We start from the raw sequence: 113,573 nt of genomic DNA, 5'->3' as shown, positions 1-113,573 counted from the left end.
GCCGACTACATACCCGCGCTGGGCGCGGCCGACCCAGGCGCCTTCGGGCTGGCGCTGGCCACCGTCGACGGCGAGCTGTACGGCGCCGGCGACTGGCAGACACCGTTCTCCATCCAGTCCATCTCCAAACTGTTCGCCCTCGCCCTGACCCTGGCCAGCGGCGACGCCATCTGGCACCGCGTCGGCCGGGAGCCGTCCGGCACGCCGTTCAACTCGCTGGTGCAGCTGGAGTCCGAGCACGGCATTCCGCGCAACCCGTTCATCAACGCCGGCGCCATCGTGGTGACCGACCGGCTGCTCAGCCTGACCGGCAACGCGGGCGCCGCGATCCGCGAGTTCCTGCGTGCCGAGTCCGGCAACCCGCACCTGGACACCGACCGCCTGGTGGCCGCCTCGGAGGCCGAGCACGGCCACCGCAACGCGGCGCTCACCCACTTCATCGCCAGCTACGGCAACCTGGAGAACCCGGTCGAGGCGGTGCTCCGGCACTACTACGAGCACTGCGCGATCTCCGCGAGCTGCCGCGATCTGGCCCTGGCCGGCCTCTTCCTGGCCCGGCACGGCGTGCGCGCCGACGGCAGCCGGCTGCTCTCCCCCAGCGACGCCAAGCGGGTGAACGCGGTGCTGCTGACCTGCGGCACCTATGACGCCGCCGGGGACTTCGCCTACCGCGTCGGCCTGCCCGGCAAGAGCGGCGTCGGCGGCGGCATCCTCGCCGTCGTCCCGGGCCGCGGCACCCTCTGCGCCTGGGGCCCGGCGCTCGACCGCGCCGGCAACTCGGTCGGCTCCGTCGCCGCGCTGGAAGCCTTCACCACCGCCACCGGCTGGTCGGTCTTCTGACCCGCGGGCGACACATCGGCCGGTCGCACTGACGCACCGCGACCGAATGGCTACCCTGGGTCGGACCGCACCGACCCAGGAGCTCCCGCCGATGATCCAGACGCCCCGCGAGGCCCTGCTGACGATCCGCCAGGACCTGGCCCCCGCCGAATCGGAGAACCGGCTGGTGCCCCGGATCGACCAGGGCCAGGCGCCGGTCTCGCTGATCGCCGAGCTGGCCGCCCAGGAGTACCGGATCGTCCGCAGTGACCGCCGCAGCCTGCTGGTGCTCGCCGCCCGCTGCGCGGACACCCCCGCCGGGGCGTACTTCGCCGCGCTGGCGGCCGGCGAGGCCCGGGCCCTGGCCGAGCTGCCGCCGCTCGCCGCCGCCTGCGGCATGGACGAGCAGCGGCTGGCCGAGCGCGAACCGCTGGCCGGCTGCCAGGCCTACCCGGCGCAGCTGGCCTGGCTGGCGCTGAACGGCGAGCCGGTCGCCACCGTGCTTGCGCTCACCGCCAACTTCGACGCCTGGGGCCGCTACTGCGCGGTCACCGCGGCGGCGCTGCGCCGGCACTACGGCTTCTCCGACCAGGCCTGCGCGTTCTTCGACTTCTTCGCCACCCCGGCCCCGGAGCTGGAGGAGGAGGCGATCGCGGTGCTGGCCGCGGGCGGGCTGGACGCCGCCAAGCTCGCCGAGGGCCGCCGCTACGGCCGCCTGCTCCAGTCCTACGAGCTGCTCTTCTGGAACACCCTGGCCGGCCTCTCCCCGACCGCCGAGCCGACGGTCGACTCCGGGCTCGGCCTGGCCTGACGGGCCGGCCGGGGGCGGGCTCTGGTTGCCCGGGCCGTGTCACCGGGCGCAGGCTGGAGGTGTCGCGGCGGACCGTCCCGGTCGGCCGCCGGAACCTCGGAGGTTCTGATGCCCACCGTCAGCCCGGAGCGGCCCGGAGGGGGCGCCGCGGGGGCGAAAGAGCAGGAGCAGGAGGACACCACTCTGCTGGAGGGTGTCACCTCCGAACAGGTGAAGCACGCGCAGGACGAGTCCCGCGCGGAAGGCGACCCCTTCGAGTACCAGGAGTGATCGATGCACACGCTGGAAGAGCAGATCGACCTGGACGTCCCACTGCAGGTGGCCTGGGAGCAGTTGCACCGAGTGCACCAGTACCCGGAGTTCGTCGAAGGGGTGAAGCACGCCCATGCCCACGGCAACCACCGGGCCCACCTCGAAACCGAGGTGCACGGCCACGAGCGGGTCTTCGAGACCGAGATCACCGACCGCGGCGGCAACCAGGTGATGGCCTGGCGCACCCTGGACGGCGCCCACCTGAACGGCACGGTGGTGCTGCGGCAGTTGGACGCCGGCTCGACCCAGCTGCAGGTGCGGGTCGAGTACGAGCCCGAGGCCGTGCACCAGACCTACGGCGGTCCGCGCGGCTTCGCCCAGTCCGGGGCGATCGAGCGGGCCGTGCACGGTGACCTCGAACACTTCAAGGAGCTGGTCGAGGCCGACCGCCCGCTCCCGGGCGGCGGCCGCTGACCGGCACCGGCCACCGTGCGGAGCGGCCCCGCCGGGGCCGCTCCGCCGTGCTGCCGGGGCTTTCCTGCCAGGGTCAGCGGAGGTGCTCCAGCAGCGCGGCCAGGAACTCCCCGGGCCGCTCCAGCTGCACGCTGTGGCCGGCTCCCGCCACCACCACCTCGCGCACCCGGCCGCCGGCCGCGGCGTAGCGGTCGAGCACGGCCCGGGTCTGGGTGACCATCGGCTGGGCCGGGCACCGCTCGGGGCCGGGCCAGCCGGGGAGCACGCCGAGCGCCCCCAGGTGGGCCGGGTCGAAGAGCGAGGTGTCGGAGACGATCACGTCGTCGGCGCCGCGGATCCACAGCACGGGGGGCTTGGGGTCGATCAGGTGCAGGTCGTCGATCCGGAAGTGGGTCGGGGCCATCGTGTTGAGCACCCCGCGCTCGCCCGGCGCGAAGCCCGGCCAGGCTTCGCTGGGGCGGCTGTCGCCCGGGTAGTGGTCGTCCCCGCAGCGGGTGGTGAGCATGGCGGCGACGTACCGGTCGGGGTCGGGCAGCGGCTGCTTGACGTAGGCCGCGTCCAGCACCGAGCGCGGGGCGAGCGGCGAGTCCGCCCCGGTCTCTCCGGCCGCCAGCAGCCGGACGAACTCGGGGTTGGCGCCACCGCCGCCCGCGCCCGCGCCGTCGGGCGAGTTGAGCTCGCCGTCCGGGCCGTGGGTGCCGCCGAAGCCGTAGGGCGAGACCGGGTTGAGCAGGGTCACTGATCGCACCGAGGCCGCTCGGTCACGCAGTAGTTGGAGCACCACGCCGCCGCCCATGCTCCAGCCGACCAGGTGGACCGGGCCGAGCGCGAGGCTGTCGACCAGGGCGAGCAGGTCGTCGCTGTAGTCGCGCACACCCCGGGTGGCGTCCACCGGCAGCGGTTCGGTGCCGCCGAAGCCGCGCAGGTCGGGCGCCAATGGACGGTAGTGGTCCGGAAGTTCGCACATCGTGGCGTGCCAGAAGGCGGCGGAGGAGACGTTGCCGTGCACGAAGAGCACGGGCTCGCCGGAACGCCCTTCGATTTCCGCGTAGTTGACGGTCGAGCGGGCTGTGGTGACCAGTCGGTCGGCTATCACGTGTGGCCTGTCCTTCAGTTGAGCCAGCCGGCGACCTGCGCGTCGGCCGCGCTGTCCCAGCCCAGTTCCAGGTGGTTGGCGCCGACGATCAGCGCGGTACCGGCGACCTTTCCGATTCCGGCGGTGTCCAGGGCGCTGGCCTCGAAGACCACGCCGTCGCTGGGCCCGCGGTCCTCGTTGAAGATGCCCAGCACATCGGGGGTGCCGCCGGCCAGCAGGTAGGTCTGCACGCCGGCGGGCACACCGGCGGCCTGCAGCGGGGCGATCAGCGAGCCGGCGTTGATCGCGGCCTGGATGCCACCGCCGTCGGTGTAGAAGCCCTGGCCGCCGTAGTAGGTGGTGTACCAGTCCTGCTGTGTCTGGTCGACGCCGAAGGTGCCGTCCCAGCGGGCGAGCATCTGCCGCTGGCCGGGGTAGTCGTCATGGCCGCCGCTCGGGGTGAAGGAGAACTCGGGGTGCGCGGTGTACGTGCCGTAGCAGGTCATGTGCAGGTGCGGGGAGGGCGCGTTGATCTGGCCGCCGCACTCCGGCCAGATCGAGAAGTCGTGGGCCCAGCCGTGCGCGAACGGGTAGTCGTAGCCGCCGTTGGGTCCGCCCAGGGTGATCAGCTTGCGCACGTCGCCGGCGTAGGCGCGGCCCCAGGAGGGCTTGAGTGAGGAGACGTAGGCGCGGGCGGACATCTCGCCCTTGCTCCAGCCGATCAGGTCCACCTGCGGCACCTGGAGCTTGGCCCGGATCAGCGCGACGGCGTCCCCGACCTCCTGGGCCTGCATCAGGTTGTCACCCTGCTTGTGGGCGAAGCCGATGGCGAACACCCGGTAGCCGCGCGCCACCAGGTACTGCATCAGCCCGGTGCTGGGGCAGTCGGCGGCGCCGCAGCCGTAGCCGCCGGACTCGCCCGGGTTGGCCCAGGCGCGGTCCGGGTTGTCGTTGGCGCCGTGCACCAGCAGCACCGGCACCTGGTGGGACCCGGTGTTCCAGCCGGGTGCGGAGTAGAGCAGGAAGCGCCCGGAGTAGGGCTCCTTGACGCCGCCGAAGAAGGTGAGGCGCTGGCCGTCCTGGTCGCCGCGGCCGTCCGGTGGGTACTGCTCCTGGTGGAAGCCGGTCGTGGTGTCGAGGTAGCGCTCGACGTGGTCCCAGCCGTTGGCGACCGTGCTGTAACCGGCTTCCATGGTCAGGTAGGAGGGCGTGGCGGCCGCCGCCGGGCGGGCCAGTCCGACCGCGCCGAGCAGCACCGCCACCACCACCGTGAGCAATCGCCGTCTTCCTCGCACGCCGTGTCAACTCCTCTCGCCCCGGGGCCGGTCGGCCCGCGCCCCGACACGTTAGGCGCCGGCCGCTCCCGCCTCCATGTGCGGCGGCCACACCGGGTGGGCGTCCGGCGGTGTGCGAAGTCGCCACCTACCTCTCGGCGGTGACGAAGCTGCGCTGGGAGGTGACGTAGTCGGCGCCGCGGCCGACGGCGATGGCGACGTCGGCGCGGTCGTTCCGCTCGGCCCGCCAGCCGTGCCGGTCCAGCCAGGCGACCGGGTCCTCGTCCAGCCCGCCGCGCCACAGGCCCATCACATCGGTGAGTTCGGCGGCCGAGTGCTCGGGGGCCGGCGGTTCGGGGGACTGCCGCCGGCCCCGGTTGCCGAGGCCGTGGGTGAGGGCCAATCGGCTGCCCGGGGCGCTGAGTTCGGTGATGGTGGTGAGGATCGCGGCGACGTCGTCGGATTCGAGGTAGACCAGCAGGCCTTCGAGCAGCCAGACGGTCGGCGCGGTCGGGTCGAAGCCGGCCCGGATCAGCGCGGTGGCCCAGTCCTCGCGCAGGTCGGCGGCGATGACGGTGCGCGGACCGGCCGGCTGGGCGCCCTGTTCGGCCAGCACCCGTTCCTTGAAGGCCAGCACGGCGGGCATGTCGAGCTCGTAGAACCGGGTGCCGGCCGGCCAGTCGAGCCGGAAGGCCCGGGTGTCCAGGCCGGCCGCAGGCGTCACCACCTGGCGGCAGCCGCTCTCGGCCGCGGCCACCAGGTAGTCGTCGAAGAAGCGGGTGCGCAGCACCAGGTGGCGGACCATCGCGACCAGGCCCGGCGACGGCTCTGCGGTGACGGCCAGGTCGCGCCGGCCGTCGGCGACGACGAAGGCGGCCGCGTAGGGGTCGTTGAAGAGGCGGTCGCGCCGGGTGCTCTCATGGGCCCGCACCCGGGCCACCCCGATCGCGGTACGGCCGACACCGTCGGGGATCTGTTCCTTGATCATGCGGCGGATGGTACGCCGCCGGCGCCGAACTCGGGCGTGAGTTCGGCGCCGGCGACGCTCAGCTGGGCGGACGGTGTGTCAGTGGCCGCCCTCGTCGACGACCTCGACGTCGGCGATGTTGCGGTCGATCTCCTCGGCGGGCAGCGCCACGGCGCGGGCCCAGTAGTAGATCGCGAGGGAGAAGACCGTGACGATCGCGATGTCGACCCAGAGCGGGATGATCTTCTGGGCGCTGTCGCCGAAGCCGCCCAGGTAGGAGATGACACCCAGGCCGATCAGGTAGGCCGGCAGCCACTGCGCTGCCTTGAAGGCCAGGCGCGGCGCGGTCGGCAGCTGCTTGGCGGTCGCGTACCAGGCGTAGCCGCCGAGCAGCAGGTAGCCGAAGACGATCGCCAGGCCCAGGCGCCACAGGGTGTCCCAGCCGGACCAGTAGATGACCAGGCTGGCGACCACGAAGGAGAGCGGGGCGATGACCTCACCGGCCGGCAGGCGGTACGGGCGGTGCATGTCCGGCTTGCGGACGCGCAGGGCGCCGAAGGCCAGCGGAGCACCGGCGTACATCAGCACGCTGGCCGAGGTGATGAAGCTGACCAGCTGCTGCCAGCTCGGGAAGGGCAGGAAGCAGATGACGCCGGTGACGAAGGAGATCAGCAGGCCGAACCACGGCACACCGCGGTCGTCGGTGCGCTGGAAGAGCTCCGGGGCGTAGCCGTTCTTGCTGAGGCCGTAGGAGATCCGGGAGGTGGAGGTGGTGTAGATCAGGCCGGTTCCACCGGGCGAGATCACCGCGTCGGCGTACAGCACCCAGGCCAGCCAGCCGAGACCGATCACGGTGGCCAGACCGGCGAACGGACCGCTGATGCCCGCGTAGTCGAGGTTGGCCCAGCCCTTGACGATGCTGGCGCCCGGGATGGCGCCGATGTAGACGACCTGCAGCAGGGTGTAGATGACCGCGCCGATGGCGACCGAGCCGAGCACCGCGCGGGGGATGTCGCGCTTGGGGTTCTTGCTCTCACCGGAGAGCTGGATCGCCTGCTCGAAGCCGAGCAGCGCGAAGATGATGCCGCTGGTGCTGATCGCGCCGAGCACGCCCTTGGCGCCGAACGGCATGAAGCCGTGCGAGGTGAAGTTGGACGCGTGGAAGTGGGTGAACGCCAGCACGAAGATGGCCAGCAGCGGGATGAAGATTTTCCACCAGGTGGCGGCGCTGTTGGTGTGGGCGAGCACCCGCACGCCGAGGAAGTTGACGGCGACGAAGACCGCCATCAGCAGGGCGGCGACGACGAAGCCGGTGGCCGTCAGCGTGCCGTTGGTGTTCTGGAGGTCCTGGAAGAACTTCCCGAAGTGGCTGGAGTAGCCGATCATGGCCTCGACCTCGATCGGCGCCACGGTGGCCGCCTGCAGCCAGGAGAACCAGCCGAAGCTCATGCCGGCCAGGCCACCGAAGGTGTAGTGCGGGTAGCGCGCGGTGCCACCGGCGACCGGGAACATCCCGCCCAGCTCGGCGTGGACCAGCGCGAGCAGCACGATGGCGACCGCCCCGATCCCCCACGAGATGACGGCCGCGGGACCGGCGACCACCACTGCGTTCTTCGCGCCGTACAGCCAGCCGGAGCCGATGATCGAGCCGACCGATGCCCAGAGCAGGCCGATCAGGCCGATGTCCCGGCGGAGCTTGTTACCGGAGCCCGTACCGGACGACGCTTTTGTGTCAACAACTGCCATGTGTGGGGACCCTCTTCAATGATGGCGGGTGAGAGTGCGGTGAACGCTAGCGGTCGATTAGGGATCTGCAAAGACCCGTGTTCCGAATAGTTATGTTCCGACGTCCGCTAGCACGGGAATTGGGGAATCGCACCCGCTGTCCAGCTGCTGAGATCACCGCAGGTCAGCGCCACCAGGGCGGTTGACCACTTACACACCTGCGGAATCCGCAGGAATATCCGAGGATGCCTTGAGGGTCCGCCCGGCATTCGCTTGAGCTTCTTTTGAGCTTTCCACCCCGCTCATGATTCGTTGCCTGGAGGCCCTTACTCCTTCATATCTTCTGCTTACTGGAGCGTAGGCCTTCGAATATCGGACACCGGCGTCCGGTGACGTCAGTCGGAGCGTCACCCGTTCGGAGGCGGGTGCAGCCCCGCACCAGTGCTCCTCTTGCCCCGGCCCGCCGCACTGCGGCAGGCTCTGGCCGAGGGGGCACACCGGCGTGCCCCCGCGAGCGGAGAAGGACGAGCCCCGATGACGACCCCTCAGGCCTCCCCGAGCGTGATCCCGCCGCTCTTCGCGGGGCTCTGCGACGACGCGGCGATCTTCCCGCCCGGCGACCTACCGCTCTCCGAGGCCGTGCCCGCCCACCGGGCCCACCGCACCGCGTGGTACGCCGACCTGGTGGGCCCGTTCCTGTGCGGCGCGGGGCGGATCGAGGCGCTCGGCGCCGAGCTGGGCGAGGGCGAGCTGGCCGTCGGGCTGATCGTGCCCGAGGGCAGCGCGGGCCTGGAGCCGGCGCTGCGGACCGTGGCGAACGACCCGCGGCTGCGGATCGCCGGCATCGAGATCACGGCCGACCGGGACGTGCCCGCCCCCGAGGGGGTCCGCCGGGTGCGCGCCGCCCTCGAGCGGCACCTGCCCGAGTACGCGCCCGCCGCGCCGACCGCGATCGAGCTCCCCCGGGGCGACGAACTGCTGCTGGCACTGGACGAGTTGGAAGGCGGCCCGTACCGGGCCAAGTTCCGCACCGGGGGCACGGCGACGGCCGCCTTCCCCGGCGAGCTGGAGCTGGCCTCCTTCCTGTACGGAGCGGTCTACCGCAAGGTGGCCGTCAAGTTCACCGCCGGCCTGCACCACGCGCTGCGGCACGACGACCCGGCCACCGGCTTCGCCCACCACGGGTTCCTCAACCTGCTGCTGGCCACCCACGCGGCACTCGGCGGCGCCGAGCACCCGGAGCTGTCCGCGCTGCTGGCCCGGCGGGACGGGGACGGCATCGCGGCCGAGCTGACCGAGCTGAGCGGCGACCAAGTGGCCGCGGTCCGCGCCGTGTTCACCTCCTTCGGCACGTGCAGCATCGCCGAGCCGCTGGCCGACCTGGCGGCGCACGGTCTGGTGGCCATCCCGCAGAGCTGACCGCCGCGGTCACTGGTCCCGCCCCGGCTGTTCACGCGGCCGCTACCAGCTAGTAACCTCACCGGGTCCACTCGCGCGCGACCATCCGGGTCACCCGCGAGTGCCCTGGGAGGGTCCATGCGCATATCCGCAATCCGCCGCCGCCTGCGCGCGGCGACCGGCGCCGCCGTGCTCGGCGCCGCCCTGATCGGCCTCGCGGCCGGACCGGCCTCGGCCGCCGAGGCCGACCACGCCCACCACACCTACTACCTGGCCCTGGGCGACTCGCTCGCCGCCGGCTACCAGACGCTGCCCGGCGGCGGCCACGAGGTCGGCCACGGCTACGCCCAGGACATCGCCCGCACTCTGGAGCAGCGGGCCACCGCCGCGGGCCGCGCGTTCTCGTTCACCGACCTGGGCTGCCCTGGTGAGACCACCGGCTCGATGCTGAACGGCGGCTGCCCCTACCCGCACAGCTTCCAGGGCGCCCAGATCGACGCCGCCGTCAGCTACCTGAAGGCCCACCACGGCGACGACCTGGTGGTCACGCTGGACATCGGCGCCAACAACGTGGACGGCTGCGCGGAGGGCGGCTCGCTGAACGCCGGCTGCGCCGCCACCGGCATCGCCACCGCCGGTCGCGACCTCGGCACCATCCTGGACCGCCTCAAGGCCGCCTCCGGACCGCACACCCGGATCGTCGGGATGAACCTCTACGACCCCTTCCTGGCCGCCTGGATGACCGGCGACCAGGGCAAGGTGCTGGCCACCGCGTCGGTGCCGCTGGCCGACGCCCTCAACGCCGCCCTGGAGTTCCAGGACTGGGCGCACGGGGTGCCGACGGCCGACGTGGCGGGGGCGTTCAGCACCAACTCCTTCCTCCCGCTGGTCGGCCTGGGCGGCGGGCAGGTGCCGTTGAACGTCGCCCGGATCATGGAGTGGACCAACATGTCGCGCGGCGACATCCACGCCGACGACACCGGCTACCAGGTGATGGCGAACGCCTTCCTGGCGAAGCTCTGACCCGCCGGCCCCGCCCCCGCGCGGGGCCGGTGCTCAGAAGAAGGTCCGCACCAGGTCCACCACGCGGGGGTCGGGCGCGTCGGAGTCGTCGACCACCGGGATCATGCTCCACCGGTCGAAGGCGGTGCACGGGTGCGAGAGGCCCAGCCGCACCACCTCGCCGATCCCGGCGGCGCTGCCGCGCAGATAGGCGTGCTGGTCGTTGAGCCCGGTCACGGTGCCGGCCAACGGCCGCCCGGCGCGGGTGCGTTGCACCGTCGGCAGGCCCTCGTCGAACGGGAAGTCCCGCTTGCCGCCGTCCAGCAGGACCAGGTCGGGCTCGGGGTGCGAGAGCACCCTCGCCCAGCCGTGCATCGCGGCCCGGAACGGCGCGCCGCCGGCGCCCCGGGCCAGTGGTGACAGCCCGTGGTAGAGCCCGTCGTCGTGGATCAGGTAGGCACCGGAGCGCAGCACCAGCCGGGTCTCGGGGACGCCGCCGAGCAGTTCGACCACCTGGTCGAAGTAGCTGCTGCCGCCGGCACTGAGCAGCACCTGCTCGGCCTGGTCGAGGAGTTGCTCGTCGCGGATCCGGGCGTGCAGCTGCCGCACCGCCAGCAGGTAGCGCTCCACCGCTGCCAGGGCGGCCGGTTCGGCGTCATGGGCCAGCACCCCCTCGTAGCCGCCCAGGCCGGTCAGTCGCAGCGTCGGGGCCGCGGCCGCGGCGCGGGCGACGGCGAGTCCGGTGTCCAGGTCGCGGACACCGGTGCGCCCGCCTGGTGCGCCGACCTCGACCAGGACGTCCACCGGCCGCCCCGCGCCGGCGGCCCGCAGTGCGCGGTCCATCTGCTCCACGGCAGCCACGGAGTCCACCCAGCAGACGAACCAGAACTCCGGATCCGCGTCCAACTCCTTTGCCAGCCAGGCGAGTCCGTGCGGGTCCAGCAGGGTGTTGGCGAGCACCAGCCGACGCACGCCGAAGGCGCGGGCGACGTGCAGCTGGGAGAGGTTGGCCAGGGTGATGGCCCAGGCACCCGCGTCCAGCTGGGCCTGCCAGAGGGCCGGGGCCATGGTGGTCTTGCCGTGCGGGGCCAGCCAGGCGCCGGCCCGGGCGCACCAGTCGGCCATGGTCCGCAGGTTGTGGTCGAGCGCACCGCGGTCGAGGGTCAGCAGCGGGGTGCCGAAGTCGTCCAGGGTCGGCCCGCCGGCCAGGTACTCGGCGACCGTGCACCCCCAGGCGGCGGACGGCAGCGCCTTGAACCGCCAGTCGATCCGTTCCGCGGCCAGCTGAGCCACCTTCGCCCGGTCCACCCGCACCTCCCAACGCCGTCCGTTCCATTGCCGCCACCGTTTTAGCACGTGGCGAAGGGTGGCGGCGGAGGTGCCCGGGGTCGGCACCCCCGCCGGGCGCGGGTCAGATCCGGCAGAGTCCGCGGCTACCCGACCGCGGGGCGGGCACCTTGCGCGACTGGCCGCGCGACTGGCCGCCGGTCTGATGTGCCGTCACTTGACGCGGGATCAGCTGATCCGGCTGGCGCTGCGGCATCGCCTTGGGGGTGATCCTGGGCGGCGCGGTCCGCTCGGCCGCGACCAGGTGAGCGCCCGTCATGTACTGCGCCAGGAAGAGGCGTTCTGCCGTGGTGAGCCGCCGCGACCGCCCGGATTCGCAGTCCCGGGCCACCACGACGGTTCGGGCCGTCATGTAGGTGAACGGGTCCCGGCAGACGTCCACCCGGACGTGCGCGGAGCTGCGGCCGAGCCGCTCCACCGTGAGGCGCACCAGCAGCGGTTCGGGCCCGTGGTGCAGCTGCTCAAGGTAGTCGATCTCGTGCCGGGCGATCAGGAAGCCGGCCGGGAAGAGCGACTCGCGCACGGCCTGGGCGTGGTGGTGGAAGAGGTCGTAGATGCCCTCCTGGATGTAGCCGACCAGCCGGGCGTTGTTGATGTGCCCGTTCTCGTCGACGTCGCTCCACCGGGTCGGGCAGCACAGCACGTGGGCGTTGCCGTGGGAGGTCCCGGCGGACCGCGGCTCCGCGGTCATCGTGGTCATCGTCGTCATCACGGTCACCACTGGACCGGGGCGAGGGCACGCTGCAACCGGGCGTGGTACGCGGGGGCGGCGTCGCGCATGTGGCCGCTGGTCCAACCCTCCTCGGCCGCCTCGGCCGCCATCCGGACCACCAGCGAGTCCATCGCCCGGTCCACCGCCTCGCACAGCTCGACGAGCACACTGAGCCGACCGGCCACGTTCGCCGCGCCGGCGCGGACGGAGAAAGCGTCGAGCGCGCCGACCGCGGTCCGCAGACTGTCTGCGGCCACCACGCTGCGATCCGGCGGGCAATTGTCGTGCACGGGGTTCTCCTGGGGGAAAGAGCGTCAACAGGGAAGGGCGGCACCCGGATGCCCGGGTGCCGCCAGCGGGCACGACGCTAACCCAGCCCGGGTGTCCGGTTCGCCGTTCATCCACCCAGGGGTGACATGACCCCACGTCCGGAGTACGGATAATTCACCGTTGCCAGTCAAGTGACCAGCCGATCGGCGGACTTTCGGTATTTCGGTGTTGACTCAGGCCCCGAGTTCCTTGCCGAGGCAGATGCACTCGGGTGCCTCCCGGTAGACGCCGAACTTGGTGATCGGCAGATAACCCTCGGACTGGTAGAGGGCCACCGCCTCGGGCTGCTCGGTGCCGGTCTCCAGCACCAGCCGGCGCCGGCCGGCCGCGGCCGCGCTCCCCTCCAGGTGCCGCAGCAGCACTCGGGCCAGGCCCCGGCCGCGCACCTGGGGGACCACGAACATCCGCTTGAGCTCGGCGTCGCCGTCCCGCAGGAAGGGATGGTCGCCGTCCTTCGCCCGCCAGCCGCCGCAGGCCACCGCCGCACCGTCCAGGTAACCCACCACGAAGACCCCGTGCGGCGCCGCGAAGTGCTCGGCCTCCATCTCGGTGATGTCGATGTCGCCGTAACGGGCGATGTACTCCTGCTGGACCGCCGCCGTCAGGGTGACGGCGTCGGGGTGGTCGTAGCCGGTGATCCGAAGCTCCATGGCCGCCAAGCATACGGCGCCCCGATCATCCGATGATCCACTTGCCGGAGCCATGGAGTGCTCCGGGCGGCGCCAAGCAGAATCACCCGTTTGCCCCGTTCCGTCATCTATTACTTTTTGTCACGATATGAGGACAGTACGTCACATCATCGCCATAGTGACGCCCGGCCCGCCGCCACGAGGAGCAGCCCCGTGATCCTGAACATCTCCAGCATCGTCCTGTTCGGCACCATCGCCGTCATCTTCTTCAGACGGGGTGGGCTCAAGGTCTCGCACGCCTTGGTCTGCTCACTCTTCGGCTTCTACCTGGCCGGTACCGCGATCGCGCCGAGCATCCAAGCCGGCGGCGCCAGCCTGGCGGGCCTGCTCGGCGGCATCAAGTTCTGAGGCCGCGCGCTCCATGTCCGTCACCCGCCACCTGACCCGGAGCCGGGACTTCGCCCGCACAGCCGGGGACCACGCCGCAGACATGTTCACCCCGCTCACCCTGATCGGGCGGGGTTTGCGGCGGCACGCCGGCTGGGCCTCCACCCGCTGGCAGGCCACCCCCCGGGACAAGCGCGGACCCGCCGCGCTGCTCGCCGCCGCCGCGCTGGTCGGCGTCGTGCTGCTGCCGCACGGGCCGGTCCTGGCCGTGGCCGCGCTGCTCGGCAGCGCGGCCTGGAGCGGTCGGCAGTCCAGAGCGGTGGCGGCACCGGAGCCCGACCCTGCCGAGGTCAAGCTGCCCGCGCTCTACGCCGCACTCACCCCCTACCTGGCCGCCCCCGACGACCTGTCCCCGCTCTACCGCCCCGACGGCGGCTACCAGGAGGCCTTCGACGGGTGGTCCTTCGACGCCGACGGCCGGCTCAGCACCCTGGCGATCGGCTACCCCGCCTACTTCACCGACACCGAGCCCGCCGCCCGGACCCGGATCGAACAGGTGGTGCGGGGCAAGGCCGGGCGGGCCCGCGAGTACCGGTTCGACTGGGACCTGGAGTGCAACACCCTGCGGGTCACCGCGCTGGCCCCGCTGCCGGTGGAGGTGCCGGCCCAGTCCTGGGTGACCGCACCCGGCGAGATCGTGCTGGGCTTCACCGACCCGGAGGCCACCCAGCGCCGGATCCCGGTGCGCCACGGCGACCAGCCCGGCCACCGGCCGCCGGTGGTCTGGCGCACCGGCCCGCGCTCCGCCGAGCCGCACCTGCTCGCGCTCGGCACCGCCCGCTCCGGCACCTCCACGCTGCTGCGCACCATCGCCCTGCAGGCCCTGGCCCACGGCGACCTGCTGGTGATCGACGGCGCCGGTACCGGCGAGCACGCCTGCCTGGTCAACCGGCCCGGCGTGCGCAGCGTGGAGACCAGCCTGCACGGCGCGGTGGCCGCGCTGGAGTGGGCGGCCGGGGAGACCGAGCGGCGATTGGCCGCGTTGAACGCCGCCCGCCACCGCGGCGAGCCGGCGCCCGACGACGCGCTGCGCCCGCTCTGGCTCCTGCTGGACCACCCCACCGAGCTGTCCGAGCTGGCCCGGGCCGGGGGCCGGCCGGATCCGCAGGAGCTGCTCGAGGTGCCACTGCGGCACGGGCGGGCCGCCCGGATCACCGTGGTGACCGCCGAGGCCGCCGAGGCCGCCGGCCGGCTGTCGCCCACGCTGCGGGCCGCCACCCGGGCCCGGGTGGCGCTCGGCGACCTCCCGGCTTCCGAGCTGACGGCGGCACTCGGCGTGCCGCTGGACATCACGCCCGCCGCGCAGACGCCGCGCGGGCGCGGGTACGCCCGGCTCGGGAACCAGGCCCCGGTCCGGCTGCAGGTGCCGGCGACCGTGGACCCGCTCGACGAGGAGGCGCCGGCCCGACTGCGGAACGCGGTGATCGCCCTGCTGCCGTACCACGGCAGCCGGACCGGGGCGGCCGCTGCGCCGTTGCCGGTCTCGCCGGTCGATCTGCGGAAGGCGGTCCGTCCGGCTCGGCTGCCGTGAACGCACGCGCTGCACTCGGACACCTGGTCAGCACGGAAAGCGGATTCCGTCACACAGTGCGAATTTCACAACACTGAGGGTGATATCCCCCTCTAGATGTGACAAATCGGACGGAGATGGGTACAAACATGGGCGGCACGACAGACGAGCACGTCCCGGACGGGAATCTTCGTCGACGGCCGAGCGTTGACCGAACGACGAAGACAGCGACCCCAACTAGTCCTGTGGGCCATAAGCCCTGGAGGCACGATTCATGAGCGAGCGAGCTCTCCGAGGCACGCGACTCGGCGCCACTAGCTACGAGACCGACCGTGGCATTGACCTGGCCCCGCGCCAGACCGTCGAGTACGCATGTCAGAACGGACACCGGTTCGAGGTGCCCTTCTCCGTCGAGGCGGAGATCCCCTCGGTGTGGGAGTGCCGATTCTGCGGCACCGAGGCCGTCCTGCTCGACGGCGACGAGCCGGAAGAGAAGAAGATCAAGCCGACCCGGACCCATTGGGACATGCTGATGGAGCGCCGGACGCGGGAGGAGCTGGAGGAGGTGCTGGCCGAGCGGCTGGCCGTGCTCCGCTCCGGCGGCATGAACCTCGCGGTGCACCCGCGGGACACGCGCAAGAGCGCCTGATCCGGAAGAAGCACAAGCCCTGGGGCCCGATCATCGGATCGGGCCCCAGGGCTTGGTGCGTTTCCAGCGTCCTCAGAGCGCGCCGCACGGGGCTTGGCGCGGTGCAGCTGCGGAGCGCTCGGCGCGACCGCTCCGACGGGCGACCGCTCTGGTCATGACCTCAGCGGGACAGCGGCGGGCGCGGGCCCTGGTCATCGGCGCGGCGGCCTCCGGCCGGCTCGGCCGGGTCGACCACCTCGCCCTGCACCACCTTGCCGTCCGGGCGGTGGATCCGGAACTGCTGCTGCATCCGCAGCGCGTCGGCGAGCGGATCGCCGGCCGGGCCGGTACGGACCAGGGTGCGGGCGGCCCGGCGGCCGACCAGCCGCCAGAGCGCCCGGGTCGGCGGGAAGAGCAGGGTGAGAGCCAGCACGTCGGACAGGAAGCCGGGCAGGATCAGCAGCAGGCCGGCCAGCACGGTCAGGCTGGTGCCGGTCTCGGCGGACCCGGACTCCGGCAGCCGCCCCTGCTCGAAGGCGGTGGAGGCGTTGCGCAGCGCGCGCAGCCCGGCGCGCTTGATCAGCCTGGAGCCCACCACCGCGCCCGCGATGAGCAGCAGCACCACCACCAGCCCGCCGATGACCGAGGCCACCTGGATCATCAGCCAGATCTCCAGCACCAGCCAGGCGGCCACCAGCAGCGGGAGCATCCGCCGCAGCCGGCTGCGGCGGCCGGCCGGGCGGCCGGGGGCACGGGTCGGGTCAACGTGCTGAGTCACGGTACTGATCCACTCCATGGCGGGCGCCGATCGGCGCCGTCCGGGCCTGTCCCGCACGGTCGCGGGCGCCACCGTGGACAACGGTTCGGCCCGGCCCGGTGTTCCGGCCCCGGCCGAACAGATGGCTGGTCACAGGGGTGCGGGGGTCAGGCAGGGGTGCGATCGCGGCGGCCGATCAGCACCGCGCCCCCGCAGGCCAGCAGCCCCAGCCCGGCCAACGCCCACTCCGGGGCGGCGCCGACCCGGTCGGCCAGGGTGCGCCCGTCGCGCAGCGGCACGTTCGCGCTCAGCTCGGCGGGGACGAGCTCCCGGGTGCGGCTCTCGATGGTGCCGTCGGGGCGGACCACGGCGCTGATCCCGCTGGTGGCGGCGATCAGCACGGCCCGGCCGTGCTCGACGGCCCGCAGCCTGGACATCGCCAGTTGCTGCTCGGGCTGGCCGCTCTTGGCGTAGGTGGCGTTGTTGGTCTGGACCACGAGTACCCGGCCGCCGGCGTTGACCGTGTCGCGCGGAATCTCGTCATAGGCGACCTCGAAGCAGATCACGTCACCGATCCGGGCCGGGCCGAGCTGCATCACGCCGTTGCCCTTGCCCGGGTAGAAGTCGTGGGCGACCCGCTGCAGCCGGGTGATCACCTTCATGAGCACCGAGCGGAACGGCACGTACTCGCCGAACGGCACGGGGTGCTGCTTGGTGTAGTGGGCGCCCGGGCCGCTGATCGGATCCCAGACGATGCCTTCGTTCTGCACGTGCTGTGCGTCCGGGCCGTTGACCAGCGCGCCGACCAGGGTCGGCACGCCGATCGTGCGGACCGCCTCGGTGATCTTGGCATAGGCGGCCGGGTCGCTGTACGGGTCCAGGTCGGAGGAGTTCTCCGGCCAGATCACCACATCGGGCCGCTGCTCCTGCCCGGCCTCGATCCGCTGGGCCAGCGCCTCCGTCTCGTTGGCGTGGTTGTCCAGCACCTGCATCGGCCGGCCCAGGAAATCGATGCCGGGCTGCTGCACATTGCCCTGGACCAGCGCGACCCGCACGGTGTCGTCGCCCTTGGTGGGGGTCGGGACCAGGAGTCCGCCGCCGGTGGCCACCGCCGCGCAGAGCACCGCGGCGGTCGGCTTCAGCCAGCGCGTCGCCCCGGCCGGCGCCTCCTCCCGGCGGACGCGGCGCAGCACCAGGTAGCCGAGCAGCGAACCGGTGAGCGCCACGGCGAAGGTGACCAGCGGGGCGCCGCCGAGCGCGGCCAGCGGAGTGAAGGGGCTCGCGGTGTTGGCGAACGCCAGCCGTCCCCACGGGAAACCGCCCAGCGGCTGCCGGTCGCGGACCAGCTCCTCGGCCACCCAGAGGCAGGCCGCCCAGAGCGGCCAGCCGCGCAGCCGGGAGGTCAGCGCCAGCGTGCCGCCGAGCGCCCAGAGGAAGAGCGCCTCGGCCAGCGAGAGGCCGACCCAGGCGTCCCAGCCGATCACCCGGATCCAGTCCAGCAGCCAGAGGAAGAACGGCAGGCCGAAGGCGAAGCCGGTCCAGGCGCCCTGCCGCAGCGTGCGGCCGTGGGTGAGCAGTGCCAGCGCCGCCACCGCGACGATGGACAGCGGCCACAGGTCGTAGGGCGGGAACGCGGCGGCCAGCGCCAGGCCGGCGCCGGCGGCCAGGGCGGTGCGCTTCCACCCGGCCCCGGCCTTGGCGCGCAACCGGGCCAACCGGCCGGTGCGGCCCCCGTTCGACGGGCCCCCGGGGGTCGGGTCGACGGCTCGGGGGGCCGCGTCGACGGGCACTGCCACCTGGCCACCATCTCTCTAGGCATAGCTCACCTGCCCATCGGCAGGTTCCGCACGACGGTACCTCTGCCGGGCGGCCCGTTGAAAGCGGTTCCCGAACAGCGGCCCCGCAGGTCAGCCAGTGGTCGTAGCCTGGAAGATCGTCCGGCCCCGGACCACGGTGCGCAGGCAGCTCGGCAGCTCGCCACCGGGGGTGAGGTCGGGCAGGCCGGGGGTGCCGGAACGGGGGTCGGTGGACCAGCCGGCCACCCGGGAGTCGGGGGCCTGGACGACCAGCTCGCCGGTCCGCCAGACGGCGTAGGTGGCGGTGGCGCCCGGGATCAGCACGCCCTCCTGGTCACGGCCGAGGGCCCGCCAGCCGCCGCGGGTGTGCGCGGCGAACGCGGCGCGCACCGAGATCCGGTGCTCGGCCGTCCGGTGGAAGGCGGCGGCACGCACCGTGCCCCACGGGTCGAGCGCGGTGACCGGAGCGTCCGAGCCAAACGCCAGCGGGACGCCGGCGCGCAGCAGGGCGGCGAACGGGTTGAGCGCGCCGGCCCGCTCGGCGCCCAGCCGGGCCGCGTACATGCCGTCCGGGCCGCCCCAGGCGGCGTCGAAGGCGGGCTGCACGGAGGCCACCAGACCGAGTTCGGCGAATCCGGCGATCGCCTCGTCGTTCAGGGCCTCGGCGTGCTCGACGCGGTGGCGCAGCGCCTTGACGGCAGCCAGGCCGACCCGGTCGGCGGCCGCGCGGACGCCGGCGAGCACGGCGTCGACGGCGGCGTCGCCGATCGCGTGGAAGCCCGCCTGCAGCCCGGCCTCGGTGCAGGCCGCGACGTGGTCGGCGATCTGATCGGCCGTCAGGTAGGCGGCTCCGGTGGCCCCTTCGCTTCCTTCCGGGGCGTCCTGGTAGGCGCGGTGCAGGCAGGCGGTGCGCGAGCCGAGCGCACCGTCCACGAAGAGGTCGCCGCCGACGCCGACGGCGCCGAGCTCGCGGGCGGTGGCCGTGCCGCCGAGCTCGCCCCAGTAGCCGTAGACCTCGGGGCCGTCCTCGGTGGCGGCCAGTTCCAGGAGCTGGGCCAGGTCGTGGGCGGAGGAGATCTCCGGGCCGGCGCACTCGTGCAGCGCGCCGATGCCGAGCGCGGCGGCCCGCTGCCGGGTGGCGCGCTGGGCGACCCGGCGCTGCTCGTCGGTGAGGTGGGCCAGGGCGGCCTGGCGGACGGCGTGGTGGGCGTCGCGGGTGAGCGGCGCGGTGGGGTGGTGGCCGGGCAGCTCGGCGAGGTGCGGGGTGAGGTCGCGCAGGGCGGTGGTGGCCAACGCGGAGTGCACGTCGGTGCGGGAGAGGTAGAGCGGGGCGCCGCCGGCGGCCCGGTCGAGCTCGGCGAGGGTGGGCGGGCGGCCCTCGGGCCAGCCGGTCTCGTCCCAGCCGTGGCCGATCAGCACACCGGAGCGGCCGGCCGTGTGGTCGCTGATCCGGGTGAGCGCCTCGGCCAGCGAGCCGCAGCCGGTCAGGTCGAGGCCGGTGAGGGCAAGGCCGGCGGCGGTGGCGTGCACATGGGCGTCCACGAAGGCGGGAGTGACCAGCGCACCGTCCAGCTGGACCACCTCGTCGGCGATGCCGGCGTAGGCGTCGGCGGCGCCTTCGCTGCCGACCCAGGCGATCTGCTCGCCCTCGATCAGCATCGCGGTGGCGAAGGGGTCGGCCGGGCTGTAGACGTTGCCGCCGCGCAGCAGCACGGTGCGGGGGGTGCGTTCGGTCATGAGGGACAGTCTGCACCCGGGTTGTCCCGGTATGTACGGGCACCCCCGCACTCGGGCAGCCGGGATGGCGGCTCGGGGCGGCCCTGCCCCGGGCGGGCCAGAAGCGCTCGGCCGGGCCTACAGCTTGGGCGGGCGGGCCTCGTAGGGCGTGGAGAGGACGACCGTGGTGCGGGTGGAGACGCCGGCCGCGCTGCGGATCCGGGCGAGCAGGTCCTCCAGGTCGCCGGGGGCGCCGACCCGGACCTTGAGGATGTAGTTCTCGTCGCCGGCGACGCTGTGGCAGGCCTCGATCTCCGGCAGCGGGGCCAGCCGCTCGGGCACGTCGTCGGGCGCGCTGGGATCGAACGGCTTGACCGAGATGAACGCCGTCAGCGCCAGGTCGACGGCGTCCGGGTTGATGATCGCCGAGTAGCCGCGGATCACCCCGCGCTGCTCCAGCCGACGAACCCGCTGGTGGACGGCCGAGGTGGACAGGCCGGTGGCCTTGCCCAGGTCGGTGTAGCTCATCCGGCCGTCCTGGACGAGCAGCTGGACGATGTGCTGGTCGAGATCCTCCACAGCAGAAACCTACCCGACCGCCGGAGCGGCGGATGCCGCACGGTCGGCGGAGCCCGCCATCGGCATATGCCTTGGGGATGTGGCGAAGGACACACTCGGGCGCATCACCCTGCCGCGACCTGCAGGGTTATGAGGCCGTGTCAGCGGGAAGTGCTGGTGGTGGCCCCGGCCGAGTTGGCCCGGCCCGATCCATAGGGGGATCACATGCCTTCAGCTGAGGAGCGCGCCGTGCGCGCCGATGCCGCCCCGCCCGCCCCGGAGGACCTCGACGGCGGCTCGCCGGACTTCGGCCCCGCGCCCGGCGCCGACCCGGGTGAGCCCGATGGCTGGGAGATCGTCCGGGTGCTCTGCCCGGAGTGCCACCGCGCCATCGCACTGATCGGCGACGAGGAACAGCTGCCGCAGCACGCGGTGGTGCGGCAGCCCTGGCACCCGTTCGAGCCGGCGCTCTGCGCCGGCTCGGGCCTGCTCACCGAGCAACTGCCGGTGATGGCACCGGATCCCGGCGAGGGGCGCACCGACACCTTGGCCGCCCTGCTCACACTGCCGGCCGAACTGGACTGGCGCACCCAGCCGTTCTCGCACGCGCACGGTGTCCGGGCGGCCGCAGCGGGCGGTGCGGCCGCCGCCCACCGGGTGCCGTCGATGCGGCCGGCGCCGCGCGGGCGGCTGGTCCACCAGTAGCCGGGGTCAGTTGACGGTGGGTCAGTAGCGCGTCGCTCGAAGACGGGCGGCGCGCTGCTCGTCGTCGGGCGGCGCGCCGCTCGTTGCCGGGGTCGCGCCGCTGGTCAGGCCGCGTAGAGTTACCGCCCGTGCCCCGCCCCGACGATCCCAGCCAGTGCGACGAGCTCGACCGACTGGCCGCGCGACTGCGCGCACTGCCGCCGTCCCTCGGCCCGGTGCGACTGGTGGCGGTGGATGGACACGCCGGCTCGGGCAAGACCACCTTCGCGGGCCGGCTGGCCGCCGCACTGGGCGGCGCGCCGGTGGTGCACCTGGACGACCTGGCGACCCATCAGGAGTTCTTCGGGTGGGTCGACCGGCTGCGCAGCTGGGTGCTGGAGCCGCTGGGGCGGGGCGAGGCGGCGGAGTTCCGCGGGTACGACTGGGTCGCCCGGGACTTCCGGGGGGCGCGCAAGATCACGCCCGCGCCGGTAGTTCTCCTGGAAGGGGTCGGCGCCGGCCGCCGGGCCTTGCGACCGGTGCTGGCCGCCCTGATCTGGATGGAACTGCCCGCAGCCGAGGCCCGGGCCCGCGGCCTGCGCCGGGACGGTCCGGAGCTGGCCGCCTTCTGGGAGCGCTGGTCCGCGGCCGAGGCCGCGCACTTCGCCGCCGACCCCAGTCGCCCGTTCGCGCAGGTCAGAGTGGACGGCCGGACCGGTCGCCGACTTGCGGACCGAGGCAACTAAGCGGTCGCTTGACCGGGAGGCGGACAGGAACTAGGTTTACCTCTCAGCGGGAGTAGTTGACTTTCGCAACTAGACGCGGCACCTCCGGCTCGTTCCCCCGTGAGCCGGAGGTGCCGTTTTTCCCAGCAGCTCGCCGAACGGGCCGTCAGCATGCCAACCGTCTTGAGGCGATGGCGATTTGGCACCGCCCGGTACGCTTCCGGATCAGCTGGACCCGGGTACGATTCCGAGCAGGCGCGAAGGGCGTCCCGGGTGCACGGCGCTGTCCCTCCCCCAGCCTTCGGCTGGGTGGTACCCCCATAAGCGACCGGCCTCGGTGCAGATCACGGGGGGCGTGAGTGATCATCGGTGACAACATGGGAACGGGTCCGCAGGGACCGGCCGACCGCGCCTGGCTGCGCGCCATGGACGCCTACACGGCCGGCGCCTACGCCCGGGCCGAGGAGGAGTTCCGCACCGCGGTGCGCCTGGACCCCGGCATGGCCGACGCCTGGCTGGGTCTGCACGCCCTGCGCTGCGACACCTCCGGGGCGCTGCTGGCGATGCACCGCAGCAAGAAACGTTTCGGCGAGCAGCGTCGCCGGCACAACCGCCCGCTCAGCTCCTGGTACTGGCTGGGCTGGTGGGTCCAGCCGGTACTGGAGGACGAGCGCGACCTGGCGCTGGCGCACGCCTCGCACTGGCTCGACGGCCGCCATCTCACCGAGCTGGACCGGGCGATGGCCCAGTGCCCGCCACCCGGTCAGGACCCGTCGGTGCGCTTCCTGCACGCCTGCCGCTCCTACCTGCTGAAGGACTGGGAGCAGCTGATCCGGGACACCGACTCGCTGCTGGACGACGCACTGCTCGGCATCGAGGCGGGGCTGTTCGGGGGCATGGCGCGGGTCCGGCTGGACATGTGCGCCCAGGCCCAGGCTCCGCTGGCCGCCTCGCTGGCCCGCTGCCGCTCCGAGCAGCCGCAGCGCAAGGAGTTGCGCTACTGGCTGGCCCGCGCCTACGAGGGGGCCGGCCGCAGCGCCGCCGCCCTGCCGCTGTACCGCTCGGTTCACCGCGCCGACCCGGCGTTCATGGACACCGCCGCCCGGCTGGCCGCGATCGCCGCCGAGGACGGCCTGGGCCTGCTGGAGGAGTTGCCGCCGTACACGGAGACCACCACCGGCCCGCCGGAGTCGGCCGACGCCCTCGCCCTCGACCTGATCAGCGGCCTGGGCCCGGTGCTCGCCGGGGACGCCGGCCCGCCGGGTGCCGACGCGCCGCCGGTCGGCGGGTCCGGCCCGCTGCCGCAGGCCGAGCGCTCCACCGGCGGGCCCCGGGACGCCGACCCGGGCGACGCCGGTGGCCCCCGCGACGGCGACGCCGCCCGGGGCTCCCTCGGCGAGCCGACCGGCGCCACTCCCCCTCCCTCGGCCGCCGGCCGCCAGTGCGACCCGCCGCCGAGCGCCGCCGAGCCGCCCGCCGCCCAGCAGCGGTTGGACGCCGCCCTCGAGGCGCTGGAGCAGATGGTCGGCCTGGATCCGGTCAAGCGCCAAGTCCGGGCCCTCTCCGCACAGTTGCGGATGGCCGGACTGCGAGCCGAGCAGGGTCTGCCGGTGCAGCCGCCCAAGCGGCACTTCGTCTTCTCCGGGCCGTCCGGAACCGGCAAGACCACCGTCGCGCGGATCCTCGGCCAGGTGTTCCACGCCTTGGGCCTGCTCTCCGGCGACCATCTGGTGGAGGCCCAAAGAGCCGACCTGGTCGGCGAGTTCCTGGGCCAGACCGCGGTCAAGGCCAATGAGTTGATCGACTCGGCGCTGGACGGCGTGCTCTTCATCGACGAGGCCTACAGCCTGGCCAACTCCGGCTACAGCAAGGGCGACGCGTACGGTGACGAGGCGCTGCAGGTGCTGCTGAAGCGGGCCGAGGACAACCGGGACCGGCTGGTGGTGATCCTGGCCGGCTACCCCGAGGGGATGAACCGGCTGCTGGCCGCCAACCCGGGGCTCAACTCCCGATTCACCACCCGGGTCGACTTCCCCAGCTACCGCCCCGCCGAGCTGACCGCGATCGGCAGCGCGCTGGCCGCCCGGGACGGCGACGCCTGGGACGAGGACGCCGCCGACGAGCTGGCCAGCATCTGCGCGCACGTGGTCGCCGAGGGTTGGATCGACGAGCTGGGCAACGGGCGCTTCATCCGAACCCTCTACGAGAAGTCCTGCGCCTACCGCGACCTGCGCCTCAGCCAGTCCCGCGAACGGCCGAGCCGGGAGGACCTGGCCACGCTGAGACTGCCCGACCTGGTCCAGGCCTACGGCGAGCTGATCGACGGCCGGGGCTGACCCCCGGCCCCGGACAGCGTGTCCCGGGGCCCCTGGAAACCGTCCCGGGTCACGAGGGCCCGGAGGGCAGCGGGCGGGCGACGTGGTCCGGATCGTGCATCTCGCCGACCAGCTCCTCCAGGACGTCCTCCAGGGTGACCACGCCCAGCGGCCGGCCGTCGGCGTCGGTGACCGCCGCCAGGTGGGCGGTGGCCCGGCGCATCGCGGTGAGCGCGTCGTCCATCGGCAGCGACTCGGCGACCGCGATGACCGGGCGCCACAGCCGCATCGGCAGCTGGGCGTCCGGATCCTCGACCTCCAGCACGTCCTTGAGGTGCAGGTAGCCGACGATCGCACCGGTGGCGTCGAGCACCGGGAAGCGGGAGTAGCCGGTGGCCGCCGCCCGCTCCTCCACCTCGCGGGCCGTCACCCCGGCGTCCACCGTCACCAGGCCCGCCATCGGCAGCAGCACCTCGCGGACCGGTCGGCGGCCCAGTTCGAGGGCGTCCTCCAGCCGCTCCTGCTCAGCCTCCGCCAGCAATCCGGCGGCCCTGGACTCGGCCAGGATCCACACGAGTTGCTCGGCGTCGAAGACCGACTCCACCTCGTCCTTGGGTGCCACCTTGAACAGCCGCAGCACCAGGTTGGCGAAGGCGTTCAGGAACCGGATCACCGGGCGCAGCCAGCGGGCCAGCCGGTCCAGCGGCGGGCCGAGCCAGAGCGCGGCCCGCAGCGGCGAGACCAGTGCCATGTTCTTGGGCACCATCTCGCCGATCACCATGTGCAGCACGACCACCAGGGCGAGCGCCAGCACGTAGGAGGTCAGGTGACTGGCCGCGCCGGACAGCCCGATCGCATGGAACGGGCCGGAGAGCAGGTCGGCCACGGTCGGCTCCGCCAGCGCGCCGAGCAGCAATGAGCAGACCGTGACGCCCAGTTGGGCGGCGGCCAGCAGCGCCGAGACCTCGCCCATGGCGCGCAGCAGGGTGCGGGCCCGGCGGTCGCCAGCCTCGGCCGGCGGCTCGACCTGACTGCGGCGCACCGAGATCACCGCGAACTCGGCGGCGACGAAGAAGGCGTTCCCGAGCAGCAGCAGGAGCGCGGCGAAGAGCTGGGCGGCGGCGATCATGCCGACGCCCCCAGGTGCAGCAGCCGGACCCGGGTGGTGCGGTGCCGGTCGACGCCCTGCACGGTCAGCTCCCAGCCGGGCAGTTCCGCGGTGTCACCGCGCACCGGGATCCGGCCGAGCAGGTCGGCGAGCAGGCCGGCCAGCGTCTCGTACGGCCCGTGCGGGGCGTGCAGGCCGATCTGCTCCAACTGGTCGAGCCGGGCCCGGCCGTCGGCCAGCCAGGCCGGGTGGCCGGCCACCGGCGGGACGGCGAGCAGCTCCGGGGTCTCGCCGGGGTCGTGCTCGTCGCGCACCTCGCCCACGATCTCCTCGACGATGTCCTCCAGGGTGGCCACGCCGGCGGTGCCACCGTACTCGTCGATCACGATGGCCATCGGCTGCCGCCGGCGCAGCTGCTCCAGCAGCCGCTCGGCGGGCAGCGTCTCGGGGACCAGCAGTGGCACGCTCGCCAGTTGGCCCACCGTCACCTTGCCGCGCCGCTCGGGGCGGACCGCTATGGCGTCCTTGAGGGTGACGGTGCCGATGATGTCGTCCAGGCTGTCCCGGTAGACCGGGAAGCGGGAGAAGCCGGTGGCCCTGGTGAGGTTGACCACGTCTGCGGCGGTGGCGTCGTGCTGCAGCGCGGCGACGTCGACCCGGGGGGTCATCACGCTCTCGGCGGTCAGCTCGCCCAGGCCCAGGGTGCGCACGAACAGCTGTGCGGCGTCCTCCTCCAGGGCGCCGGCCCGGGCCGAGTGCTGGGCCAGCACGGCGAGTTCGCCGGGGGTGCGGGCCTGGGCGAGCTCCTCGGCCGGTTCCATCCCGAGGGCCCGCACCAGGCGGTTGGCGCCGCCGTTGAGGGCGCCGATCAGCGGGCGACAGGCGGCGCTGAACATTCGCTGGGGCGCGGCGACCGCGAGGGCCACCTGGAGCGGGCGCGAGATCGCCCAGTTCTTCGGCACCAGCTCGCCGATCACCATCTGCAGCACGGTGGCCAGCGCCATGCCGATCGCCGTGGCCGCGCCGCGGGCGAGGCCGGCGGGCAGGCCGAGGCCGGTGAGCGGGGGGCTGAGCAGGGTGGAGAGCGCCGGCTCGGCGAGCATGCCGACCACCAGTGAGGTGACGGTGATGCCGAGCTGGGCGCCGGAGAGTTCGAAGGAGAGCGTGTGCAGGGCCTTGCGCAGGCCCGCCGCCCGCCGGTCGCCGGCCCGCGCGGCCCGGTCCACGGCACCGCGGTCCACGGTGACGAAGGAGAACTCGGCGGCGACGAAGAGGCCGTTGGCGATGATGAGCAGGAGAGCGGCCGCCAGCAGCAGCCAGGCGGTGATCACAGCGCCGCCCGCCCGGCGGTCGGAACGGGCTGGGCGGCGTCGGTACTACCGGACGGATCGTCCATCGCGGGGAGGGGTCACTCCTCTGGTCACGGGTCGGATGGCCCGGGAGCTTTGCCCGAGCTTTACCAGCCTAGCCGATCCGCTGTGGAGGTCGGGTGCCGGCGGGTTCACGCGTTGGCGGGTTCGGAAGCCGCGCCACGGGCCTCGACCAGGTCACGCAGCTGGAGCGCGGCCCGCACCGCCTGGTCGCGGCCACCGCTGGGCTGGATGCCCATGGCGGCCAGCGAGGTGCCGTCCGACAGGTCCAGGGTGACCCAGGGGTCGCCCTCCTTGAGGTTGACCCGGACGACCTCGGCCCAGTGCAGCCGGCGCGAGCGGACCAGGTTGACCACCAGCACGCCGTCGGCGTCGGCGGCCACCCGGGGGCGGGCCAGCATCAGGCCGACCCCGGAGAAGACCAGGCCCAGGAGGACCAGCATGACCCGGTCGTTCAACTGCCAGCTGGCCGGGAGCACCAGCGCCATGACGACGAACACCGTCGCGAGCAGCCCACTGGCCGTCAGCAGCACCGCGCGGGTGCGGCGGGGCAGCCAGGTGACGGGCAGGGTGGGCAGCGGGTCGGTGCCGGGCATGGCGCTGGGTACTCCTTGCGGAACGGGTCAGGGGGTCCGCCGGCAGGTGGACCCCTGCCGGCGGGTCCGCTACAGGCGGCAGGCGTGGATGTTGGTCACCAGGACACCGCGGGCGCCGATGGCCCACAGGTCGTCCATGATCCGCTGGGCCTCCTTGCGCAGCACCATGGCCCGGACCGCGACCCAGCCCTCGGTGTGCAGCGGGGAGACGGTGGGCGACTCCAGGCCGGGGGTCAGCGCGACCGCGTCGGCGACCTGCTCGGCCTTGATGTCGTAGTCCATCAGGACGTAGCGGCGGGCCACCAGGACGCCCTGGAGACGGCGCAGGAACTGCTCGACCCCCGCGTCCACGCCGGCGCCCTTGGGCCGGATCACCACGGCGTCGGAGATCAGGATCGGCTCGCCGAAGACCTCCAGGCCGGCGTTGCGCAGGCTGGTGCCGGTCTCCACCACGTCGGCGATCACGTCGGCGACGCCCAGCTGGACCGCGGTCTCGACCGCGCCGTCCAGCTTGGTGACGGTGGCCTGCACGCCGTGCTCGGCCAGGTGCTGCTCGACCAGACCGGTGTAGGAGGTGGCGATCCGCAGGCCCTGGAGGCCCTGCACGTCCTTGGGCGAGCCGGTCGGGCCGGCGAACCGGAAGGTCGAGCCGGCGAAGCCGAGCGCGAGCACCTCCTCGGCGTCGGCGCCGGAGTCCAGCAGCAGGTCACGACCGGTGATGCCGATGTCGAGCCGGCCAGAGCCTACGTAGACCGCGATGTCGCGCGGGCGCAGGAAGAAGAACTCCACCTGGTTCTCGGGGTCGACCAGCACCAGTTCCTTGGGGTCCTTGCGCTGGCGGTAGCCGGCCTCATGGAGCATCTCCGCCGCGGGACCCGAGAGCGAACCCTTGTTGGGGAGGGCGATGCGCAGCATGAACGGATGATCCTTCGTTATGAGCCGTTACGGGGGCGTGGAGCTGGGGGCCGGGGGTCAGAGGTGGGCGTAGACGTCGTCGAGGGTGAGGCCGCGGGCGACCATCATCACCTGGAGGTGGTAGAGCAGCTGGGAGATCTCCTCGGCCGTCTGCTCCTCGGTCTGGAACTCGGCGGCCATCCAGACCTCGGCCGCCTCCTCGACCACCTTCTTGCCGATGGCATGGACGCCCTGCTGGACGAGCTGCGCGGTACGGGAGGTCGCGGGGTCGCCGGTGGCGGCCTTCTGCTGGAGCTCGGTGAAGAGCTCCTCGAATGTCTTGGAAGCCATGATGGCAACCACCTTACGGTGTTCGGCCCGGGGCTTGGTCAACGGCTCGACCAGTGGACACCGCCTTGGACGCCGGGGGCCGGCGGCAGCAGTCGGACCCTGCCCGCCGCCGGCCCCCGTCCGGCCGTTCCCGACCCGGTGTCAGGCCAGTGCCCGCAGCGTCACGGCGGTGGCGACGGCGGCGCTGACCGCCTCGTGGCCCTTGTCCTCGGCGGAGCCGGGCAGGCCCGCCCGGTCGATCGCCTGCTCCTCGTTGTCGCAGGTGAGCACGCCGAAGCCGACCGGCACGCCGGTGCGCACGCTGACCTCGGTGAGGCCGGCGGTGGCCGCCTGGCAGACGTAGTCGAAGTGCGGGGTGCCGCCGCGGATGACGACCCCGAGGGCCACCACCGCGTCGTAGCCGCGCTCGGCCAACCGCTGCGCGGCGACCGGCAGTTCGAAGGTACCGGGGACGCGCACCACGGTCGCCCCGGTGATCCCGAGCTCCTTGAGGGCGCGCTCGGCACCGTTCAGCAGGCCGTCCATCACCTGGGTGTGCCACTGGGCCGCGACCACCGCGACCCGCAGGTCCTCGGCGTTCTCGACGCTCAGTACGGGGGCTCCGTGACCAGCCACGATCGTTCTCCTAGGGTTTCGTACGGGATTCGGTCGGCGATGGACGGCTTCAGCCGACCAGCCACGGCAGGTCGTGGCCCATCCGGTCGCGCTTGGTGAGCAGGTAGGCGAGGTTGTGCCGGCTCGCCTGCACCGGTATCGGTGCCCGGTCCTTGACCTTGAGGCCGTGGTCCAGCAGCGCGGTCTGCTTGTCCGGGTTGTTGGTGAGCAGGGTGAGCGAGCGCACCCCGAGGTCGATGAGCATCTGGGCGCCGATGCTGTAGTCGCGGGCGTCGGCGGGCAGGCCGAGCTCCAGGTTGGCGTCCACGGTGTCCCGGCCCTGTTCCTGCAGCTGGTAGGCGCGCAGCTTGTGGCCGAGGCCGATCCCGCGGCCCTCGTGGCCGCGCAGGTAGAGCACCACCCCCCGGCCGGCCTCGGCGACCCTGGCCAGCGAGGCCTCCAGCTGCGGGCCGCAGTCGCAGCGCAGCGAGCCGAAGACGTCGCCGGTCAGGCACTCGGAGTGCACCCGGACCAGCACGTCCTCGCCGTCCGGCAGCCGCCCGACACCGTCCTCGCCGACGGCCAAGCCGCCGGCGACCAGGGCGATGTGCTCGGTGCCGTCCAGCGTGCCGCGGAAGCCGACCGCGGTGAAGTCGCCGTGCACGGTGGGCAGGGCGGTCACGGCCACCCGCTCGACCTGGGACTCGGTGCGGCGGCGGTAGGCGATCAGGTCCTCGATGGAGATGATCGACAGGCCGTGTTCGCGGGCGAAAGGCACCAGGTCGGGCAGCCTGGCCATGGTGCCGTCGTCGTTGACCACCTCGCAGATGGCCGCCGCCGGGGGCAGGCCGGCCAGCCGGGCCAGGTCGACGCCGGCCTCGGTGTGGCCAGGCCGGGACAGCACGCCGCCGTCCGCCGCGCGCAGCGGGAAGACGTGGCCGGGCCGGGTGAAGTCGCGGGCGGTGGAGGCCGGCTCGCCGAGCAGGCGGATGGTCAGCGCCCGGTCCACCGCGGAGATCCCGGTGGCCTCCACGTCGCGGGCGTCCACCGAGACGGTGTAGGCGGTGCCCTTGCGGTCCTCGTTGACCCGGGTCATCGGGGGCAGGCCGAGCCGGTCGGCGTCCGCGTGGGTGACCGGGACGCAGATCACCCCGGAGGTGTGGCGGATGGTGAAGGCGAGCAGCTCCGGGGTGGCCGCGGTGGCAGCGAAGATCAGGTCGCCCTCGTTCTCCCGGTCCTCGTCGTCCACCACGACCACGGCGCGGCCGGCCGCGATGTCGGCGATGGCCTGCTCGACCGGGTCGAGAGTCAGGTCGAGGTCGTGCGTGCGGGTGTTCATGCCGTGACTCCCTGCAGGGTGGGGGCGGGCTTCGCCAGCCGGCTGCGCAGCCACCAGGAGCGCAGGCCCAGCATCACCAGGACGAAGTAGACGAGGTAGACCAGACCGGAGAAGGGCAGACCGCTGGAGAAGGCGAGCGGGACGCCGACCACGTCGACCGCGATCCAGGCGAACCAGAACTCGACCCAGCCGCGGGCCTGGGCGATCATCGCGGCCAGCGTGCCGGTGAAGATGTAGGCGTCCGCCCACGGGGACCAGGAGAGGTTCCAGTGCTGGAAGACCAGCGCCACCGCGACGGTGGCCACGGCGGTGCCGGCCACCAGCACGGCGCGCTCGGCCCAGGTGGCGAACCGGATCCGGATGTCGCCGTCCTGGCTCCGGCCGCGCTGCCACTGGACCCAGCCCCAGATCGAGGTGGCGATCACCACCAGCTGCTTGCCCACCCCACCGGACAGGTGGGCGGAGAGGTTGGCGCTGATCAGCACGAGGCCGGAGAGCAGTTGCACCGGCCAGCTCAGCACCGAGCGGCGCCAGCCGTAGGCCAGGCCGATCAGTCCGAGGGTGTTGCCGATGACGTCGTTCCACTTGAAGTGCTCGCCGAGCAGGGTGAAGGCGACGGTGTTGAGCCAGTTCACTTGGCGTCCCCCAGGGCACCGGTGTTGCCGCCGGCCGGGACGGTGCCGGCGGCGAGCAGCCGCTCGACGTACTTGGCGAGCACGTCGACCTCGAGGTTGACCGGCTCGCCGACCGCCTTGGCGCCCAGGGTGGTCAGTGCCAGGGTGGCGGGGATCAGGCTCACGGTGAACCAGTCGTCGCCCGCCTCGACCACGGTCAGGCTGACGCCGTCCACCGTGATCGAGCCCTTGTCGACCAGGTAGCGGGCGATGGTCCGCGGGAGCGAGAAGCGCAGCACCTCCCAGCGCGGCCTGCCGTTGGCGTCCGGCTCGCCCGGGGAGCGGTCCAGCAGGGTGCCGGTGGCGTCCACGTGCCCCTGGACGAGGTGGCCGCCGAGCCGGGCGCCGAGCGCCATGGCGCGCTCCAGGTTGACCCGGGAGCCGGGCACCAGCGTGCCCAGGCTGGTCCGGCGCAGCGTCTCGGCCATCACGTCGGCGCTGAACTCGCCGCTGTCCTGTGCCAGTTGTTCGGGGGTGTCGACCACGGTGAGGCAGACGCCGCTGACCGCGATGGAGTCGCCGTGCCGGGCCCCCTCGATCACCTGGGGACCGCGCAGGCGGATGCGCGAGGAATCTCCGTACTCCTCGATGGAGACGACCTCGCCGAGCTCTTCGATGATGCCGGTGAACACCCGGATTCTCCTCGCGCTTTGAGCGCGGACTCCGGGGCGGCAGACATGGGAAGCCGACCACGGGCCTGACGGCCGGCGATGCCTCGAAGGACGACGGATGGGCAGAGCCCGACCGCCGAACCACGCACGGCTCCCCGGGAGGAGACCGCGGTACCGCCGTGACAAACCCGTCGCGCACGCCTCCCATCCGGACTTTAACCGTCGGTCCAGGAGTTTCACCTGGTCAACCGGCCGCTGGCTGCGGACGGGTCGCGGACTGTAACCGCCGGTTCGGAGTTTCACCGACCCCGGAGTGCGCTGAACGTCACTGCTTACTGCAATGCGCTCATTCTGCCATGATCCGCAACCGGCCGGGGAGGGGGCACCGCTGTGGTCTGTTTCACGCCGGGGGCGGGAATGAGCGGCCGCGTGCCGGGGCGCGGACCGACGCGTCGTCAGGCGCTGGTGAACCAGCGGCCGAGGTAGGCGGCGACCTCCTCCGGGCGGCGGGCGGTCAGCGCGGTGTGGCCGTCGGGGCGGACCAGTACCAGCGCGCCCGGCGGCAGCAGGCGCTCCTCCCCCGGGGCGGGCTCGACGGTGTGCACCTCGATGGGCACGGGGTGGCGGGCCGGCAGGACGGCCGGGGACGGATCGCCGAGCGCCGAGTCGGGCACCCGCAGCAGGGTCCAGCGCCGGTAGTCGAGCAGTTCGTGCAGCGGCCGCCAGTGGCCCTCGGTCCGGACCGGCAGGTCCGGCATCCGGTCCCCGGCCCGCCTCCCCACTGACAGGGCGCTCTCCCGGTGGTGCATGTCGAGGTCGCTGAGCCGGCTGCGGATCCGGTCGGTGGCCCGCCGGCTGCGCATCAGGCGCGGGCCGAGCAGCCGCATGGCGAGCAGGGTGGGCGCGGTGCCGGGCAGCTCCATCCGGTCACGGGCGGTCTTCCGCATCACCCGCAGCGCGGTCAGCCGCTGCTCGCTGGCATAGGTGTCCAGCAACTCCGGTCGAGCCCAGCCGAGTTGCACGCTGGCCAGCTTCCAGGCCAGGTTGTGCGCGCCGCGCAGCGCGGTGTTGAGGCCGTGCGCGGCCACCGGCGCCCAGACGTGGGCGCTGTCCCCGGCGAGCAGCCCCCGCCCCCCGCGCAGGGTGCGGGCGAACCGGTCCTGGAACCTGGCGCGGTTGGTCCAGAGCGGGTCGGTGGCGGACAGCCGCACGCTGGGATCGTGCGCCGCCCTGGCGACGAAGGCACTCATCTCCTCCAGGCTGGGCGGGGTGAGTTCACGGCGGTCCGGGTCGCCGGTGAAGCCGTAGAAGCGGTAGCCGCCGCCGGGTCGGGGCGCGGCGCCGGCCGAGATGCCGCGCGACAGGAACATGTAGGTGTGCCCGGGGCGGGCCGGGTACGACCAGTCGGCGATCGCGTTGAACTGCACCACCTGCAGGTTCTCCCGCGGCCCGCCCTCGAACGGCAGCCCGAGCGCCCGGCGCACCAGGCTGTGCGCACCCTCGCAGCCGACCACCCAGGCACAGCGCAGGGTGCGCCGGTGGCCGTCCGGTCCGCGGACGTCGACTTCGGCGGCGTCGTCGCCGAGCCGGACCGCCACCGCCTCGGTGGACCACTCGACCTGACCGCCGACCTCCAACAGCCGCTCACCCAGCAGGCGTTCGATGGCGTCCTGCTCGATGCAGAGCGGATAGGGGAACCGGGTGCCGGGGGCCGCCATGGCGACCTCGCCGAGCGAGCGCCCGGAGACCACGATCTCGGAGGTGCGCAACTGAACGCCGTCGGCCAGGAACCGCTCCGCGCAGCCGAGATCGTCGAGCACCTCCAGCGCGCGCTGCCAGACCACCCCGGCCCGGGCCTGCCGCTTGCCACTGCCCTCCTTCTCCAGCACCGCGACCTGCAGGCCGTACTGCCGCAAGCCGATCGCCAGGGCCAGACCGGTGGGCCCGGCGCCGACCACGACCACGTCGACCGTCCGCGACGGACGCGTTCCTGACCGCATGTCAACCCCCTTGGACCAGCAGCTGGGACGGACCGTGGAAGACCAAGTCCTGGGTGTACCGCACCGGTTCAGCCGCCTGTTCGGCAACTGCCAGGTGCGGGAACCTGGCGAGCAGCATGGTGAGTCCGATCTCGGCCTCGGCACGGGCCAGCGGGGCGCCGACGCAGTAGTGGCTGCCGATCCCGAATCCGCAGTGCCGGCGGGTGTCGCGACTCAGGTCGAGCCGGTCCGGCTGCTCGAACCGGGCCGGGTCGCGGTTGGCGGCGCCGAGCACCAGCACCACCTTGCTGCCGGCCGGCACGGTGCGGTCGCCGAACCGGTCGTCCTGCCGGGCCAGCCGGGTGATCATCTGCACCGGCGCGTCGTAGCGGATCAGTTCGTCGACGGCGGCCGCGGCGAGCAGCGGGCCGCGTCGGAGGGCGAGCAGTTGCCCGGGGTGGGCGAGCAGCGCGAGCAGGCCCTTGGCCAGCAGGTTGGTGGTGGTCTCATGGCCGGCCGTCAGCAGGTGGACACAGGTGCCGACCAGGGTGTCCTCGGACAGCGCGGAGCCGTGCCGGAGCATCAGGCCGATCAGGTCGTCGCGCTCCCGGCGGCCGGCGCGGCGCAGTTCGGCCCGGAAGTAGGCGTCCAGTTCGCCGGCGGCCGTCTCAACCAGCCGGAAGGCGTCGGCCCGGCGGCCGGTGCGCGTGCTGGTGGCCAGTTCCAGGTCCAGGGCCTGGGCGCGGAACCAGGCCCGGTCGTGTTCCGGCACCCCGAGCAGCTCGCTGATCACCAGCACCGGCAGCGGCGCGGCGAAGCGCTCGACCAGGTCGGCCACGCCGTGCGCGGCCAGCTCGTCGGCCAAGCGCTCGACCAGCCGGGCGGCGATCCGGCGGATCCGCGGTCGCAGTGCCTGGACCACTCGCGGGGTGAAGCTGCGGGCCACCAGCGCCCGTACCCGGGTGTGTTCGGGCGGGTCCATGAAGACCATCCAGTTGGCCACGGTCCGTTGCAGGTGCGGGCAGTCCGACGGGATCCGGGCCGGCGCGGGGCCGCGGCAGTAGTCCCGCCGGCCGGAGAGCACCTGGGCGACGGCCGCGTGGCCGAACAGGTACCAACTGCCGTCGTCGGCCAGGTGGACCGGCTCGCTCTCGCGGTAGTGGCGGTAGAGCGGATAGGGGTCGGGGAGGTGGACTTCGGCGGGACGGAAGGCCGTTGGCAGATCGGTCACCGGCCACCACCGGTCGTGGCACGGACCACGGCGTCTTGCGGACTCATCGGCCACCGCCGCGCACCGCGTCGGCCAGCGCACCGGGATCGGCGGGCAACTCGTCGGCGTGCCAGGCGACATGGCCGTCCGGGCGGACCAGCACGAAGCGGCTGCGGTAGACGTCCGCCGCGACCACCCCGAACGGGACCTTCCGGTCGCTGAACGCACGTTCCACGCCGTCGAGTTCGGTGGAAGCCGTGACCAGCCGGAAGCCGGGCCCGTAGCGGTCGAGCACGCTGGCGCCACCGGGCAGCCAAGCGTGCGGGGCGCGGTGGCCGGCCGCCGGCTCGGTGCGCCAGTCGGGCTGGGTCAAGCCGTCCGGGACGACCAGCGGCGACTGGTAGCGGTAGCCGAAGTGCACGTCGGGGGCCTCGAATTCGCGGCGCACCTCGCCCTTCTCCAGGCCGCGGGCCAGCTCCTGGCGGGCCCGCTCACCGGCCGGCGAGTCGAGCACCAGCTCCATCGGCAACGGCCGGTCCAGCGTGCGCCGGAGGTTGCGGTTGGCCTCGGCGAGGCTCTGCTCGGCGACCGGGCGCCGCTCGGTGTCATAGCCGTCCAGCAGACCGGGACCGGCCCAACCGGCGAGTTCGCCGGCGAGCTTCCAGCCGAGGTCGGCGGCGTCGGCCAGCCCGGTGTTCATCCCGAAGCCGCCGGAGGGCGAGAGGGTGTGCGCCGCGTCGCCCAGCAGCAGCACCCGGCCTTGCCGGTACTGCTCGGCGACCCGGTGGGTGAGGTGCCAGACGTTCTCGGAGAGCAGTTCCAGCGGGGTGTCCAGCGAGATCGCGGATCGGACCAGGCCGAGCGCGTCCTGGTCGCCGTCCTGGGCCACCGTCAGCCGGTAGAGCTCGCGGCCGTCCATCGAGCGCAGCGGGTAGCGCAGGCCCGGCGGCTGGGTGAGGAAGTACACCAGGGCGTTGCGGGAGCCGAGTTGCTGTCGCAGCCGGGGCGCCCGGAACAGGATGTTGCGGAACACCCTGGTCTCGAAGTACTGGGGGGCGTCGACGCCGAGGAGTTTGCGCACGGTGGATGAGGCGCCGTCGCTGCCGACCAGATAGCGGGCGGTGAACTCCAGCATGCTGCCGTCGCGCAGGTCGGTGGCGGTGGCGCGGACCTGGTCGCCGTCCTGGGTGAAGGACTCCAGCCGGGTCTGCCGGCGCAGCGGACCGTCCGGGTGGACGCCGACGGCCTCGCCGAGCAGCGGCATCAACCAGTGCTGCGGGCAGACCTGCTCCGGTTCGGGCGTGTAGGCGAGTGGCGGCCTGGTGTCGGCGGTGCCGAAGTGCAGCCGGTGGATCTCATGGCCGCCGAGCGCGGTGACCCAGGCGATGTCCAGTGGGTGGTCGCCCGGCCAGCCGGCCCCGCGGACCCGGTCGGCCAGGCCCCAGCGGCGCATCAGTTCCATGGAACGCGGCCCGACGGTGCCCACCTTGGGATGCTCGACCGCACCGTCGGAGGCGTCCAGGACGACGCAGCGGACGCCGCGGTAGTCGAGGTCCAGCGCCAGCGCCAGCCCGACCGGGCCGCCGCCGACGATCAGCACGTCCGTCTCGTGAGTCTGGGCCCTGCTCGTCTGTCTGGTCATCACACCACCCGGCTTCGACGGAAGGAGTCTGAGCGAAATCGAATCCGCGGCCACGACAACCATTCATCACGCGGCCGTGAAATACGATGATCTGTTCCAGTGCTGTCCACCTGAAATCCGAGACACTCCAGCTCCGCGGCCCCAGCGGACCCCGGAGTTCGGACACGGTGGAATTGCTGACAGTATTTCAGCGGCCGGGTCTGATAAAACCTGATGGCCCACGAACACCGGTTCACGGGGTGCCGGCGTCCGCCCCCGAGGGCTCGGGGGCGCCGGGGGCGGACGCCGGGGGCGGCGACGGTGCGGTCGCCCGGTCGTCGGATCCGGTGGTACCCACCGGACGGGTGAACAGCCGGCCACTGGCCGGGTCCAGCAGCACCAGTGCGGCGACCGCGGTCGGCGCCGGGCTCACCCGCACCACCCGGTCCGCGCGGAACCCCGGCCAGGAGTCGCCGTCGAACAGCGGCGCGCCGGTGCCCGCCTCGGGCGGGGTCAGCGGATTGCCGCAGGCGCACCGGACCCGGGGCACCCCGTGGGCATCGACCAGCACGGCGCTGCCCGCCTGCAGGACGGACCGGAACGTCGTCGGCAGCCCGTCCGCGAAGCCGTGGTTGGTCACGCTGGTGTCCGCCCGCAGCAGCACGCCCGTGAGCGAGCGCAGGTAGTCCGGGAGCGCGCTCTGCTCGACCCCCACCGTGTCGGCCCACGCCTTGCCCCGGTCGGCGTGCGTGGCGAGGAAGCCGGCCAGCTGCCCGGTGTCGCAGTCGGCGACGTGCTCGGTGCCGCCGTAGAGGCCGGCGGTGTCGCCGTTCACCGTTCCGACGGGCACGGTGGCCGCACCGCCGGGGGAACCGGGCGGTGGGGCGAGGGCCACCGAACGGGTGTAGGGGTCCCGGCCGGGCGAGGTCGCCGCCTGCAGGGTGGTGGGGATGGCTCCGGTGCCGGCGGTCGCGCTGCCTTGGTTCGGCTGGCGCTCGATCAGGAGTGCGGCCAGGCCCGCGACCACCACCGCCCCGATGCCTGCCGCCACCAGGGCACGCGAGCGGCGCCACCAGGGCCGGCGCGGGCTGCGGCCACCGGGGCCGACCATGGTGCTCGGGGGTGCCGGCGAGGTGGGCCCTTCGCCGGCGGGTGGGGGCCCTTCCTCGGCAGGCGGGGGCTCCTCGGCAGGCGGGGGCTCCTCGGCGGGTGGAGGCTCCTCGGCGGGTGGAGGCTCCTCGGCGGGTGGGGGCTCCTCGGCGGGTGGAGGCTCCTCGGCGGGTGGGGGCGCTTCTCCCTCGGATGCGGACTCGGCCGCAGCCTGCCGACCAGGCGCCGGCCCGGCGCCCGCCGACTCAGCGGACTCCCGGTCGCCCGTGCCCCCTCCGCCCCCGGAATCCGCTCCCGTCGGCCTACCAGCCGGCCTGGCGCCCCCGCCCGAGTCGTCCTCCGACGGCCCACTCGACGACTCGGCCCCGCGGCCGTCGAGGGTGGGCGGCTCGGGACCTGACGGCTCTTCGGCACTCACGCCCCATTCTCCCCGTGCGTCCCAGCACCCTCGCAACCGCTGCTGCGTTGAACGGGCCACCGGGCACGCTCCCGCCGCGAGCGCACCCAGCTGAAGCGGCGCACTGCCCGACCATGCGCCGCTCGGCGGCGCCGGGCTCCGTGGTGATCGCCCATCCCGGCAGCCGCGTCGATCAAGGTCGTCACCTGTCGTGATAGTGTCGTCACACAGAGCGCAGGGATCACTTCCACCCCGCGCACCCCAGGGCTCTCTGCCACCAGGACAACCTTCAGTCGCCAGGACGAGAATTCGATGCGCGAGGACACGCTGCTCCGCCCCGCCGCGACCGGCACCACCGCACCACTGACCGGAGTCACCCTGACGGCCACGGGTCGCGGCCTCCCCCTCCGACTGGCGATCCACCTGCTCCAGTTGCTCGGCGCGAGACTGATCGAGCATCACCGGTCCTCCGCACCGGCACGGTTGACGTTGGGCAGCGGCTCAGACGCCGTGACCTGTGCGCTCGACTGGGCCGGCCCGGTGGCGATGCCGCTGGCGAGCGAGGCTGACGTGCAGGCGGCCTGCGGGTTGGCCGCCGTGCACGGGCGGCGGTACGGCGCAGCACGGCCCCTGGGCATCGAGTACGCGAGTGCGGCGGCCGGAGTGCTGGCCGTGCAGGGTCTGTTGGCCGCTCGCCTCGCCGTTCTGCGTGGCGGCCAGGCGCGCCGGGTCCGCACCTCGGTGGCGGGTGCCGCGCTGCTCGCGGTCGGCCAGTACCTGGCGGCGGCGACGGCGGACGATCCGCCCGAGCCCACTCGGGCGGACGACGGACCTCCACCGTTCACCAGCGCCGACGGGGTGCGGTTCGAAATCGAGGCACTGGACCCCGGGCAGTGGCTGGCGTTCTGGAGCGGCCTCGGGGTGGCCCGGCCGGTGGTCGGGCAGGGCTGGCCGCCGTTCCAACTCCGCTTCGCCACCGGGAGCTGCTCACTGCCAGCCGAACTCGACATGGCAACGCGGCAGTTGAGCTACTGCCAACTGAGCCGGGCAGCCACGGCGGTCGGGGTGTCGATCGTTCCGGTGCGCGCGCACGGTCCCAGCGGCTACCGGCCGCCGCCGTGGCGGATCGAGGGCGTTCCCGGGCCCGGTTCACCGCTGCCGGCGGCATCGGCCGATGGCGCCCCGCTGGCCGGCCTGGTGGTGGTCGAGATGACCCGCCGGTTGCAAGGCCCCCTGGTCGGGCACCTCCTGGCGCGGCTCGGCGCCGAGGTGATCCGCGTCGAGCCGCTGGGCGGGGACCCGTCGCGCGGAGTGCCGCCGATGGTGGGAGAGGTGTCGGCCAGGTTCCACGCGCTCAACCGGACCAAGCGGGTGGTCGAGGCCGACCCGCGCTCGTCGGCGGGACGCCGGGCGATCCGTGAACTGATCGCCGGTGCCGAGGTGTTCCTGCACAACCTGGCCCCTGGCAAGGCGGAGGCCTTCGGGCTCGACCCCGCGCAGCTGTCGGCCGAGCACCCGGGCCTGGTGCACGCCTGCGCGTCCGGCTGGGGCGGACTCGTCGACACCGAGGGCGGCACCTCGAGCGGTGCTCTCCTGCCCGTCGGCACCGACTACCTGGTGCAGGCGTACAGCGGCCTGGCCGCGCTGGTGACGCCGCCCGGACGGCCGGTCGCCCCCGCGCTACTGACCATCACCGACGTCTTCGGCGGCCTGATCAGCGCCACCGGGGTGCTGGCCGCCCTGGTGGCTCGGGCCGGCAGCGGGCTCGGGCAACGCGTGGACTCCTCGCTCTTCTCCGCCGCCATCGCCCTGCTGGACACGGCGACCCCGGCCGACGCACCTGCGGCCCGCTTCGCAGCCGTCGCTCCCGAGGAGTTGGCCGCCGACCCCCGGTTCGCCGCCGCGCTCCATCACGACCGCTGCGTACTGCCCCGGGCGCCCTGGGAGTTCCACACCTGACGGCCGCCCCGCCGGTTCGTGCCCGACCTCGCAGTCCGACAGTCGACGGGTCCACCCCCGGCGGTTCGACAACCGGCGGGCCGTCCCCCGCAGTTCGCCACCTGGCCGGGTCCGGCAGTGCGATGACCGGCCGGGCCCGCACCCCTGATCCATGGAGCCCCCCATGAGCTGGACCTCCCGCCAAGGCCTCGCCCTCCCGGACCTCGTTCCGACCGCCCTGCGCCGCGCCTGGTCGGCCGACGGCCACTACCTGGACACCGACATCTACCGGCTGTTCCGCCGGCGCGTCCTGGCCCACCCCGACCGGGATGCGGTGATCCAGCCCGACAGCACCCTCAGCTACGTCCAACTCGACCACTGGGTCGGCCGGTTCGCCGGTGCACTGGCGGCAGCCGGGGTGCGTGACCGGGAGATCGTCGCCATTCGGCTGCCGAACGGATGGCCGGCGCTGGCCGCCGAACTGGCCGCCGCCCGCCTCGGATCGGTGGCGCTGACCTTCCCGGCCGGTCCCGGCAGCAGCGAGGCCCGCTCGCTGCTGGCCCGCTCCCGAGCCACCGCCCTGATCACCACCGGGCCGCTCGACACCGCCGGCCTGCCCCACCTGAGGGCGGTCCTGACCCCTGGCCGACTCCTCGACCAGCAAGAGAGCGCCGCCGCCGCGCCGGCCGCCGATCCCGACGCACCGGCCCGGATCCTGGTCTCCTCCGGCTCCGAGGCCGAGCCCAAGATGGTCGCCTACTCGCACAACGCCATGGGCGGCGGCCGCGGCAACTACCTCCAGGCGGTCTACGACGGCGAACCGGCACCCCGCTGCCTCGTCCTGGTCCCGCTGTCGGCGTCCTACGGCTCGCTCGGCGCCGTGTCGCTGTACCGCCACGGCGCCACCCTCGTCCTGCTCGACCGCTTCGACCCGGTCACCGCGCTGCGGGCGATCACCGAGCACCGGGTGACCCACCTCTTCGGGGTGGCCACCACCCTACGCCGCATGACCGCGCAACCACCCTGCGCCGATGAGGACTTGAGCAGCCTGCGGGCAGTGATCGCCAGCGCCGACGAGCTGCCGGCCGGAGCCCTCGCCGCCGCCCTGGAACGGTTCGGCCGCCCGGTGAGCAACGTCTACGGCTCCTCCGACGGTGTCAACTGCCGTGGCGAGTACCGCACCGCACGTGCCGAGACCACCGTGCTGGACCACCCGGACCCGGCCGTCTGCGACTTCGAGGTCCGCGACGAACAGGGTGGCCCGCTTCCGGCCGGCGCCGCCGGGGAGCTGTGGGCACGCGGGCCGATGACCCCGCTCTGCTATGTCGGCGCGCCGGAGTTGGATGCCCGCAACCGGGACGCGGACGGCTGGGTGCGGACCGGCGACCACGGGCTGATCGGCCACGACGGTCGGCTGCGACTACTGCGACGCAACAGCCAGTTGATCAAACGCGGCGGCTACTCGATCAGCCTGGCCGAGGTGGAGCGGCACGCCGCCGCGCACCCCGCGCTGGCCGAGGCGGTCTGCGTGCCGGTGCCGGACGAGGACCTGGGCGAGCGGCTCTGCGTCTGCGTGGTGCCGCAGCAGGACCACCCGGCCCCGACCCTCACCGAGCTCAACCACTTCCTGGAGGAGCAGTGCGGGTTGGAACGCCGCAAGCTGCCCGAGCAGTTGGTAGCCCTGCCCACCCTGCCCCTGAGCAGCACCGGAAAGCTCTCGCGCCGCGAGCTCTCCCGGATCGCGCGGGAGAACCCCGCCCAGCCGGAGCCGTCGCAGGCACAGCCGGCGCCGTCAGAGCCGGCTCTCGGTCATCTGCTGCGAGCCGAGCACGCGTAGCAACTCCAACCGGCCGGCCGACTCGCTGCCAGGTCGGGCCGTGTAGACCAGCAGCAGTTGGCCGTCCCGCGCACCGCAGAGCACCTCGCAGTCGACTTCGATCGGGCCCACCACCGGATGCAGCACGGTCTTGCGACCGTCGCGCCGGCGGGCCACCTCGTGCCGAGCCCACATCCGGGCGAACTCCTCGCTGACCGCAAGCAGTTCGTCGACGAGCTCGGCCGCCTCGGGGTCGTCCGGCTGGGCCGCGCGGATCGCCCGCAGGTTGGCCACATGGCTGCGGGCCAGTTCGTCGTGCTCTGCTCCCGCGAACCGCTCGCGGCTGGTCGGGTCGGTGAACCACTGCCAGATCACGTTGCGTTCGCGGGGTGGCAGTTGGCTGCGGTCGCCGAACAGCGCGACGGCCATCCGGTTCTGCGCCAGCACGTCGCCCAGCCGGGAGACCACCTGCGCCGGGGTGTCGTGCAGGCGGTCCAGGATGAGCAGCAGGGCCGGCTGGAGGTGGGTGAGCGTGCGCCGGGTGCGCGGCGGTTCGTGGCCGGCCAGGTGGAACAGGTGGTTGCGCTCGTCCTCGGTCAGTCGCAGGGCGCGGGCCAGGGCGACGAGCAGCTGCGGGGAGGGCTGCGGCCCGCGGGCCTGCTCCAGGCGGGCGTAGTAGTCCACCGAGAGTCCGGCCAGTTGGGCCACCTCCTCGCGGCGCAGCCCCGGGGTGCGGCGCCGGGTCCCGGGCGCCAGCCCCACGTCGGTGGGAGCCAGCCGGGCGCGGCAGCGGCTGAGGAAGTCGGCGAGTTCCGTGCGGTCCGTCATGGTCCCAGGATGCCGGTGGGCCGTCCCGGCGATCCAGGGTGGGTTCATCCGGGGATTGCCAGTCCCAGGTTCGCCGAGCCGCTGCTCAGCAGGTCTCTGCCGCCCTCCGGGCCGCGTCGGCACTGTGGTTGCCGTGTCCGGCGGACGGTGCCGGGCAGCGGTCCGGGGCTTGTGGAGGGCTCATGGCGAGGATTCTGGTGACCGGCGCGACGGGTCAGGTCGGTCGGCGGTTCGTGCCGCGGCTGGCCCGGTGGGCCGGCGCCGACGCGGTGCGGGTGCTGGTGCGGGATGCCGCGCGGGCCGAGGCGCTGGCCCGGCTGGGCGTCGAGCTGGTGGAGGGTGATCTGCGGGACGCGGACGTCCGGGCGAGGGCGCTGGTCGGGGCCGACTCGGTGGTGAACGTGGCCGCCGCCTTCCGGGGTGTGCCGGATGCCGAAGCCTTCCAGGTGAACCGCGACGCGGCGGTGGAGCTGGCGCGGCAGGCGCTGACGGCGGGGGTGACCAGGTTCGTGCAGACCAGCACCAACCTGGTGTACGCCGGCGGCCTGGGCCGACCGGCGCAGGAGGATGACGAGCTGGCGCCCGGTCCACAGCTCGGCGCCTACGCCGCTTCCAAGGCGCAGGCCGAGCTGGCGATGCGGGAGTTGGACCCGGCACTGGGCCTGACCGTGGTGCGTCCGGCCTTCGTCTACGGCGAGGGCGACAGCCACCTGCGGGACGCGGTGCAGCGGGCGGCGACCTGGCCGGCTCACAAGCGGCTGCCGGTGGTGCACCACGCGGACGTGAGCCTGGCGCTCTGGCGGGCGCTGAGCACGCCGCACGCGGCCGGCCGGGCCTACAACGTGATGGGCGACGCGCCGATCTCGGCCTTCGAGCTGCACCAGCGGCACGGCGTGCCGCAACCGGCGGACGCGGTGGGCCGGGTGGACGGGGACCCCTGGCAGGGCGTGGTCTCCACCGCCCGGATCCGGGCGGAGCTGGGCTGGCGGCCGCTCTTCCCCTCGGTCTGGACCGCACGGGACGCCGGAGCGCTCTGAACGATCCGTGGGCTTCGGCGCGGTGACGGGATATCAGGCCGGCCTGGGCGCCGCCGCCGTATTGACGCACCACATTGGTCTCGACCAATGTGGTGCTGTCGCCGGCACGCTCCTTCACCGTCCCTGGCAGGGCGCCCCCGTGCCCTGCCCCACCCCGAGGAGGACCCGCCCATGAGGCGCGTCACCCTGCCCGCCTTCGTGACCACCACCCTGCTGGCCGGAGCCGTGCTGCCGCTCTCCCTCCCGGCCACCGCCCAGGCCGACGGCGGAGTCTCCCCGGCCCGGGCCGGTGCCGGACTCTCCGCACCCCGGGCCGGTGTCGGACTCTCCGCACCCCGGACCGACGGCCGAGTCCCCGCTGCCGGGGCCGGTGGTGGCGTCTCCGGGCTGGTCGCCATCGCCTCGTCGCCACAAAGCTGGTCGAGCGGCTTCGAGTTGGACTTCACCGTGACCAACCACACCAACGCGACGGTGAGTTCCTGGGCGATCACCTTCGATCTGCCGGCCGGCGAGACCATCGGCGGCAGCGCCTGGAACGGCACGCTGACCGGCAACAACGGTCACTACACCATCACCTCGCCGAGTTGGGCCACGCCGCTCGCCCCAGGCGCCTCGGCCCCGGTGGTCGGGATGGACGCGAGCAGCAGTGGTACCCCGGCGCTGCCGGTCGACTGCCTGATCAACGACCAGCCCTGTGCCGGCGGTCCGATGGACACCACCCCGCCCAGCGTGCCCAGCGGTGTCACGGTCTCGGGTGCCGGCCCGGGCGCCGTCACCCTCAGCTGGCAGCCGTCGACGGACAACGTCGGGGTGGCCGGCTACCGGGTCCACGAGGGCGGCACGGTGGTCGCGTCAACCACCGGGGGAACCAGCGCCACGGTGTCCGGGCTGCTGGCGGGCAGCACCCACAGCTTCACCGTCACCGCCTATGACGCGGCCGGCAACGAGTCCGCGCAGTCCGCCTCCGTCACCGGTGTGGCGGGCGGCGGCAGCACGGCCGGCGTGGCCGCGCCCTTCGTCGACCTGGGCGCCTACCCGACGCCCGACCTCACCCGGATCGCGGCCACCACCGGCCTCAAGCAGTTCTCGCTGGGCTTCATCGTCAACGGAACCACCGCCTGCACGGCCAGCTGGTTCAACGCCTACGATCCGGGAACGGCCTGGGACAAGGCCGACTTCGATGCCTTGCGCGCCACCGGCGGCGACATCCGCCCGTCCTTCGGCGGGGCCAACGGCACCGAACTCGCCCAGTCCTGCGCCGATGTGCCGAGCCTGACCGCCCAGTACCAGAAGGTCGTCGACGCCTACGGATTGGACCGGATCGACTTCGACATCGAGGGCGCGGCGGTCTCGGACCACGCCTCGATCGACCGCCGGTCGGCCGCGATCGCCGCCGTGCAGGCCACCCAGCGGGCCAAGGGCCGGGACCTCAAGGTCTCACTGACCCTGCCGGTGCTGCCCAGCGGCCTGACCGGCGACGGCGTCTACGTGCTGCAGTCCGCCAAGGCCGCCGGTGCGGCGGTGGACGCGGTCAATGTGATGGCGATGGACTTCGGCGACACCGAAGCCCCCGACCCGGCCGGCCGGATGGGTGGTTACGCGATCCAGTCGGCCCAGTCGACCCGGGCCCAGATCGCCGGGGTCTGGCCGAACCTGTCCACCGCGCAGACCTGGGCGATGGTCGGCGTCACCCCGATGCTGGGACAGAACGACAACGCGGACGAAGTGTTCGGCGCCGCCGACGCGCAGCAGTTGCTGACCTTCGCCCAGCAGAACCACCTCGGCGAGCTCTCCTTCTGGGAGGTCACCCGGGACGGCAACGCCTGCACCGGTGCGCTGTTCAAGTGCACCAATATCCCGCAGACGCCGTACCAGTTCTCCAAGCTGTGGGCGACGTACGCCGGTTGAGGTTGCCGCCAAGCGGTCGGCCCCGGTGCGCGGTTGCGCACCGGGGCCGACTCGCCGCCCGTTACGCCCAGCTGGAGTGCAGCGGCTTGCCCTCGGCGTAGCCGGCCGCGCTCTGCACGCCGATGATCGCCTTCTCGTGGAACTCCTTCAGGGAGGCGGCGCCCGCGTAGGTGCAGGAGCTTCGCACACCGGCCACGATCGAGTCGATCAGGTCCTCGACGCCCGGGCGAGCCGGGTCGAGGAACATCCGCGAGGTGGAGATGCCCTCCTCGAAGAGCGCCTTGCGGGCCCGGTCGTAGGCGGACTCGTCGGCCGTCCGGTTGCGCACCGCGCGAGCCGAGGCCATGCCGAAGCTCTCCTTGTACTGCCGGCCGTCGGGTGCGGTCTGCAGGTCGCCCGGCGACTCGTAGGTCCCGGCGAACCAGGAGCCGATCATCACGTTGGAGGCACCGGCGGCCAGCGCCATCGCCACGTCGCGCGGGTGCCGCACGCCGCCGTCCGCCCAGACGTGCTTGCCGAGCCGGCGCGCCTCGGCGGCGCACTCCAGCACCGCGGAGAACTGCGGGCGGCCGACTCCGGTCATCATCCGGGTGGTGCACATCGCGCCCGGGCCGACGCCCACCTTGAGGATGTCCGCGCCCGCCTCGACCAGGTCGCGCACGCCCGCCGCCGACACCACGTTGCCGGCCACGATCGGCACCTGCGGGTCCAGCGCGCGCACCGAGCGCAGTGCGGTGAGCATGCTCTCCTGGTGCCCGTGCGCGGTGTCCACCACCAGCACGTCCGCACCCGCGTCGATCAGCGCCTTGGCCTTGCCGGCCACGTCGCCGTTGATCCCGACGGTGGCGGCGATCCGCAGCTTGCCCGCCGCGTCCACGGCCGGGGTGTAGAGGGTGGCCCGCAGCGCGCCCTTGCGGGTCAGGATCCCGACCAGCTGCCCCTCGGCGTCCACCACCGGGGCCAGCTTGCGGTGGCCCTCGCCGAGCGCCTCGAAGGCGGCGCGCGGGTCCACGCTCTCCTCGAGCACCGTCAGGTCGCGCGACATCACCTCGGACAGGCTGGTGAACCGGTCCACGCCCTGGCAGTCACCCTCGGTAACCACGCCGACCGGCTTGCCGTCCTCGACCACCACCAGCGCGCCGTGCGCCCGCTTGGGCAGCAGCGCCAGCGCATCCGCCACGGTGGCCCCCGGGGTCAGCGTGACCGGCGTGTCGAACACCAGGTGCCGCTGCTTCACCCACCCGATGACGTCGGCGATCACCTCGGTCGGCAGGTCCTGCGGAATGGCCACCAGTCCGCCGCGCCGGGCCACCGTCTCCGCCATCCGCCGCCCCGCGATGGCGGTCATGTTGGCCACCACCAGCGGAATCGTGGTCCCGGTCCCGTCGTGCGAGGCCAGGTCCACCCCCTGCCGGGAACCCACCGCAGAGCGGCTGGGGACCATGAAGACGTCGTCGTACGTCAGGTCGTAAGGCCCCGAATAACGGTCGTCGATCGTGCCGGTCTGGGAGTTCAAAAAACGCATGGGAGCGGGCTCTCTGCCTTCGGGAGGGTAGACCTCGGGTGCGGGAGGGGGCCGGTCGGCCGAGCGCACTCGGGCGCCCTGCACCCAACCGTCGAGTCTCATCGATACCCGGCTCGAAAGCCAGTTCACCCGCCAACCTTGAAGATCCACACAGCGCTCGGCGAAGGCGTGCCGACACACCTTGTAGGAAGACACAAACCCGCTGAGGCGGTCGATCACCGGCGGCGGTCTCCGACGCGCCCGATCGGAGCCGGGACCGGGACTTCACCCGCCTGGAGGTCCACCCGCCTGGAGGTCCACCCACCTGGAGGTCCACCAGCCTGGACATCCGGTCGTCGAACCGGCGCCGCGGCTCGTCCGCCCTCTCCGCCTGCCGGAGCGCGGCGACGGCGACGGCCGCCCGCCCGACGAGGAGTGCGCGCTGCTCGTCAGCGTGCCGCAGGGTCCGAACCGACCGGAACGCACTCCGTTCGGTTCCACCGGCCCGTCGGGTGTCCTGATCCCCGCGAGCTAAGATCCACCACGTGTGAGGCACACGAACGAGCATGCGGCGGTCAAGGGGAGCGGGGAAGCATGGAGATCCGGTTCGGCACCGATGAGCCCTTGACGGGCCATCAGCACCTGGATCCACGGGCGACCGTGCAGCACGCGCGCTCCGGGCGGGGATGACACTGAAGAACGACTACGCCCGGCCCGGCCGCGCCACTGACAAGACCCCCGACGGGGAGGCCTCACCGTTACCCGCGCTGCTCCCGGAGGACGCGCGGCGGCGGTGGTGGCGCCGCGGACGGTGGGAACTGCTGCTGCTGGTGTACGCGGCCTACGACGGGAGCCGGCTGCTGGCCGGCGACAACCGCTCGCAGGCACAGCAGCACGGACGGCGTCTGCTCGCCATCGAGCGGGCGCTGGATCTGAGTCCGGAACACTGGCTCAACCGCGCCTTCGCGGAGCACTCCTGGCTGGGCGCACCAGCCGACTACGTTTACTCCCTGCTGCACTACGCGATCACGGCGGTGGTACTGATCTGGCTGTGGCGCTACCGCCGCGCGCACTACACCCACGCCCGCACCTGGCTGCTGCTGACGACGGCTCTGGGGCTGGTCGGGTTCGTGGCGTTCCCGACCGCGCCTCCACGACTGCTCGACAGCTCGTCGGGGTTCGTGGACGTGCTGGCCCAGCACGCCTCGATCGGCTGGTGGAGCGGCGGCGGGGTGCCGAAGGGGCTCGCCGACATGACCAACGACTACGCGGCGATGCCGAGCCTCCACGTGGGCTGGGCCCTGTGGTGCGGACTGCTGATCTTCCGCCACGGCCGCAACCGCGTGATACGACTCTTCGGTCTGATCTACCCGCCGACCATCGCCGTCGTGGTGATGGGTACGGCTAACCACTATCTGCTGGACTGCGTGGCCGGCGCCGCGGTGACCACACTCGGCCTCCAGGGCACCGGGCCGGCGATGCGGCTGGGCGCGTGGATCGGTGCGAAGCGAGCGGCCGGCTGATCGTGACCGAAGGCGACGCCCTCGCACGGCGTGGGCGGCACGGTCGGCCAGGGAGCGGTCTGCGGGTCGAATGCCCCAGCATGACAGCAGGACAACCGAGCACGCCACACCAAGGAAAGCCATCATGCGCACTCTGATCAGCACCGCGTTCATCTCCCTCGACGGCGTCGTGGAGGGTCCCGGCGGCGAACCCGGCTACCGCAACTCCGGGTGGACCTTCAAGGACATCGCGTTCGTCCCCGAGGCGTACGAGATCAAGGAGCGGGAGCAGCAGGAGTCCACCGCGGTCCTCATGGGCCGGACCAGCTACGAGGCGTTCAGCCCGGTGTGGCCGGCCATGGCGGAGTTCGCGCGCTACAACACCATGCCGAAGTACGTCGTCTCCACCACGCTCACCGACGACCGGCTCGTCTCCGACTGGGGCGAGACGACCATCCTCCGCTCTCTGGACGAGGTCGCCGCGCTCAAGGAGACGGACGGCGGCCCGATCATCGTCCACGGCAGCGCCCGGCTGAACCACGGCCTGTCGGACGCGGGTCTCATCGACCGCTACCACCTGCTCGTCTTCCCGCTGCTGCTCGGCGCCGGCAAGCGACTGTTCAGCACCACCGACAAGGACGCCCAGAAGCTGGAGCTCGTGGAGCACGACGTCTACCGGAACGGCCTGCAGAAGCAGGTCTTCGACGTCGTCCGCTAGAGCCGGCTCCGGTCAGCCCGGGCGCCGCCGCCCAGGTCCTCCTCAACGGCGGCGCCCGGGTGCTGAAGGGCTGCAGGCCCCGGCCCGGCTGCAGGCCCCCGGCCCGAGGGACGGTTGGGGGCCGGGCAGAGGGGGCCTGACGCCCCGGGGGCCGCAACCGTGGCAGAAGTGGGCGTGGCAGAAGTGGCAGCCGTGATCAGGTGTGGGAGGCCAGCTCCACCTCCGGGAGTTCGGCCAGCTCCGCCTTGGTCAGGCGCACGTTGACCAAGCCGCCGCGCCAGTAGGTCTCCCGGATCGGTATGGCAACGGTCTTCTTGCCCCACAGGTGGCCTTCCTGGAGGAGCACGTGCGTCACGCCGTGGTCGCGGGGGTCGACCACCAGGCCCTGCACCCGACCGATGGGACCGTCGGCGGCCTCGACCCGGTCGCCGCGCCGGACCTGCACCTCACCGGCGGGAATCCGGTCGTGCGCCACTACCGTCGGCTCGGCCTGAGGCGTCAGGAGGGCGGGGGTCAACCCGACGGTCCCGGCCCCGAGACCGTAGTACGGCAGCAGCAGCGCCTCCTCCTGACGGTAGCCGGACGGGGTGGGGCCGCCGGCGGTGCCACCGGGGAGGTAGTCGGTCTCCTCGACGGGTTGGAGCCGGTCCAGGCGATCGAGGGTGCAGCGCAGCCGGATGCCTCCCTCGGTGTCCGCGGGCGCCCCGTTCGCCGGCTCCTCGACCAGGTCGACCGGCACCAGGCGGTTGTCCACCACCAGATGGGTGACCTGACTCGCCAACGGATCGATCACCACGCGGTCCAGTCGGCCGCAGTCACCATCGGCACAGCTGACGTCGACTCCGATCCTGTACGGCACGGGCGTGTTCATCGCAACCTCCAGACGTCGGGTTCCCTCGCTCTCTTCGCCCCCGTCTGCCCCGGAGTTCGTGTCGCACACCAGCCCGCCGCCGGGGCCGCCGCGGACGCGATCGGCCCGCTACTGCTTCGGACTTCGGGCTTCGGGCTTCGGGCTTCGGAAGGGCATGGCTCGGCGCGGTGTTGAACGGATCAGCCGCCAAGCCGCCTGACGGTGCCTCAGTGGTGGACAACCGTGCGTGCCCGTCGTCGATGGCATTGCCCCTGCGGCGCCCCCGCTGCCGCCGTTTGTTAGGAATCCGGTCGCCGGGGCAGGCGAGCTCCGCGCCACGAAGCGACAAGTGGGGAGGGAGACGATCCACGATGTTGTGGCTGATGTTGGGCGTCCTCGGCGGTTACGGTCTCGGTGCGGCTCTCACCGCCCGGGTGGTGTTCGAGCGCAGCAGAGCCGGTTTCCTCGACGGCGCGGCCACCAGCCGCTTCCGACGTGCGCGGGCACTGGCCGATTTCGAGCGGCACGAGCGCCATCAGGTCGAAGTGATCGCGCTGCTGTCCGGAGTGTGCTGGGTCGTGGCGGTGCCAGTGCTGGTGCTCAAGCACGCCGTGACGGACCTGCTGTTCGCCCGCCCCGTCGGCGTTCCGGCCGAGCGGCGGTGCGACCAGGACGTGGCCGAACGGATCGACGAGCTGGAACGGTCCCTCGGCATCGGTGCCTACGCCGGCGAAGGGTCGCTGCCCCGGCCGGAAGGACCGCCTCAGCGGTTGCAGGGCCGCCGCCCGCCCCGGCCCTGACCCGGTGGCCTCATGGCGACCACGGCGACCAAGCCGCCCAGCTACCAAGCGACCAAGCACACGGTCCTGGGTGGGCTGGCCGCCTCCGCAGGCTCCGCGGGATCGCCGGCCGGTAGCGGGCTACCCATCGAACGTCGCCCAACCCCGCGCACGGTCCCACCCGGCGAGCGACCGACGGTCCGGGCCCCCGGGCACCGGCGGCGGACTCACGGGCCAGGCACGTACCGGCAAGAGGCTCACTGGGAGGTGCCGGAGCCCGGGAAGCCCGCCGGGGGAGGCTGGTGCCGTTCTCCGGCCGGCGCAGCGAAGCCACGGGCGACCATCGGGCAGGCGTGGGAGTTGACGCGCCGACGGGCCGGCGGGCCGGCATGCGGAAACGCAAAGGCGCCGCTCGTTCTCCCGGCGCGGGGGACGCGGCAGGTGCGGCGGTGGCAGTCGGCCAACGCCGGTACCGAAGACCGGCGTTGGCCCCTGGGATGGCAGTGCTGCTTCGTGACCGCCCGCGCACCGGCGGGCGCTGCCCCTCGACCCTCGACCCTCGACCCATTCGCGCCGAACCTGACAATACGTCAGCTCGTGACAGCTTGGACCAACTGGATTCCAGCGGAGGCTACTTGTGGGAAGGCCTAACGCCACCCGCTAGGCGGACAGGGCCTCGCGCAACATGGTCAGGGTGCGGGTGAGGAGCCGCGAGACGTGCATCTGGGAGATTCCCAGCTCGCGCCCTATCTCGGCCTGGGTGAGGTCTGCGGAGAAGCGCAGGGAGAGGATCCGCCGCTCGCGCTCTGGCAATTCGGCGATCAGCGGCTTGAGGCTCTCCAGCGCGAGCATCTTCTCGTACTCCGGCTCCTCGACGGCGAGCCTGGCCGCCAGGGCGGAGTCCTGGCCGCCGTCGTCGTCCGCAGCCGGGGCGTCCAGCGAGTGGGCGGTCTGCGCCCGGGCGGCGACGAGTCCTTCCACGACCTCGGCTTCCGGCAGCTCCAGGCGCTCGGCCAGTTCGGCGGCAGTGGGCGCCCGGTCGAGGACTTGCTCCATCTCGCCCGAGACCTTGGCGATGCTGATATGCAGCTCCTGGAGCCGACGCGGCACATGGACCATCCAGCTGGTGTCGCGGAAGAAGCGCTTGATCTCGCCGGTGATCGTCGGGATCGCGAAGGTGGAGAACTCCACGTCGTAGGACGGGTCGAAGCGGTCGATCGCCTTGATCAGCCCGACGGTTCCGACCTGCACGATGTCCTCGACCGACTCACTGCGGTGCCCGAAACGGCCGGCGCAGAACCGCACCAGGGCCATGTTCAGCTCGATCAGGGTTCCGCGGACGTAGGAGTACTCGTCGCTCTCCTCGTCCACAGCGCGCAGCCGGGCGAAGAGCACCTTCGAGAGTTCGCGCGCATCGGCCGGGCAGACCTTCGTCAGGTCCCCCACGTCAATGCCCAACTGCGTCGCGAGCGATCGGAGCTCGGGCGCACTGGCGACGCGGGGAGCGGTGGTGGGCGGATCCATGGTCACGGTCACCGGCATTTTCCGCTCCTTCGGTTTCGATGGGTGGCTACTCGTCGGTCCACGGTCCTACGGACGGTGATGGGCGAACGGTTGCCCCCCACCCTCGGAAGCAATCCCGCCTTCACGGAATCTTCTCCCGCATCACGCACTCCCCGCGCGCCGGCAGCCAGTGGGGCCGCCTGGTGCACGGATCCAGGCCTCGACCAGACGCGCCACCGGCGGGTCGTGGCAAACTGGCGGTCGCGCCGCATTCGAGTGCAGAGGAGTGCCATGCCCAGCAATCCCGCCGAAGGAACCGGAGCCGCCACCAACCGCCTGACGGTGGACATCCGCGTCCAGGACCGAAGCGTCGTCGTCTCGCCCGCCGGCGAACTGGATCACGACAGCGTCGCCCTGTTGCACGAACGCCTCACCGATGCCCTGGCCCGTCCCGGCACCGATCGTCTCGTGGTGGACTGCCACGGCCTCCTCTTCTGCGACTCCACCGGCCTCAACACCCTCCTCGCTGCCCGGCGCGAGGCCCATGACGCCGGCGATGCCCTGATCCTGGCCGACCTGCAACCCCCGGTCGCCCGGATCTTCCAAATCACCGGGGCCGACACCGTGTTCGACATCCGCCCGGATCTTGACGCGGCCATCACCCGGTGACGCACCCCGTCCGGGTGTCCAGTCCTCCCTCAGTGGGCAGACGACCCCCGGCGACCGATTTCGCCGCCGCCGCACAGCCGTCGAAGCGAGGACAGATGAGAGCGAGCGATCCGCGGACCAGCGACCAGCCGGTGCTGCCCTCGCTTGCCGCGCACGGGCAGACCCGCCGACTCACCCTGACCGGCGCCGCCGGCACCGTCGGCTGGTGCCGCGACCACACCCGCCGAGCGCTGCACGACTGGGGCTGGCTCCCCACCGACGACCCCGATCAGCAGGCCCGCGCCGATGACGTACTGATCGTCGTGTCCGAACTGGTCACCAATGCCTCCCGGCACGCCGGCGGACCCGAACAACTCGTGCTGCACGCCACCCCCCGTCTGCTGCGCATCGAAGTCATCGACCGACTCGTCACACCGCCGCAACCCCGTCAGCCGCATTCACCGGGCCGAGTCGGCGGTCACGGTCTGTACACCGTCGCCCTCCTGGCCAGCCGCTGGGGCACCACCCCCCACGACGACCTGCCGGGCAAAGCCGTCTGGGCCGAATTCGACATCCCCGACAGCCGCACCCCCGCCTGACTCTGCCGGCCTGGCCAGGCTCCTGGCCTGGCCAGGCCGGCAGGCGGGCGGGCCCCGGCTGATGCGCGCGGGCCGGTGGGCACGCCCCCTGCCGCAGGCACCGCACCGGAGCCCTCACGCTGGAAGTGCCACGCCGCAGACGCCGTGGGAGGGCCCGGGCGACTGCTGCCCCGTCGCTGCCCCGTCTCTCAGTCGGGCCATTCGCCAGTCAGTCGGCGCACTCCGCTCGCACCCAAGCGGTCCACGATCGCCTTCATCAGGGCGAAGACGGCGCCTTGGAGGGCAGCGGCCAGCAGCACCTCCCGCCAGCCCCGATGCTGGTCCGTCGCCGCTGGGGTCTTCTCCTCGCCGGCCACGGCCTTCCAGACCTGCTTGACGACCGCACCGGCCACCACCCCGCCGAGCCCGCCGGCCATCAGGGCGACCGGCTTGTAGACGACTTTGGCGACGCTCATGACTCTCACCTCACCTTGCGAACCGGAACCCGGACATCGCGGGCTCCGGACGCGGCTACCCGTTCACGAGCCGATGAAGCAGTGCCGGCTGCAACCGAGACCAGCCGCAGCCGAGGCGACTGGGCGCGGAGGCCCGGCTCTGGCAGCACCCTGTGGTGGTGCCCCGAACGTCCGGGCGGCGGCTGCCGCCACGGCGGATCCGCCGACGGGCCCGGGACCGCGGCGGGTGTGGTGGCGCAGTGGACGGGTAGCCGGGAGTCATGGGACACGAATCGGCGCACCCATGCGGCCGGGCGGTCCGGACACTGGCGACCGTCGCGCTTTCGACACCTGACGGCGGATGCGAGCGCAGCGTCTTGACGCCGGTCGGCGGCGGCCCCTGCGGGTGGCCCGCGCCGCCCGCGCCGCCGCTGCGGTGTGGAGCGGAGCCCAGGTCCGCCGGCCGGAGTGCGCCGGTTCCAACCGGCCGCGTGTCTGACCGGATATCCGCCCGAACGGACGAGAGGATGCCGTCATGAGCACCCCTGACGAGAACGACACCCAGGAAGTCGGCGAGGAGACGCGCGAGCGATCCGCGGAGCAACGGGACATTTCAACGCCCACTCCGAAGGACGTGCGGGCCAAGGCCGAGGACGACGACGAGCCGGAGCCACCGGCGGCCGACGTTCAGGCGCCGTGACGGGCAGCCGGCATTCGGCCCACACGAGGCCGTTTCCTGCGCTCGGCGCGTGGGCATGCGCCGAGCGCAGGAGAGCCAGGACAGGAGGTGGCAGGTCATGCCGGGCCGCGAGGAACTCCCCTCGACGCTGGAGCGCTCGTCCGAGGACGCCCAGCGCACGTGGATCAAGGCTCATGACTCGGCCGTCAAGCAGTACGGCGAGGGTGAGCGGTCGCACCGAGTCGCGTACGGGGCGCTCAAGCACTCCTTCGAGAAGGTGGGCGACCACTGGGAGCGAAAGGAGCACGGGCACAGGGGGCCGTCCGATCCCCAGTCCGCCCGGCCGCGGCAGCTCGGCGGTCGCAGCGGAGAGGGCGTCGACGAGCGGGCCAGCAAGGCCCACGTGTACCAGCTCGCCCAGCGGTTGGGGATCGAAGGGCGATCCACGATGAGCAAGCGGCAACTACTGGAGGCCGTTCGCAAGGCCAACAGGCAGACCACCCGCAAGGCGAGATAGCACGAACGGGTGACCTGGAGCGGATCCGCGGCGGATCTGCGGACCTGCTCAGGAAGCCCCCACCCGGGACCTGCTCAGGATGCCCCCACCCGCTGCCGCCAGGCCGCCGCCGGTTCGTTGTTCCGGCGCCCGGCCCGTTCGCCCAGCAGGGTCAGTCGGGCCAGCACGCCGCCGTCATGCCGCTGCGAGGCCCGGGAGCCGGGCACACCACGCTCGGGGGCGGACCCCGGCGGCGGCAGCAGGCGCGCGGTCACCGACAGGAGCCGGGTCATCGTGGCCGGAGCGAGACCGAAGGCACGGACCGCGACCTTGGCGGCCGGAGTGAGCACCAGCTCCGGGCGGCCGCGCTCCGCCGCCTGGACGATCGCGCGGGCGGCCCGTCGGGCGTCCATCGAGAGCAGCGGCAGCGAGCTCGCGACGGCGAACCAGGCGTACTCCCGGGCGGCCTGGCCCGCGAACTCCGCCGCGTTGTACGACCCGGTGCGCATCAGCCCCGGCACTACCGTGGTCACGCTGACGCCCTCGCGGGCCAGTTCCGCGCGCAGCCCGCTGGACAGGCCGGTGAACGCGAACTTCGCACCCACGTAGGGCAGGAGGTGCGGAGCCGGGATGCGGCCGCCGAGCGAGGTGACGTTGACGATGACGCCCCGGCGGCGTTCGCGCATCTGCGGCAACGCGGCCAGGATCAGGCGCAGGGGCACGGAGTACATCAACTCCCAAGCGGTGCGGTAGTCCTCCTCGTGCAACGCCGCGACCGGGCCGACCTGGATGATCCCGGCATTGTTGACCAGCACGTCGAGCTCGCCGTACCGCTCACGCACCGCATCGAGCAGGCGCTCGGGCGCGCCGGGTTCGGTCAGGTCGCAGACCACGGCGGTGACCTCACCGCCTTGCTCTCGCAACCGCCATTCCGCTTCGGCGAGTTCGAGGGGGTCGCGAGCGCAGAGCACGACCCGGCAGCCGCGGGCCACCAGTTCCTCGGCGATCAGCAGTCCCAGCCCGCGGGATCCTCCGGTCACCAGCGCGTTCCGTCCGGTCAGGCGCATCGGCCACATCAGCGGGCCTCCCTTCCCATCGTGATCGTACGGGGCGGCTGCCCGGGGCCCCCGAGCCCAAACGGGTCGGTTCGCGCCGCCGAAGGGTGCTCGGGCCGCCGGGCAACGGTGCCCAGCCGAAAGGGTTTTGGATCCGGCCGGACCGGACAGCCGCCGTCAGGAAGGACCCGGGTGTGCGGCCGGCACCGTGCGTCCGGGACAGGACAGCCGACCCATGGGGGTGAACACCGTGGACTATCCCGCCTTCCTGGCATCCGTGCGCACGGCCGGAGGCTACGAGGACAACCAGGGAGCCGACCAGGCCGTGCGGACCGTCCTGGGGGTGCTCGGCGAGCGGCTCGGCGCCGGCTCCGCGGAGAACCTCGCCGCGCAACTGCCCGAGCCGGCAGCCGAGTACGCGGTTCCCGAAGACGATCAGCAGGCGGCCGGCTGGGGGATCGAGGAGTTCCTCACCCGTCTCGCCGACCTCGGCGACACGACCGTCGACGAGGCTGCCATCGACGCCTCAGCCGTTCTGGGGACGGTCGCCGAGAGCATCGACGGCGGTGAGCTCAACGCCGTCCTCAGCCGGCTCCCCACCGGCTACGCCGACTACTTCGGCCACCCCGAACTCGCTTGACCTCGGCCCGGGCGCAGGCGCAGGCCGGGACGGGCGCAGGTTCGGGCCCGGTGCGGGCCCCCGGTGCGGGCCCGGTGCGGGCCGGGTGCGGGCCCGGTGCGGGCCGGGTGCGGGCCCGGTGCGGGCCGCGGCAGGCGCCGGGCCCCGACGGCTGGGCACCGCTGCCCCGGGCGGCCCGAGCGCCTCTGCAGCAGTGCGAACGACGCCGACGACCGAACGGCCCTGCCCCGGTGCCTGGCGCCGGGTGGCCACCCGCCCGGCATCATCGGCCGGGTGGCCACCCGGCGTCATTCGACCCTTCGGCCGCCTGCGCAGGGCCCGGCCGCGCGACTCGGGCGATGATGGGGCGATCACCCCGACAAGCGCCTCGGAGGATGACATGTCGGAAAAGGCTTCGTTGGCTGGTCGGAGTGCGTCGTCCCCGATACGGCACCCAGCCGGCGGTACGGCTGCCGCCTCGGCGGACGTCGCCCCGGCGGCTGTCGCCCCGAGCGTCGGACAGTGGCTCCGGTGCTGCCCGCAGCCGTCCGTTTCGTGCCGGTCCGGCGGGCACGCGGACGACCGGGCCCGCCTCGGCGACGAGCGCCTCGCCCAGCACCACCTGGCCTTCGGCGACTACTGGGTCGGTCATGAGCCCGTCCGAGCCTGAGCGAGCGGAGCCTGACGGCGGCGAGTCCCCCGGTGGCGACCCCGCCGGGGGACTCGGCGGGCACCCCGGGTGGGGGTCCCGCCGGGCACCCCTGCCGGGGGTCTGGGCGGGCGCTCCGGCCGTCGGGGCGGTGCGGTGGTCCGCGAGTGACCAGCCGGCCCGGTCCGCCGCCGGCCGTCACGCGGCGTGGCTGCCCGTTCGCCGGGGCGGTGGTCTGGAAACCGTGGGCCGGGAGCGACGTCCGCGGCCGGCCCCTCGCCCGGAAGGTGCACCATGAAGCTGACGGTGATCGGCTGCGGGTATCTGGGCGCGACCCATGCCGTCGCGATGGCGGAGCTGGGTCACGAGGTCATGGGCGTGGACGTCGATCGGGCCAGGGTCCACGCCCTGCGCGCGGCCCGGGCGCCGTTCCACGAACACGGCTTCCAGGACCTGCTGAGTCGCCATGTCGCCACCGGCCGACTGCGTTTCACCACCTCCTTCGCCAAGGCGGCGGCCCATGCCGACATGCACTTCATCACCGTCGGAACGCCGCAGTTGGACGGCAGCGACGCCTACGACCTGTCTCACCTGCGTGCGGCCGTCGGGCAGTTGGCCTCGCAGCTGGATGGCCCGGCCCTTCTGGTGGGCAAGTCAACGGTGCCGGTCGGCACCAGTGAGGAGCTACTGGCGCTGGTGCGCCGACGCGTCCGGCCCGGCGTGCGGGTGAGCCTCGCCTGGAGCCCGGAATTCCTGCGCGAGTCCCATGCGCTGCAGGACGCACTGCGCCCCGACCGGATGGTGCTCGGGGTGGCTCCCGGCGACCGGGCCAGCGCGGACCGCTTCCGCGAGGTCTACGCCACGGTCCTGGCCGCCGGGGTACCGCTGCTGGTGATGGATCTCGCGACCGCCGAGCTGACCAAGTGCGCGGCCAACGCGTTCCTCGCCACCAAGATCTCGTTCGTCAACGCGATGGCCGAGCTCTGCGAGGCCACCGGAGCCGACGTGCGGCAGTTGGCGCGGGCGCTGGCAGCGGACCCGCGGATCGCCCCGGGTGCCCTGGCGGCCGGCCTGGGGTTCGGCGGCGGCTGCCTGCCTAAGGACCTGCGCGGCCTGGCCGACCGCGCCCGCACGCTGGGGGCCGGGGCCATCGCGGACTTCCTGACCGGAGTGGACCGCATCAACCTGGGCCGTCGGCAGCGGACCGTGGACCTGGCGGCGGAACGATGCGGCGGCTCGGTGGCCGGCCGGCGGATCGGTGTCTGGGGCGCGGCGTTCAAACCCGGGACGGACGACATCCGCGACTCGCCGGCGCTCCACGTCGCCGAGGCCCTCCACCGGCTGGGCGCCCAGGTGACGGTCCATGACCCGGAGGCGCTGGACAACGCCCGCAAGGCCTGCCCGCAGTTGGAGTACGTCGAGGACCCGGGCGCGGTCGCCGTCGACGCCGACCTGCTGCTGCTGCTGACCGAGTGGCCGCTCTACCGCCTCCAGGACCCAGTCGCACTCCGCGAGCGGATGCACACCCCCGCCGTGATCGACGCCCGCGGCTCACTGGACGGCACCCGCTGGCGCGCCGCGGGCTGGAGCTACCTGCGTCTCGGGGCCCCGCAGGCCTGACGGCGCCGGGGGCACGGCGAACCGCGACCGGCGAGCCGATCGCACGCCCTGAAACGCCGCGAGCCCCGTGCGGATGCGGAGAAGCAGCGAACCGCGCGGACCGCGCCACCGGCGGCGGACGACGCCGCGCGCCGGGGAGACCCGCTGCCGCGTAGCGCTGCGGCCCCGCAGGCCCCAGCCCACGCCGGCGGGGCACCCGCCGCCGTTCAACCGATGTAGCGCCGCGCCCGGGAGGCCCGCTGGGGCCGCTCCAGCAATCGCAGGCCGCGCTCCACCCGGGCGGGCACCTGCCGGCGTTCCCGCAGCACCCAGGGCAGTCCGGCAAGCGCATCGGCGAAGGCGCGCGCCGAGACCGCGTCCCGGGGCACGGTGCACGCCAGCCAGGCGGTGCGCAGCAGTGCCCGGCCGACCGGACGCCGCAGCCAGCTGAACCACAGGGTGTTGCGGATGCCGTGGCGGCGGCGCAGGGTCGGATCCCGGAGCGCCGAGGGCCGGTGGTGGACCGCCAGTTCGTCCGCGTACACCAGCCACCAGCCGGTGGCGGCGAGGTCGGCCGCCAGCAGTTCCTCCTCGCCGCCGAGCCACAGCCGCGGTGAGAAGCCGCCCGCCGTCCGGAAGGCCGAGGAGCGGATCACCGTGGCGCCGGCCAGGAACGATCCCAGCACCGGCCAGGGCAGGCCCGGGGGCCCGGGTACGGGTGAGTCGCGCAGCTCGGCCACGATCGGGTCCTCGACCGGGCGTCGGCCGGGGAGGTCCAGCAGGATCCGTGCGGTCACCGTGGCGACCGACGGGTGGGTGTCGAGCAGGTCGGCGGCCCGGGCCAGTGCTCCCGGCGTCCACCAGGTGTCGTCGTCGCAGAACGCGAGGTACGTCCAGTCGACGGTGCGGGCCGCGAGGTTGCGGGCGCAGGCGCCGAGGTTGCGGCCCGGCCGGAGCAGCCGCACCGCGGGGAAGTGCCGGCCCACGGCTTCGGCAGTGCCGTCCGTCGAACCGTTGTCGACCACCACCACCGGTGGCCGCTCCGGCAGTTCGCGGAGCTTGGCGAGCGAGTGCAGCAGTTCCTCGCGGCGATTGTGGGTGATCACCACGACGCCGATCCTGCTGGACGCCATCGCGGTCCTCCTACTCCGTCGTGCTGCGGTCCTCGGACAACTCGCGACGGTTACCGGGGAGTTCGCCATTATCGCCGTGCAATTCGCGGCTATTCCCGGGGAGTTCGCCATCATCGCCGAGCAACTCGCTGCGGTTTCCTGGCACCTCGTCACACTCCCCGAGTAACTCGCTCCGCTCCCTGAGCAACTCGCTCCGCTCCCCCGGAGGTTCGCTGCCGTCTCCGTGCAGTTCGCCCCCGCCGCCGAGCAGCGCCAGTGCCCTCTCCACCTCGGCCGGCAGCCGACGGCGTCCGAGCACGGCGGCGGGCAACCGGGGTGCGGCCGACAACAGCGCCCTGGCGGCCTGGCGGTCGCCGCCGGCCGCCCTGACCAGCTCGCGGCTCTCCCGGAGCACGTGCGGCCAGGGCCGCCGCAGCCAGCAGGTCAGCAACTCGTTGCGCCGCAGCCGTGCGACCCGTCCCGGGCGCGGCTCGGCCGCCGGCTCGTGGTGCGACACCACCTCCGGGCAGTGGGCCACCCCCCAGCCGGCCGCCGCCAGGTCCAGCGCCAACAGGGTCTCCTCCCCACCGAAGTGCAGCAGCCGGTGGAAGCCGCCCACGCCCAGGAACGCGCTGCGGCGCACCACGCTGGCGCAGGCGAGGAACCCGAGCACGGACGGGCCGGGCAGGTCGGGATCGGTGCCGAGCGGCGAAGCGGCCAACAGCCGGTCGAGCGGGTCGGATTCGGCGTGCCGGCCGACCTCGGTGGCCGCCGCGAGCAGTCCGAGCCGCGGGTGGCCGTCGAAGATCGACTCGGCGGCCGCCAGCGCCCCGGGGTGCCACCAGGAGTCGTCGTCGCTGAACGCCACGTAGGGAGTGCCGAGCCGGGCCGCACCGAGGTTGCGCGCCACCGCGCCGAGGTTGCGGCGCAGCCGGCCGAGGAGTACCTCGGGGTGGCGTCGGCGGACGGCCGCGGCCGTGCCGTCCCGCGAGGCGTTGTCCACCACCACGATCGTGGGCCGCTCGGGCAGGGCGGTCAGCCGGTCGAGGGTGTGCAGCAGGCGTTCGCGGCGGTTGCGGGTGATGACGACCACTCCGATCCGCGTCGTCGGGGCGCTCATCGGCCGACCGTCCCGCGAGCGGCCGGCGCCACCGGTTCGGGCAGCCGCCGCACCGCCGCCAGCACCTGCTCGGCCGTGATCCGCAGCAACCTGGGGTCGGGCGCGGCACCGTGGGCGTCCCCCGGGCGCAGCACGCCGTCCGGGGCACCGGGCCAGAGCACGGCGTGCCGGGGGTCGTCCGGCGGGCCCCACAGCTGCGGGGAGACCGGGCCGAACAGGGTGACCGACGGCGTGCCGAGCGCGACGGCCAGGTGCGACAGGCCGGTGTCGCCGCACACCACCGCCGCGGCCTGGGAGACCAGCGCGGTCAGCTCCGCGAACGGCACGTCGGTCGGGCCGCCGATCACGGATCCGGGCGGCAGACCGGCTTCGGCGGCCACCTGCTCGGCCAGGGCCCGCTCTCCGGCACCGGCGCTCACCACGACGTGCCGGCCCTCCCGCCGCAGGGCTCGGGCCACCGCCGCGAACCGTGCGGGCGGCCAGCGACGGGCCCCGGCGTCCGCGCCGGGATGCAGCACGACCGCATCCGGGGCCGGTGAGGCGATGCCGGCCGGCGACAGCCGCAGGTCGGTCGGGTCGGCCTCGACGCCGTGCCACCGCAGCAGCCGGCACCAGCGGTCGCGTTCGTGCTCGTCCGCCCGCCAGGTCGGTCCGGCCAGCGGCGGGCGGCCCGCGCGGGCGAAGCCGATCAGGTGGGCGGGCGTCACGGTGCGCAGCAGCCGGTGACTCGGTGCCCCGTTGCCGTGCAGGTCGATCGCGACGTCCGGCGGCGGGCCGGTCCAGGGCAGCGCCACCGGCACCGCACGGGCGGGTGCGGTGGTCGGCAGCAGCCGGTCGACGCAGCCGGTCGCCGCCGCGGCGGCGGCCAGGCGGGCGGGCGCGGCCAGCACGATCCGGTGTCCGGGCCAGTGGCGCCGCACGGCCCGCAGCGCCGGCACGCCGGTGAGCAGGTCGCCCAGCCCGAGGGCGCGCAGCACCAGCACGGCGGGCACCGTGCCGTCAGTGCTCATGGCCGGAGCCCCCGCGCCGACCTCCCGGGCCGCTCACGGCCGGGTTCCCGGGGCGACCGTGGCCGCCGCACGGCGGGCGAGCGTGCTGGTCGACCTGCCGTCCAGGTACGGCAGCACCATGGCGTGGCCGCCCCAGTCGTCGAGCACGGCGGCCTCCGGCAGGGTCTCCGCGGTGTAGTCGCCACCCTTGATCCACAGGTGCGGCCGCAGCCGCCGGAGCACTTCGTGCGGCGTGTCCTCGTCGAAGACCACGACCCCGTCGACGCAGCCCAGGCCGGCGAGCACCCTCGCACGGTCCTCGGCCGGGTTGAACGGTCGGCCGGGCCCCTTCAAACGGCGCACCGACCGGTCGGAGTTGAGGCAGATGATCAGGCAGTCCCCCAGCCCCCGGGCGGACTCCAGCAGGCTGACGTGGCCGGCGTGCAGCAGGTCGAAGCAGCCGCCCGCGGCGACCACCGTGCCGCCGCCGGCCCGGACCGCCTCGGCCAGCGCGATCGGGTCGGTGGAGCGCCGGACCGGCGCGGTGGCCGGGTTCCACAGCCGGGCCGAGCTCGCGCCGCCCGCCGCCACGAAGGCCGTCGCCGCCGCCACGCCTTGCTGCACCGCCTCCTCCGCGATCGCGCCGTCGGCCAGCGCGGCGACGACCGTGGCGGCGAAGCAGTCGCCGGCCCCGCACGGGTCAGCGCTGGTCCGGTAGGGCGCGGGCAGCAGGATCGGGCTGTCCGCGCCCCGGCTGAGCAGCGCCCCGCCGGCACCGAGGGTGACGGCCACCGCGGTGGCCTGCCAGCGGCTGGTGAGCAGGGCGGCCCGCCGGCTGTGGTCGGCCAGGCCGTCGCCCTGCTCGGCGCCCGGGGCCAGCACCGCCGCCATCGTGCGGGCCTCCGCCGCGTTGGGTGTGGCGAGCCGGACTCCGGGGACGGGGGCTCCGCCACGGGGATGCGGGTCCCACACCAGCGGGGTGGTCCGGGCGACGGCCGACAGCAGGGGGCGGACGGCGTCCGCCACGCCTCGCCCGTAGTCGGCGACCAGGATCGCCGCCGCGCCGCCGAGGGCGAGCCGAACGGCTTCACCGGGCCGACCGGGCCGACCGCCTTCGTGGTCGACCCGGACCAGCGGGCGGCCGGCCACCCGGATCCTGGTCTTCACCGGCACCGGGCCGTCGAGGGGGAACTCGGCGAGGCGGACCCGGTCGGCCAGTCGGCGGCGCACCTCCGCCGCCGTCTCCTGATGGCCGAGCGCGGTCACCAGGACCACCTCCCGGCCGGTCCGCGCCGCCAGGCAGGCGGCCAGCGCGGCGCCGCCGGGTCGGCTGTGCTCGGCCGTCACGTCCACCACCGGCACCGGCGCGTCCGGCGCGAGCCTGGTGGCGTCGCCGTCCACGTCCCGGTCCAGCAGGGCGTCGCCGACCACGACCAGTGGCCCGGTCATGACCGGCGCACCGCTTCGCGTCGCTGCAGGGCCGCGTCGAAGGCCTCGCAGAGCACGTGCACCGCGACCAGGTGGACTTCCTGCACGGTGGCGGCCTGCGCTGCCGGGACGGCGAGTGCCTCGTCGACCCGCTGGGCCAGCGGATTCGGCGGCGGACCGGTCATCGCCCAGACGCCCAGCCCGGTGGCCCGGCCGAGGTCGGCGGCCGCCAGCAGGTTGCGGCTGTGGCCCGAGGTGGACAGCAGCAGCAGGACGTCGCCGGGACGGCCGTGCGCCTCCACCTGCCGGGCGAACACCTGGTCGAAGCCGTAGTCGTTGCCGATGGCAGTGAGGCTGGAGGTCTCGGCGTGCAGTGAGATCGCGGAGAACGCCGGACGGTCACCGGCGTACCGGCCGACCAGCTCGGCGGTCAGGTGCTGCGCCTGGGCGGCGCTGCCGCCGTTGCCTGCGGCGAGCAGCCGGCCGCCGGCCGGCAGCAGGCCGGCCAGGGCCTCGCCCCAGCGGGTGAGCAGTGGGAGCTGGTCACTGCGCAGCCGGTCGACGGCGTTCTCCACCGCTCGGCAGTGCGCGCTGGCCCGTGCCCGGTCGTACGCCGACTCGTCGAACTCGGTGGCCATCAGGGAGCTCCTGTTCTGGTGCGCGTGGCGGGTCGGGCGGCGGAGCCGCGGCGGCCCCGCGGCGCGGCCGGTGCCGGCCGGGCCAGCACCTCCCGGTAGATCTGCTCGGTGCCGGCGGCGACCCGCTCCCAGGTGAAGCGGTCCAGGATCCGGCGGCGGCCCGCCGCGCCGTAGGCGGCCCGGGTGGCGGGCTCGCGCAGCAGGGCGGCGATCGCCGCGGTGAGGGCGTCGGCCGAGTCGGGGGCGACCAGCAGCCCGGTGCCCCGGTCGACCACGGTGTCCAGGTGGCCGCCGACCGCGGTGGCCACCACGGGCACTCCGCATGCCATGGCCTCCAGCGGCACGATGCCGAAGGGCTCGTACCGCGCGGGGCACACGACGACGTCCGCGCTGCGGATCAGGGCGGGCATCCGGTCGGCGGGCATGCCGCCGAGCAGAGTCAGCCGTCCGGCCACCCCTCGGGACCGCGCACGGGCGAGGAGCCTGCGGGCCTCCGGGTCCTCGTCCAGCCGCTCGACCGGGGGGCCGCCGGCCACGAGCAGCTCGACGCCGGGCAGCTCCACGAGGCTGTCCACCACGAGGTCGACCTGCTTGCGCGGGATCAGCCGGCCGACCACCAGGAGCCGGGGCCGCTCGGTCCGGGCGGCGACCGGACCGAGCGGCTCGAAGGTGAACGGGTCCACCCCGCACGGCACCACCGAGATCCGCTCGGCCGGCACGCCCATGGCGACCAGTTCGGCGACCTCGTCGCGGCAGGTGGCGATGACCGCGGCGACGGACCGGCCGACCGCGGTCTCGATCGCGATCCGGGTCGGCGGGCTGGTGTCCGCCTCGGCCTGGTGGCGGCGCTTCACCGCGCCCAGCGCGTGGTAGGTCTGCAGGACGGGGAGCCGGTGGCGGCGCGCACCCCGCACCGCGCCCAGCCCGGACATCCAGAAGTGCGCGTGCGCCAGGTCGGGTCGCCGGACCGCCCAGTACCGGGCGAGCTGGTCCCCGAACGCCGGCATGTGGGGCAGCAGTTCGTCCTTCAGCAGCGGCTGCGGCGGCCCGGCCGCCACGTGGTGGACGGTGACCCCGGAGGCGAACCGGACGTGCTCGGGGCTGCTGGGGTCGGTGCGCCTGGTGTGCACCGTCACCCGGTGGCCTCGGTCGGCCAACGCCCTTGCCAGCGCCGCGACATGGACGTTCTGGCCGCCGGCGTCGACACCGCCGAGGGTGGCCAGCGGGCTGGCGTGTTCCGAGACGAGCGCGATCGTGAGGGCGGACGTCACCGGGTCACCTCCTCGATCAGGCGCTCCCAGTCGGTCAGGAAGCGCTTGAGGCCGTACCGCTCCAGGGCGGCCCGGCGGGCCCGGGCGCCGTCCTCGGCGGCCGCCTGCGGCTCCGCGAGGTAGTGGCGGACGGCGGCGGCGAGGACCTCCGGGCTGGTGGACACCACGCCGGCTCCCGGCGGCACGGCTCGGGTGGTCTCGGTGGTCGCGAGCGCGGCGACCGGCATGCCGAGGTGCATCGCCTCCAGGAGCGACAGGCCGAGTGACGTCCAGCGGACGGGGTGCAGGTAGAGCCGCCGACGCGCCAACTCCCGGTGCATGTCGGCCTGCGGCAGTTCGGCCGTGCGGCACCGGTCGGCGGGCAGCGCGAGGTGGCGGGCGAGGTCGGCGGTGCCCATGCCGAAGACGTGCAGCGGTGCCTGCTCGGCGAAGTACGGCAGCAGGTCGGTGCCGGTGGTGCGGCCCCGGCGCAGCGGCTCGTTGACCACGACCGCGGCGGCGGTCAGTTCACCGGTGTAGCCGTGGCCCGGGTCGACGATGCCGTGCTCGATCACCGTGGTCCTGGTCCGACCGCAGTCCCAGAAGAGCCGGTTGAACTCGGTCACGTGGACGACCGTCAGGTCGTCCCGGTCGGCCACCGGGTGCCGGGTGTCGGGAACGTCACCGTGCGGGCAGTTGTGCTCCAGGTACACCGCGGGCACGTCGCGGCCGGGGCGCCGCCCCGACCAGCGCGCCACCAGCTGCTCCTCGTGCGGGCGTTGCAGCAGCACCAGGTCGACGGGGGTCTCCCGGAGCCGCTCCGGGGGCAGCTCCACGACGGACGCCGGCCAGTCGAAGGTCCGGGCGCGGCCGAGGCCGTCCGGCCCGCGGCCGGCGAGCACGGGCACCAGGTAGGTGTGCGGTCCCTGCACGAACGCGGTGGTCCACGAGCCGTGGACGTGCCAGAGCAGGATGTTCACGGTGTCACCTTCCGCTGTTTCCCGGCGCGCGTCCGGGGCTTTCCGGTACGGCGGCGTCGGCCGGCTCCGGCGCAGCGGACGGCGCGGCCGGTGGCAGGGGGTAGGCCGCGGGCCAGGCGGTGGGGGCGGCGACTCCGGTCCAGGCGGGGGCGTTCCGGTGGCGCAGCCGGCCGCGGGCCCAGTGCCAGGCGGCGGCGGGCGGGATGAGCACGCTGGTGGCGAGCATCGCGCGGATCTCGGCCGCTGTGCGCGGTCCGGGTGCGATCCGGGCGACGGCGAACTCGGCCGTCCCCAGGAGCCAGGCGGCGGCCAGCGCGGCGGCGGCACCTGGGCGTCGGACCAGGCCCGCGGTGAGTGCGGCGGCGGCCGCGCCGGTGACCGCCAGGTGCCGTGGCAGCCGGCCGCGCGGCGCCCCGGCCCGCTGCCACCAGTCGCGGCCGTGCAGTCGGGTCATCAGGACGTCATCGGCGTTGCCGACCTGGAGCCGCAGCGAGATCCACGGGTCGGCGGGACGGACCGGATGGGCGGTGGTCCGCCGTCCGGTGGTCAACTCCCAGCCCTGGTCGATGAGTCGGAGCGCGATGTCGGCGTCCTCCCGGAACGCCCGGCGGAACCGCTCGTCGAAGCCGCCGACCTCGGCCAGCGCCACCCGGCGGTAGGCCAGGTCGGCGGTGATCCAGCGCGCGGTGGCCAGGGCGGCGGTGGTCCGTTCCCAGTCGGTCGGCGGCCGGTCGTCCGGCGTCGGGACGACGATCCGCCCCTGCACGCCGGCCGTCCGCGGGCCCGCCGCGGTGAGGTCGGCGACCAGGTCCGCGGCCCAGGTGGGGCCGGGCACGGTGTCGTCGTCCAGGAAAGCGATCCACGGTTCGGGAGCGTTGCGCCAGCCCGCGTTGCGCGCGGCGGCCGGTCCGTTGCCGGCGCCCGGTACCACGCTGATCCGGTCGGCCAGGGCGGCGGGCACCACGACCGGCAGCGGTTCGCAGTCGTCCAGCGGGCGGTCGTCGACCAGCACGACGCGGGCCGGGCGCGGGCCGGCGCTGCCGGCCAGCGCGGCCAGGCAGGTGCTCAGTGACGGCCGCCCCAGCGTCGGGACGACCACGGCGTAGTTGATCGCGGTCATCGCCGGGCCCCTTCACCGCCGGCGGCGAAGAGCGCGCCGCGCCGGACGGCGAACGGCCCCAGCGCGAGCAGGTCGACGGGCGACGAGCCGAAGCACTCCAGCGCGTCGCGCACGTCGTCGACCATCGGGCGGCCCGCCGTGTTGAGGCTGGTGTTGACCACCACCGGCAGACCGGTCAGCAGTTCGAACTCCTCCAGCATCCGGGCGGTCAACGGGTCGTCCGCCGGGTCGACGGTCTGGATCCGGGCCGTTCCGTCCACGTGCACCACCGCGGGGATGCGCTCGCGCCACTCGGTGGCGACCTGGTGGACGAAGAGCATGTACGGGCTGGGCAGCGGACCGTCGAAGATCTTGTCGGCGCGGTCGGCCAGCACCATGGGCGCGACCGGGCGGAACTGCTCGCGCCCCTTGACGTCGTTGAGGCGCTCCAGGTTCGCGGCCCTACCCGGATGGGCCAGCAGGGACCGGTGGCCCAGCGCCCGCGGGCCGAACTCGGAACGCCCCTGGAACCAGGCGACGATGCCGTCGTCGGCCAGCACCCGGGCCACTTCGGCGGCGATGTCCGTGGGTCGCGCGTGCGGCACCTTGGCCCGCACCAGCCACTCCTCCAGCTCGGCGTCGGACCAGGCCCGCCCGAGGTCGGCGCCGGGCATCGGAGCGAGCGGCTCCCCCGCGCCGGCCGCGAGGAACAGCGCGGCACCGAGGGCGGTGCCCGCGTCACCGGCGGCCGGCTGCACCCACACGCGGTCGAAGGGGCCTTCGCGGGCGATGCGGGAGTTGGCCACGCAGTTCAGTGCGACCCCGCCGGCCATGGTCAGCAGCGGGTCGTGGGTCCGGCCGTGCAGCCAGCGCACCAGGTCGAGCAGCACCTCTTCGAGGACCAGCTGCGCCGAGCAGGCCAGGTCCGCGTGCCGGCCGCTCCACTCCTGGCCCGGCCGCAGCGCGGGCGCCAGCTGCGGCCACGGCACCCCGGTGGCGTGGAAGCCGCCGTCCCCGGTCGGGTAGACGTAACGGCGGATCTCGGCGGCCATGCTCGGTGAGCCGTAGGAGGCCATCGCCATGACCTTGTACTCGTCCGACGAGCGCAGGAAGCCCAGGTGCTGGGTCAGTTCCTCGTAGACCAGGCCGAGCGAGTGCGGCAGCCGCTGGGCGGCCAGCGGTTCCAGGTGGCCGCCCATGCGGCGGGCGGCCAGGTGGGAGGCGGCCTCGCCGCGGCCGTCCAGCACCAGGACCGAGGACGGGTCGGCGGTGCCGTCGACGGCGAAGGCCGCCGAGGCGGCGTGGGCCACGTGGTGCGGGACGAACCGGACCTTCGCCGGGTCGAGGCCCGGCAGGGCGTGGGCCAGGAACGACGGCGCGTCCTGCGCGTACCGCTGCCGGAGCCAGTCCCACGGGTCGTCGAGTCCCAGCTGGTCGGCGGGCTCGGCGAGCGCCGGATCGAAGGAGTAGCCGACCAGGTCGAGGTCCTCCGGCCGCAGGCCGGCCCGGCGCAGGCACCAGCGCGCCGCCTGTTCGGGCAGCTCCCAGGCCGAGAAGGGCAGGGGCCGCTTCCCGTGTTTGCGGCGGCTGAACCGCTCCTCCTCGGCCGCCGCGACGACGGCACCGTCGACGACCAGGGCGGCGGCGGGGTCGTGGAACAGGGCATTGATGCCGAGGACGCGCATGGGCTCTGCCTTCGCTCGGGAGACCTGGATCTCTCCGCCCCGCCGGCCGGAGGAACCGGCGGGCACCTTCCGTCACAGCTTCGGCCGACCCGACGGCGGGCGCGACCCGAGGCGGACCGGACGTCACCCACCGTGCCGACCACCGGGCCCACCGCTCGGCGCGGCGCCCCCACCGCTGGTGCGACCCGTGCTCCGATGGCTCACGCTGGCGGTGTCACCGCCGCCGCGGCGACGGCCCAGCCGGCACACCGCCGGCCGGCTTCCGCGCCGCCGCGGTGCCCGTTGTCCGGTCGAGACGGAGGGAGTACGGAGGGTGTGGGGATGAGCGAGAGCCTTCCGAGCCGCCCCCGCGGCCGATCGGATCCCCCTGCCGTTCGGCGGCTGCCGGCCGATGCCGGTCAGCCCCTGGGTCCGATCCGCAGCGCCGTGATCGTGTCCGCTCACCCGTTCGAGTTACTGGCGGGCTTCGGTGGCAGCATCGCGATGCTGACGGCCGACGGCGCACGCGTCTCCATCGTGTCCGTGGGCGGGCCCGATGCGGCCCTACGGGCGACCGGCGGCAGTGAGACGCCCCTGCTCAAGGCGTTCGCAGAGCTGGGCGTGGCGGAGCAGCAGGTGGTCAGGCTGGGCATCCCGGCCGCCGCGATCACCTCCCGGGTCGGGGAGATCACCCGCCGCCTGGGGTTCCTCGTCCAGGGCTTCGAGCTGTGCGCGGCGCCGTGGTGCGACGACCGGGCGGCCGCGAGCGGGGCGGTGCGCTGGGCGTCGCTGCTGGCCTGCTCGCTGCGGCAGCGGCCACCGCTGGTGGAGTACCTCGCCGGGGCCGCCGACGGCACCCGGAAGGGCAAGCCCTGGCACCGGGCCGCCTGGATCCCGCTGCCGGCCGAGGCCGCTCGCGCCAAGGAGCGAGCGGTGGGCGTCTGGCTGGCCTCCGTTTCGAAGACCCACCGGCCGGCCGTCACGGCGGCGAACGGGACGACCGGCCATGAGCTGATCTTCCGGTGACCGTCGGGGAGGCCGGCCGGCACGCGGGTCGACGGTCGGTGGGTCGATCGGATGGTCAGAGCGATGGTGATCAGATGGTCAGGGCGATGATGCTGCCGATCAGGATCAGCGCGAACACCACCGCGATCACCACGATCAGCACGGCGGGCCAGGGCCCCCAGGCGCGCCGCAGCTCCGGCGGCTCCGGGTGGGAGATCCCCGAGATGCCGCCCTCCGCCGGCGGCGTGTCGCCCTGAGGCGGAGTGGTGCCATGCTCCAGCCCGGGTGTGGTCGTGGGGTCGGGATCTGGTGTGGTCATGGCGCACTCCTCGCTGGCGTGCCCGGCCCGCCGGGCGCTGCACTGTGGTGCACCGTCGCGGCTACCCGGCACGGGCCGCTTCACGCGTCACGCGGACGGCCGTCCCCGGCGCCGGCCGGCTGCCCGGCTGCGGCTGCCGCCGGGGACGGCTCCCTCCCCCATCGGCAGTCGTGCTGTCGCCAACTCGGTCCGGGTCACTGATCCTGTTCTTGCGCCAGGAAGACCGGCGGGCGCCTGAACCACTCCCTCCCGAGGAGGACACGCCTGATGAGCACCTTGGCAACGGGCCGCGGGCACGCGGTGGTCACCGGAGGCGCCGGCTTCGTCGGGTCGCACCTGTGCCAGGCCCTGCTGGCGCACGGGTACGACGTCACCTGCGTCGACGACTACTGCACCGGTTCGCCGCACAACGTCGCCCAGCTGGCCGACCACCCCGGCTTCACCTTCGTCGCCGGGGACGTCGCCCAGGGGCTCGACGTCGACCGGCACACCGACCTGGTCTGCCACCTCGCCTCGCCGGCCTCCCCCGCCGACTACCTCCGCCTGCCGCTGCACACCCTGGACACGGGCAGCGCGGGCACCCGGAACGCCCTGGAGCTGGCCCGGCGTCACGGCGCCCGGTTCCTGCTGACCTCGACGTCGGAGGTGTACGGCGACCCGCTGGAGCACCCGCAGAGCGAGAGCTACTGGGGCAACGTCAACCCGGTCGGCCCGCGCAGCGTCTACGACGAGGCCAAGCGCTTCGCCGAGGCGCTGACCACGGCGGAGGCGGAGGCGGCCGACGTGGACACCGCGATCGTCCGGTTGTTCAACACCTACGGCCCCCGGATGAGGCCCTTCGACGGCCGCGCGGTGCCGACCTTCATCCGGCAGGCGCTGGCAGGCCGGCCCCTGACCGTCACCGGGGACGGCACCCAGACCCGCTCCCTCACCTATGTGGACGACACCGTCGAGGGCATCCTCGCCATGGCCTGGTCAGACCTGAGCGGACCGGTCAACATCGGCAACGACACCGAGCTGACGATGCTCGAACTCGCCCGGATGATCATTGAGCTGACGGGCTCCTCGTCGGTGATCGAGTTCATCGAGCGCCCGACGGACGACCCGATGGTCCGCCGCCCCGACCTCACGCTCGCCCGCGGCAAGCTCCGGTGGGAACCGCGCACCGCCCCCCGGGACGGCCTGGAGCGGACCATCGCCTGGTTCCGCGAACACCCCGAGGGGTGACGGTCCTCCCCTGCGGATCCGTCGGCTCGTCCGGAAGGCCCTTGATGCACACTCCCCGACCTCGTCCCGCGGCGCACTCCGGCCCGCCGGCAGCCGTCCTCTTCGATCGCGACGGCACCCTGATCGAGGACGTCCCCTACAACGGCGATCCCGACCTGGTCCGCCCGATGCCGACCGCGCTCACCGCGCTCACCGCCCTGCGGAAGCGAGGCGTGGCGGTCGGCGTGGTCAGCAACCAGTCCGGCATCGCCCGCGGGCTGCTCAGCCACGCGGACGTCGAGGCCGTCCGGCAGCGGGTCGAGGACCTCCTCGGTCCCTTCGCGGTCTGGGTGATCTGCCCGCACGGCGCCGAGGACGGCTGTCAGTGCCGCAAGCCGGCCCCCGGGCTGGTGCTGACCGCGTGCCGGTCCCTGGGAGTGGCACCGCACCGGGCCGCCGTCATCGGCGACATCGGGTCCGACCTCGCCGCCGCGCGCGCCGCCGGTGCCCGCGGTGTCCTGGTGCCCACCGCCGTGACCCGCCCGGAGGAGGTCGCCGGTGCGGCCGAGTGCGCACCGGACCTGGCCTCGGCCGTCGACCTGCTGCTCGGCCGCGGGGCCGCCGGTGCCGGGGGCGGGGACCGGTGAGCCGGACCCTGGTGGTGCGCCTCGACAGCGCGGGTGACGTCCTGCTCGCCGGCCCTGCCGTCCGGGCGGTGGCGGACGGCTCCGACGAGGTCGTGGTGCTGTGCGGCCCGCAGGGCGCCCGGGCCGCCGAACTGCTGCCCGGCGTCGACCGGATCATCGTGTGGGAGGCGCCGTGGGTCGGCTTCCAGCCCCCGCAGGTGCGGGCCGACGGCATCACCCGGTTGGTGGCACAGCTCGCCGAGGGCGGGTTCGACCGCGCGCTGGTCCTCACCTCCGCGCACCAGAGCCCGCTGCCCACCGCCTTGCTGCTCCGGATGGCGGGCATCCGCGACATCGCCGCCGACAGCCGCGACTACCCCGGCTCCCTGCTCGACCTGCGGCACCGGCGCGCGCCTGGACGGCACGAGGCGGAAGCGGCGCTCGACCTGGCACGGGCGGCCGGCTTCACCCTCCCGGAGGGGGACGACGGCGCCCTGCGCGTGCGCCCCGCTCCCGAGATGCACGAGCTCACCGGGCCCGATCCGTACGTGGTCGTCCATCCCGGTGCCGCCGTCCCCTCCCGGGCTCCCGGGGCCGCCACCGCCGCCGAGGCCGTCCGGGCGCTGTCCGAGGCCGGCTACCGGGTGGTGGTCACCGGCGGGCCCGCTGAGAAGGAGCTCACCGCGGAGGTCGCCCGCCACCACGCGCTCGATCTCGGTGGCCGAACCGATTTCGCCGGACTGGCCGGCGTCCTGTCGGCCGCCTCCGCACTCGTGGTCGGCAACACCGGACCGGCGCACCTGGCGGCGGCGGTCGCGACTCCGGTCGTCTGCCTGTTCGCGCCGGTCGTGCCGGCCGAGCGGTGGCGGCCCTACCGGGTGCCGCACGTGGTGCTCGGCGACCAGGAGGCGGCCTGCGCGGGCACCCGGGCGAGGACCTGTCCGGTGCCGGGCCACCCCTGCCTGAACTCGGTCACCGGGGCGCAGGTCGCCGAGGCCGTCGCGGCGCTGGCCGGTCGGCCGATGGCTCCGGCCGAGCCCGGCGGCAGGCCGGAACAGCGCGCTGTGAACAACGACACGCCCAGGTGAAATCCGTGTGCCACAAGGGAGTTGACGTCGCTCCCGGCGCCACGTGAGATCGGACACTTCGGGTTGCCGGTCCGGGCTGTGAGCATGGGCCACTGGCCCGTCCCCGTTTCGCCAGCAGGTCTTTGTGTCCCTGACGATCACGTCCGCGCCCGCCTCCTCCGCCGAGCACCAGGGTGCCGCCCCCGTCCCTCCCACGCCCGCCCCCGAGCCCGCTCCCGCCGCGGCCCGCGCCCCCTGGCGCAGCCTGCGGCACCGCGGCATGCGCTGGTGGTCGGCGGCCAACCTGGTGTCCAACGCGGGCACCTGGATGCAGCTCACCGTCCAGAACCTGCTGGTCCTGCAGCTGACCCACTCGGCGGCGATGACCGGTCTCTCGCTGGCCATCCAGGTGGCGCCCGGCCTGCTGCTGGGGCTCGCCGGCGGCGCCGCCGTCGACCGCTGGCCGCGGAAGCTGACGGCCGGGGTCGGCCAGGCGCTGCTGGGCGTCGTGGCCTTCACCACCGCCGTCCTGGTGGCCTGCGGCCTGCTCACCATCCCGGTGCTGCTCGCTCTCGCCCTGGTGAGCGGTCTGATCGCCACCGTCGACGGCCCGGCCTGCGCGCTGCTGGGCAATGACCTGGTGCCCCGCGAGGACGTGCCGTCGGCGATCGCGGTCGGCTCCGTGGTGAGCAGCGTCGGACGACTGGCCGGCACCGCGCTGGCCGGCCTGCTGATGAGCCTGCTCGGTCCGGCCAGCGCCTACGCCGCCAACGGCCTGTCGTTCCTCTGCGTCGCCGCGGTCATCCCGTTCCTACGGCTGAACCCGGCCGAGCCGCCACCGCCCGCGGCCGTGACCGAGCCGGCCCGCGGGGGCCGGGCACTGTACGAGGGGCTCGCCTTCTTCTGCCGGCGCCGCCGCCTGCTCGCCCTGGCCGCGCTGACCGCCCTCGGCTCGGTCCTCGGCCGCAACTACGGCCTGACCCTGGCGGCGCTGGTCACCGGACCGCTGCACGCCGGTCCCGGCGGCTACGGCCTGGTGTCCAGCGTGCTCGCGATCGGCGGTACGGCGGGGGCCGTACTGGCGGGCCGGCTGCGGCGGCCGTCGGTCCGGCTGGTGGCGGTGGTGACCGCCGCGGGCGGACTGCTCCAGGCCGTCGCCGCGCTGTCACCCACGATGCTGCCGCTGGTGCTGGCCGTGGTGCCGATGGCGGTGCTCGAATCCGCGGGTGACACGGCGGTGACCACCCTGTTGCAGACCGACCCGCCCGCGCACCTGCGGGGCCGGGTGCTGGGCACCTGGCGCAGCCTGAGCACGGCGTGGGGGCTGGCCGGCCCGCCCCTGCTCGGCCTGCTGATCCAGACCCTGGGGGCCCGCGGCGCGCTGGTCGGTGGCGGACTGGTCACGGCCGGCGCGGTCGCCGCCGGGGCGCTGGTACCGGCGCTGCGCCGGTCGGCCCCGATTCCTCAGCTGGCCTGCGCCTCGGCGTAGTGCATGAAGCGCCGCATTCCGGGCACACGGATGACTCATAGCGCAGAACGTTCGAAACGCACGACTGCTCGAAGCAACCGTTGGGAGGATTCGATGGCTGACGTCAGTCCTATCGAGCTGCAGATGGCGCTCAAGGGTGCCAACTACCCGTCGAGCCGGGACGATTTGATGCGCTGCGCCGAGAACAACGGCGCGGATCAGACGATCATGGATGAACTCTCGCACCTGCCGTCCCAGGACTTCGAGAACCCCAGTGAAGTGCAGAAGGCCGTGTTCCACTGATCGGGCGACCTCGCTGACCGGAGGAGACCGGCGCCCCACCCCTCGGGCGGCGGCGCCGGTCTCCTCGCGAGCGGGGGATGAGCCCACCGGGCGGGTGAGCGCACCCGGCGGGTGAGCCCGCGCGGCAGGTGAGCCCGCGCGGCGGGTGAGCCCGCGCGGCGACGGGAGCAGCAGGGGTGGCGGACCGAAGGCTCCCCCGAGGATTGAGACCGGCCCGACTGGGCAGTCGCGGGTTGGAGTTCCGAGGGGATCGGCCGCCTTGGTGAGTTCCGCCCTTCGCGGGTGGTGCCCTGCCGGGCGGTGCGTCAGGGCGAGCGCGGGGGTGCGAGCGCGGGGGTGCCGACGCGGCGAGCGGTGACCACCCGGAGCCTGGCGGGGCGCGTCCCGGGCCGGATCCTGGCGGAACCGGTGGGCCGTCCGGCGGACGATCCGCAACGACACCCCCCGGTGGCACGACCGTGGCACCCGGGAGCAGGAAGGGAGACCGCCATGGGACACAAGGGAAACGTGATCGCGGAACTGACCAGCGACCACCGCGAGGTCGAGGGCATGTTCGAGCGGATCCAGGCGCTGGAGCCCGGTGACAGACAGCGGCGCGAGCTCGCCGATGAGTTCACCATCGAGTTGGTGCGCCACGCGGTGGCCGAGGAGCAGTACCTCTACCCGGCGGTGCGCAAGTACGTGGCCAACGGTGACAGGCTGGCCGACAAGGAGATCCAGGACCACGCGACCGTGGAGAAGCTGCTCAAGAAGTTGGAGGGCAGCAAGGTCGAGGACCCGGCCTTCGACGCGCTGGTGACGCAGGTGATCCACGAGGTGACCGGCCATGTCGCCGACGAGGAGCAGAACCTGTTCCCCGCACTGGCGGCGGGCTGTTCGGCGACCGAGCTGAACGAGCTCGGCGACAAGGTGCGCACCGCCAAGAAGCTGGCGCCCACCCGTCCGCATCCCTCCGCCCCGGACCGTCCGCCGGCCAACAAGCTGCTGGCGCCCGGCGCGGGCCTGGTCGACCGGGCCCGCGACATGGTGACCGGACGCGGCCGCTCCTGAGCCGATCGGCGGCCGGGGCCCCTTCGGGGGCGTTCCCGGCCGCCGCCGTCACGGCCGCCGCGCGGAACCGTCGGTGCCCTGTCCCTCGACGACCGGGCCAACCGGGGTCGGCTGGGCTCGACCGAACGGTTTCGACTGGCAGGGCCGACCAGGTTCCCGACCGCCGGCGAGCGGCGTTTCAGCCGCGTGACCCCGGGCATGCGGTCGGAGGAACCCCCGGCGATCAGGAAACGGCAATGGCAACACCCCACACCCAGCTCACTGCCCTGCACCGACTGCTGCTGCGCGGGCGCCGCGGGATCTGGCGCCTCATCCGCGGCCACCGACCGAATCAGGGCCAGGTTGCCGGCGCGCCATGACGCGCGCGCCATGCCGGATCCTGTCCACGACGCCCCGCTCGCGGCTCCGTCCGGGCGGATGACGGTCGTGGTGAGCGACGCGCCGTCCGGCGGACGACAGTCGCGGTGAGCGACGAGCCGCCCGGCGGACGACAGTCGCGGTGAGCGACGAGCCGCCCGGCGGACGACAGTCGCGGTGAGCGACGAGCCGCCCGGCGGACGACAGTCGCGGTGAGCGACGAGCCGCCCGGTGGACGACGGTCGTGGTGGGGGACGAGCCGCGGCCGAGGGGCGCGCGGCGTCAGACCAGTCCGGCCTCTTCGACCCGCAGCCGCGCCAGGAGCGCGGACCGGTGCAGACCGGCGATGCCTTCGAGCAGGTCCGGGTGGCGCAGCAGGGCGGCCGCGTCGCGGTCCTGGTCACCGGGGTCGGTGAGGCGTCCCAGGCCGCCGGCCTCGGTGTGGTGCTCGGTCGCCGTGAGGGCCTGGCGGGCCCGGGCGGCCAGCGCGGGGTCGGCCAGCAGGCAGGCGGCCCAGCTGACCACCGTCTCGTCGACCCAGGTGCGCCAGGCGGTGTCGTCGGGCGCCGGGTCGCTTCCGGTGAGCCAGTCCAGCCGGTGGGCGCCGCTGGGGGCGAGCAGCTGGAGCAGCTGCACGTCCAGCTCGGTGGGGTAGCACAGGGCGGCGGCGACCGTGGCGGCCTGCCGCGCCTGGGCCTCGGCCAGCGCGTGGCTGAGCGCGCCGGCGGGCGGCGGATAGGCGGCCAGGAGCCAGCGGGTGGAGGCGGCTATGACCGCGGTCAGGTCGGAGGGCACGGCGATCGGTCCTTCGGAGGTGCTCGCCGGTGTCCGCAGTGGTCGGCCTTCGCGAGCTACGTGCGCGGAGCGACGGTGCCCCGCTTGTGCCAGACCAGTGTAAGTGGCCGCCGCGAGCCGTGACGTGACCACGCTCACACCTCCCCCGGGCCGGCCCGGGCGGGCCCGCGAGTCGCCGGCCCGGTCACAGGTAGCAGCGCCGGCACCTGGCACTGCCGACGACGCGGCCGACGCGCATGGCGAGTTGGGCCAGCAGTGCGACACGGCGGTCGGCGGGGCCGACCAGGTCGGCCAGGCGGTTCAGCAGCCGCCACCAGGCGCGGGCGACGTCGGTCGGCCGGGAGCGGGGCATGCCGCGGCCGGCGAAGTCCCGGTAGAGCTGCGGGTGGGAGCGGCCGTAGCGGTAGAACTGGCGGATGATGGCCCGGGGTTCGGCGCGCAGGCGGTAGTGCACGACGGCGTCGGGAGCGAACGCCAGCCGGTAGCCGGCCAGTTGGGCACGCCAGAAGAACTCGACGTCGTCGCCGCCATAGCGGTAGCTCTCGTCGAACCCGCCCAGGCGGTGCCACAGCTCCTTGCGGAAGCCGCAGTTGGCGCCGGCCGGGTAGGGCAGGAAGGCGAAGGTGTCGAGCAGTGCGTCTGATTCCTTCGGCGGGCGCGCGGCCAGCGCCAACCAGGAGTTGAGCTTGCGGCGTTCCAGGGCGCCGCCGGCAGCCGGGCTGGTGCGCAGGGCGTCGACCAGCCCGGCCATCCAGCCGGGAGCCGCCACGTCGTCCGCGTCGCAGCAGAGCACGAGTTCGCCGCGCGCTTGGTGGCAGCCGATGTTGCGTGCGCGGTTCACGCCGCACCCGGCGGTGGCGTGAACCACCCTCAGCCGAGACGTCCGCTGCTGCCAGGACCGCAGCAGCGCGCGGGTGCCGTCCTTCGATCCGTTCTCGACGACGATGACCTCCCACTCCCCCGGGTAGGTCTGGCAGTTCAGGGCGGCCAGCTGGGTGGCGATCGTCGCCTCGGCGTCGTGCGCGGGCATCACGACCGAGACCAGGCGCACCGGGGGGAGCTGCTCGCTCATCCGGCGCTCCGCGCGGCCGGCCGCAGCGCCTGGACGGCGTGGAGCAGCGCGGTGGTGTCGCGCAGATCCGCCAGTACGGCATCGGCTCCCGCCTCCCGCAGCACGGCGGTGCTGCTCGCGCCCGAGGCGACGGCGATCACCCGTGCCCCGCCGACGCGCGCCGCCCACACGTCCCGCGGGGTGTCGCCGATCAGCACGGTGCCGTCGGCGTCGAACTCGTGCCCGTGCGCGGCGGCGGCGCGGCGGCGGGCCACCGGAACGAGGGCGGCCCGCTCGCGGGCGTCGTCGCCGTACGCGCCGATGCCCGGATCCAGGTACCCGGCCAGCCCGAACAGCCGCAGCTTCAGGGCGGCGTTGGCCCTCAGGTTCCCGGTGAGCACGGACTGGGCCGCCGCAGGCTGGCGCCCCAGCGCCCGCAGTGCCTCGACGGCACCGGGCAAAACCCTTCCGGCGGCCCGGAGTTCGGGGGCCAGTCGGCGCAGTTGGGTGACCAGTTCGGCGGTGACCCGGCCCGGCTCGACCGGTTCGGCGCCGTGCCGTGCGAACAGCTCGGCCATGATGTCGGGTTCGGTCCGGCCTGCGGTGGCGACCCGGTGGCGGGCGGGGGTGCCGGTGAGGCGCTCGAAGGCTCGCGGGTAGATCGCCTGGCAGCGGCCGCCGTCGTCGATCAGTGTGCCGTCGATGTCCCACAGCACCAGGAGGCGCTTCACACCGGGGCCACCCGTCGGTGGGGAGCGGGCTCGGCCGCGAACGGGCCCCGCCGCGCGGTGCAGGCCGCGCCGTGGCGGGCCGCGAGGGCCAGCGCGTCGGCCGCGGTCGCCCCGGTGGCGAGCGCGTAGGTGAGGACGGCCGCGAAGTTGTCCCCGACCCCGTAGGTGTCGACCAGCGGACCGGGTGCGCGGGCGGCCCGGTATCGCTGGGGAGGCCGGCCGCAGCGGCTGAACACGCCACCGCGCCCGCCTTCGGTGCTGACCACCAGGTCGGGCGGCGTGCGCAACAGGGCCGGATCGCACCTCTCGGCCGGGTCGCAGCCGCTGCCCACCAGCGCGTCGACCCGGACGCCGGACTCCAGCACGGTGCCGAACTCGCGCGCCGTCACCACCAGCACCCCGGCCCGCCGGGCCCGGCGCAGCAGGGCCGCGTCGCCCGCGGTGAAGAACACCGCGTCGAAGGCCGCCAGTTCGCCCCAGTCGAGGGGATCGGCCACGACCGGTTGCAGCCGCGCCCCCAAGGTGATGGTGGTGCGCTCGCCGGAGCGGTCGACCAGGCTCACCGCCTCGCGGGTCGGCTCGGTACGGACGGCGGCCAGCACCCGGACGCCCCGGTGCTCGAGCTCGGCGCGTGACCGCCGCCCGGCCCGGTCGTCGCCGAGGGCGGTGAAGAAGGCGCAGCGACCGGCCAGTTCGGCCAGTCGGACGGCCGCGACCGCGCCTGCGCCCGCCGGGCCCTGCCAGAGCGGCTCGGCGTGGATCACGTCACCGGCGGTGGGCAGCTGGTCGAGGCCGGCGATCGTCGTCCACTCGACGTGCCCGACCACGGCCACCCGTGGGCGCCCCGGAGGAGCCGCCGTGCCGGCGCGGCGGATGTCGTCGTCCATCGCTCCTCGACTCTCGCGGACTCTCGCACCGGTCCGTCGCCGGCACCGCTCCCAGCGGATCACCACTGAGCCGTATACGCACTGCCTCCTACGCCGATCGAGGGTACGTTGACGAACTGTGAATGGCGGGCCGGGAAAAGCTCCGTGATGATGGGCCCCTGGGCATGTCAGCTCCGTGCACCACCCGTGGCCGCGCGGTCATCTGCCGCTCCTGCCGCTCGACGGAGGTGTGTGTGAAGGACGTAGACGCGGTGCTCTTCGATTTCGACGGAACCCTGTGGGATCCGGAGTCCGAGATATTCCGCGCCCATGCGGAGGTCTTCCAGGAGTTCGGCCACCCACTTCCGCCGGACGTCTGGTCGTCCGTCGTCGGCACCATCGGGTTCGACCTGTGGACGCACCTCGAACGGCTCACCGGGCACCCGGTGGACCGCCGGGCGGCGCAGCAGCGGGTCGGCCGGCGGCAGCGGGAACTGCTCGGCGGGCTGTCCAGCCGGCCCGGGGTGCACCGCATCCTGCGGGCGGTGGACGCGCTGGGGATCTCCCGTGGCATCGTCAGCAACTCGACCAGGGAGTGGATCTCCCGCTACGCGCGGCAGTGCGGCCTCGCCGAGGGCTGGAGCACGGTGCAGTGTGCCGACGGGGACCGCAGCGGCGCGAAACCCGCACCCAACCTGTACGTCGCGGCGCTCGCCTCCCTGGGCGTCCCCGCCGAGCGGGCGGTGGCGTTCGAGGACTCCCCCAGCGGCGTCCGCGCGGCGAAGGGGGCCGGGATCCGATGCGTCGTCGTTCCGAACGCGATGACCGCCGCACTCGATCTCCAGGAGGCGGATCTGCGGTTCGACTCATTCGAGCAGATCGATCTGTCCGGAATTCTCAGCAGGAAGACTCTCAGAGGAAAGCCGATGACTCAGGCCGTCAGCGCGAAAACGGAGCCGGTGTCCGAGCAGGACGTCGCGGGCGCACTCCAGCACTACTACTACCTCCCGGACAAGCTGCGCGTGGTCAAGGGCGAGGGTGTCCACCTCTATGCCGAGGACGGCCGGCGCTATTTCGACTGCTCCTCGGGGACGTTCAACCTGAGTCTGGGCTACGCCCATCCGGAGATCGTGGAGGTGGTCCGCGAACAGGCCGGCCGGCTGATCCACGTCACCTCCAAGTTCCAGACCGAGCCGCTGAACGCGCTGGTCTCGAAGCTGGCCGAGGTCTCCCCGCCGAACCTCACCCGGGTGCACCTGAAGTCGGCCAGCGGCTCCGACGCCAATGAGAGCGCCATCAAGATCGCCCAGGTGCACACCGGGATGTCCGACGTGATCACCCTCTTCCGCGGCCACCTGGGCCAGACGCTCGGCATGATCGGCGCCTCGGGCGCGGCGTTCCGGCGCACCCCCTTCCCCTCGCACCTGCCCGGCGTGGTGCACGTGCCCGACCCGCACTGCCTGCGCTGCTTCTACCGGCAGGAGCGGGCCAGTTGCGGCCTGCTGTGCGTCGAGCGGATCAACGACTTCATCGACTACGCGAGCACCGGCCGGGTGGCCTGCGTGGTGCTGGAGCCGATCAGCGGCAACGGCGGCAACGTGGTCCCGCCCGACGGCTACCTGCAGGCGCTCAAGAAGCTCTGCGACGAGCGCGGGATCGTGCTGGTCTTCGACGAGATCCAGACCGGGTTCGGGCGCACCGGCCGGATGTTCGCCGCCGACCACTTCGGTGTCGCCCCGCACATGCTGACCTTCGGCAAGGGCCTCGGCGGCGCGGGTATGCCCATCGCCGGCATCCTGACCGAGGAGCGGCTGGCCGGTGTGGAGGGGCACCACATCAACTCGACGTTCGGCGGCAACGTGCTGGCCGCCGCAGCCGCCCTGAAGACCCTGGAGGTCATCGGCCGTCCGGGCTTCCTGGAGAACGTGCGGGCCGTCGGCGGGTACGTGCTCGACCGGCTGCGCGACTTGGCCTCGAGGGTGTCGTTCGTCCGGGAGGTGCGCGGCGTCGGACTGATGATCGGCATCGACATCGTGGACAACGCGGGTCGTCCCGATCCCCGGCTCACCAACCACCTGGCCGAACTCGGCCTGGAGCACGGACTGCTGCTGCGCACCTCGCTCTACGGGCACGGCAACGTGCTGAAGGTGCGACCGGCACTGGTCATGACCCGTCAGGAGGCGGACGAGATGTGCGACCTGCTGGAACGACTCTTCCTCTCGGTCTCATGAGGGGCCTGGTCCAGGAGCTGTCCCGGCAGATCCGGGCAGCCGTCCGCACCGGTCTCCACGAGGTCGGCAGCCGCTACCTGCAGGGCACGGCGAAGGGCGGGGACGCCGAGTTCCCGGTCGACGTGCTGGCCGAACGGGCCGCCTGGGACTTCCTGACCGGGCGGGGTGAGCCCGTCGCCGTCTACACCGAGAGCGAGGGGCTGCGCACCATCGGCCGGAACCCCGAGCACCTGCTGGTCATCGATCCGATCGACGGCACCCGCGGGGCTGCCGCCGATCTGGAGATGGCCTGCGTCTCCATCGCCGCGGCGCCGTTCGGCGAGGCGCCCGTCATCGGGGACATCCGGTACGCGATGCTCCAGGAGATCAAGTCCGGCAACTGGCTCTACGCGGACGCGGACGGCACCGGGATCGAGTCGGTCGGCTTCCCCGCACCGGTGCCCCGGCTGTCCACCACCGTCGACCTCGACCGGATGTTCTGGTCGCTCGAATTCAACGGCCATCCTGCGGAGTTGATGATCGGAGCCTACGGCCACCTGATCGACGCCTCGGCCAACACCGGTGGCGTGTACGTCTTCAACAGCGCCTCCTTCTCCATCTCGCGGATCATCACCGGACAGATGGACGCCTACGTCGACATCGGCAACCGGCTGCTGCGCGACCGCCCTGACACCGAGCCGGAGTTCCGCCGGGTCGGGCACGGGAGCATCCTCCACCTGTTCCCGTACGACATCGCGGCCTCGGTGTACCTGGCGGAACGGGCCGGGGTCACCATCACCGACGCCTACGGCAAGTCGTTGCACGACACCCTGCTGCTGGACATCGGCCCGCTGAACCAGCGGTCCTGCGTCGCCGCCTGCACACCGCAGTTGCACGCGGCGCTGATCGACTCGATCCGCTGGTAGGAGGCGGTTCTGGTGACCGATCGCCGGCACCTCGCGGTCACGGCCGCCCGCCCGCCCGGCGGGTGGACCGACGACGCGGCCCTGTCGGCCGTCGTCGACGCCCTCGGCCTCACCATCGAGTACGAGATCCTGGAGGGCGGCTCCCCCGCCCGGGTGTACCGGGCCGGCACCTCGGCCGGGGCGGACCTCGCGGTCAAGGTCCTGGTGCCCGCGGCCGGCGCCGTGGACGGCCACGACCTGGCGTCGTTCCGCCGCAAGCTCCGCCAGATCGACCGACTGCAGGCGCTGGCACCGGACTTGGCGGCACACTACCTGCCGGTCAGGCACGTCCTCGACGGGGACGGGTGGTCGGCAGCCACCACGCCGTTCTACGACTCGGCGGATCTGGCGGCTCCGCTGCGCCGGTCCCCGCATGGCACACGGGAGTTCTTCCGGCAGTATGCGGCGGTCATCCGGACCCTGGTGCTGCACGGGTACGCCGCGCAGTCCCACCCCACCCCGGCCGGCCACGTCGCGCAGGTCGTGGTGGGCCGGTTCCTGCGGCGCCTGCCCGTGCTGCACCGGGCGCTGCCCGCCGAGTTGATGACCGCCGAGCGCCTCACCGTCAACGGCGTGCGGTGCCAGGCCCCGCACCTGGTCCTGGAGCGGCTGGCCGGCCGGCTCGCCCCGCTGGCGCCCGCACGGCTGATGGCCCCGGCCCACGGGGACTTCAACACGCGCAACGTGCTGGTGTCCGCTCGCCCCGGTGCGGCCGTCGATGACTTCCGGTTCATCGATCCGCGCGGCTCGACCGAGCCGTGGGACCCGGTCTACGACCTGGCCAAGACGCTCTTCAGCCTCAGTGTGTGGGATCCCGCACTGCGCACGGGCTTCTCGGTGCGCAGCTCCCGGCGGCACGGCTACCAGGTGGGGTTCCGGCAGCCGGTGTTCCCGGGCTACCGCGCGGCGATCCACCGGTTCCTGCCCCGACTGGCGGCGTGCCAAGGGCTTTCGGAGGTGTTCCGCGACGATCCCGGCTGGCTGGAGCGGCTGCTGCTCACGCATGACCTGCACGTCCTGGCGGAGGCGCCGTGCCGGCTCTCGGACCGCAAGCCCAAGCCCGACCTGCGGGGAGGGTTCTCCACGCCCGCGGAACTCGCGCTCGGCCACTACCTGCTGGGCACGCTGCTGATCAACGATCTCGCCGCACAGCTCGGCAGCACCGGGCGGGTGGACGCCGAGCGCCACCTTGCGCTGGTGGCCGACCACCTCCCCCATGGCTGACCGGTCAGGCGGGCGAGCGGCCCGCCAGATGGGCGAGCGCCGCGTCCAGACCGGGGCCCAGCAGGCGGTGCCGGGTGCTGCGGAGCACCAGCCGCGGCGGGCGGCGGCAGCGGGAGGCGGCCTCCTCGCCGCGGGCGGCCACCACCCGGGTGGGCAGGTCGAGGGCCTGCTGCACCTTGGACATCAGCTCGAACCTGGTCACCACGTCGCGTCCGCCGAAGTGCACGACACCCGTCCGCGCCCAGAGTTCGGCCAGGGCCGGCCCCAGGCTGGGGAGGTAGACGGGGGCGCACACCAGGTCGGTGCGGGCCGGCGTCGTCGGCCCGGCCAGCCGTGCCAGGAAGCTGTTCGCCCAGGGACCGCGGCCGAAGACGAGCGGGATCCGCACCACCAGGTGCCCGCCGTCGGCGAGCAGCAGGTCCTCGGCGGCCGTCTTGGTCCGGCCGTAGACGTTGACCGGGGACCGGAGGTCGTCCTCGGTGTACTGGTGGCGGGAGCCGTCGAAGACGTTGTCGCTGGAGAAGAAGACCAGCTTGGCCGCCGAGTCGCGCACCGCCGCCAGCAGGACCTCCACGGGACGGACGTTGAGGCGGTGGGCCAGCTCCGGATCGGCTTCGGCCGCCTCCAGCGGCACCAGGCCGGCCGCGTGGATGACGAGGTCGAAGCCGTCGGCCGCGAGCGCCCGCAGTCGGCGCTCGTCGCGCAGGTCCAGCTGGACCAGCCCCGGGATCGCCCGGTTGGCGAAGGTGCCGACGACCTCGTGGCGGGCCGCCAGATGGCGCCACAGGCCGCCGCCCACGAACCCCGAGGCACCGAGCAGCAGGATCCGCAGGCGCGGATCCGACGGCGAGTCACCTGGGCCCGACTGCCAATAGCGGCTCATGTCGGGCATTTTATGCACTGTCGGCGAGAGATCCGGTGGGAGGCAGCGATGAGGGCCGTCGTGTTCGAGGAGGTGGGTCGGGTGGGAGTCCACGAGCGTGCGGTTCCTGCGTTCGACGGCGGCGACGTCCTGGTCAGGGTGGCGGCCACCGGGATCTGCGGCACGGACCGGGCGATCCTGCTGGGCGAGTTCCCCGCGCGCCGGGGTGTGGTGCTGGGGCACGAGGCGGTCGGCGCGGTGGCCGCCGTCGGGGCCGGGGTGGGCTCGGTGGCGCCCGGTGACCGGGTGGTGATCAACCCGACGTACCACTGCGACCGGTGCCGTCCCTGCCGCCGGGGAATGCAGGCCCACTGCGGCGCGAAGGCGGGCCGGGAGGTCGGCGTCGACCGCGACGGCACGATGGCCGACTACGCCGTGGTGCCCGAGCGCTTCGTCCATCGGCTGCCCGCCGAAGTGCCGTACCGGCGCGGCGCCCTGGTGGAGCCGCTCGCCTGCGTGCTGAACAACCTGGCGGCGGCTCGACCGCGGTGGGACGACCGGGTGCTCGTGGTCGGCGCCGGTCCCATCGGTGCGCTGTGCGCACTGGTGCTGGCCCGGCGCGGCGCCCGGGTGACACTGGCCGAGCGCGATCCGGGGCGGTCGGCCGTCGCCCGCCAGGTACTGCCCGAGGGCGTTCGGGTGCTGGAGGCCGGGGAGGCGGTCGCGGCGGACTCACCCGATGTGGTCATCGACACCACGGGGACGCTGCCGGGCGACCTCCTGGGCGCGGTGGCGGCCGGGGGAACCGTGGTGGTGATGGGCGAGCGGGAGGCCGCCGTCGCCGCCGTTCCGCTGCGGGCCCTGGTGACCAGGGGGATCCGCCTGGTGGGTGCGGGGCCGTACCGGCCGGCGGATTTCGAGCTGGCGGTGGACCTCGCGCGCGACCTGCCGCTCGAACGGCTGGTGACCCATGTGCTGCCGCTCGAACGGTACGCCGAGGCACTGACCATGCTGGCCGCCACGGCGGGCGCCGCGCCCGGCGGGTACAGCGCGATGAAGGTGCTGCTCACCCCGGACGAAGGCGTCGCGCCGTGAGCGCCGGGCAGCGGCCGCGCTTCGTGGACGGAGCCCTCTGGCTGGACGGGCGCCCCCGGTTCCTCATCGCGGGCGAGTACCCCTACTACCGGGACCACCCCGAACGGTGGGCGGCCAAGTTGGGTGCCATGCGCGAGGCGGGCATCGAGGTGGTGACCTGCTACGTGCCCTGGCGGCACCACGAGGTCGCCCGGGACGGTGGGCGGCGCCTGTGCTTCGCCGGGCAGGGCAACCGCGATCTGGCCGGCTTCCTGGAGCGGGTCGCGGCGACCGGGCTGCTCGCGGTGCTGAAGCCGGGCCCGTTCGTCCATGCCGAACTGCCCTTCGGCGGGCTGCCCGACCGGGTCAGCCCCACGCTCGATCGGGAGCGGCACCCCGCCCGGTCGGCCGACGGCCGGCCGCTGTCCTACCAGCAGTTCGTGCTGCCCTCTGCTCATGACCCGAAGTACCGTGCGGACGCCATGGGTTGGCTTCGCGCCGTCGGCCTGTTCCTGCGTGCGTTCCGCTATCCGCCAGGGCCGGTCGTCGCCGTTCAGATCGGCAACGAGGGGCACTGCGGGGAGACCGCCCTTCCGCTCGACGCGCTCGACCACTCCTCCCCGGGCGTGGCGGCCTTCGCCCGCTTCGCAGCCGGCACGGCCGCCCCCACCACGGCCGAGCCATCCGCCGGCGGGCTCGGCGCCCTGGTCAGTTGGGCACAGTGGTCGGCCGAGGAGCTCGCCGGCGGGATGGCGGCGCTGGCCGGTGCGCTCGGGTGCGACGTCCCCGTCTTCACCACGTACTCGCCGCCGGCCAGGGCCGACCGCGATCCCGGCCGGGCGGCCGGGCGGTACGACGCCTGGCTGGCCAGGAACAGGGTCGGCGCGGCCGCCGAAATGCCCCGGGCGTACACCAGTTGGACGGGCAACGTGGTCCGGGACGACGAGGCGCTGGTCAACTACGTCCTGGCGGCCAAGGGCGGCCGGGGTCCCAACATCGAGGAGAACTGGGGGCTTCGCTGGGCGGATCCGAGCTGCGCCTTCCCGGTGGCGCCGGTTCACCACAGCCTGCTCGGCGTGGCGTGCGGGGCGACCGGCGTCAGTGTCTACCCGGCCTGCGCAACGGCGGATTGGGGGGAGCACCTCGCGGTCTCCCGCTCCTGGCCCAGGGATGCGGCCGGCGATCCGGCGCGGTTCGACCCACCGTACGGGGACGCCGCTCCGATCACACTGGAGGCGGGCCCCGGCCCGGCGTTCGCCGCGCTGCGGGTGCTGACCCACTTCCTGGCCGGGCGACGGGAGGCGCTGGCCGCCTGGCGACCGGAGCCCGGCGTTCGCTGGGGTGTCCATCCGCCGTACCAGGCGGTCGGCGCGTGGGAGTGGGCGACGAACGGCCGGTCTGCGTACCGGGATTGGTGGGTGCCTTCGGCCGAGCAGTCGCTGGTCCCGTTCGTCGCCCACTGCCTGCGACGCAACCTTCCCTTCGAGTTGGCGGAGTTGACCGGTCGCACCACGCTCGACCCCGCTGCCGGGCCACTGGTCGCGGTGTCGGGCCGGTTCATGGAGCGGGCCCTGCAACGGCGGCTCGCGCGGTTCGCCGAGGACGGCGGTTCGCTGCTCCTGGTGGGGGAACCACCCACACTGGACGGTGACTTGAACCACTGCGCCGAGCTCGCCGAGGCGGTGGCGGGCAAGGTGCGCACGGTGCCGCTGAACGGCCGGCCGATCGGCGAGGCGGTCGAGGAGTGGCTGGCCGAGTGCTTCGGCGCGCCCGGTGCGAGACCGGGGGCGTGGCTCGAACTGCGCAGGCTCAGCCCTGACCCGCAGGATGCGCTGGTCTTCCTGCTCAACCGGTCGGACGAAGCGGTGCGGGCCCGAACCGCGTACCGGGAGCACGTCATCACCGCGGACCTGGTCGGGGGCGGGTGCGCCGTGGTCCAGGTGGCGCACGGACGGCTCGGAGCGTGCTACGTGAAGGGGCTGAACGAGCAGACCGGCCAAGGGGTGCCGGTCCGGGTGCGGGTGGGCGGCGACCTGCTGAGCGCCGACCGGCCGTGCGACCTGTCCGCCGTGCGCGGGCCGGGCGGCTACGAGGTGCGGACCGCCGCACTGCGGGGCGAGGCCCGGGTGCTCCTGCCGGAACTGCCATGACCTCGCCCTTCCCCACCCCCGGCGAGGCGGTCGGCGTCGATGTCGGCGCCACCAAGATCGCGGCAGTGCGGGTGACGGCCGAGGGCACGGTGTCCGCGCGGGCCCGCCGTGCCACCCCGGGCCGCACGGCGCACGAGCTGGTCGGTGCCATCGGCGAACTGGTGGCGCAACTGGGCGGCGACCGGGTGGCCGCGGTCGGCGTCGGGCTGCCCGGCATGGTCGACGCCCGCACCGGGGCGCTGGCCTTCGCGCCCGGCCTGGGGTTCGCGCGGGCTCCACTGCGGGCCATGATCGCGGACGCCGTGGGGCTCCCCGTGGTGACGGACAACGACGCCAATGTGGCCGCCTGGGCCGAGTACCGGCTCGGCGCGGGGCGGGGGCACGACCACCAGGCACTGGTGACCCTGGGCACCGGTCTGGGCTGCGGGGTGGTGGTCGCCGGGCGGCTGCTGCGGGGCTCGCACGGCTTCGCGGCCGAGGCCAGCCATCTGACGGTCGACCCCCTGGGTCCGCTGTGCGAATGCGGCAAGCGCGGCTGCTGGGGCGTGTCGGCGTCCGGCGCCACGATCGCCGCCCTGGGCCGGCGGGCCGCCGCGGCCCGCCCGGCGTCGCTGCTGGCCGGCCTGATCGGCGAGGGCTCGCGGGATGCGGGCGAGGCGGTCACCGAGGCGGCGCGCGGCGGCGACGCCGAGGCGCTGGAGATCCTGGAGCGGGTGGGGACACTCACCGGAACCGGGCTGGCCGCCCTGGCCAATGTCTTCGATCCCGCCGTACTGATCGTGGGAGGTGGTCCGGTCGCCGCCGGGGAACTCCTGCTCGCGCCCGCACGCGTCTCGTTCGCCCAGCAGCTGTACTCCCCCGGCGACCGTCCGCCCGTGCCCGTGGTGGCGGCCCGCTTCGGGGCCGACGCGGGTGCGATCGGCGCGGCACTGCTGGCCGTCGATACGGCCGCCGGAGGGCCCGCTGCGGTGCCTTGAGCAGCGGCAGGACCGCTTCGCCGAGGATCCCGGCGATCGCTGCGCCGTCCGGTGCCGCGCCGCCCACCGGGCCCGGGCCGGTCGGTCCGGCCGCCGGTGGCGAGCGCCTCGGCGCCTGCTCGGCGGTCACCGCCCGGTGCGCTGGTCGACCACGCCGGTGAAACCACGTGGCCCGGGGTGTCGATCAGGTTGATCCGGTGACCGTCCCAGTGGCAACCGACCACCGCCGCGAAGATGGTGATGCCGCAGTCGCGCTCCCGCGGGTCGAAGTCGGTGACGGTGGTGCCGTCGTGCGCCGCACCGCGCTTGTGGGTGGCGCCGGTGGCGAAGAGGATCCGTTCGGTTCGTTCGCTATCGTTGACGACGTGTCAGAGTCCGTCGCCCAGCTCGTGGTCACCGTGCGCCCCTCGATACCCGCGGCCTGGTTCCACCACGTGCTCACCCGCCCGGTCATCGAGCTGGACGGCACCGAGCACCCGGCCCGCTGGGGCGCCAACGCCCTGCCCATCGAGGCTGACCACCCGCACCTGCTGAAGGTGTTCTTCCGCTACCGGGGCCAGCGGTCCGCCCGCCTCGGTGAGGGCCGCTCCGAGCTCACCGCCACCGTGCCGGGCAGCGCCACGGCAGTCCGGGCCCAGCTGGGCGTGCGCAATTCCAGCACCTTCCGCATCACGGGGCCGACCGTCCAGCCGTGATCGGTCCGCGACGAACGACCGGGCCCCGGGGAACGACCTCCCTCGGGGCCCGGCGCCGGCTCGAAGTCGACCGAGCGGAAAGCCGGTCCAGGCGAACCGGTCAGAACCAGTCGCGGCGCTCGATGATCTCCTCGCGCTCGACGACCTCCTCGCCACCGAAGAGCCCGCCGAAGAAGCCGTTGTCGCGCTCCACGACGGTCTCTCGCTCGATGATCTCCTCCCGGCCCCACCGGTCGCGGCGCACGATCTCCTCACGCTCGATGACCTCGTCACCGAAGAAGCCGTCGCGCTCGATGATCTCCTCGCGCTCGTAGTACTCGCGCATGGTCACTCCCCTGCCCTGGTCACTGCTGCTGACGTGCTGACAAGCGAGACCCTAACGCAGTCCCTCGAACGTGATCGAAACAGGTGTGCAACAGCTTTGCCACCGGTCTGACCTCCCCTCATGTCGCCTCGGGCGGCCACGGAACCGGTTCACCGGCCCCCGCGTCCCATCGCCGAACCGCACCCCCGACCACGGGGTGCGACGAGGGAAGGGGGACGAGCATGCGGAGCAAGCGGACCAGCTGGGCGGCGGGGATCGCGACGCTGGCGGCACTGCTGGCGGGTTGCGGCAGCAGCGGCACACCGGGAGCGGGCGAGCTGCGCGCCGCGCCGGCGGCCGAGGTGGTGCCGACCGACGCTGAGGTGCAGGGCACCGCGGCCGGCACCGAGGCGTTCGGCCTGGACCTCTACCGAGCCATCGGCGGGCAGCGGAACACGGTCCTCTCCCCCGCCGGACTGGCCGCGGCGCTGGGGATGGCGCTGCCGGGCGCGCGTGGCACCACCGCGCGGGAGATGAGCACCGTGCTGCACACCGACCTGCCGGCCGACCGCTACGCGATGGCGCTCGGCGCGCTGGCCGATGGCCGGCGGTCGGGCGGCGACGGCCTGATGCTGAAGCAGTCGGACACCGCATGGGTCCAGCGCGGCTACCCCGTTCGCCAGGACTACTTGGCGCTGCTGGCCGCGGCCTTCCACGCGGGCCTGTACACGGCGGACTTCGCCAAGGACCCGCAGGGCGCGACCAAGGCCGTCAACGCCCTGGTCGAGCAGCAGACCGGGGGCCGGATCAAGGACCTGTTCGCTCCGGGCTCGCTGGGCCCCAACACCCTGCTGACGCTCACCGACGCGCTCTACTTCACGGCGAAGTGGAAGTCGCCGTTCAAGCCGGAGTACTCCGCCGACCAGCCGTTCCACCGGCTTGACGGCAGCACGGACACCGTCCGCATGATGAACCAGACCAGTCGGCTGCGCTACGCCCACGGCGGTGGCGGGAGCGCCGGTCCGTCCTGGCAGGCGGTGGAACTGCCCTATCAGGGCGGCGACCTGGCGATGGACCTGGTGCTGCCCGACTCCGGCGGCTTGGAGGCCTTCCGCCAGGGCCTGAGCAGCGCCGCCTTGGACGGCGCGCTCGGTGCGCTGAAGGACACCGAGGTGGAGCTGACCATGCCGAAGTTCAGCTTCACCAGTGGCGGGTCGCTGAACGGACCGCTGGCCGCCCTCGGCATGCGCTCGGCCTTCAGCCCGTCGGCCGACTTCTCCGCGCTGGCCGCCCCCGGGGCGGAGGCGCCGAAGATCGACCAGGTGGTCCAGAAGGCCATGGTGCTGGTGGACGAGAAGGGCACCACGGCGGCGGCCGGCAGCGGGGTCGGCATGGGCGCGACCGCGGTCGCGCCGCCGCAGGTCGCGGCGCAGCTGGTCCTCGATCGCCCGTTCTTCTTCCTGGTCCGCAATGTGCGGACCGGGCAGCCGCTCTTTCTCGGCCAGGTGACCGATCCGGCGGCGAACTGAGTATTTTCGCTTTATCCAGGCACACCTTGACGGCTTTTCGGTTAGCACACTACCTTGCCGGTGGATCGACTGATCAGAAGCGGATCGGCCAAAAGAGAAGCCGACCGACTTTCTGATTTGTCAGATTAGTCAGGGGGTGCCTCGATGAATACCGCAGAGCCGAATGGGACGGAAGCGAACTCCGCGAAGGCGTCGGAGTCCTGGCCCGAGCGGGAGTCCTGGCCCGAGCCGGAGTCCTGGCCCGAGCGGGAGCCGGAGCCATACTCGGGCCCGGTCGCGCTGGTCGGTGTCCGTTTCATCGACGGCACGGGAGCGGCGGCGCGTCCCGCCACCGACCTGCTGATCGATGGTGGACGGATCGTCCGGGTGGGGCCGACCGGCTCGATCGGAATTCCAGCGCAGGCCCGGATCGTGCCCTGCGACGGGCTGTCGGCACTACCGGGGCTGATTGATTCGCACACGCATGTGGAACGCGACATTCCCACCGTCCTGCACGGATTTCTACAGGACGGCGTGACCAGCATCGGCAACACCGGCTGTGGCCCCCAGCTGATCGAGGAGCTGCACGACGCCGGGCGCCGGCCCACCGCGGCCAACGTCTTCGTCGCCGGTCCGGCGATCACCGCGCCCGGCGGCTACCCGGTGATCCGCGGCGACGGCTCGGCGGCCCGGCCCGTCGACAGCGCCGACGAGGCCAAGGCCGCCGTCGACGAACTGGCCGCCCGAGGCGTGGACTTCATCAAGGTCACCCAGGAGTCCTTCGACTTCGACTACCGCTCACCGGGCCGACTGCCGGTGCTGGCCCCCGACCTGATCCAGGCGGTGGCCCGCCGGGCGCACGAGCACGGGCTGCCGGTCCGTTCCCACGTCCACCATGCCGACCAGCTCGAGGCCGCCCTGGCCGCCGGCGTGGACAGCATCGAGCACCTGCTCTTCCCACTGCCCCCGGAGACCGGCTACGTCGAGCTGCAGCGTGCCGGCCGGCTGCGCTTGGAGGCCCTGCCCGACTTCGCCCGGTGGATCGATCGCATGGTCGCGGCCGACGTGCGCCTGGTGCCGACCCTCGGCAGCGAGCTGATCAGCATCCGCATCGGCCTGCCCGACCTGCCGGAGGCGGCGCTGGCCGAGATCGAGGAGCTGCTGGTCGAGGTGGTCCGGCGGTTCGCGGCGGCCGGCGGGCGGGTGGCGCTGGGCAGTGACTGGGTCGGGCTACCCGGAGTCCCCGCCGGACAACCGCGCCAGGAGCTGTACCGGTTGCTGGCTGCCGGGCTGACCCCGCTGCAGGTGATCGAGGCCGCCACCCGGGGTGCCGCGGCGGTCTGCGGTCGGGCCGGCCGGCTCGGCACGCTGGCCCCCGGCCTGCCGGCCGACCTGCTCCTGGTCGACGGGGATCCCAGCACCGACCTCGCGGCGCTGGACGCCCTCCGTGTGGTCCTCAAGAACGGCCGGGTGGTGGCCGGCCGACTACCCGCCGCACCGGCGACGGCCCTGCCGAGCCGACGGCTGCCATGACCTCCCACTCCGCCTCCACCACCCGGGCCGGCGCACCGCCCCGGCCCGGCGGCCGATCGCCCTGGCAGACGCTGCTGGCGGTCTCGGTCGGCTCGTTCATGACCATCCTGGACACCACGGTGGTCAACGTCGCGGTGCACGCGCTGCAGCTGCGCTACGCGGCGCCCACCTCCGAAGTCCAGTGGGTGGTCAGCGGCTACGCCCTGGCGCTCGGCATTGCCACCCCGCTGGCCGGCGAGCTGGGCGACCGGTTCGGCACCAAGCGGGTCTTCCTCGCCTCACTCCTCGGCTTCTCCGGCGCCTCCCTGCTCTGCGGGCTGGCGCCGACCCTCGGCCTGCTGATCGCCGCCCGGGTGCTGCAGGGCCTGGCCGGAGGCTTCGCCCTGCCACTGGGCTCCGCACGGCTGTTCACCGCCTTCCCGCCCGAGCGGCGGGGCATCGCCTTCGGCGTCTTCGGCCTGGTGCTGGTCTTCGCCCCGATGATCGGCCCCCTGGTCGGCGGCGCCTTCATCGACGCCCATCTGACCAGCTGGATCTTCTTCGTCAACGTCCCGATCGGGGTGGTCGGGGTCCTGTTGGGCCACCGCGTGCTGGCTCCCGACGAGCCCCGCGACCCCTCGCGCCGGCCACCGGACTGGCTGAGCCTGGCCGCCGTCTGTCCGGCCTTCGGTGGGCTGCTGCTGGGTGCCACGCAGCTCGGTTCCGGGCGGCGGGCCACGGCGCTGCTCGCCTTCGGGGTGGGCGCGGCGGGGTTCGTCCTCCTGCTCGTCAGGCAGTTCTCGGGTCACGCCGGCCCCTTCGACTTCCGGCTCTACCGCCTGCGCAGTTACGGGATCGGCAGCGCGATCAACGTCCTCGGCCAAGTGCCCTTCTTCGGCACCCAGTTCCTGCTTCCGCTCTCCATCCAGGTGGTCCATCGCTCCAGTGCCCTCGACGCCGGGCTGGCCGTGCTGCCGATGGCGGTGGCGGGCGGTGCCACCGGACTGCTCGGCGGCCGGATCCGGGACCGCTGGGGGCCGCGACTACCGCTCACCGCCGGGTTCCTGTTGCTCGCCGTCGGCGTCGCGCTGCTGCGGGCCAGGGCCGGCGACCCCGACCCGGCCCGGCTGGCCCTGCCGCTGGTGATCGCCGGGGCCGGCGCCGGGGTGATCCCGCCCCTCACCCAGGTCACCGCGCTCAGCGATGTCCCGCGTTCGGCCGTCACCCGCGGCACCGCGCTCTTCCAGGCCACCCAACGCGTCTGCCAGGCCCTGGGCGTCGCCGTGCTCAGTGCGCTCGCCATACGCTTCGTCACCGCCGGAACCGGCAGCGCCCAGTACGCGGCGCAGTTCGCCTCCGGCCTGGCCGACGCGTACGGGCTGGCGGTGCTGCTGGCGCTCTGCTGCGCTGCCCTCGCGCTGCTGCTGCCCGGCGGGAAACTGGCACGGGGTGACGACCAACCGCAGCCGGTCGACGCCTGAGCGGAGCCCGACGCACCGCACCCGCCAACCGTGCCGTCCGCCGCCTGACCACTGGCCGTGACCTGTTCCCCCCGACACTGCCGTGACCCGCTCCCCCTGACACTGCCCGTGACCCGCTCCCCCTGACCACTGCCGGGCCCCGCTCCCCCTGACCACTGCCCGTGCCCCTGACCCGTGAGGGCGGCCCGCGACCCACTGCCCGCGGCCTGTTGCCCATGACCCGCGCCGCCCAGGCCACCCTGTCGACCGAAGCCACCCACCCGCTGACCTCCGAACTCCGCGAGCCGCCCTGCGCCACCGAACCACCCGAGCTACCCGACCCCCACCCGGCCCACCCAGGCACCAGCCGGCCGCGCCCACCGCCCCGGAGCTGCACGCAGCCACCCACCTGCCGGCCGCACCCATCGCCCCGGGGCAGCCGCCTCGGCCCACCCGCAAGCGCCGCCCACCACCACACCCGGCGAGGACCCCATTGTTGACCGGCCCCCGCGTACCAGCTCAGGCTCATGCCCCGTCAGAGCAACCGCCCACCGACACCGGAGTGACACCGCTGCGCGGACGAGACGCCGAACTCGACCAGCTCACCCTCTGGATGGACCGGGTCCTGGGGAGCCGACAAGCCCTGCTGGCCGCGGTCACCGGGCCGGCGGGCTACGGCCGGACGCGGCTGTTCCGGGAGGGCGAACGCCTGGCCGACACACGCGGCTTCCACGTGGTCCGCGTGCTGCGCGGCGCCGCCGAGCCGCTGGCCGCCAGCCTGCTCACCGCGCTCGGCACGGCGTCCTCACCGGCTGCCGCGGCGGCAGCGACCGCAACTGCGACAGCCGCGGCAGCCGGCCCGGCCATCCCCGGGCAGGGCGGCCCGACTGCCCCGCCCCCCCCGGCCGGCCCAGCCACCAGCTTCGCCCCCGGTGATGCGGCGTCCGGCGGCGCCCCCGTCCACCCGGCGTTGCGCCGAGCCCACACCCTGCTGGCCGAGCAGCTGCGCACCGCGCCCGTGCTCATCACCTGCGACCAGCCGGTCGTGCCGTTGCCGAGGCTCCGTCAGCTGGTCGCCGTCCACCGCGAGAAGGCCTTGCTGGTGCTCGCCGGTGAGGCCTGGAGCGGCGAGCCGCCGGCCACCGCCGACCGCGTCCCCCGGCTGGTGCTCCGGCCACTCGCCCCCGACTCCCTACTGCAGGTCGGCGCCGACCTGCTCGGCGCGCCGCCGGATCCGGAGCTGGCCGAGCTGCTGGGCATGGCCCAGGGCAGTCCTCAGCTGCTGATCGAACTGCTCAACGCCCTTGACGCAGACACCACCCTGCGACTCGATGGCGGCCACGCCCGCCTGACCGAGGTGACCGAGCCGACCACCGCACTGCACGACCTGACCGGTCGCCGGCTCCAAGCGGCACCCCCGCCCGTCCGTGAACTGCTGGAAGCCGCGGCCGTGCTGGGGCGCTCCAGCCTCCCCGAGGACGTGGCCCAGCTGCTGCGACGGCCAGTGGGCGCGCTCGCCCCCGCGGTTCGCGCAGCGGCCCGCACCGGCCTACTGGACAGCACGTCAGACGAGCTGACGTTCCGTCACGAACTGCTGCGCCAGGTGGTCCTGTCCGACCTCCCACGGGCGATCCGGGCCGCACTGCACCGGCAGGCGCTGACCATCCAGCTGGCGCGCGGCCACTCCATCACCGAGGCCGCCCCGCACCTGCTGCACGGCGCCCACCCGGACGACCCGGCCACCGGCACTCTGCTGCGCGTCGCGGCCAGCGAGTCCTTGGCCGACGATCCGGGCACGGCGGCGGCGTTGGCGCTGCGCGGCGTCGACGTGCTCACGGACGCCCGCGCCGCCACCCCCATGGTCGCCCTCGCCGCCGAGGCCTGCCTGCGCTCGGGTGCCGTGGCGAAGGCGCTGAGCCTGGCCCGCAACGCCCTGGGTGCGGAGCTCCATCCGCCAAGCCCACCGCCGGCCATCAGCCAAGCGAGCGCTCAGTCACCCCCTTCCCTCTCACCTGCTTCACGACCACCAACCCCCGCGCCCGCGCCCGCCCCCGCCCTGACACCCGCACCCGCACTCGCACCCGCACCCGCACGTGCGCCCGGGCCCACACCCACAGTCGCACCCGCACCCGCCTCCGCACCCGCACCCGCACCCGATCCCGTCATCACCGCTCGGCTGCGCACCTCGCTGGCCACCGCACTGCTCCTGCGCGGCAAGTACCGTGAGTGCCTCGCCACCGTGACCGAGCCGGCAACCCTCCCCGCCCTGCCGGCTCCGGTCCGACAGGACGCACTGCTCACCAAGACCGCGGCCCTGGCGGCGCAAGCGGCCCCCGACGCCGGCGTCCGGCTGGCCGAGGTCCACCGGCTCGCCCTCGCGCACGGGCTTGACCTCGGTGCGGCCGTCCGGCTGGGTGAAGCCACGATCGCCTGGCGGAACGGACGTGCCACCGAGGCGCTCTCCCTCGTGGCAGAGGCAGCCGCCCTGCGCGCCGGCGGCTCGACGGCCGGCTGGCACAGCCCGATCGAACTGCTGCACGCCCTCTTGCTGGTGCAGCTCGGCCACACCGGCCGGGCCAGGGCTGCCCTGGCGTCGGCCCCGGCCGGCGCCGAGTTCACCGTCCCGTTGCTGCGCCACTTGGTGACCGCCCAACTCGCCATGGCCGAGGGCCGCCCGCTGGATGCCCTCGCCGAGGCGACCGCGGCGCTCGACCAGGCCCGGACGGCGGGCTTCAGCTGGGCGGAGCGCCAGGCACGCACCATCCTGGCCGCCCTCGCGGTGCAGCGCGGCGAGTTCCCGTCAGCCGCCGACCACGCACGCGCCCTGACCAAGCCGACGACGCCCGCGCCACCCCCGACCGCCCCGACTCCGGGCGCCGCATCCCACCCGGCATCACCCCCGTCCCCTGGGCCCCAACGCCCCAAGACCGCACGCTCCAAGCCCGCGCGCTCCAAGCCCGCGCACCCCCAGCCCCCACCCGCCGCGCCCCCGCGCCCCACCACCTTCGCCCAGTGGATCGAGGTCCAACTCGCCGCCGCCGAGGACGACTCGGACCACCTGCGCAACGCCCTGGCCACCCTCTGGCCGAGCCCAGCCCCACGCACCGCGCCCGTCCTCCTCGCCCGCGAACCTGCGGTCGCCCCCTGGCTGGTACGCACGCTCCTGGCAGCCGGACGGCCGGACGATGCCGCCGCCGTGGTCACGGCGATCCGCCAGCTGGTGGACGCCAACCCCGATGCCCCGGCCATCCATGCGGCCGCTGCCCACGCCGACGGGCTGCTGAGGCAGGACGCTCCCTCACTGGAAGCGGCTGCCCGTGGCCACCGTGACGCCTGGGCCCGAACCTCGGCCGTCGAGGACCTCGGCGCGTCGCTGAGGACGGTCGACCGGGGGCTCGCCATCGAGAAACTGGAGGAGGCGCTCAACGGCTATCTGCGCCTGGGCGCCGATCGTGATGCCGCCCGGGCCCGCCGGCGACTGCGTGCGCTGGGCATGCGGCAACGGTCGCACCGCGAACGCCCCGGCCCCCCTCGGGAACGCCGCCCGGCCAACGGCTGGCCGAGCCTCACCGACACGGAGCGCACGGTTGCCGAGTACGCCGCCCAGGGCATGACCAACCGCCAGATCGCCGGGCGGATGTTCCTCTCCCCGCACACCGTGGCGTTCCATCTGCGGCAGATCTTCCGCAAGTTGGGCATCCACTCCCGCCTCGAGCTCGCCCTGCGCGTCCGCGAAGGTTGAGCCCGGCACCACGCTGGCGTCCATCTGCGGCAGATCTTCCGCAAGTTGGGCATCCACTCCCGCCTCGAGCTCGCCCTGCGCGTCCGCGAGGGTTGAGCCCGGCACCACGCGTTCACGGCCTCCGCCCCGAGCCACCGCGTGCCCCGCAGCTCAGGGGCCGAGCCGTACCGTCTCGGCCGGGAGCCCGAAGGCGATCAGCGCCGACAGCGGGGTCGCGAGGTCGCGGGGTGAGAACAGATCCGGACCTCCATGGTCGACGATCTCCGGAAACCGCCACCAACGACAGCCGGTCACGTTCTCAGCCGCGAGCTCCTCGTCGGACATCGCCCCGCGCGGTTGGAACGCCGCTGCGCGGCCCGGCCAAGCGGCTGACCGCCCAGGTCTGCGACGCCGCACCTGACCGTCGGTGCGGCGGGCCAACCGCATCGAGCAGCCCTGGTAGGGCCCGTCGCCGCGGCCTCCCGCTCGACGCCGGCCGGGGTGCGGGTCCGCAGGACCCGTCCGCGCAGGATCGTGGACTTCAGCTCCGCGTAGGCGGTCTCGATCTCCCGGCGCTCGTGGTGGAACCGGACGAGTGCGGCGGCCGGGTGTGCGGCGGGTTCGGTGCGGGTGGTCAGCAGCCGGTATGGGCCGGCGCGGGTCCCCGTGGAGGTGGTGATGCCGATCTCAACGTCGATCACGCGCAGGGTCAGAGGAACCGGGCCTGGCCAGGAAGGAGCCGTCGCGGCAGCGGGCCACCGCCGGCAGCCTGCGGCCGGACTTGCGGCGCACCAGCAGGTCCGCGCCGGTGGCGGCCAGGTGGTTCAGCAGGTCGGCGGCGGCGAAGTTCCGGTCGCCCAGCAGCAGCGTCCCCGCCCGCCTGCAGGTCTGCCGCCAGGATATGCGCATCGATGTGACCTGGGTCGAGGCGCTGGACGAGGGCTTCACGAGCGGGCCGCTTGAGCGCGATGGCGGGGACGACGACGACCGGCCGCGTCCTCGTCACCTCTCCGACCAGCGGTTCACCGTCGGTGTTCTCCCGTCCGTGGGAATGGGAACGGCAGGCTCCACGTCAGGCGCGGCAGGCGGCACCGGCCGGAGGTCTTCCAGCCATTCCGAGGACGGATCCCGGGACCAGGTCGCGTGCTGTGCCGGAACTGGGCGAATCGCTGGGTATAGTGCAGGCGTTTCGGGGGGCCGGGGGCGGGGAGTCCGTCGATCACGCGCCACCTCGCGTTCGCGGACATCCAGGACGCTGCGGGAGCCCCGATGACCACATCGCTCAGGAGGCCGTCCCATGGAACCCGTCACGCTGATCACCGGTGGCTCGACCGGAATCGGCGCCGCCACCGCCCGCGCCCTGCTCAAGCAGGGCCACCACGTGGCCGTCACCGGACGTGACGCGGACAAGCTGGCCGCCTTCGCCGCTTCGGCCGGAGCGGGCGAGCGGCTGCTGACGATCACCGGCGACGCCGGCGACGAGCACGACGTCGCCTCCGCCGTGCGCCGCGTCGTGGACGTGTGGGGCCGGCTGGACAACGTCATCGCCAACGCCGGTTTCTCACTGCCCGGCAACCTGGAGAGCCACGCCCCCGAGGACATGCGCGCCATGGTCCTCACCAACGTCCTTGGTCCGGCCCTGCTGGTGCGGGAGACCCTGCCGCACCTCAGGGAGTCCAAGGGCCGGATCGTGATCATCGGTTCGGTCGCCGGGGTGCGCAACACGCCCGGCAACCTGTACTCGGTCACCAAGTGGGCCGCCCACGCGCTCGCCGAGAACACCCGGCTGCTGGTCGGCAAGGACGGAGTCGGCGTGACCGTCGTCGCCCCCGGGGTGGTGGACACCCCGTTCTGGAACGAGCGCGGCGGCACCCCCGACGCCTCGCCGACGATGACCCCCGAGCAGATCGCGAACACGATCGCCTTCGCCATCAACCAGCCCGTGGGCGTGGACATCAACCACATCACCGTGCGGCCGACCGGACAGCTCGGCTGACGCCGCGCTCCGGCGCCGCCGCGGCAGGCGAACCCTGGCAGCACTACGACCTCGGACACGGCTACTGCAGCTACACCTTCCTTGGACGATTGGTGGGCCGGGTCGGCAATGAGGGAGTTCCCTCCTGAACTTCCCAGCCCAGGAGGGCTGGTGTGGGCTCGGGGAGGGGTGCTCGGACCGGCCGGGGGCTGGCGCCGGCCTGGCCCCTTGCCGGAGGCTTGATGGCGGCGAGTGGAGGTGGCGGCGTGGACCGCAGCGAGGCGATCAACGCCGCCACCGGACGGGCTCGGAGCCCGGCCCGGGTACTACAGGAAGGAGGTGGTGAAGCCGGTGCCGGCCGAGTTGAGCGGACCGGGGACCGACAGCGGCTGGCCCGTTGCGCTGACGAGCTGGATCTGCGCCGGCGCCGTGCCCGCGGAGATCGGGCTGCACGTGCCGTTGGGCCAGACCATGTAGGAGCACGCACCAGTGAAGTTGACCGTGCCGTAGTTCGGCAGCGGGGCCGTCACGCCGCCGACCGTCGGAGCTTCCATGATCCACTCGGCGGAGTTGCCCACCGCGGACGTCGGGACGTTCAGGGACGCGCAGGTGTTGAGGGTCATGTCGCACACGCCGAGATAGGCGTTGCCGGGACCGGCAGGGTACTGGATCCCGGTCCAGATGGCGTCTCCGGGATGGATGGTCAGGTTGTTGAGGACGAGTTCGCTGCCGGTGTCGCCCGTGCCGCCCACAACCTCGTACCAGGCGTAGTACTGGCCGACGCCGTTGATGACGTCCTGTTCGGTGCCGGCCTGGACGAGCGCGCCGCTACCGGAGTTGATCCCCCCGCCGTCCCCGACCCAGGTGGCGGAGTAGTAGCGGTTGATGGACGAGGTGGGCGGCTGCGGGACGATGACCGTGGGCACGGACCACTCGCCGGTGGTGAACGCCGGGACGTCGTTGACCTGGTAGCCGGACCAGTTGTAGGTGCTGTAGGCGGTGGCGGACGTCGCCGTGTTGCGCTTGCTCCCGGGGGCCAGGGCGTGGTTGTGCCTGACGAGCGTGCAGCTCATCGAGGTGAGCCAGGTGGCGTGGTGCTTCTCGGCCATCGCGTAGAGGCCGGCGAGGGAGCCGGACTTCGCCGCGGCCGATCCTGGCTGCGGCGGCGCCGCCACCGACGCTCCCGCGCACCCCGGGGCCGGAACGGCGCCGGGGTGCGAACCGACCGCCGACGCCTGACCTGCCGTGACGAGGAGCCCGGTCACGAGAGCCGAGACTGCCGTCCACGCTCGAACTGTTCGACGCATCTGTTTGCCCTTCATCCACATGCGGAGAGGCTGAGTGGGTAGCAAAGATGTGCGACTGGTTCTGGTGCGCGCTCATCATCAATCTGATGTTCGCGAACAGTCAACAACTCCGGTGGCCTGTGACTGGGCGCTTTTTATGATCTACGGTCCTGTAAGTGGCTGATAGTCAGGAGGCGTTGTCATTCCGAGAGTGATCGGTGCGTTGTCCCTGGTCAGGGATAGGGCTGGCGTCCCGGTAGCAGACATCACTGATCGGCCGGAAGTTCCACGTTTCCTACAGCGTCTCGGGCGCCAGGGCTCCGGACGGGTCTCCGTTGCCGGGCTGCTCGCGATGCGTCCAGGCTCTCGGACCCGGCTGTGCCACAGGCTGCGGGCGCCACACCGGGCGCAAGGGCGAGCGCCACAGCCTGTCCGAGCGTGACTACATCGGTCTGATCAACGGAGTCCACCAGCTGGTCAAGGCGCCGATCGTGCTGGTCTGGGATCGGCTCAACACCCATGTCCCCCATGCCATGCGCGACTTGATCAGCGCGCGGGACTGGCTGACGGTGTTCATCCCGCCCGCCTACGCACCCGAGCTGAGCGCGGTCGAGTACCTGTGGGCCCACGTCAAGCGCAGTCTCGCGAACCTCGCCGGCATCGCCCTCGACCGCCTCGAAGCCCTCGTCCGCAACCGCCTGAAGCGACTGCAGTACCGCGCTGATACCCTCGACGGCTTCCTCGCCGGCACCGGACTCTCCCTCGACCTCCCGCCGCCATCAGCTTGAAGCCCCGAGGTCGGTAATCACCAGGGTAATGCCCAGCCCCGGCACGAGATCTCAGAACCTTTCCCGGGAGAAGGCTGGTTGTGGTCTCATGTGGGAGCGACGGGAGCTGCTGGGGGGCCGATGGAACAGGTTGACGTGTCAGTGGTGACTGCTTGGGGCCGAGCGGTGGTGCGTGAAGTCGCCCCAGGTGAGCTGCCGTTGTTCAAGGATCTGAGTGGAGCGTTCTTCGCGGGCGGTCTGTCCTCCTCGGGTGAGCGGGATGCTCTGCTCGGATTCGGCGTCGACACGGGCGTCGTGCTGGTGACCGCCGCGGCGCTGCAGATGTGCGCGCAGGTATGGCAGACGGTCACGCAGAAGACCGGCGAGGCCGTCTGGGCGGGCGCTGGAGCGCTGGCGCGCCGCCTGCACCAGCGCCTGACCGGTAGCGGCGGGCCGGCCGTGGCGTCCGACCCATCACCGGAATTCACCGATGACGAGCTGCGGCTGATCCGGACGGCCGCGCTCGAGCGCAGCGGGGAACTCGGGCTGTCCGATGCGCAGTGCCGCTTGCTGGCCGACGCGATCGTGGGCGCGCTGGCCGCCCCGGTGGCCCTTGAGCCGCCCCCTCCTCGCGTCGAGGGCGTCGAGGATTGAGACGCCCCTGATGCCGCGCCGACCGCAGTACGGCAACGCTGCGACGGCGGTCCTGTTCATGCTGCTCGCGATCACCGTCACCATGTCGGTGGCGACCGTGTTCGGAGACGGGGCGGCCGCAGTCCAGGGCAGCTGGGCCGAGATCCTGCGGGTCGCCGACTGCGTGTCGCCGATCATCGCGAAAGATCCCTCGCCTTACCGCTCCGTGCCCCTGAGTCAGCAACAGATCGATTCGACGGACGCGAACGTGGCTGCTCTGCGGGCCTGTATGGCGCCGTTGATACGTCAGCTGACCCAGGGGATGCTGCTCGGTGCGGTTCTCGTGCTTCTGCTGGCGTTCGCCTTGTACCTGCTGCACCCGCTGCTGATCGCCCGTATCCACCGACTTCGGGTGCCGGACCGCGAGGATGCGGCAGCCCTCGTGGCGGAACTGGACCGCCTGCGCCGGCTCGCCGGCGTCAGTCGTCCGGTGGCGTTCCGAGTGCAGCCGTTCGCTCTGGCGCCGTCCGCTTTCGTCTTCGGCCTGCCGGGGCGTCGATGCCTGGTGGTCAGTGGCGGCCTGGTGGTGCGGATGGCCACCGACCCTGCTGCGTTCCGCGCTGTCGTGTTGCACGAACTGGCACACCTCCGCAACCGCGACGTGGATTTCACCTACGGCGCGCTGGCGTTCACCGGCGCCTTCGCCCTGCTCGACGGCGGGGCGGCGTTCGCAGGGGGCGTCTACAGTGCGCTCAGTTCCGGCGCCGACCTGCTGGTCCTCCTCGAACTGGCCGTCAAGACCCTCGGCTTGCTCGTCGTCGCGCTGACCTTGACCGCCGCCATCGTGCGCAGCCGGGAGCTGAACGCGGACGCACGGGTCCGGGACTGGGGGGAGGAAGGTGCGGCGCTCGAGCGCGTCCTGGCTGCCCTGCCCACGCCCGCCCGCCGTCGGTTGCGGCTGCACCCGGCCCCCGCCACCCGGCTGGCGGCGCTGCGCACTGCGATTCCGCCGTTCGGCAGCGGTCTCGGGAGCGGTATGGCCATCGCAGTGGCCTGCGGCATCGGGGGGTACAGCTTGGAGCTGATGGCGGACTCCGTCGCACGCTTCGTGATCGTCCCACGCTGGGGCGGCGCGGTCACCGGCGCACTCCTCGCGGTCGGCATCGTCACCGGCCGGTGGCGGACGGCAGGCAGCACGGGCCGCGCCGCGCCCGACCTGGCGTTGTGGCGGTTCGGCACCGGCCTCGCGGCCGGTCTGGCCCTTGACCTGGTGCTGCAGCCCGCCTATCCCGAGGTGACGATAGCCCGACCCGCCGCGCTCGCCGTGTGGATCGTGGTGTGGGTTCCGCTGGTGGCCCTGGTGGCCGGGCCGCTCACGGTCTGGCTGGCCCGCGCCACCGAAGCGGTGGGCGCCTCCGTGGAGCGGGCCGGGTGGCGCGGACGGCGGGAGGGCGCCGTGTTGGCAGCTGTGATCCTGCCCGCCGGCACGGCGTTCGCTCAGACGGCGGCGGACCTGCACAGCAAGGCCCTGACCACCTTCCCCGACCTGGGGGCGACCGGCGGGCAGGTGTGGTCAGAGATCACGGATCCTGCCTTGCTCGGCGCCGAGCTGGTCCACTCCTGGACCATTCCGGTGCTTCTCTCCTGCACCGCGTTCATCATCTGCCTCGCCGCCACGGCATACGCCCTTCACCGCCTGCGGCGTGCCCGACTTCCGGAGCGGTCGGGCGGCCCGTCCACGGGAGCGGGAACCGCGTGGAAGGCGAATCTGCGGGAGGGACTGCGAGGCGGCCTCATCGGGGCTGGGGCGGTCGTCGTCCTGGTACTGGTGGCGTCGTTCATCGCCCACCGTGAGCCGATGTCCGACCGCTGGGACGCGGCCGCGTACCTCCACTTCCTCCACCTCCTCGTCGCCTGCAGCGATGCCCTCGTGGTTCTCACCGCCCTGCTCACCGCCGGCCGAGCCCCGGGAGCGCTGGTGCGGGGCAGCACGGCCGCGCTGACAGCCTCGGCCGCGGCGACCCTCGCCTTGATCCTGCAACCCTCGGCGGGCGGGTGCGCCCAGGCGCTCGGCGTGGCGGCCGTCTCCCCCGACTGCCTGTCGATCACCTCACGCAGCGTCTCGTTCATGACCGACTACGTCGGCGCGGTGTCGCTGCTGCTGTCCGCGGTACTCCTGCCGCACTCGGTCACCGCGTGCCGCTGGATCGCCAGGAGCGGATCCGTCGGGTGCCCCACTACGGGGACCGCGCCGCGCTGGAGCGGCACCCGGCCCTGGCGCCTCACGGCGGTGGGGTTGGCCGCCCTCTGTGCAGTCGGGTTCGTCCGCCTCGGGCGGCCGAACCTCATACTCATCAGCGACAGTGCCCGGGTCGAGGCCGTCGAGCAGTGCACCTTCCTGATGCCGCCAGGTTGGTTCGTCGCTGATACGGGCCGGGGTCCGAGCGACCCGGAACTGCAGGACCCATCACCGGGTTGGTTCGCCGAACTGGAACTGCAAGCCCATCCATCGCCGGCGCCCGCCCCTGAGATCGCCATCTTCGGCACCCGGATGCCATACGACCAGGTGACAGCCAACGTGCCGGTCATGCTCGGTGCCCACCACGCAGTGTCCATCCGGGCTTTCGTGGTCGGCGGCCACCGCGCCGTGTCCGCGCAGTACGGTGCCGGCGCCGGCTACGTGGCAGTCATCGTCGACACCGACCCGGGGGCGCTTGTCATCACACTTCAGGCCGAACCGGGCTCGTCCGATTGGGACTCCGACGAGGCGGATCTGAAACGCCTGCTGGCCACCTTGGAGTTCCGCTTCTGAGTCTCCGTCGGGGTGACCGCACTCAGCGGAACCGCTGCCCCTCATCCCAAAGAGCTCATGTCAGTCAGGCGCTCGCGGTTGTGCATGATCCAGGAGGTGGTTGCCTCCGTGCAGGCACTGGCTCGGTCACGGCAGATGACCTCCGCTCCGGGGTGGGCGGTCAGCCGGGCGGCGAAGGTCTCCGAGGTGCGGTCGGGCAGGACGTCGATCACCCGCTGCCTCGGGACAGCGGCCGCGGCCGCCAGGACGGCGGTGCACAGGGCGGCGAAGCCGCGGGGGAATCGGAACCCGATGGCCAAGGGTGTTTCCTCTCGAGGGCGCGGGGCCGGCCCGCGACCGCGATGCGGTTCGCCGCCGACCGACCAGGCAGCCAGGATCGGCGCTGCGCGCCGAGCGCGGTAGGGCGCCCGGAGGTGCGGCCGATGAACCGACAAGCCGAGGGGATCACTTCGGTGGTGAACGCTTCGCCACGCGCCTGGCCGGCTCGCACCGCCTGGACCGCTGCCGGGCGGTAGGTGCCGTCCAGCAGCGCGGCCCGCCCGGCCAAGTGCTCGCCCGCGTCCTCGGGTACCGGGACAGCTCCGCCAACCGGCACGGCGGGATCCCGGACACCGTCCTCGCCGCTGGCAGGTGGTCATGGCTCACCACCTCCCCGCACCCCGCGCCGTGTCGACCACCTCCTCCGCCCCGGCACCGCCCGGCGCACCGGGCCAGCCGCCGCGCCATGCCACGTGGCCGTCGGGCCGCACCAGGAGCAGTGGCGCCCGGTAGCAGCCGGCCACCGCGGGGTCCCGGCAGACCGTGACCGCCAGCGGGACGCCACGAGCCCGGCAGGCCCGCTCCAGCGGCCCCGGGTCGGCGGTCTGCGGGTCGAACGAGAGCAGTCGGAAGCCGGGGCCGAAGAGGTCGAGGGTGGAGCAGCCGGGAGAGAGCCACGCGTGGGGGGCGCGCGATCCGGGGCGGCTGTTGGGGCGGTCCACCGGTTCGTCCGCGAGGGTGGTGGCGCCGCCCGTCGGATCCTCGGGCAGCACGATCCGCGAGGCGTAGCGGTAGCCCATGTGGATCATGGGCGCGTCGAACTCCCGCCGGGCTCCTTCTTCTTCCAGCCGCGCGGCCAGGTCGGCACGGACGGCGGCACCTACCGGGCTGTCCTCGTGCAGCTCTGCGGGCAGGACCCGGTCGATGGTGCGCCGCAGGTTGCGGTGTGCCTCGTCCAGCGCTTCGACGGCCACCGGGCGGCGCTCGGCCTGGTACGTGTCCAGCAGCGCCGGGCCCGCCCAGCCGGCGAGTTCGGCGGCGAGTTTCCAGCCCAGGTTGGCGGCCGCGGCGATACCGGCGTTGGCACCGAAGCCGCCGGAGGGCGGGAGGGTGTGTGCGGCGTCGCCGAGCAGGAGGACGCGGCCGTGGCGGAATTCGGTCGCCACCCGGTGGGTCAGTCGCCAGTGCTGGTCGGAGAGCACCCGCAGTGGGGTCGGCACGGCGATGGCGCGCCGGAGCAGGGCCATCGCCGGTTGCGCCGCCTCCGGGGTGCCGCCGCACCGGATGGAGAGCCGGAACATCCCCTGGCCGTCCACCGCGCGCAGCGGGAACCTCAGGGCGTCGGACAGCAGCAGGTAGTAGAAGAGCGCGTGCTGCTCGCCGAGCAGGGCGCGCAGGTCGGGGGCCTCGAAGAGGATGTTGCGCAGCACCTGGGTCGGGTACCTGGCGGGCGCGGTGGTGTCGACGGCGGCGCGCACCGCGGAGTCGGCGCCGTCGGCCGCCACCAGGTAGCGGGCACGGAGGGTCGCGGTGGTGTGGTGAGTGAGGTCGTTGACCTTCGCGGTGACCGAGTCGTCCGTCTGCTGGAAGCCCTCCAAGCGGTGGCGCAACAGTAGCGGCCCGTCGGGATGGTGGCCGAGGGCGTCGGCGAGCAGCGGGGTGAGCCAGTGCTGCGGACAGATGGCCTCGGGTTCGGGGGTGTGGCGGAACGGGGCCCTGGTGGTCGTGGTGCCGACCCTCAGCCGGTGCACCTCGTGGCCGCCGACCCGGGTGACCCAGGCGGTGTCGAGGCTGTGGTCCGCGGGCCAGCCGGCTCCGCGGATCTGGTCGGCCAGGCCCCAGCGGCGGAAGTGTTCCATGGCGCGCGGGCCGACGGCGTTCACCTTGGGGTGCGGGATGCTGCCGTCGCCCGAGTCGATCAGCACGAAGTCGACGCCTTGCAGGCGCAGTTCCAAGGCGAGGGCCAGGCCGACCGGTCCGGCGCCCACGATCAGCACCTCGGTTTCGGCCGGCAGTCCCCGGGAGCCCGCCTTCTGGAGCTGCGCTCCGCATGCCGTGGCCTCCTTCATGCGCTGCCTCCGAACAGTTCGTCCAGGTAGTCCAACGTCCCGCCGACGTGCTCCGGGACGTGCTCGAAGGCGCGCACCGCCTGTCGCAGCCGACGGGCGCGGCGTTGCAGCAACTCCCTGGCGCGGCGCGGGTCGGGCACCGCAGCCGGGGCCCGGGTGAGTGCGAACGGCGGACCGGCGGTGCGGCCGGGCACGCCGGACGGGAGGGTCGCCAGCAGTTCGGCCAGTGGCCGGAGCACGCCGTTCATGACATCGATGGCGGCGTTCATCAGCACCGAGCGGCGCAGACTGGGCGTGGTCGGTTCGGCGAAGTGCTGCACCATCAGCTGGGCCATCAGCGCGTAGGACTCGTCGCAGAGGCGGGCCAGCTCACGGGCCGTCGGGTCGGTGATCTGCTGCTGGTTGCCGTTGGCGACGTGCCTGGTCGGGTTGCGCAGCACCGGGTAGCCGAGGACGGGGACCTGGTGACCGGTCGCCCCGGGGTCGAGGGGGCCTAGGCCGTCCAGCAGCACCGCGATCCTCCGGAAGGAGTCGTAGTGCGATTCCTCTCCCGGCTCCTGCCCGCCGGCTGCCCCGGCTGCTGCGGCCCCGCTGGATTTCCGCAGCACCCGCTCCGCGGACGGATCCTGCCCCTCCCCCTGTTCGGTGACGAAGTCGATCGCGAACAGCGCGCTGGAGAGGTCGTCGACCTGGAGCTGGTAGTCGGGATGGGTCGAGTTGACGGCCTGCCGGAGGAAGACGTGGTGCTCGCCGCCGGCTCGCCGGTTGTTCTCGCCGAACAGCTCCGGTTGGTGGGCCAGCCCGTCGCGAATGGCGGCGTAGAGACCGCTGAGCGTGTTGGACCGGGCCGGTCCGGTGGCGGTGCGGCTGCCGTAGCGCGGCTCGGGGCAGCTGCGGTCGGGCTGTTCGAGGGTGATGAAGCGCTGGACGCTGCCGGGGGTGAGGCCCTCCAGGGCCAGGTCGAGCGGGATCCCCGATTGCCGGTTGACGGTGGCGAAGTCGATGGCGGGGAACCGGAAAGGCTCACCTATCGCGGTCAGCACGTTGTTGACGACGAGGAAGTGGGTCATCTCCTCCCGGGCGATCCGCAGCAGGGTGCTGCGGATTCCGTGGTCGAGGGTCTCGCCGCCGTCGCCGCTGACCAGCCGCAGCCGTTCCGCGCTCCACGCGCCCCGTTGCCGGTAGGCCAGGCCGGCGCCGTAGCCGGGCAGGGAGTAGGCGGCGTACAGGTACTGCAGGGTGACGGCCAGTTCGAGGGTGACGGCCTCGTGCAGCGCGGCGACCAGTTGGGCCCGGGTGGCCAGCCGGGTCCTGTCGCGCCGCCGGTCGGGGTCGAGGGTGAGCAGGGCGGGCGGCGTCTGCTGCTTGCGCAGGTAGCCGAGCAGTAGGCGGGCCTTGGGCTCGGTGAGGTCACGGGTGGGCGGCATGTAGTAGGTGCGGGTCTTGTTGCGCGGGTCGCACATCTGCCAGACCAGCCGGGCGTAGGTGTCCACCCGGGCCCGGTCGGCCAGGCTGAAGACCTCTTCCTTCATGAAGCTCGAGGTCAGCTCGTAGAAGGCGAAGACCTCGCGGTAGAGGAGGTCGAAGGTCAGCTGCTCGGGCGGCAGTCGGGCGAGCCACCAGTCGTCGGGCAGGACCCGCACGGCGGCGTGGCCGGCGCCGGCCCAGTAGCCGTGGACGTCGGAGTCGTCGTAGCGGTCCGCGGCGCCCGCCGGCGCGCCGACCGGGCTGTGGTCCCCCGGGGGGCCGGGCGAGGCGGGGGCGGCGAGCAGCAGGCGGGCGCAGCCGGCATGGGCGCCGCGCACCGTGAAACGGGCCAGGCCGTCGGCGTCGGTGTCCAGGGTGCAGGAGTGGCCCCAGTCGGCGCTGCCCGCCGTTTCGGGGCCGCCGGCCCGCAGGCGCACCACCGGCTCGGCGGCGTCCTCGGCGAGGGGGCGGGCCCGCGGGTTGGGGTACTGCTCGATCCGGATCCCCCGGACGGCGGCGGGAAGGCCGCGGACCAGCGAGCGGATGGTGATCTCGGTGTCGTACTCGGCGTCTCCGGCGTGGCGGGGGTGCTCCAGGATCAGCCCAGCCTGGTCGGTCTGGACGTTCACCTCCCGCTCGTACAGGGCCGACAGCCGGGAACCGTCGGGGGCGACCCAGTCCAGCCGGAGCGGTTCCGCCGGGTCGGCCGGGCCGGGAGCGCGTGGAACGGTGAGCACGGTGCGCGGCAGTGGGTCGGGCAACTCGGCGATCAGCTGGTCGGTGCCGGCGGTGCGCAGCTCCCAGTGGCCGTGGCCAACCCGATCACCGCCGGGTGCCGCGATCAGGTTGACGCCGACCTGCTGGTCGTCGACGGCCACGCAGAGCTGCCGGGGCGCGGCGGGCGGCCGCGGATGCGGCTCGGGCCCGGGGCGGCTGCTGAGCAGGCGCCCGGCGGGATAGCTGCGTAGTTCGCCGCTGTACCAGGGGGCGATGGTGCCGTCCAGCTGCCAGCCGAGGGGTCGCCCGGTGGGGAGCGGGGTGGGCGGGAGGTTGAGCGCGAACTGCACCACCAGGCCGGCTGCCGCACCGCTCTCGGTGAGCTCGCGCAGCCGGGCCACGGTCGGTGAGGGCTCGTCGGACGGCCAGCTCAGTGCCTCGGCCGGCACGGTGAACTGGTGGACGCTGCGCAGCGGCAGCCGGGGCACGGCCGATCGCCCGGGCGGGAAGACCTGCCAGCGGGGCGGCTGCCAGCCCGTCACCTCGCCGCTGCACAGGTAGCCGACGTCGTGGGAGCGGCCGAGCCGCCCGAAGCAGAAGTGACCGACCATCAGGGTCGTGGTCCAGGAGGATGCGGGGTCGACGTCGAAGACCCGGGCCCGGTTGGCGGTGGTGGCGAAGTACTCGTTGTAGTGGCCCCAGAGGTCGACGCTGCGGCCGATCACCCGGTCGGGCACGAGCGGCCGCGGGTCGACGCCGGTGACGGTGGCGTCGACGGTGAAGTGGCCGTTGCCGCCGAAGTGGGCGCCGGGCGCGGTGCGCAACTCCACCTGGTCGAGCTGCTGGTGGTACTCGCGGGCCGGGCGGTCGGCCGGGAAGGGTTCGCCGGCCGGGGTGAGCACGGCGTTTCGCGCCAGGTCCAGCAGGCCGGTGCGCAGACCGGTGGGCAGCTGGGTGGTGGCCGTGCCGGAGAAGTGCAGCCGCGGCAGGTCGAAGACGCTCATGCGCGCACCTCGCAGGGCTCGTCGGCGTCGAGGGCCGGTGCCGGGTACCGGTGGATCTGGCGCACCGCCTGTTGGGCGGACTCCACCGCGCCCTCGATCCAGGCGGGGTAGCTGGAGCAGTGCTCGCCGGCGAAGAACAGCCGGCCCTGCGGCCGGGCCATCCGGTCGCGCTCCTCGTCGCAGGCGACGGCGTCCTTGCCCCAGCGCACGGCGGCGGCCCCCTGGGTGGAGGGTTCGCTGCCCCAGACCTGGTCGGCCACGGCCAGCACCATGCCGGGGCGGCGGAGTTCGGGGTGGACGGCGCCGAGTTCCTCCAGCACGGCAGCGATCCGGGTGGGTCTGCTGAGCGTGCCGAGCTGGTCGGCGTCCTTGCCGATGGTGTAGCTGGCCAGCAGGGCGGCGCCCAGGCGGGGGTCGCCATCGACCGGCGGGTAGTACGTCTGGCGGATCAGCCCACCGGTGAAGGAGCCGCCGCCCATGATGCCGTCGCGCTCCCAGAACGGCTCCCGGCAGTGCAGCGCGACCTTGGTGGCGTTCCAGTAGCGCTGGCTGCCGATGGCGGCCGTCTTCTCGTCGTCCAGGCCGTGCAGCTCCAGGCCGCGCAGCACCGAGAACGGGATGGTGCAGAGCACGTAGTCGCAGGCACGGATCCGGGTGCCGAAGCCGTGCCGGATCCGGAGCCGGACCTGGCGGTCGCCGACCTCCAGGCCGGTCACCTCGTTGCCGCAGCGCACCGGGCCGCGGATCCGCTTGCGCAGCCGGTGCACCAGCTGGTCGAGGCCGCCGCGGAGCCCCAGCAGGGTGGAGCCGGTCTCGTTGACGATGTCGTCGACGAACCGGTAGAGCCGCCCGCGGCAGCCGGCCCGGATCTGCGGATGGTCGGCGAACAGGGCGCGAAGGTCGATCAGTTCGGCGCTGCCGGCGGTGCCGATGTAGCGGCTCAGGTCGATTCCGTCGACCAGGCCGATCAGTTCGGCGTCCAGCCCGCGGCTGACCGCGTCGCGGAAGTCGCCGGGGGCGAGTGCGTTGACCCGGACCGCCATCCACGCGCCGAAGAGCAGCATCTGCGGGCTGCAACGGGCGAGTTCGGCAGCGGGCAGCCGGCCGCGCAGCTCCCCGACCAGGGTGGCGGAGGCCTCCCTGATCCGCTGGTGGCCCTGGCTGGTGTGGACGTAGGCCGCCTCGTCCTGGAAGAGCGTGGTGAACTCCCGCAGCTGGTCGGCGAGGCCGAGGGTGCGGAGGTACCCCATGGTGCGCTCGTGGGCGGCGGGTATCCGCATCGCGCCCAGCTCGACCAGCGGACCGGGGCGGCCGGGCAGGAAGCGGTGGGTGCGTATCCGGCCGCCGATCTCCGGGTGGCCCTCCAACACGTCGACCTGGTGGCCGAGCCGCTCCAGCTCGTAGGCCGCCACCAGGCCGGCGACACCGGCTCCGATGATCGTGACGCGCTTCGCCGCCATGCCATCCCCTTCGGTCGAGCTCCCGGCTGGTGCTGGTCGTCGGTCGGTGGCTGGTTCCCCGACTACTTATCAATTGTCCGAAAGGTCACTCTTCGTCCGCATCCCCAGGCTTGACGGGTTATCAGCGATCGACCCGCCCAGCCACCACCCGTTTGCGCCAGCTGACCGCTGATCACCCCGCATGATCGAACGGTTTGCCATCGCACGCATCCGAACGACCCGTCGCCACGGCCATGCTGGGGAGCGACCACCACGCGCGCCTGAGAAGGAGGGACCAGCGATGGCACAACCGACACCGCGGACGCAGTCGGCACCGCCCCCGGCCCACGGGCCGATGCCCCAGGCGCTGGAGAGCGCGGTCTACGGGCTGTTC

101 protein-coding genes, 2 pseudogenes and 1 riboswitch (2 of these 104 only partly in view) are annotated in these 113,573 nt (G+C 73.5%); of the genes and pseudogenes, 48 read left to right on the top strand and 55 right to left on the bottom strand.

Annotation, left to right across the window (positions count from 1 at the left end; translation table 11 throughout):
* From LN042_RS02385 to LN042_RS02370, 4 genes are all read left to right on the top strand, one after another.
* Positions 1-840: the 3' portion of a glutaminase gene (locus LN042_RS02385; RefSeq protein ID WP_230048039.1), read on the top strand. The gene continues 69 nt to the left of window position 1, outside the view; the window shows 840 of its 909 coding nt (coding positions 70-909); the start codon falls outside the window, past its left edge; the stop codon is at positions 838-840.
* Positions 841-931: 91 nt separating this feature from the next.
* Positions 932-1,630: a thiaminase II/PqqC family protein gene (locus tag LN042_RS02380; RefSeq protein ID WP_230048038.1), complete on the top strand. Its 699-nt coding sequence runs from the start codon at positions 932-934 to the stop codon at positions 1,628-1,630.
* Between the two features lie 108 nt (positions 1,631-1,738).
* The gene (locus LN042_RS02375; protein ID WP_230048037.1) at positions 1,739-1,900 is read left to right on the top strand and encodes a hypothetical protein; all 162 of its coding nucleotides are present in this window, start codon (positions 1,739-1,741) and stop codon (positions 1,898-1,900) included.
* A gap of 3 nt (positions 1,901-1,903) precedes the next feature.
* A complete protein-coding gene (locus LN042_RS02370) occupies positions 1,904-2,356 on the top strand; it encodes an SRPBCC family protein (protein WP_230048036.1) in 453 nt (150 codons plus the stop codon).
* 73 nt (positions 2,357-2,429) lie between these two features.
* Here LN042_RS02370 and LN042_RS02365 read toward each other — a convergent pair whose 3' ends face one another.
* The 4 genes from LN042_RS02365 to LN042_RS02350 all read right to left on the bottom strand — a co-directional run bounded on the left by LN042_RS02365 (position 2,430) and on the right by LN042_RS02350 (position 7,418).
* Positions 2,430-3,452 (bottom strand): alpha/beta fold hydrolase, encoded by a 1,023-nt coding sequence (locus LN042_RS02365; RefSeq protein WP_308191751.1) that lies wholly within the window; start codon positions 3,450-3,452, stop codon positions 2,430-2,432.
* A gap of 14 nt (positions 3,453-3,466) precedes the next feature.
* Positions 3,467-4,699, bottom strand: coding sequence for an esterase/lipase family protein (locus LN042_RS02360; RefSeq protein ID WP_230048084.1), 1,233 nt, complete (start codon positions 4,697-4,699; stop codon positions 3,467-3,469).
* 154 nt (positions 4,700-4,853) lie between these two features.
* Positions 4,854-5,693, bottom strand: coding sequence for an SAM-dependent methyltransferase (locus tag LN042_RS02355; protein ID WP_230048035.1), 840 nt, complete (start codon positions 5,691-5,693; stop codon positions 4,854-4,856).
* A gap of 78 nt (positions 5,694-5,771) precedes the next feature.
* Positions 5,772-7,418 carry an APC family permease gene (locus LN042_RS02350; protein ID WP_230048034.1) on the bottom strand — a complete coding sequence of 549 codons (1,647 nt, stop codon included), beginning with the start codon at positions 7,416-7,418 and terminating at the stop codon, positions 5,772-5,774.
* Between the two features lie 513 nt (positions 7,419-7,931).
* Here LN042_RS02350 and LN042_RS02345 point away from each other — a divergent pair.
* Both LN042_RS02345 and LN042_RS02340 read left to right on the top strand, forming a co-directional pair.
* Positions 7,932-8,816 (top strand): hypothetical protein, encoded by an 885-nt coding sequence (locus LN042_RS02345; protein ID WP_230048033.1) that lies wholly within the window; start codon positions 7,932-7,934, stop codon positions 8,814-8,816.
* Between the two features lie 117 nt (positions 8,817-8,933).
* Positions 8,934-9,818, top strand: a complete 885-nt coding sequence (locus LN042_RS02340; protein WP_230048032.1) for an SGNH/GDSL hydrolase family protein — start codon at positions 8,934-8,936, stop codon at positions 9,816-9,818.
* Positions 9,819-9,851: 33 nt separating this feature from the next.
* Here LN042_RS02340 and LN042_RS02335 read toward each other — a convergent pair whose 3' ends face one another.
* The 4 genes from LN042_RS02335 to LN042_RS02320 form a co-directional block, all read right to left on the bottom strand.
* Positions 9,852-11,105, bottom strand: a complete 1,254-nt coding sequence (locus LN042_RS02335) for an alanine racemase (protein ID WP_230048031.1) — start codon at positions 11,103-11,105, stop codon at positions 9,852-9,854.
* A gap of 103 nt (positions 11,106-11,208) precedes the next feature.
* Positions 11,209-11,853 (bottom strand): acyl-CoA thioesterase, encoded by a 645-nt coding sequence (locus LN042_RS02330; protein WP_230048030.1) that lies wholly within the window; start codon positions 11,851-11,853, stop codon positions 11,209-11,211.
* Positions 11,854-11,858: 5 nt separating this feature from the next.
* The gene (locus LN042_RS02325; protein ID WP_230048029.1) at positions 11,859-12,146 is read right to left on the bottom strand and encodes a hypothetical protein; all 288 of its coding nucleotides are present in this window, start codon (positions 12,144-12,146) and stop codon (positions 11,859-11,861) included.
* 213 nt (positions 12,147-12,359) lie between these two features.
* The gene (locus LN042_RS02320; protein ID WP_230048028.1) at positions 12,360-12,836 is read right to left on the bottom strand and encodes a GNAT family N-acetyltransferase; all 477 of its coding nucleotides are present in this window, start codon (positions 12,834-12,836) and stop codon (positions 12,360-12,362) included.
* Between the two features lie 192 nt (positions 12,837-13,028).
* Between LN042_RS02320 and LN042_RS02315 the strand changes: the two genes are divergently transcribed.
* The 3 genes from LN042_RS02315 (at position 13,029) to LN042_RS02305 (ending at position 15,421) form a co-directional block, all read left to right on the top strand.
* Positions 13,029-13,223 carry a hypothetical protein gene (locus LN042_RS02315; protein WP_230048027.1) on the top strand — a complete coding sequence of 65 codons (195 nt, stop codon included), beginning with the start codon at positions 13,029-13,031 and terminating at the stop codon, positions 13,221-13,223.
* A 13-nt stretch (positions 13,224-13,236) separates the two neighbouring features.
* Positions 13,237-14,793 (top strand): hypothetical protein, encoded by a 1,557-nt coding sequence (locus LN042_RS02310; RefSeq protein ID WP_230048026.1) that lies wholly within the window; start codon positions 13,237-13,239, stop codon positions 14,791-14,793.
* A 253-nt stretch (positions 14,794-15,046) separates the two neighbouring features.
* The gene (locus LN042_RS02305; RefSeq protein WP_230048025.1) at positions 15,047-15,421 is read left to right on the top strand and encodes an RNA polymerase-binding protein RbpA; all 375 of its coding nucleotides are present in this window, start codon (positions 15,047-15,049) and stop codon (positions 15,419-15,421) included.
* A 160-nt stretch (positions 15,422-15,581) separates the two neighbouring features.
* On the opposite strand, the gene fxsA is transcribed toward LN042_RS02305, so the two are convergent.
* From fxsA to LN042_RS02285, 4 genes are all read right to left on the bottom strand, one after another.
* Complete coding sequence (gene fxsA / locus LN042_RS02300) at positions 15,582-16,178, bottom strand: FxsA family membrane protein (protein WP_308191750.1); 597 nt, start codon at positions 16,176-16,178, stop codon at positions 15,582-15,584.
* A gap of 146 nt (positions 16,179-16,324) precedes the next feature.
* On the bottom strand, positions 16,325-17,953 hold the full coding sequence (gene lnt / locus LN042_RS02295) for an apolipoprotein N-acyltransferase (protein WP_372495661.1): 1,629 nt from the start codon (positions 17,951-17,953) through the stop codon (positions 16,325-16,327).
* Positions 17,954-18,064: 111 nt separating this feature from the next.
* Positions 18,065-19,690, bottom strand: a complete 1,626-nt coding sequence (locus tag LN042_RS02290) for an amidohydrolase (RefSeq protein WP_230048024.1) — start codon at positions 19,688-19,690, stop codon at positions 18,065-18,067.
* 117 nt (positions 19,691-19,807) lie between these two features.
* Positions 19,808-20,248: an Lrp/AsnC family transcriptional regulator gene (locus LN042_RS02285; protein WP_230048023.1), complete on the bottom strand. Its 441-nt coding sequence runs from the start codon at positions 20,246-20,248 to the stop codon at positions 19,808-19,810.
* A 204-nt stretch (positions 20,249-20,452) separates the two neighbouring features.
* On the opposite strand from LN042_RS02285, the gene LN042_RS02280 reads away from it, so the two are divergent.
* The 3 genes from LN042_RS02280 to LN042_RS02270 all read left to right on the top strand — a co-directional run bounded on the left by LN042_RS02280 (position 20,453) and on the right by LN042_RS02270 (position 23,972).
* The gene (locus LN042_RS02280) at positions 20,453-20,932 is read left to right on the top strand and encodes a hypothetical protein (RefSeq protein WP_230048022.1); all 480 of its coding nucleotides are present in this window, start codon (positions 20,453-20,455) and stop codon (positions 20,930-20,932) included.
* Positions 20,933-21,060: 128 nt separating this feature from the next.
* Positions 21,061-21,657, top strand: a complete 597-nt coding sequence (locus LN042_RS02275; protein WP_230048021.1) for a uridine kinase family protein — start codon at positions 21,061-21,063, stop codon at positions 21,655-21,657.
* Between the two features lie 356 nt (positions 21,658-22,013).
* On the top strand, positions 22,014-23,972 hold the full coding sequence (locus LN042_RS02270) for an AAA family ATPase (RefSeq protein WP_230048020.1): 1,959 nt from the start codon (positions 22,014-22,016) through the stop codon (positions 23,970-23,972).
* A gap of 49 nt (positions 23,973-24,021) precedes the next feature.
* Here the strand turns inward: LN042_RS02270 and LN042_RS02265 are convergent, their stop codons facing one another.
* The 13 genes from LN042_RS02265 to LN042_RS02205 all read right to left on the bottom strand — a co-directional run bounded on the left by LN042_RS02265 (position 24,022) and on the right by LN042_RS02205 (position 37,349).
* Entirely contained in the window at positions 24,022-25,080 is a 1,059-nt protein-coding gene (locus LN042_RS02265; RefSeq protein WP_230048019.1) for a hemolysin family protein, read from the bottom strand.
* Complete coding sequence (locus tag LN042_RS02260) at positions 25,077-26,390, bottom strand: hemolysin family protein (RefSeq protein ID WP_230048018.1); 1,314 nt, start codon at positions 26,388-26,390, stop codon at positions 25,077-25,079. The genes LN042_RS02265 and LN042_RS02260 overlap by 4 nt, the downstream gene beginning before the upstream one ends.
* Before the next feature lie 170 nt (positions 26,391-26,560).
* Positions 26,561-27,025: a PH domain-containing protein gene (locus tag LN042_RS02255; RefSeq protein WP_230048017.1), complete on the bottom strand. Its 465-nt coding sequence runs from the start codon at positions 27,023-27,025 to the stop codon at positions 26,561-26,563.
* Between the two features lie 69 nt (positions 27,026-27,094).
* Positions 27,095-27,940: an ATP phosphoribosyltransferase gene (hisG, locus tag LN042_RS02250; RefSeq protein ID WP_230048016.1), complete on the bottom strand. Its 846-nt coding sequence runs from the start codon at positions 27,938-27,940 to the stop codon at positions 27,095-27,097.
* 57 nt (positions 27,941-27,997) lie between these two features.
* Positions 27,998-28,270: a phosphoribosyl-ATP diphosphatase gene (locus LN042_RS02245; protein WP_249800453.1), complete on the bottom strand. Its 273-nt coding sequence runs from the start codon at positions 28,268-28,270 to the stop codon at positions 27,998-28,000.
* A gap of 141 nt (positions 28,271-28,411) precedes the next feature.
* Positions 28,412-28,885 (bottom strand): 6,7-dimethyl-8-ribityllumazine synthase, encoded by a 474-nt coding sequence (ribH, locus tag LN042_RS02240; protein ID WP_230048014.1) that lies wholly within the window; start codon positions 28,883-28,885, stop codon positions 28,412-28,414.
* A gap of 49 nt (positions 28,886-28,934) precedes the next feature.
* Entirely contained in the window at positions 28,935-30,203 is a 1,269-nt protein-coding gene (locus tag LN042_RS02235) for a bifunctional 3,4-dihydroxy-2-butanone-4-phosphate synthase/GTP cyclohydrolase II (RefSeq protein WP_230048013.1), read from the bottom strand.
* Positions 30,200-30,838 (bottom strand): nicotinamide mononucleotide transporter family protein, encoded by a 639-nt coding sequence (locus tag LN042_RS02230; RefSeq protein WP_230048012.1) that lies wholly within the window; start codon positions 30,836-30,838, stop codon positions 30,200-30,202. Before LN042_RS02230 ends, LN042_RS02235 begins: the two co-directional genes overlap by 4 nt.
* Complete coding sequence (locus LN042_RS02225) at positions 30,835-31,509, bottom strand: riboflavin synthase (RefSeq protein ID WP_230048011.1); 675 nt, start codon at positions 31,507-31,509, stop codon at positions 30,835-30,837. The genes LN042_RS02230 and LN042_RS02225 overlap by 4 nt, the downstream gene beginning before the upstream one ends.
* A gap of 171 nt (positions 31,510-31,680) precedes the next feature.
* A riboswitch (FMN riboswitch) is annotated at positions 31,681-31,808 on the bottom strand.
* A gap of 135 nt (positions 31,809-31,943) precedes the next feature.
* A complete protein-coding gene (locus tag LN042_RS02220; RefSeq protein ID WP_230048010.1) occupies positions 31,944-33,488 on the bottom strand; it encodes an FAD-dependent oxidoreductase in 1,545 nt (514 codons plus the stop codon).
* A 1-nt stretch (position 33,489) separates the two neighbouring features.
* Entirely contained in the window at positions 33,490-34,698 is a 1,209-nt protein-coding gene (locus LN042_RS02215; RefSeq protein ID WP_230048009.1) for a cytochrome P450, read from the bottom strand.
* Between the two features lie 43 nt (positions 34,699-34,741).
* Complete coding sequence (locus LN042_RS02210) at positions 34,742-36,319, bottom strand: FAD-dependent monooxygenase (RefSeq protein ID WP_230048008.1); 1,578 nt, start codon at positions 36,317-36,319, stop codon at positions 34,742-34,744.
* A 232-nt stretch (positions 36,320-36,551) separates the two neighbouring features.
* Positions 36,552-37,349 (bottom strand): DUF6777 domain-containing protein, encoded by a 798-nt coding sequence (locus tag LN042_RS02205; RefSeq protein ID WP_230048007.1) that lies wholly within the window; start codon positions 37,347-37,349, stop codon positions 36,552-36,554.
* Between the two features lie 768 nt (positions 37,350-38,117).
* On the opposite strand from LN042_RS02205, the gene LN042_RS02200 reads away from it, so the two are divergent.
* Together LN042_RS02200 and LN042_RS02195 are read left to right on the top strand one after the other, a co-directional pair.
* Entirely contained in the window at positions 38,118-39,764 is a 1,647-nt protein-coding gene (locus LN042_RS02200; RefSeq protein ID WP_230048006.1) for a CoA transferase, read from the top strand.
* Between the two features lie 163 nt (positions 39,765-39,927).
* Positions 39,928-41,580 carry a class I adenylate-forming enzyme family protein gene (locus LN042_RS02195; RefSeq protein WP_230048005.1) on the top strand — a complete coding sequence of 551 codons (1,653 nt, stop codon included), beginning with the start codon at positions 39,928-39,930 and terminating at the stop codon, positions 41,578-41,580.
* On the opposite strand, the gene LN042_RS02190 is transcribed toward LN042_RS02195, so the two are convergent.
* Positions 41,536-42,387 (bottom strand): helix-turn-helix transcriptional regulator, encoded by an 852-nt coding sequence (locus LN042_RS02190; RefSeq protein WP_230048004.1) that lies wholly within the window; start codon positions 42,385-42,387, stop codon positions 41,536-41,538. The two genes, LN042_RS02195 and LN042_RS02190, sit on opposite strands and share 45 nt — an antisense overlap.
* 182 nt (positions 42,388-42,569) lie before the next feature.
* Here LN042_RS02190 and LN042_RS02185 point away from each other — a divergent pair, with 182 nt between their 5' ends.
* On the top strand, positions 42,570-43,424 hold the full coding sequence (locus tag LN042_RS02185) for an NAD-dependent epimerase/dehydratase family protein (protein ID WP_230048003.1): 855 nt from the start codon (positions 42,570-42,572) through the stop codon (positions 43,422-43,424).
* Positions 43,425-43,595: 171 nt separating this feature from the next.
* Positions 43,596-45,332, top strand: coding sequence for a cellulose binding domain-containing protein (locus LN042_RS02180; RefSeq protein ID WP_230048002.1), 1,737 nt, complete (start codon positions 43,596-43,598; stop codon positions 45,330-45,332).
* 61 nt (positions 45,333-45,393) lie between these two features.
* Here LN042_RS02180 and LN042_RS02175 read toward each other — a convergent pair whose 3' ends face one another.
* Positions 45,394-46,857 carry a GuaB1 family IMP dehydrogenase-related protein gene (locus tag LN042_RS02175; protein ID WP_230048001.1) on the bottom strand — a complete coding sequence of 488 codons (1,464 nt, stop codon included), beginning with the start codon at positions 46,855-46,857 and terminating at the stop codon, positions 45,394-45,396.
* A gap of 665 nt (positions 46,858-47,522) precedes the next feature.
* Here LN042_RS02175 and LN042_RS02170 point away from each other — a divergent pair.
* Entirely contained in the window at positions 47,523-48,359 is an 837-nt protein-coding gene (locus tag LN042_RS02170) for a phosphatase PAP2 family protein (RefSeq protein WP_230048000.1), read from the top strand.
* 124 nt (positions 48,360-48,483) lie between these two features.
* A complete protein-coding gene (locus tag LN042_RS02165; RefSeq protein ID WP_230047999.1) occupies positions 48,484-49,056 on the top strand; it encodes a dihydrofolate reductase family protein in 573 nt (190 codons plus the stop codon).
* Between the two features lie 196 nt (positions 49,057-49,252).
* Here LN042_RS02165 and LN042_RS02160 read toward each other — a convergent pair whose 3' ends face one another.
* Complete coding sequence (locus LN042_RS02160) at positions 49,253-49,927, bottom strand: hypothetical protein (protein ID WP_230047998.1); 675 nt, start codon at positions 49,925-49,927, stop codon at positions 49,253-49,255.
* Positions 49,928-50,277: 350 nt separating this feature from the next.
* Here LN042_RS02160 and LN042_RS02155 point away from each other — a divergent pair, with 350 nt between their 5' ends.
* Positions 50,278-50,706: a hypothetical protein gene (locus LN042_RS02155; protein WP_230047997.1), complete on the top strand. Its 429-nt coding sequence runs from the start codon at positions 50,278-50,280 to the stop codon at positions 50,704-50,706.
* 639 nt (positions 50,707-51,345) lie between these two features.
* Here the strand turns inward: LN042_RS02155 and LN042_RS02150 are convergent.
* Positions 51,346-52,227 carry an RNA polymerase sigma factor SigF gene (locus LN042_RS02150; protein ID WP_230047996.1) on the bottom strand — a complete coding sequence of 294 codons (882 nt, stop codon included), beginning with the start codon at positions 52,225-52,227 and terminating at the stop codon, positions 51,346-51,348.
* A gap of 252 nt (positions 52,228-52,479) precedes the next feature.
* Here LN042_RS02150 and LN042_RS02145 point away from each other — a divergent pair, with 252 nt between their 5' ends.
* Positions 52,480-52,857, top strand: coding sequence for an STAS domain-containing protein (locus LN042_RS02145; protein ID WP_230047995.1), 378 nt, complete (start codon positions 52,480-52,482; stop codon positions 52,855-52,857).
* Positions 52,858-52,952: 95 nt separating this feature from the next.
* Positions 52,953-53,435, top strand: coding sequence for an ATP-binding protein (locus LN042_RS02140; RefSeq protein ID WP_230047994.1), 483 nt, complete (start codon positions 52,953-52,955; stop codon positions 53,433-53,435).
* Positions 53,436-53,623: 188 nt separating this feature from the next.
* Here LN042_RS02140 and LN042_RS02135 read toward each other — a convergent pair whose 3' ends face one another.
* Positions 53,624-53,890: a DUF4235 domain-containing protein gene (locus LN042_RS02135; RefSeq protein ID WP_230047993.1), complete on the bottom strand. Its 267-nt coding sequence runs from the start codon at positions 53,888-53,890 to the stop codon at positions 53,624-53,626.
* A gap of 514 nt (positions 53,891-54,404) precedes the next feature.
* On the opposite strand from LN042_RS02135, the gene LN042_RS02130 reads away from it, so the two are divergent.
* Positions 54,405-54,569, top strand: coding sequence for a hypothetical protein (locus LN042_RS02130; protein ID WP_230047992.1), 165 nt, complete (start codon positions 54,405-54,407; stop codon positions 54,567-54,569).
* A 97-nt stretch (positions 54,570-54,666) separates the two neighbouring features.
* On the top strand, positions 54,667-55,065 hold the full coding sequence (locus tag LN042_RS02125; protein WP_230047991.1) for a ChaB family protein: 399 nt from the start codon (positions 54,667-54,669) through the stop codon (positions 55,063-55,065).
* A gap of 74 nt (positions 55,066-55,139) precedes the next feature.
* Here LN042_RS02125 and LN042_RS02120 read toward each other — a convergent pair whose 3' ends face one another.
* On the bottom strand, positions 55,140-56,120 hold the full coding sequence (locus tag LN042_RS02120; RefSeq protein WP_230047990.1) for an SDR family NAD(P)-dependent oxidoreductase: 981 nt from the start codon (positions 56,118-56,120) through the stop codon (positions 55,140-55,142).
* 214 nt (positions 56,121-56,334) lie between these two features.
* Here LN042_RS02120 and LN042_RS02115 point away from each other — a divergent pair, with 214 nt between their 5' ends.
* Entirely contained in the window at positions 56,335-56,739 is a 405-nt protein-coding gene (locus LN042_RS02115; RefSeq protein ID WP_230047989.1) for a DUF2267 domain-containing protein, read from the top strand.
* A gap of 922 nt (positions 56,740-57,661) precedes the next feature.
* A complete protein-coding gene (locus tag LN042_RS02110; protein ID WP_230047988.1) occupies positions 57,662-58,987 on the top strand; it encodes a UDP-glucose dehydrogenase family protein in 1,326 nt (441 codons plus the stop codon).
* A gap of 206 nt (positions 58,988-59,193) precedes the next feature.
* Here the strand turns inward: LN042_RS02110 and LN042_RS02105 are convergent, their stop codons facing one another.
* The 9 genes from LN042_RS02105 to LN042_RS02065 are packed head-to-tail and all read right to left on the bottom strand — an operon-like array spanning position 59,194 to position 69,267.
* Positions 59,194-60,099 carry a glycosyltransferase family 2 protein gene (locus LN042_RS02105; RefSeq protein WP_230047987.1) on the bottom strand — a complete coding sequence of 302 codons (906 nt, stop codon included), beginning with the start codon at positions 60,097-60,099 and terminating at the stop codon, positions 59,194-59,196.
* A 10-nt stretch (positions 60,100-60,109) separates the two neighbouring features.
* Complete coding sequence (locus tag LN042_RS02100; protein WP_308191749.1) at positions 60,110-61,198, bottom strand: glycosyltransferase family 2 protein; 1,089 nt, start codon at positions 61,196-61,198, stop codon at positions 60,110-60,112.
* Complete coding sequence (locus LN042_RS02095; protein WP_230047986.1) at positions 61,195-62,208, bottom strand: glycosyltransferase family 9 protein; 1,014 nt, start codon at positions 62,206-62,208, stop codon at positions 61,195-61,197. Before LN042_RS02095 ends, LN042_RS02100 begins: the two co-directional genes overlap by 4 nt.
* Positions 62,209-62,241: 33 nt before the next feature.
* Complete coding sequence (locus tag LN042_RS02090; protein WP_230047985.1) at positions 62,242-63,636, bottom strand: PfkB family carbohydrate kinase; 1,395 nt, start codon at positions 63,634-63,636, stop codon at positions 62,242-62,244.
* Complete coding sequence (locus LN042_RS02085) at positions 63,633-64,253, bottom strand: D-sedoheptulose-7-phosphate isomerase (RefSeq protein WP_230047984.1); 621 nt, start codon at positions 64,251-64,253, stop codon at positions 63,633-63,635. Before LN042_RS02085 ends, LN042_RS02090 begins: the two co-directional genes overlap by 4 nt.
* Positions 64,253-65,524, bottom strand: coding sequence for a glycosyltransferase (locus tag LN042_RS02080; RefSeq protein ID WP_230047983.1), 1,272 nt, complete (start codon positions 65,522-65,524; stop codon positions 64,253-64,255). The genes LN042_RS02085 and LN042_RS02080 overlap by 1 nt, the downstream gene beginning before the upstream one ends.
* Positions 65,521-66,483, bottom strand: coding sequence for a glycosyltransferase (locus LN042_RS02075; protein ID WP_230047982.1), 963 nt, complete (start codon positions 66,481-66,483; stop codon positions 65,521-65,523). The genes LN042_RS02080 and LN042_RS02075 overlap by 4 nt, the downstream gene beginning before the upstream one ends.
* Before the next feature lie 4 nt (positions 66,484-66,487).
* Positions 66,488-67,603: a glycosyltransferase family 2 protein gene (locus LN042_RS02070; protein ID WP_230047981.1), complete on the bottom strand. Its 1,116-nt coding sequence runs from the start codon at positions 67,601-67,603 to the stop codon at positions 66,488-66,490.
* Positions 67,600-69,267: a carbamoyltransferase family protein gene (locus tag LN042_RS02065; protein ID WP_230047980.1), complete on the bottom strand. Its 1,668-nt coding sequence runs from the start codon at positions 69,265-69,267 to the stop codon at positions 67,600-67,602. The genes LN042_RS02070 and LN042_RS02065 overlap by 4 nt, the downstream gene beginning before the upstream one ends.
* A gap of 432 nt (positions 69,268-69,699) precedes the next feature.
* Here LN042_RS02065 and LN042_RS02060 point away from each other — a divergent pair, with 432 nt between their 5' ends.
* Positions 69,700-70,272: a hypothetical protein gene (locus LN042_RS02060; protein WP_230047979.1), complete on the top strand. Its 573-nt coding sequence runs from the start codon at positions 69,700-69,702 to the stop codon at positions 70,270-70,272.
* A 70-nt stretch (positions 70,273-70,342) separates the two neighbouring features.
* Here LN042_RS02060 and LN042_RS02055 read toward each other — a convergent pair whose 3' ends face one another.
* A complete protein-coding gene (locus LN042_RS02055; RefSeq protein ID WP_230047978.1) occupies positions 70,343-70,570 on the bottom strand; it encodes a DUF6480 family protein in 228 nt (75 codons plus the stop codon).
* Between the two features lie 267 nt (positions 70,571-70,837).
* Here LN042_RS02055 and LN042_RS02050 point away from each other — a divergent pair, with 267 nt between their 5' ends.
* The 6 genes from LN042_RS02050 (at position 70,838) to LN042_RS02025 (ending at position 76,290) form a co-directional block, all read left to right on the top strand.
* Positions 70,838-71,797, top strand: coding sequence for an NAD-dependent epimerase/dehydratase family protein (locus tag LN042_RS02050; protein ID WP_230047977.1), 960 nt, complete (start codon positions 70,838-70,840; stop codon positions 71,795-71,797).
* Positions 71,798-71,841: 44 nt separating this feature from the next.
* Positions 71,842-72,423 carry a D-glycero-alpha-D-manno-heptose-1,7-bisphosphate 7-phosphatase gene (locus tag LN042_RS02045; RefSeq protein WP_230047976.1) on the top strand — a complete coding sequence of 194 codons (582 nt, stop codon included), beginning with the start codon at positions 71,842-71,844 and terminating at the stop codon, positions 72,421-72,423.
* A complete protein-coding gene (locus LN042_RS02040; RefSeq protein ID WP_230047975.1) occupies positions 72,420-73,490 on the top strand; it encodes a glycosyltransferase family 9 protein in 1,071 nt (356 codons plus the stop codon). Before LN042_RS02045 ends, LN042_RS02040 begins: the two co-directional genes overlap by 4 nt.
* A gap of 130 nt (positions 73,491-73,620) precedes the next feature.
* A complete protein-coding gene (locus LN042_RS02035) occupies positions 73,621-74,958 on the top strand; it encodes an MFS transporter (RefSeq protein ID WP_249800527.1) in 1,338 nt (445 codons plus the stop codon).
* A gap of 93 nt (positions 74,959-75,051) precedes the next feature.
* The gene (locus tag LN042_RS02030) at positions 75,052-75,240 is read left to right on the top strand and encodes a DUF2795 domain-containing protein (protein WP_230047973.1); all 189 of its coding nucleotides are present in this window, start codon (positions 75,052-75,054) and stop codon (positions 75,238-75,240) included.
* 489 nt (positions 75,241-75,729) lie between these two features.
* Positions 75,730-76,290, top strand: coding sequence for a hemerythrin domain-containing protein (locus LN042_RS02025; RefSeq protein ID WP_230047972.1), 561 nt, complete (start codon positions 75,730-75,732; stop codon positions 76,288-76,290).
* Between the two features lie 639 nt (positions 76,291-76,929).
* Here the strand turns inward: LN042_RS02025 and LN042_RS02020 are convergent.
* The 4 genes from LN042_RS02020 to LN042_RS02005 all read right to left on the bottom strand — a co-directional run bounded on the left by LN042_RS02020 (position 76,930) and on the right by LN042_RS02005 (position 80,111).
* A complete protein-coding gene (locus LN042_RS02020; RefSeq protein ID WP_230047971.1) occupies positions 76,930-77,442 on the bottom strand; it encodes a hypothetical protein in 513 nt (170 codons plus the stop codon).
* A gap of 184 nt (positions 77,443-77,626) precedes the next feature.
* Complete coding sequence (locus LN042_RS02015) at positions 77,627-78,514, bottom strand: glycosyltransferase family 2 protein (RefSeq protein WP_230047970.1); 888 nt, start codon at positions 78,512-78,514, stop codon at positions 77,627-77,629.
* The gene (locus LN042_RS02010; protein ID WP_230047969.1) at positions 78,511-79,224 is read right to left on the bottom strand and encodes a haloacid dehalogenase-like hydrolase; all 714 of its coding nucleotides are present in this window, start codon (positions 79,222-79,224) and stop codon (positions 78,511-78,513) included. Before LN042_RS02010 ends, LN042_RS02015 begins: the two co-directional genes overlap by 4 nt.
* The gene (locus LN042_RS02005; RefSeq protein ID WP_230047968.1) at positions 79,221-80,111 is read right to left on the bottom strand and encodes a PfkB family carbohydrate kinase; all 891 of its coding nucleotides are present in this window, start codon (positions 80,109-80,111) and stop codon (positions 79,221-79,223) included. Before LN042_RS02005 ends, LN042_RS02010 begins: the two co-directional genes overlap by 4 nt.
* Positions 80,112-80,344: 233 nt before the next feature.
* Here LN042_RS02005 and LN042_RS02000 point away from each other — a divergent pair, with 233 nt between their 5' ends.
* Genes LN042_RS02000 through LN042_RS01990 form a run of 3 tightly spaced genes read left to right on the top strand, consistent with a single transcriptional unit; the run spans position 80,345 to position 84,489 of the window.
* Positions 80,345-82,321, top strand: a complete 1,977-nt coding sequence (locus LN042_RS02000; RefSeq protein ID WP_230047967.1) for an aminotransferase class III-fold pyridoxal phosphate-dependent enzyme — start codon at positions 80,345-80,347, stop codon at positions 82,319-82,321.
* The gene (locus LN042_RS01995; RefSeq protein WP_230047966.1) at positions 82,318-83,226 is read left to right on the top strand and encodes an inositol monophosphatase family protein; all 909 of its coding nucleotides are present in this window, start codon (positions 82,318-82,320) and stop codon (positions 83,224-83,226) included. The genes LN042_RS02000 and LN042_RS01995 overlap by 4 nt, the downstream gene beginning before the upstream one ends.
* Positions 83,227-83,238: 12 nt before the next feature.
* The gene (locus tag LN042_RS01990) at positions 83,239-84,489 is read left to right on the top strand and encodes a phosphotransferase family protein (protein WP_230047965.1); all 1,251 of its coding nucleotides are present in this window, start codon (positions 83,239-83,241) and stop codon (positions 84,487-84,489) included.
* 4 nt (positions 84,490-84,493) lie between these two features.
* Here LN042_RS01990 and LN042_RS01985 read toward each other — a convergent pair whose 3' ends face one another.
* Positions 84,494-85,372 carry an SDR family oxidoreductase gene (locus LN042_RS01985; protein ID WP_230047964.1) on the bottom strand — a complete coding sequence of 293 codons (879 nt, stop codon included), beginning with the start codon at positions 85,370-85,372 and terminating at the stop codon, positions 84,494-84,496.
* 48 nt (positions 85,373-85,420) lie between these two features.
* Between LN042_RS01985 and LN042_RS01980 the strand changes: the two genes are divergently transcribed.
* Genes LN042_RS01980 through LN042_RS01970 form a run of 3 tightly spaced genes read left to right on the top strand, consistent with a single transcriptional unit; the run spans position 85,421 to position 89,552 of the window.
* The gene (locus LN042_RS01980) at positions 85,421-86,446 is read left to right on the top strand and encodes a zinc-dependent alcohol dehydrogenase (protein WP_230047963.1); all 1,026 of its coding nucleotides are present in this window, start codon (positions 85,421-85,423) and stop codon (positions 86,444-86,446) included.
* Entirely contained in the window at positions 86,443-88,575 is a 2,133-nt protein-coding gene (locus LN042_RS01975) for a beta-galactosidase (protein ID WP_230047962.1), read from the top strand. The genes LN042_RS01980 and LN042_RS01975 overlap by 4 nt, the downstream gene beginning before the upstream one ends.
* Positions 88,572-89,552: an ROK family protein gene (locus tag LN042_RS01970; RefSeq protein WP_230047961.1), complete on the top strand. Its 981-nt coding sequence runs from the start codon at positions 88,572-88,574 to the stop codon at positions 89,550-89,552. The genes LN042_RS01975 and LN042_RS01970 overlap by 4 nt, the downstream gene beginning before the upstream one ends.
* A 164-nt stretch (positions 89,553-89,716) precedes the next feature.
* Here LN042_RS01970 and LN042_RS01965 read toward each other — a convergent pair.
* Positions 89,717-89,896 (bottom strand): annotated as a pseudogene (locus tag LN042_RS01965) (GTP-binding protein); the annotation flags it as partial.
* 21 nt (positions 89,897-89,917) lie between these two features.
* Here LN042_RS01965 and LN042_RS01960 point away from each other — a divergent pair.
* On the top strand, positions 89,918-90,247 hold the full coding sequence (locus LN042_RS01960; RefSeq protein ID WP_230047960.1) for a hypothetical protein: 330 nt from the start codon (positions 89,918-89,920) through the stop codon (positions 90,245-90,247).
* A 100-nt stretch (positions 90,248-90,347) separates the two neighbouring features.
* Here LN042_RS01960 and LN042_RS01955 read toward each other — a convergent pair whose 3' ends face one another.
* Positions 90,348-90,572 (bottom strand): hypothetical protein, encoded by a 225-nt coding sequence (locus LN042_RS01955; RefSeq protein WP_230047959.1) that lies wholly within the window; start codon positions 90,570-90,572, stop codon positions 90,348-90,350.
* Between the two features lie 221 nt (positions 90,573-90,793).
* Here LN042_RS01955 and LN042_RS01950 point away from each other — a divergent pair, with 221 nt between their 5' ends.
* From LN042_RS01950 to LN042_RS01935, 4 genes are all read left to right on the top strand, one after another.
* Complete coding sequence (locus tag LN042_RS01950) at positions 90,794-92,080, top strand: serpin family protein (protein WP_230047958.1); 1,287 nt, start codon at positions 90,794-90,796, stop codon at positions 92,078-92,080.
* A gap of 144 nt (positions 92,081-92,224) precedes the next feature.
* The gene (locus tag LN042_RS01945) at positions 92,225-93,592 is read left to right on the top strand and encodes an amidohydrolase family protein (RefSeq protein ID WP_230047957.1); all 1,368 of its coding nucleotides are present in this window, start codon (positions 92,225-92,227) and stop codon (positions 93,590-93,592) included.
* Entirely contained in the window at positions 93,589-95,052 is a 1,464-nt protein-coding gene (locus LN042_RS01940; RefSeq protein WP_230047956.1) for a DHA2 family efflux MFS transporter permease subunit, read from the top strand. The genes LN042_RS01945 and LN042_RS01940 overlap by 4 nt, the downstream gene beginning before the upstream one ends.
* Before the next feature lie 541 nt (positions 95,053-95,593).
* Entirely contained in the window at positions 95,594-98,773 is a 3,180-nt protein-coding gene (locus LN042_RS01935) for a helix-turn-helix transcriptional regulator (protein WP_230047955.1), read from the top strand.
* A 150-nt stretch (positions 98,774-98,923) separates the two neighbouring features.
* On the opposite strand, the gene LN042_RS01930 is transcribed toward LN042_RS01935, so the two are convergent.
* Both LN042_RS01930 and LN042_RS01925 read right to left on the bottom strand, forming a co-directional pair.
* Positions 98,924-99,097, bottom strand: a complete 174-nt coding sequence (locus tag LN042_RS01930) for a hypothetical protein (protein WP_230047954.1) — start codon at positions 99,095-99,097, stop codon at positions 98,924-98,926.
* 342 nt (positions 99,098-99,439) lie between these two features.
* On the bottom strand, positions 99,440-99,661 hold the full coding sequence (locus LN042_RS01925) for a hypothetical protein (RefSeq protein WP_230047953.1): 222 nt from the start codon (positions 99,659-99,661) through the stop codon (positions 99,440-99,442).
* A gap of 388 nt (positions 99,662-100,049) precedes the next feature.
* On the opposite strand from LN042_RS01925, the gene LN042_RS01920 reads away from it, so the two are divergent.
* On the top strand, positions 100,050-100,748 hold the full coding sequence (locus tag LN042_RS01920; protein WP_230047952.1) for an SDR family oxidoreductase: 699 nt from the start codon (positions 100,050-100,052) through the stop codon (positions 100,746-100,748).
* 305 nt (positions 100,749-101,053) lie between these two features.
* Here the strand turns inward: LN042_RS01920 and LN042_RS01915 are convergent, their stop codons facing one another.
* Positions 101,054-101,992: a G1 family glutamic endopeptidase gene (locus LN042_RS01915; RefSeq protein ID WP_230047951.1), complete on the bottom strand. Its 939-nt coding sequence runs from the start codon at positions 101,990-101,992 to the stop codon at positions 101,054-101,056.
* A 241-nt stretch (positions 101,993-102,233) separates the two neighbouring features.
* Here LN042_RS01915 and LN042_RS01910 point away from each other — a divergent pair.
* From LN042_RS01910 to LN042_RS01900, 3 genes and pseudogenes are all read left to right on the top strand, one after another.
* Positions 102,234-102,801: pseudogene (locus LN042_RS01910) on the top strand (transposase); the annotation flags it as partial.
* A gap of 120 nt (positions 102,802-102,921) precedes the next feature.
* The gene (locus LN042_RS01905) at positions 102,922-103,434 is read left to right on the top strand and encodes a hypothetical protein (protein WP_230047950.1); all 513 of its coding nucleotides are present in this window, start codon (positions 102,922-102,924) and stop codon (positions 103,432-103,434) included.
* 10 nt (positions 103,435-103,444) lie between these two features.
* The gene (locus LN042_RS01900) at positions 103,445-106,225 is read left to right on the top strand and encodes a M48 family metalloprotease (protein WP_230047949.1); all 2,781 of its coding nucleotides are present in this window, start codon (positions 103,445-103,447) and stop codon (positions 106,223-106,225) included.
* A gap of 41 nt (positions 106,226-106,266) precedes the next feature.
* Here the strand turns inward: LN042_RS01900 and LN042_RS01895 are convergent, their stop codons facing one another.
* From LN042_RS01895 to LN042_RS01880, 4 genes are all read right to left on the bottom strand, one after another.
* Positions 106,267-106,524, bottom strand: a complete 258-nt coding sequence (locus LN042_RS01895) for a hypothetical protein (protein WP_230047948.1) — start codon at positions 106,522-106,524, stop codon at positions 106,267-106,269.
* 342 nt (positions 106,525-106,866) lie between these two features.
* Positions 106,867-108,552 (bottom strand): FAD-dependent monooxygenase, encoded by a 1,686-nt coding sequence (locus LN042_RS01890; protein ID WP_230047947.1) that lies wholly within the window; start codon positions 108,550-108,552, stop codon positions 106,867-106,869.
* On the bottom strand, positions 108,549-111,740 hold the full coding sequence (locus LN042_RS01885; protein ID WP_230047946.1) for a ferritin-like domain-containing protein: 3,192 nt from the start codon (positions 111,738-111,740) through the stop codon (positions 108,549-108,551). The genes LN042_RS01890 and LN042_RS01885 overlap by 4 nt, the downstream gene beginning before the upstream one ends.
* Positions 111,737-113,200 carry a flavin monoamine oxidase family protein gene (locus tag LN042_RS01880; protein WP_230047945.1) on the bottom strand — a complete coding sequence of 488 codons (1,464 nt, stop codon included), beginning with the start codon at positions 113,198-113,200 and terminating at the stop codon, positions 111,737-111,739. The genes LN042_RS01885 and LN042_RS01880 overlap by 4 nt, the downstream gene beginning before the upstream one ends.
* 280 nt (positions 113,201-113,480) lie before the next feature.
* On the opposite strand from LN042_RS01880, the gene LN042_RS01875 reads away from it, so the two are divergent.
* On the top strand, positions 113,481-113,573 hold the beginning of the coding sequence (locus LN042_RS01875; RefSeq protein ID WP_230047944.1) for a methyltransferase. 990 nt of this gene lie beyond the right edge of the window; 93 of the gene's 1,083 nt are visible here — the first part of the coding sequence; it begins with the start codon at positions 113,481-113,483; its stop codon lies off the right edge, out of view.

The organism is Kitasatospora humi (genome assembly GCF_020907985.1).
GTDB classification, from domain to species: Bacteria; Actinomycetota; Actinomycetes; order Streptomycetales; family Streptomycetaceae; genus Kitasatospora; species Kitasatospora humi.
The sequence above is the reverse complement of the archived record's forward strand: the minus strand, read 5'-3'. Positions and strand labels throughout refer to the sequence as shown.

Bases quoted from the DNA above. Each gene is read 5' to 3' on its own strand.
- LN042_RS02380 (WP_230048038.1), top strand. From the start codon at position 932: ATGATCCAGACGCCCCGCGAGGCCCTGCTGACGATCCGCCAGGACCTG.
- LN042_RS02375 (WP_230048037.1), top strand. From the start codon at position 1,739: ATGCCCACCGTCAGCCCGGAGCGGCCCGGAGGGGGCGCCGCGGGGGCG.
- LN042_RS02370 (WP_230048036.1), top strand. From the start codon at position 1,904: ATGCACACGCTGGAAGAGCAGATCGACCTGGACGTCCCACTGCAGGTG.
- LN042_RS02355 (WP_230048035.1), bottom strand. From the start codon at position 5,693: ATGATCAAGGAACAGATCCCCGACGGTGTCGGCCGTACCGCGATCGGG.
- LN042_RS02350 (WP_230048034.1), bottom strand. From the start codon at position 7,418: ATGGCAGTTGTTGACACAAAAGCGTCGTCCGGTACGGGCTCCGGTAAC.
- LN042_RS02345 (WP_230048033.1), top strand. From the start codon at position 7,932: ATGACGACCCCTCAGGCCTCCCCGAGCGTGATCCCGCCGCTCTTCGCG.
- LN042_RS02340 (WP_230048032.1), top strand. From the start codon at position 8,934: ATGCGCATATCCGCAATCCGCCGCCGCCTGCGCGCGGCGACCGGCGCC.
- LN042_RS02330 (WP_230048030.1), bottom strand. From the start codon at position 11,853: ATGACGACGATGACCACGATGACCGCGGAGCCGCGGTCCGCCGGGACC.
- LN042_RS02320 (WP_230048028.1), bottom strand. From the start codon at position 12,836: ATGGAGCTTCGGATCACCGGCTACGACCACCCCGACGCCGTCACCCTG.
- LN042_RS02310 (WP_230048026.1), top strand. From the start codon at position 13,237: ATGTCCGTCACCCGCCACCTGACCCGGAGCCGGGACTTCGCCCGCACA.
- LN042_RS02305 (WP_230048025.1), top strand. From the start codon at position 15,047: ATGAGCGAGCGAGCTCTCCGAGGCACGCGACTCGGCGCCACTAGCTAC.
- LN042_RS02290 (WP_230048024.1), bottom strand. From the start codon at position 19,690: ATGACCGAACGCACCCCCCGCACCGTGCTGCTGCGCGGCGGCAACGTC.
- LN042_RS02280 (WP_230048022.1), top strand. From the start codon at position 20,453: ATGCCTTCAGCTGAGGAGCGCGCCGTGCGCGCCGATGCCGCCCCGCCC.
- LN042_RS02270 (WP_230048020.1), top strand. From the start codon at position 22,014: ATGGGAACGGGTCCGCAGGGACCGGCCGACCGCGCCTGGCTGCGCGCC.
- LN042_RS02265 (WP_230048019.1), bottom strand. From the start codon at position 25,080: ATGATCGCCGCCGCCCAGCTCTTCGCCGCGCTCCTGCTGCTGCTCGGG.
- LN042_RS02255 (WP_230048017.1), bottom strand. From the start codon at position 27,025: ATGCCCGGCACCGACCCGCTGCCCACCCTGCCCGTCACCTGGCTGCCC.
- hisG (WP_230048016.1), bottom strand. From the start codon at position 27,940: ATGCTGCGCATCGCCCTCCCCAACAAGGGTTCGCTCTCGGGTCCCGCG.
- LN042_RS02245 (WP_249800453.1), bottom strand. From the start codon at position 28,270: ATGGCTTCCAAGACATTCGAGGAGCTCTTCACCGAGCTCCAGCAGAAG.
- LN042_RS02235 (WP_230048013.1), bottom strand. From the start codon at position 30,203: ATGAACACCCGCACGCACGACCTCGACCTGACTCTCGACCCGGTCGAG.
- LN042_RS02220 (WP_230048010.1), bottom strand. From the start codon at position 33,488: ATGCGGTCAGGAACGCGTCCGTCGCGGACGGTCGACGTGGTCGTGGTC.
- LN042_RS02210 (WP_230048008.1), bottom strand. From the start codon at position 36,319: ATGACCAGACAGACGAGCAGGGCCCAGACTCACGAGACGGACGTGCTG.
- LN042_RS02200 (WP_230048006.1), top strand. From the start codon at position 38,118: ATGCGCGAGGACACGCTGCTCCGCCCCGCCGCGACCGGCACCACCGCA.
- LN042_RS02195 (WP_230048005.1), top strand. From the start codon at position 39,928: ATGAGCTGGACCTCCCGCCAAGGCCTCGCCCTCCCGGACCTCGTTCCG.
- LN042_RS02190 (WP_230048004.1), bottom strand. From the start codon at position 42,387: ATGACGGACCGCACGGAACTCGCCGACTTCCTCAGCCGCTGCCGCGCC.
- LN042_RS02185 (WP_230048003.1), top strand. From the start codon at position 42,570: ATGGCGAGGATTCTGGTGACCGGCGCGACGGGTCAGGTCGGTCGGCGG.
- LN042_RS02180 (WP_230048002.1), top strand. From the start codon at position 43,596: ATGAGGCGCGTCACCCTGCCCGCCTTCGTGACCACCACCCTGCTGGCC.
- LN042_RS02175 (WP_230048001.1), bottom strand. From the start codon at position 46,857: ATGCGTTTTTTGAACTCCCAGACCGGCACGATCGACGACCGTTATTCG.
- LN042_RS02170 (WP_230048000.1), top strand. From the start codon at position 47,523: ATGACACTGAAGAACGACTACGCCCGGCCCGGCCGCGCCACTGACAAG.
- LN042_RS02165 (WP_230047999.1), top strand. From the start codon at position 48,484: ATGCGCACTCTGATCAGCACCGCGTTCATCTCCCTCGACGGCGTCGTG.
- LN042_RS02160 (WP_230047998.1), bottom strand. From the start codon at position 49,927: ATGAACACGCCCGTGCCGTACAGGATCGGAGTCGACGTCAGCTGTGCC.
- LN042_RS02155 (WP_230047997.1), top strand. From the start codon at position 50,278: ATGTTGTGGCTGATGTTGGGCGTCCTCGGCGGTTACGGTCTCGGTGCG.
- LN042_RS02150 (WP_230047996.1), bottom strand. From the start codon at position 52,227: ATGCCGGTGACCGTGACCATGGATCCGCCCACCACCGCTCCCCGCGTC.
- LN042_RS02145 (WP_230047995.1), top strand. From the start codon at position 52,480: ATGCCCAGCAATCCCGCCGAAGGAACCGGAGCCGCCACCAACCGCCTG.
- LN042_RS02140 (WP_230047994.1), top strand. From the start codon at position 52,953: ATGAGAGCGAGCGATCCGCGGACCAGCGACCAGCCGGTGCTGCCCTCG.
- LN042_RS02135 (WP_230047993.1), bottom strand. From the start codon at position 53,890: ATGAGCGTCGCCAAAGTCGTCTACAAGCCGGTCGCCCTGATGGCCGGC.
- LN042_RS02130 (WP_230047992.1), top strand. From the start codon at position 54,405: ATGAGCACCCCTGACGAGAACGACACCCAGGAAGTCGGCGAGGAGACG.
- LN042_RS02125 (WP_230047991.1), top strand. From the start codon at position 54,667: ATGCCGGGCCGCGAGGAACTCCCCTCGACGCTGGAGCGCTCGTCCGAG.
- LN042_RS02120 (WP_230047990.1), bottom strand. From the start codon at position 56,120: ATGTGGCCGATGCGCCTGACCGGACGGAACGCGCTGGTGACCGGAGGA.
- LN042_RS02115 (WP_230047989.1), top strand. From the start codon at position 56,335: ATGGGGGTGAACACCGTGGACTATCCCGCCTTCCTGGCATCCGTGCGC.
- LN042_RS02110 (WP_230047988.1), top strand. From the start codon at position 57,662: ATGAAGCTGACGGTGATCGGCTGCGGGTATCTGGGCGCGACCCATGCC.
- LN042_RS02105 (WP_230047987.1), bottom strand. From the start codon at position 60,099: ATGGCGTCCAGCAGGATCGGCGTCGTGGTGATCACCCACAATCGCCGC.
- LN042_RS02100 (WP_308191749.1), bottom strand. From the start codon at position 61,198: ATGAGCGCCCCGACGACGCGGATCGGAGTGGTCGTCATCACCCGCAAC.
- LN042_RS02095 (WP_230047986.1), bottom strand. From the start codon at position 62,208: ATGAGCACTGACGGCACGGTGCCCGCCGTGCTGGTGCTGCGCGCCCTC.
- LN042_RS02090 (WP_230047985.1), bottom strand. From the start codon at position 63,636: ATGACCGGGCCACTGGTCGTGGTCGGCGACGCCCTGCTGGACCGGGAC.
- LN042_RS02085 (WP_230047984.1), bottom strand. From the start codon at position 64,253: ATGGCCACCGAGTTCGACGAGTCGGCGTACGACCGGGCACGGGCCAGC.
- LN042_RS02070 (WP_230047981.1), bottom strand. From the start codon at position 67,603: ATGACCGCGATCAACTACGCCGTGGTCGTCCCGACGCTGGGGCGGCCG.
- LN042_RS02065 (WP_230047980.1), bottom strand. From the start codon at position 69,267: ATGCGCGTCCTCGGCATCAATGCCCTGTTCCACGACCCCGCCGCCGCC.
- LN042_RS02055 (WP_230047978.1), bottom strand. From the start codon at position 70,570: ATGACCACACCAGATCCCGACCCCACGACCACACCCGGGCTGGAGCAT.
- LN042_RS02050 (WP_230047977.1), top strand. From the start codon at position 70,838: ATGAGCACCTTGGCAACGGGCCGCGGGCACGCGGTGGTCACCGGAGGC.
- LN042_RS02045 (WP_230047976.1), top strand. From the start codon at position 71,842: ATGCACACTCCCCGACCTCGTCCCGCGGCGCACTCCGGCCCGCCGGCA.
- LN042_RS02030 (WP_230047973.1), top strand. From the start codon at position 75,052: ATGGCTGACGTCAGTCCTATCGAGCTGCAGATGGCGCTCAAGGGTGCC.
- LN042_RS02025 (WP_230047972.1), top strand. From the start codon at position 75,730: ATGGGACACAAGGGAAACGTGATCGCGGAACTGACCAGCGACCACCGC.
- LN042_RS02015 (WP_230047970.1), bottom strand. From the start codon at position 78,514: ATGAGCGAGCAGCTCCCCCCGGTGCGCCTGGTCTCGGTCGTGATGCCC.
- LN042_RS02005 (WP_230047968.1), bottom strand. From the start codon at position 80,111: ATGGACGACGACATCCGCCGCGCCGGCACGGCGGCTCCTCCGGGGCGC.
- LN042_RS01995 (WP_230047966.1), top strand. From the start codon at position 82,318: ATGAGGGGCCTGGTCCAGGAGCTGTCCCGGCAGATCCGGGCAGCCGTC.
- LN042_RS01985 (WP_230047964.1), bottom strand. From the start codon at position 85,372: ATGAGCCGCTATTGGCAGTCGGGCCCAGGTGACTCGCCGTCGGATCCG.
- LN042_RS01980 (WP_230047963.1), top strand. From the start codon at position 85,421: ATGAGGGCCGTCGTGTTCGAGGAGGTGGGTCGGGTGGGAGTCCACGAG.
- LN042_RS01970 (WP_230047961.1), top strand. From the start codon at position 88,572: ATGACCTCGCCCTTCCCCACCCCCGGCGAGGCGGTCGGCGTCGATGTC.
- LN042_RS01955 (WP_230047959.1), bottom strand. From the start codon at position 90,572: ATGCGCGAGTACTACGAGCGCGAGGAGATCATCGAGCGCGACGGCTTC.
- LN042_RS01950 (WP_230047958.1), top strand. From the start codon at position 90,794: ATGCGGAGCAAGCGGACCAGCTGGGCGGCGGGGATCGCGACGCTGGCG.
- LN042_RS01945 (WP_230047957.1), top strand. From the start codon at position 92,225: ATGAATACCGCAGAGCCGAATGGGACGGAAGCGAACTCCGCGAAGGCG.
- LN042_RS01940 (WP_230047956.1), top strand. From the start codon at position 93,589: ATGACCTCCCACTCCGCCTCCACCACCCGGGCCGGCGCACCGCCCCGG.
- LN042_RS01930 (WP_230047954.1), bottom strand. From the start codon at position 99,097: ATGTCCGACGAGGAGCTCGCGGCTGAGAACGTGACCGGCTGTCGTTGG.
- LN042_RS01925 (WP_230047953.1), bottom strand. From the start codon at position 99,661: ATGCGCATATCCTGGCGGCAGACCTGCAGGCGGGCGGGGACGCTGCTG.
- LN042_RS01920 (WP_230047952.1), top strand. From the start codon at position 100,050: ATGGAACCCGTCACGCTGATCACCGGTGGCTCGACCGGAATCGGCGCC.
- LN042_RS01905 (WP_230047950.1), top strand. From the start codon at position 102,922: ATGGAACAGGTTGACGTGTCAGTGGTGACTGCTTGGGGCCGAGCGGTG.
- LN042_RS01900 (WP_230047949.1), top strand. From the start codon at position 103,445: ATGCCGCGCCGACCGCAGTACGGCAACGCTGCGACGGCGGTCCTGTTC.
- LN042_RS01890 (WP_230047947.1), bottom strand. From the start codon at position 108,552: ATGAAGGAGGCCACGGCATGCGGAGCGCAGCTCCAGAAGGCGGGCTCC.
- LN042_RS01885 (WP_230047946.1), bottom strand. From the start codon at position 111,740: ATGAGCGTCTTCGACCTGCCGCGGCTGCACTTCTCCGGCACGGCCACC.
- LN042_RS01880 (WP_230047945.1), bottom strand. From the start codon at position 113,200: ATGGCGGCGAAGCGCGTCACGATCATCGGAGCCGGTGTCGCCGGCCTG.